This window comes from Pseudarthrobacter sp. BRE9, assembly GCF_031844305.1.
Lineage (GTDB): Bacteria > Actinomycetota > Actinomycetes > Actinomycetales > Micrococcaceae > Arthrobacter.
The window spans coordinates 1-113,318 of record NZ_JAUZUY010000006.1 but is presented as its reverse complement, the minus strand read 5'-3'; the positions used below and the strand labels follow the sequence as shown (position 1 = coordinate 113,318).

Here is a 113,318-nt window from a genome sequence, read left to right as displayed (position 1 = left end):
CCTACAGTGGTGGCGACCCATTCCAGCTTTGAAAGGCCACCCATGCGCAAAACCTTCGGCAGCGGATCCGTCTGGGAACAGACCCTCGGATATTCCCGTGCCGTCCAGGTGGACAACACCCTCTACATCTCTGCCACCGCGGCCAGCGGGGACGACGGAATCGTTGGGGACGACTTCTACACCCAGACCCAGTACATCCTGCAGAAACTCGGCAAGGTCCTGGCCGACGCCGGCTTCGCCTACGAGGACGTGGTGCAGTCCAAGCTGTACCTGACGGACATCAGCAAATGGGAAGAGGCCGGCCGGGCGCACGGCGAGGTGTTCGGGGAGATCCGCCCCACCCTCTCCCTGGTCCACGTGCTGCCGTTCCTGGACCCGAAGATGCTCGTCGAGATCGAACTGGTCGCGCAGAAAGCTGCTTAACGAGATCCACGCATCCTCCGCGTGCTCGCTCGTTCCTCCCCGCCGCCTCCCTTGCCTCGCAAGCTCGGCCAGGGCACCCTGGCGGCGTGGGCCCAGCTCAGACGCACGCTTCTGGATGCCTGGATCACGTATCTTGCTGCTGTGCTACCTACCGGGCCGGCAGGCCGTACCGGTGTTCCGGCCTGCCGGTGGTTCCGTAGCGGAGCTGGATGTCCACCGCGCCGTCGTCGGCCAGGGAGGACAGGTACCGCTGGGCGGTGGCACGGGAGACGCCCACGCGGGAGGCCACTTCCGCGGCGGAGTACTGCTCGCCGGGGACCAGGGATTCCAGCACCGCCGCTTCGGTCGCCGAGCGGGGTTTCGACGACGGCGTAACATCGCCGGGGATCAGCGCACGCTTCGCGCGTTCCACTGCGTCCTGGTCCAGTGCTCCCGGCTGGCCCAGGAGGCGCCGGTACCGGGCGTAGGACCGGAGCTGCTGGGACAGTGATTCGGCGGTGAAGGGTTTGAGCAGGTAGCCCAGGGCGCCGCGGCGGAACGCCACCCGGAGGGACGCGGCATCGGATGCGGCGCTGAGGATGATGCTGTCCACATCCAGTTGCTGCAGCAGATCCAGGCCGGAGGCGTCCGGCAGGTAGACATCCAGCAGCACCAGGTCCGGCCGCAGGCTGTGAATGGCCTGCAGCGCCAGGGACGCCGTACCAACGGGCGCCAGGGCCAGGAATCCGGCCACCGAGTCCACATAGGCTGCATGGAGCTTGGCCACATGGAAGTCGTCGTCCACGATCAGGACCCGAAAATCATCAGCCATTCTCATCCTTTCCGGCTGCCCCCTTGATGGTGGCGGCAGGGCTGCCCGCCGTCGTATGTGGAAGGGTGGCCATGAACACGGCCCCCGGTCCGCCCGTGGTCCCGCGCTCCAGCACTTTTACGTCGCCGCCGCGTCGCCGCGCCAGCTGGCGCGCCAGGGCCAGTCCGAACCCCTGCCCGCCGCCGGCACGTACCGGGCCGGAAGCGGTGGTGAAACCTTCGGCAAACACGCCCTCCGCGTCCGTGCCGTCTGCCAGCCCGTCACCGGAGTCCGCCACCACGATATGCAGCGTGCCGCCGTCGTCGCCTGGCTCATCAAGCACTTCAAGCTCAACCCAGCGGTCCGTCGATGAACCGGCCACGGCGGCGTTGACGGCGTTGTCGATCAGGTTGCCCAACACCGTGGTGACGTCCTGGGCCTCCGTGACCTGGCCCCTGACCAGGGTCTCCGGGCCGATGCGGAGCGCAACGCCGCGCTCGTCCGCCTCCACGCCCTTGGCGCCCACGAAGGCCTGCAGGTACGGGTCCTGCAACAGTTCGGCCTGGTCCACCGGGAACTTCAGCGGACCCGTGGCGGCCAGCCCGGCCAGGTAGTCGCGCGCCTCCTGGTGCTGGCCGATGCCCAGGAAGCCGGCCAGCGTGTGCAGCTGGTTGGCGAACTCGTGCCGCTGGGCCCGCAGCGCTGTGGACATGGTCCCCACGGCGTCCAGCTGGCGGGTCAGCTGCTGCAGCTCGGTGCGGTCCCGCAGCATGATGACCCAGCCCAGGTCCTCCCGCCGGTGCAGCGCCTTGCGCGCGTTGGCCACCAGGACGCGGCCGCCGGCCACGAGCTCCAGCGCATCCACCGGGGAAGCTGCAGTGCCGGGGACATCAGTACCGGTGCCCGGGCGGGTCAGCGCTTTCAGCTGCTCCGGAACCGGGGCATCCTCCCACCGCGTGCCGGACAGGTCGGGCAATTCCAGCAGGCGCTGCGCGGCGGCGTTGAAGACGCTTACCCGGCCGTCGGCATTCACGCCGATGACGCCGTCGTCCACGCCCTGCAGCACCGCCACCTGGTCGTGGACCAGGGTGCTGATCTCTTCCGGCTCCAGGCCAAGCGTGAGCCGCTGCAGGCGGCGGCGCAGCAGGAAGGATCCCAGGATCCCGGCCAGCAGAGCACCGGTGGCCGTCAACGCCACCGGTCCGATGTCGCGGGCCACGCTCTGGGCCACCGTCTCCATGGAGTAGCCCACGCTCACCTCGCCCACCACCGTGCCGGTACCGGGGGCGTAGACGGGAACTTTGGCGCCGGCGGAGGGACCCAGGGTCCCGGTGTTCCGGGTGGTGATTTCCTGGCCAGACAGTGCCTCGGACGGATCCGTGCTCACCTTTTCACCCAGCCGCTGCGGATCCGGGTGGGCCAGCCGGATCCCGGTTTCGTCGGTGATGACCACGAACAGTGCGCCGGTGCGGGTCCGCGCGGCCTCGGCCGCCGCCTGCAGCGGCCCGGCCAGGAGCTCCGCGGGCGGGGGAGTGCCGGGCTGTTCACTGATGGCCAGCACATTGGCCCTGACGTCCGGATCGGAGGCCACGGTCCGGGCCAGCGTCAGCGCGTGGTTTTCGGCCTCGCTGCCTACCCGGTCGTAGGTCAGCCACGCGTGCACGGCAGCACTGAGCAGCACCACCAGCAGCACCACCGCCAGCTGCAGCAGCAGCGTCTGGGTGGAAAACCGCAGCGGCGGCCGGGGCGCCGAACGCTGCATACATCCTCCTTGACGGTGTTGACGGGTTGACGGGTTGACGGTGTTGGCGGTGTTGGCGGTGTTGGCGGTTGGGTTTGGGCCTGCGGTTTCAGCGCATTTGCCCTGTGAGCACAATGAGCAAAATGCTCCCAATAAGCAGTATGCCAATCAATTGAGCCAAAGGCACTGCCGTGACGGGCGCCACCCTACAGTCTGTATCACGCATCACAACGCTGTGGTGCCGTTCACAAGAAGGAGCCGGCTGTGCTGGTAATACTTGGATTCGCCATGATCGCGGTATTCATGGTGCTGATCATGACGAAGAAGTTGACGCCAGTGCTGGCGTTGATCATTGTCCCTACTGTTTTTGGCCTTTTCGCCGGCGCCGGCCTTGGCATCGGCGACATGGTGATGGACTCCATGAAGTCCATGACCTCCACCGCGGCCCTGCTGATGTTCGCCATCATCTACTTCGGCCTGATGATCGACGTCGGGCTCTTTGACCCGCTGGTGAAGTTCATCCTCCGCAAGCTGGGCAACGACCCCGCCAAGGTTGTCCTGGGCACCGCCATCCTGGCGGCCGCCGTGTCGCTGGACGGCGACGGGTCCACCACGTTCATCCTCACCACCGCAGCCATGCTGCCGGTCTACCTGCGCCTCAAGATGAGCCCCGTGGTCCTCACCTGCGTGGCCGGCCTGGCCAACGGCACCATGAACATCCTGCCGTGGGGCGGCCCCACCGCCCGCGCCGCCACCGCCCTGAAGATCGACGTCAACGACGTCTTCGTCCCCATGATCCCGTCCCTGGTGGCCGGCCTGGTTGTCGTCTTCGCCTTCGCCTGGCTGCTGGGCCTGCAGGAGCGCAACCGCCTCCGTGCCACCGCCCCCGAAATCTGGGGCGTTCCGGACACTGCCGAACAGTTTGACGGAACGTCCGACGGCGGCACCTCCGCGGTTGCCTCCGGCACCGGCCGCGGACGCAAGGGTGGAAACCCCGCCCCGTCCGGCGCAGCCCCCGTGGGTGGATCCGTGGCTGTCCTGGAACGCACCGAAACCCTGGTGGACGAGCACGACTCCGCCATGGCCGACACCGCCCTCGATCCCAACCGCAGCACCCTGCGGCCCAAGCTGTTCTGGTTCAACCTGGCCCTGACCGTCGCCGTCATGGTGGTCCTCGTGGCCAACATTGTCCCGCTGCCGTTCGTGTTCATGGTGGGCGCCGCCATCGCCCTGCTGGTCAACTTCCCCAAGGTCAAGGACCAGGGCGCCCAGCTGATTGCACACGCACCGTCCATCGTTGCCGTGGTCAGCATGGTCATGGCCGCCGCCGTCCTCACCGGTGTCCTCAAGGGCACGGGCATGGTGGAAGCGATGTCCGCCTGGCTGGTCCAGATCATCCCGTCCTCCATGGGCCCGTTCATGGCCGTCATCACCGGCCTCCTGAGCATTCCCATGACGTTCTTCATGAGCAACGACGCGTTCTACTTCGGCGTCCTGCCGGTGCTGAGCGAGACCGCCGCCCACTACGGGGTCGGCGCTGCTGACATGGCCCGCGCCTCCATCACCGGCCAGCCGTTCCACCTGCAGAGCCCGCTGGTTCCGGCCATCCTGCTGCTGGTTTCGCTGGCCAAGGTGGACCTCGGTGACCACCACAAGAAGGTCCTGTGGCGCACCGCCGTCATCTCCCTGGTGATGCTCGGCGTCGGTGTACTGACTGGAGCCATTGGAATCGGCTAGTCTTTAGCTGCCCGCGCTCCTGTCCCCGTGACAGGACCGGGTATCGAAGGTGCCCGTCTGACGCCCGCTGGGGGCCGTCAGACGGGCATCTGCGTTTCCGCACTAGACTGGATCGGAAAACAATTCGAACTTTGCAGGGGAGATCCATGGCTGCGATCAACCGTGACGACGTCGCGCATCTCGCGCGGCTCGCTCACATCGAGATGAGTGCCGAAGAGCTGGACAGGATGGCCGGCGAGCTCGCCGTCATCGTCGATTCGGTCAAGTCCGTCAGCGAGGCCGCCGGGGATGACGTCCCGGCCACCTCCCACCCCATTCCGCTCACCAACGTCTTCCGCGAGGACGTTGTTGGGCACACCTTCACGGCCGAACAGGCACTGTCCGGCGCCCCGGATTCCGATGAGAACCGTTTCAAGGTCCCGGCCATCCTGGATGAGGCATAACCATGACTGAACACAACACCACCGGCACCAGCGCCGAGACCCTGATCCGCCTGTCCGCCGCGGAGCTGGCTGCGAAGCTCGCCGTCGGCGAGGTCACCGCCGTCGAAGTTACCCAGGCCTACCTGGACCGCATCGCCGCCGTCGACGGGAAGGTCAACGCCTTCCTCCACGTCAACGCCAAGGAAGCGCTCGCCGTCGCCGCGGAGGTTGACGCCATCCGTGCCGCCGGCGGTGCTGACGCCGAGGCCCTGCACGTCCTGGCCGGCGTCCCCATCGCCGTCAAGGACCTCATCGTCACCATCGGCCAGCCCACCACCGCAGGCTCGAAGATCCTCGAAGGCTGGCACAGCCCGTACGACGCCACCGTGGTGGAGCGCCTGCGCGCCGCGAAGATGCCCATCCTGGGCAAGACCAACCTGGACGAATTCGCCATGGGCTCCTCCACCGAGCACTCGGCCTACGGCCCCACCCGCAACCCGTGGGACCTGGACCGCATCCCGGGCGGCTCCGGCGGCGGCTCGGCCGCGGCCGTTGCCGCCTTCGAAGCACCCCTGGCCCTGGGTACGGACACCGGCGGCTCCATCCGCCAGCCCGGGGCCGTCACGGGAACCGTCGGCGTGAAGCCCACTTACGGCAGCGTCTCCCGCTACGGTGCCATCGCCATGGCCTCCTCGTTGGACCAGATCGGCCCGGTCACCCGCACAGTCCTGGACTCCGCCCTGCTGCACCAGGTCATCGGCGGCCACGATCCCCGTGACTCCACCTCGCTGCCGGACCCTCTCGCCGACCTCGTTGCCGCCGCCAAAACCGGCAACGTCGAGGGCCTGCGGATCGGCATCATCAAGGAACTGCACGGCGAGGGCTACCAGGCCGGCGTAGAAAACCGCTTCAATGACGCTCTGGAACTGCTCAAGGAAGCCGGCGCGGAGATCGTGGAGGTCTCCTGCCCCAACTTCCAGTACGCCCTGGGCGCCTACTACCTGATCATGCCGTCCGAGGCCTCCTCCAACCTGGCCAAGTTCGACGGCGTCCGGTACGGCCTGCGCGTCCTCCCCGAGGACGGGCCCATGACCATCGAACGCGTCATGGGTGCCACCCGCGCCGCCGGCTTCGGCGACGAAGTCAAGCGCCGCATCATCCTGGGCACCTACGCCCTCTCTGCCGGCTACTACGACGCCTACTACGGCTCCGCCCAGAAGGTGCGCACTCTGGTCCAGCGGGACTTCGACGCCGCCTTTACGGTTGCGGACGTCCTGATCTCGCCCACCGCCCCCACCACGGCTTTCCCGCTGGGCGAAAAACTCGACGATCCGCTGGCCATGTACCTGAACGACGTCGCCACCATCCCCGCCAACCTGGCAGGGGTTCCCGGCCTGTCACTCCCCGGCGGCCTGGCTGACGAGGACGGACTGCCGGTCGGCATCCAGCTGTTGGCCCCGGCCCGTGAGGACGCCCGCCTCTACCGGGTGGGTGCGGTCCTGGAATCGCTGCTCGAAGCCAAGTGGGGCGGCCCGTTGCTGGCCCAGGCTCCCGACCTCGCCGCAGCCGCTACCCTCGAAACCCAGGAGGCAAAATAATGAACACCGAGGCAATCCTGAGCTTCGACGAAGCCATGGAGAAGTACGACCCCGTCCTGGGCTTCGAGGTCCACGTGGAGCTCAACACCAAGACCAAGATGTTCTCCTCGGCCCCCAACGTTTTCGGTGACGAGCCCAACACCAACGTCAATGAGGTGGACCTGGGGATGCCCGGCGTCCTGCCCGTGGTCAACAAGACGGCGGTGGAGTCCTCCATCAAAATCGGCCTGGCGCTGAACTGCAAGATCGCCGAATCCTGCCGCTTCGCCCGGAAGAACTACTTCTACCCGGACACCCCCAAGAACTTCCAGACCTCCCAGTACGACGAGCCCATCGCCTACGACGGCTACCTGGACGTTGAACTCGAGGACGGCACTGTGTTCCGCGTGGAGATCGAGCGCGCACACATGGAGGAGGACGCCGGAAAGCTGACCCACATGGGCGGTGCCACCGGCCGGATCCACGGCGCCGACTTCTCCCTGGTGGATTACAACCGCGCCGGTGTCCCGCTGGTGGAGATTGTCACCAAGCCCATCGAGGGCGCCGGCTCCCGCGCGCCGGAACTGGCCAAGGCGTATGTGGCCGCCATCCGGGAGATCGTCAAGAACCTCGGTGTCTCCGATGCCCGCATGGAACGCGGCAACGTGCGGTGCGACGCCAACGTCTCGCTCCGCCCGCACGGGCGCGAACGGTTCGGCATCCGGTCCGAAACCAAGAACGTGAACTCGCTGCGCGCCGTCGAACACGCCGTCCGCTACGAGATCCAGCGCCATGCCGCCGTCCTGGACTCAGGCAACCCCGTGGTCCAGGAGACCCGCCACTGGCACGAAGACACCCGCACCACCACCTCGGGCCGGCCCAAGTCCGACGCGGACGACTACCGCTACTTCCCGGAACCGGACCTGGTCCCCGTGGTGGCCTCCCGCGAATGGGTGGAGGAACTGCGCGCCACGCTTCCCGAACCGCCGGCCGAGCGCCGTAAGCGCCTCAAGGCGGACTGGGGTTACTCTGACCTCGAATTCCGCGACGTGGTGAACGCCGGCGTCCTGGATGAGATCGAGGAAACCATCGCGGCCGGCGCCTCGGCGTCCGTGGCCCGCAAGTGGTGGATGGGTGAGATCGTGGGCCGCGCCAAGGCCGCCGACGTCGATCCCGGCCAGCTGGGGGTCCAGCCCGCCACCGTCGTGGAGCTCAGCCGCATGGTGGAGGCCGGCAAGATCAACAACAAAATGGCCACCCAGGTGCTGGACGGCGTGCTCGCCGGCGAAGGCACCCCGGAAGAGATCGTCGAAAAGCGCGGCCTCGCCGTGGTCTCCGACGACGGTCCCCTCCTGGAAGCCATTGATGCCGCACTTGCCGCCCAGCCCGACGTCGCGGACAAGATCCGGGGCGGGAAGGTCCAGGCCATCGGCGCGATCGTGGGCGGGGTCATGAAAGCCACCCGCGGCCAGGCCGACGCCGCCCGCGTCCGCGAGCTCATCCTCGAGAAGCTGGGCGTCACCCTCTAGCACCAGCTGTTCAGGGACCCAAGCCGGGCCGCAGATTCCGTCGCCATGAACCTTCGTGGCATCGGGCTGCGGCCCGGTCCGCATTCAACCGCTCGCGTTCGACTACGTGTTGAGTACTCAGGCGGCGGTGGCCGAAAGTACCCGTGGCTGCGCATTGGCGGTGGACTTACACTGGAGCCCACGGGGCGCTGCTGCCCCGGGGGAGCGCGGGAGGAACAAACCATGGTGGTCCGGGAACCAATGAGGATGCGCAAGGCCGCGCTGGCCGGGGCAGTGGCCCTCGCCTTGACGGGAACGGGAACTGCCCTGGCATGGTCCGCCACCGGCACGCCCACGCCGTCGCCTTCCCAGTCAGCGCCGGGCCAGGAGAAGGCGCCCGGCCAGGAGAAGGCGCCCGGCCAGCAGAAAAAACAGGACAAGAAGGCCCAGCGTCCGCAGCCCCTCCACGGCGAGGGCGTGGTCAAGAACCCCGACGGAACCTTCCAGACCAGGCTGGAACAGCGCGGGACCGTGGAATCGGTCAGCGATTCCGCCATCACCGTCAAGAGCGAGGACGGCTTCTCCCAGACCTACACGGTCAATGGCGATACCAAAATCACCAGGATTCCAGCCCCGGCCGCGGACGGTTCCGGGGCAAACGGTTCCGGGACAAACGGCTCGGGGACAAGCGGCTCAGGCGCAAATGGTCCAGATGCCCCGGGCGACGACGGCAAGCGGCTTAGGCCGACGGACGGAACCATCGCGGACATCGCCGTGGGAGACGCCGTCCGCATTTCCGGCATGAAGGACGGGGACAAGGCCACGGCCGGGCGGATTGTGAAGGGTGCCGGGGACGGGCCCGGCCTTGGGCTGGGGCACGGCTTGGGACGGGGCCACGGCCTTGGACACAAGATGGGCCAGGGTAACCACCAGGACGACGGTAACCGCCAGGACGACGGCAACCACCAGGACGACGACGGCGAATAGGGCGGCTCCCTCCGCCACTCCGGCGTTCCCAAACCCCGGCGCACCAGCCCCACTTAGCCCTGGCGCACGAGCCCGGCCATGATGTCCTCCAGTGCCTCGCAGACCATCACCACGGCCCGCCGCTTCAGGTTTTCCGGCCGGGCCAGCAGGTCGATCCTGCGGCGGGTGCTGATGCCCTCCAGCGGCCGCAGCACGATGTCCGGGTTCAGGACTGGTCCTGCGGTGTACCTGGGCAGCAGGCCCACCACCCCGCCGGCGGCCACGAGCGCCGCAACGGTAGAGTAGTCGTTGATGCGGTGGACGATGTTGGGCTCCCTGCTGGACACGGCGGCGATGGCGGCCAGGACGTCGGCCGGGGAGTAGCCGGGGTGGCTGGTCACCCAGGCCTCGGCACCGACGTCGTCCGCCGTGACCGTGTCCTTTTGCGCCAATGGGTGCCCGGCTGGCAGTGCCACGTCCAGGGGCTCGTGGGCCAGCGGGATGACGGCGACCCGTTCCGCGGGCCAGCGGGGGCTGTGGTCCATCCGGTGCGCCAGGACCAGGTCGTACCGGGCGGTGAGGGCAGGAAAGTCCTGCTGCGCCACGTCCTCATCAGACAGTTCGATCCGTGGGTGTTCCGGCCGGTCCAGCATCCGCGCCAGCGGCGCAAACAACGCTTGCCCCGCACTGTGGAAACCGCTGAGCGTTACCCTGCCCGCCGGCGAGTCGTGATATGTGCCCAGGGCTCCACGGGCGTCGGCCATGGCGCTGACGACGGCGGCGCCTGCGTCCGCGAGCACCTGGCCGGCTTCCGTGAGGACCAGGTTCCGGCCCTCCTTGCGCGTCAGCGGCACCTCCACTGTCCGCTGCAGGTGGGCCAGTTGCTGCGACACGGCCGATGGGGTGACCATGAGTGTGTCTGCTACGGCCTTTACGCTTCCCAGTGCTCCCAGCTCGCGCAGGATCTCCAGCTGATGTACTTCCACGATCCAAGTCTAATCATTAGCAATCGCTACATTGTCGATTGAGAAGATCCTTGTTGTGCTAAACCTTTCGCGGGGCTTCAATGAGGAGGACAAGACCTCCTCTCTGAATGCACAAGAAGTAAGGATGCCAATGAAGGCCCTCTACAAGGCCGGCCCGCAGGCCGGTTTCGAACTCGTCGACCGGCCCGAGCCCGAGGCCGGCCCGGCGGACGTGAAGATCCGGGTCATGACCACCGGCATCTGCGGGACGGACCTGCACATCCAGTCCTGGGATGCCTGGGCGCAGGGGATCATCGAAGCGCCCCTTATCGCCGGCCACGAGTTCTACGGCGAAGTGGTGGAGGTGGGGGAAGACGTCCGCGACGTCAAAGTGGGTGACCGGGTCTCCGGCGAAGGCCACGTGGTATGCGGCATTTGCCGGAACTGCCGGGCCGGCCGCCGCCAGATGTGCATCCACACTGTCAGCGTGGGAGTCCAGCGCGACGGCGCCTTCGCCGAGTACGTGGTCATCCCGGAAACCAACGTCTGGGTCCACCACGACCCCTCCGTCACCCCCGAACTTGGCGCCATCTTCGACCCCTTCGGCAACGCGGTCCACACCGCACTGAGCTTCCCGCTGGTGGGCGAAGACGTCCTCATCACCGGCGCAGGCCCCATCGGCCTGATGGCCATCGCCGTCGCCCGCCATGCCGGGGCCCGCAAAATCGCCATCACCGACATCTCCCGGCCCCGGCTGGACCTGGCCCGGCAGCTCGGGGCGGACCTCGCCATCGACGTCTCCACCACCCGGGTCCGCGACGCCCAGCGCGAGCTCGGCATGCGCGAAGGCTTCGACGTCGGAATGGAAATGTCCGGCCACCCCTCCGCCCTGCCTGAGATGATCGACAACATGAACCACGGCGGCCGGATCGCCATGCTGGGCCTGCCCAGCCAGGAGATCATCATCGACTGGGGCAAGGTGGTCACCCACATGCTTACCCTCAAGGGCATCTATGGCCGCGAGATGTACGAAACCTGGTACGCCATGAGTGCCATGCTCTCCTCCAACCCCGTGCTGCACGCCGGCATCTCCGCCGTGGTCACGGACACGCTTCCCGCCACGGACTGGGAGAAGGGCTTCGACATTGCCCGCAGCGGCGTTGGCGGCAAAGTTGTCCTCGACTGGACCCGACTGTAAGGAAACCCATGTACACCTCCCTCAAGGACCAGCTCCACGACGAGCTGGAAGAAATCCGCTCCGCCGGGCTCTACAAAACCGAACGCAGCATCAGCTCACCGCAGTCCAGCCACATCACCGCCGGCCGGGTTGGCGGCCCGGGCGCTGACGTCCTGAATTTCTGCGCCAACAACTACCTGGGCCTGGCTGACCACCCGGACATCATCCATGCCGCCAAGGCCGCCATGGATGAGCGCGGCTTCGGCATGGCCAGTGTCCGTTTCATCTGCGGGACCCAGGACCTGCACCTGGAACTCGAGGCCAGGGTTTCCACATTCCTCGGGACCGAGGACACCATCCTGTTCTCAAGCTGCTTCGATGCTAATGGCGGCGTGTTCGAATCCCTCTTCGGCCCCGAGGATGCGGTCATTTCCGACGCCCTGAACCACGCCTCCATCATCGACGGCATCCGCCTGTGCAAGGCCCGCCGCTACCGCTACGCCAACCAGGACATGGCCGAACTCGAGGCCCGGCTGCAGGAGGCGCAGGACGCCCGCCGGAAGATCATCGTCACGGATGGCGTGTTTTCGATGGACGGCTACCTGGCTCCGCTCGAGGCCATCTGCGACCTGGCCGAAAAATACGGCGCCCTGGTGATGGTGGACGATTCGCATGCTGTGGGCTTCATGGGCGCCACCGGCGCGGGCACCCCCGAACACGCCGGGGTGTCACATCGGGTGGATATCTACACCGGCACTTTCGGCAAGGCCCTGGGCGGAGCATCAGGCGGCTATGTGTCCGGCCGCCGGGAGATCGTTGCCATGCTGCGGCAGAAGGCGCGGCCCTACCTGTTCTCCAACTCCCTGGCCCCCGCCATTGTGGCCGCCACCCTCAAGGCGCTGGACCTGGTGGAAAATTCGGCCGACCTGCGCCGCAGGTTGTTCGAAAACGCCGAACTCTTCCGCCGCCGCATGACCGAGGAGGGCTTCGACCTGCTTCCCGGCGAACACGCCATCGTGCCGGTCATGTTTGGTGATGCCGTGATGGCCGCCAAGGTGGCCGACCACATGCTGCAGCACGGCGTCTTCGTCACCGCCTTCAGCTTCCCCGTGGTCCCGCGTGGTGCCGCGAGGATCCGGGTGCAGCTATCGGCTGCGCATTCAGCGGACGACGTCGAGGCATGTGTGGGTGCCTTCGTCGCCAGCCGTGCCGAGGCAGCGGCCTGACAGGCGTTCCAGGGGACGCGAACTCTGCGAGGATGGACGGATGGCAGCACATTACGATGTCCTGATCGTGGGAGGCGGCATTGCCGGCCTGTCCCTGGCCTCCGAGCTGGCCGGCCGCTGCAGCGTCGCGCTGGTGGAGGCGGAGCAGGAACTGGCGTACCACACGTCCTCCCGCTCCGCCCGCCAGCTGATCCCCAGCTACGGTCCTCCCGTGGTGCAGGAGCTCACCGTCCGGACCCTGGAACTGATTGCGGCCCGCGACGCGGAACTGCCGGAGCCGGTCCTCACACCGCGCAGCTTCATGCTGGTTGGCTCCGAGGCGGATGTGGCCGCGGAAGCCAGCGGGCACATGCAGGCCATCACCGTGGACCGGGCGCTCGAGCTGTGTCCGGCCCTGCTCCCGCGTACCTTCGCCGCCGCCGGGCTGGACACAGGATCCTTTGGCTGCAACGCGCCCCTGCTCCTGGCCGGGCACCGGCAGCGTGCTGAGGCTGCCGGGGCGGACATCATCACCGGGGCCCGCGTTCATTCGGCGCAACGGCTCGGTTCCGGATGGCAGGTAGGCGCCGGCGCCGAGGGGTTCGAAGCGGGGATCCTGGTCAACGCGGCCGGTGCCTGGGCGGACGAGCTCGCGGTGATCAGCGGCGTCGAGAAGCTGGGGCTGCAGCCGTACCGGCGCACCGCGGCGATCGCCGCCGTCGAACGCCCCCTGCCTCCCGCCACCCCCATGGTGGCGGCAGCGGACAATACGTTCTACTTCCGCCCTGACGGTGACGACGTACTGATTTCACCGTCCGAAACGGTGCCCAGCGGTCCCGAGGACGCGCAGCCGCGGCCCGGCGACGTGGAACGCCTGGTGGAGAAGCTGAACTCCATCACCAGCCTGGGGATCACGGGAATTCGCCGGGCCTGGACCGGCCTGCGCACCGAGGCGGCCGACGGGGTTCCGGTGGCTGGCTTCGATGCCGAAGCCCCCGGCTTCTACTGGCTCGCCGGGCAGGGCGGCTACGGTTTCCAGACCTCCGCTGCCATGGCTGAACTGGCAGCGGGCCAGATTCTTGGTGACCGGATTATGGCGGGCCAGGCAGCGTCCGGAGGCGCGGCCAGCGACGGTCCGGCATCCCGGACAGCGCAGGCCCTGGCTGCCACCCGCTGGTCCATTCGACGCTGAAGAATGGTCCCATGAGTACCCTGATCACCAACATTGCCGAGCTGATGACCCAGGACCTTGAACACCGGGTCCTGAAGGATGCGGCGGTAGTGGTCGAAGGGGAGAGGATTTCGTGGATCGGGGCTGCAGCGGATGCCCCGGCGGCGGACGACGCCATTGACGCCGGCGGGCGGGCCATGCTCCCGGGATGGGTGGATTCCCACAGCCACCTGCTGTTTGCCGGGGACCGCACCGCAGAATTTGAAGCCAGGATGGCGGGGGAGGCCTATGCCGCCGGCGGGATTGCCGTCACCATGAACGCCACGCGTGCCACGTCCGATTTCGACCTCACCCGCCTGGCCATGGGCCGGGTCGCCGAGGCAGTCTCGCAGGGAACCACCTACCTCGAAACGAAGACCGGCTACGGCCTGGACATCGGGAACGAGGCCCGGAGCGCGCGGATCGCCGCCACCCTAGCGGACCAGGTGACCTACCTGGGCGCCCATTTGGTTCCTGCCGGCCAAGACCCGGACGAGTACACCGACCTGGTCTGCGGGCCGATGCTTGACGCCGTCCGCCCGTACGTCCAGTGGGCTGACGTTTTCTGTGAGGAAGGTGCGTTCACGGCCGAACAGTCCCGCCGCGTGCTGACGGCCTGCCGCGACGCCGGCCTGGGCCTGCGCGTGCACGGCAACCAGCTGGGCGAGGGCCCTGGCGTGCAGCTTGCCGTGGAGCTGGGCGCCGCCAGCGTGGACCACGTCAACTACCTCGCGGGGCAGGACGTGAAGGTCCTCGCTGCTTCCTGGTCCGGGTGGGACCCCGCCACCGGGACGGGTGTACGGGGCACCGTGGCTACCTGCCTCCCGGCCTGCGACCTCTCCACCCGCCAGCCGCTGGCACCGGCCCGTGAGCTTCTCGACGCCGGTGTGCAAGTGGCGCTCGCTTCCAACTGCAATCCCGGTACGTCGTACACAAGTTCCATGGCATTCTGCGTCACCACCGCTGTCCTCCAGATGCACCTGAGCGTGCACGAGGCCGTCCGCGCCGCCACCTACGGCGGTGCCCTGGCGTTGCACAAGGAAAGCGGCCCCGATGCCGACGGGGAACGGGCCGTGGGGTCCATTGCCGTCGGGCACCGGGCGGACCTGCACCTGCTGAATGCCCCCTCCGCGACGCATCTCGCTTACCGTCCGGGCATGCCGTTGACATACGCTGTGTGGCGGGCCGGAGCCAGAGCACGGTAGGTCCACGGCGGAATTCTGATTTTTCCTGATTCTTTCTCTGCCCTTATAATCAGGAAACGTCATCGATAACGGTGGCTGATGTATGAAAGGCTCCGTTGCATGACGCGCACTGACCGGTTAACGGCGATCCTTGACCTGCTGGCCAGGACCGGCCAAGTGGAGGTCGACGAGATTGTCAGCACCCTCAATGTTTCCCCAGCCACCGCGCGACGCGACCTGGACAGCCTGGCCAAGCGACGACTGCTGACGCGCACCCGTGGGGGTGCTACCACCGGTGCCCTGGCCTACGATCTTCCCGGCCGCTACAACCGGGACGACCATGCCGAAGCCAAGGAACAGATCGCGCAGTGCGCCTCGGCGTTGATTCGGCCCGGGGCAGTGATTGGCCTGTGCGGGGGTACCACCAGCACCGCGCTCGCGCAGATCCTCGCGACCCGCGAAGACCTCAACGCCCCCTCCAACCAGCCCACCCTCACGGTGGTCACCAATGCAATCAACATCGCCGGCCAGCTGGCGGTGCGGCCCAACATCAAGGTGATGGTGACCGGCGGCATCCTCAACCCGCGGTCCTACGAACTGGTAGGGCCCTATACGGACATCATCATGCAGAAGGTGGTGCTGGACATTGCGTTCATCGGCGTCAACGGCATTGACCCCGAAGTCGGGCCCACCAACACGGGGGAGGGGGAGGCATCTGTGAACGCCCTGCTCGCCAGCAGGGCCCGGGTGTCCTATGTCCTGGCCGATTCCTCCAAGGTGGGCGTGCGGGCCTTCGCCACCATGGACGGCTACAACTTCACCCGGCTGATTACCGATGCCGGCATCTCGCCCCGCGACAAGGCTGCCTTTGAGGCCAACGGCACGGAAGTGATTGTGGCGCCCGCCTGATTTCCGGGGAGTCCAGTCGTTCGGCAGTTCCATCAGCCCGGATCCAGAAACTGAGGGCAAGATGGGAACATGCTGGTTCCCTCCCGCCGTCGACTGCGGCTCGAAGTCTGGATCGTCCTGGGCCTGTCCCTGGGCCAGTCGGCTGTCTACTCCGTGGTGCAACTGCTGGACAAGATGACCCGCGCCCCGCTGGCCGAGGGCACGTCCACCCTCAACCGCTCACAGAGCACCCGCGAATACTTCGACCTCACCTATCAGCTGCTGGACATTATCTTTGCCCTGGTGCCGGTGCTGCTGGTTCTGTACTTCCTGACGGACCAACGCTTCCTGACGGACCAGCGCCAGGCAGGACCGGGTGACGCCGGCAACTCCCGCTCTGCATTCCAGAAACTCGGATTCAATTTCGCCCGGCCCGGCAAGGACCTGCTGCAGGGCATCGGACTGGCTGCGCTGATCGGCATACCCTCGCTGGGGCTTTATGCGGCCGGCCGGGCCCTCGGAATCACCACCGCCATTATCCCCAGTGCCCTGGATGCTTATTGGTGGACCGTGCCTGTCCTCATCCTGTCCGCCATCCGGCACGCCGTGCTTGAGGAAGTCATTGTGGTGGGCTATCTCCTGGACCGCTTTGGCAAGTTCGGCTGGAGCACGCCGCTGGCCATTGCGGCGAGCTCTGTGCTGCGCGGCAGCTACCACCTGTACCAGGGCTTCGGTCCCTTCATTGGCAATGCGGTGATGGGCGTGGTGTTCGCCTGGCTGTACACCCGAACCCGCCGGGTCATGCCACTGGTCATCGCCCACGCCCTGCTGGACATCGTGGCCTTCGTCGGATTCAGCCTGTTCGGCAAAGCCGTGGGGCTGGGCTAGGGCCGGTCCGGGACATCAGCCGGGGGTGGGAATCGGCTGGCTTCGAAGCGACCTGTTCACGCTGATTGCCTGTTGACCATCAGATCGCTTTCATGGATCGTGTGCACCATGAGGCTGGGGTCGCGGTTGACACTATGGTCGCTGCTGGCGGCTACGGTGCTGGCCGGACTTCTGGTTCTTGGGCGGTTATGGAGCGTCCATCAGCAAACATCGGACTGGGCTCTCTGGCCCAGGGAAATTCCTTCACGAGTGCAGTTCGCCGGCCGTGACTATGACTGTGGTCCGACTCCAGCGATTGCGCACCGCGATTTGAGCGGAATGAGCCAACAAGGCACGACAGCGGGTGGAGCCGCGATCCTTGCAGAACCTCCTTCGGGTGAAGCCAGGGCGTTCATCGTCGTGCTAACAGCCGAAGGAGCGTTTGGTTGCGGCCTGCTGGGCGGCCCTTGATTTTCCAGTGACCCCTTCCTAGGCCAGGGGCCGTCGCCTGACCGAGCCATCCCGCACTAAGGCCTGAGCCAGCGTCGGATTGATGCTGTCACATCAGCGACAGCAGCAACTGCCAGTCCGCCTGCGGGTCAGGCGGCAACACAAAGGGCATCGCGTAAAAGTCGTCCCATAGGGCATCGGTAGCACAAAGATCATCCGTCTCCAGCAGGTTCTCGCCGTCAGGTTCCTCATGTTCAGGTGCCTCCAGCAGCCACATTGGCGCCTCAGCAAGTAGCGGTTGGCAGGGTAAATCCTCCGCTGGTCCTGCGACATTCCGCCCTCCGGCATGCCCTGAGACTGCGGCAACCGATGGCGCTGTGACATTTGGTGCGGCAGTCGCCTCCGGTGCAACGGTGGATAGATTCGACGGCAAAATGCCCGGGGGCCAGTGGGTTGGTTCGGGGTCGTGATGTTCTGGTTTGTAGTGGCGGCCGGTCGGGGAAGTCCAGCCGGGCGGTCCGTTTTCCGTTGCCTTATCGGGTATCCATGGCCTGGCGTGTTTGAGCCGGTGGTGTTTGGGGCAGAGTTGTCCGAGGTTGCCGGCGCCTGTGGTGCCGCCGTGGTCCCAGGCGGTGAGGTGGTCGGTTTCGTTGTCGGAGGTGTGGTTGTTGCAGCCGGGGAAGGTGCATTTTCCGTCCCGCATCCGGATCCATTGCTTGATGGTCTCGGGGAGCCGGTAGCGTTTGCGGCCAATCTCCAACGGGGCGCCGTCGCGGGGGTCGACCAGGACCCGGTAGAACGACTCCGCCCCGTCCGCGACGAGTTTGCGGGCCATCGACGCCGGGATCGGGCCGTGACCGTCCAGTTCTGCGGGTTCGTCCGTGATGCCGAGGAGGGAGAAGACCGGGACCATGACCAGCACGTCGGCACGCGGGGTGGGGACTCGTCCAATATCACTATTGCTCCACGCAGCGCTCCCGGTACCGGAAACGCTGCCTGCACCCGTTCCCGCAGCATCACCAGTCGTCCCGGCCGCCCCACCCGCAGCGGCCTCACGCGCAGACGTTCCGGTTCCGAGGAGGAGTGATGCTGCGATGTCGGGGCGGAGTTGGGTGAGGGTGCGGGGCTCATCGGGGCCTTGGAGGCCGCGGGCGGTGGCGGTGGTGCGGTTCCAGATGGCGCAGGCGGTGTCGCCGGGGAGGTGGAGGGAGATCCAGGCCATGCCGTCGCGGTCCGGGGTGTATTCCATCCGCCGGTCCACGACGCCTTTGGCGTGGCGCTTTCCCAGTGTTTCGGGGTGGTGGCGTTCCCGCCAGCCGCGGACCTTGGTGCGGAACCGGGAGGGAACGAGTTCACCGGGGGCGGCGCCGCGGGCCGGGTTGGGGGCATCCGGGTCGAAAAAGTGGGCTACTAACGCGGCGGCACCGTCCGGGGTGAGGCCTTCGGTTTCGTCGGCAACAATCCGGGCGTGCTGCCAGGACAGGTCCCCGGCGGCCAAAGCCTCCAGGACCTGCGGCAGGGCGCACACCCGCCGGGACTGCTCCACGAACGACCCGGCAGCAGCTGAGCTGATGGTCAGGACCCCGGCGATTTCCTCCACCACTGACAGCTCCGCGAACGTCCCCTCGTGTACGGGCGCGTCCGGAGCAAGCAGTGCCTGCTGGAACCCGACGCACTCGGCAGCGTCCTGGGCTTCCACGGCCGCCAGCTGTGCCCTCAAACGGGACGAGACTTCCAGCCGGGTCAACCGGAGTTCATACCGCCGCTGCAACACATCCACATCAGCCCCAACACCAACGCCGGCAGCCATGAAAGTATCCTCAGCAGCAAGCGAATCGAGGGCGGCAACGGAGGCATGAACCCCCTCCAAAGCCACACCAACACCGCTGCTGATTCCCATGGAAACATCATCCAACGAGGCACTGACAATCAAAGTTTTGCAGAACCCCGGCCGCGGAAGGAGTCAGTTAAAAGAATTCGGCCGCCATCAGGTGGTGACGCCGTTGTCACCACCTGATGGCGGCCGAAGCAGGTCCGGGCACCGGCCCGGCGAACCCAACTCCCGGACGTGCCGGGAAAAGGGGAGGAGCGTCAGATGGTGACGGCTCCGTTGGCGGTTTCGAACGTGACCGACAGGATGCCCGGTGTTCCGTGCGGGGCGACCCATTCAACCGCAACGTCCTCAAGCGGCTTCTCCACCGGCTCACCCAGCCACTCGGTCACGCGCGAGGCGGAGCCGGCGATGGTCAGGCAGCTCATCTTAAGGTTGCTGGGGTAGGCGTTGGACGGGTGCAGCGACGGGTCACCTTCCCATTTGAGCATGTACGGAACCTGGGGATCGGCGATAAGGCCAAGGATGCCAATTTGCTTCCAGACCAGTTCCCGGCCGTCCGGGAACTTGCGGTTGCCGTTCACGGCAGCGCGGCCAAGGCGTGCCTCGAAGGGGGCGAGGTCGTCCACTTCGACGCACCAGCCCATCCAACCCCCACCGGCTGCGGAACGGGCACGCACGGCCTGTCCGAACGGTGCCTTGTCCGATGCCGGGTGGTCCAGGACCTCCACGACTTCCAAGTACTTGTGCCCGGCGAGCGGGATGATCATATTCCGGGTTCCGAACCGGGGGTGGACCCCGCCCTTCACTGCCTCAACGCCGAGGGCAGATGAAATACGTTCGGTAGTGGCCGCGAGGCCATCAGTTTCACAGGCGTAAGAGACGTGATCCATGCGCATGGCAACATCTTGGCACTTTGTGATCCGGCTCTCAGCTAAGGGTACCCTTACTGGAAACCTGGCCCGTAAAAAGGGCTGGAAACGCACGCAATGGGGACGGCAGCGGCGGCCCCGGATGAGCGTCGGGCGGCCACCCGTGGCACCCCGAAGGCGCTGGAAGACCTTGTTCGTCACAATGCTGTCCGAGGTGAGCACCGGTTCCTAGACTGGGCGCAGGTCATGAGCGCCAGCGTCAAGCCCCGGCTCGCTGGCCGGCAACCCTCCATCCGCGGTGGGGTGCCCCGGGTGAGGACCTGGCTGTCCGGCAAGAGCCGGAAAGCAAGCGCGGCCCGTACTGCTCCACGCATGCCGGGCCCATGTCAAAGGAGATTTGGATGTCCAACGGATGGTCCTTCGAAACCCGCCAGATCCATGCAGGCCAGGAAGTGGACAGTGCCACAGGAGCCCGTGCACTGCCGATTTACCAGACCACGTCCTTCGTGTTCCCCAGCGCCGAAAGCGCAGCCAACCGTTTTGCCCTGGCCGAACTTGCGCCGATCTACACCAGGATCGGCAACCCGACCCAGGACGCGGTCGAACAGCGGATCGCCAGCCTTGAGGGAGGCCTGGCCGCACTGTTGCTGAGCTCCGGGCAGGCCGCCGAGACCTTCGCGGTCCTGAACATTGCGGAGGCCGGGGACCACATTGTGGCCAGCCCCAGCCTTTACGGCGGAACCTACAACCTCTTCGCGCACACACTGAAGAAGTTCGGCATATCGGTCACCTTCGTGGACGATCCCGACAACCTGGACCAGTGGCGCAACGCCGTCCAGCCGAACACCAAGCTCTTCTTCGGTGAAGTGGTGTCCAATCCCCGCCAGGACGTCCTGGATATTGAGGGGATCTCCGAGGTGGCCCACCGGGCAGGCGTGCCACTGATCGTGGACAACACCCTGTCCACTCCCTACCTGATCCGCCCGTTGGAGTGGGGCGCTGACATTGTGATCCACTCGGCCACCAAATACCTGGGCGGCCACGGTGCGGCCATCGCCGGCGTCATCGTGGACTCCGGCAAATTCGACTTCGGTAAAGACCCGGAAAAGTTCCCCGGCTTCAACACCCCGGACCCCACGTACAACGGCCTGGTCTATGCCCGCGACCTTGGTGCCGATGGTGCGCTGGGCGCCAACCTCTCCTACATCCTCAAAGCCCGCGTCCAGCTGCTGCGCGACCTCGGCTCAGCCGTGTCCCCCTTCAACGCGTTCTTGATCTCCCAGGGACTGGAAACGCTGAGCCTGCGCGTGGAACGCCATGTCGCCAACGCCACGGAAGTGGCTCGCTGGCTGGAAGGAAGGGACGACGTCGAATCCGTCGCCTACGCGGGGCTGCCGTCCAGCCCCTGGTACGAACGTGGCCGCAAGTACGGGCCCAAGGGGACAGGCGCCGTCGTGGCTTTCACCCTGGCCGGCGGAGCCGAGGCGGGCAAGCGCTTCGTCGACGCCCTGGAACTGCACTCCCACGTGGCCAACATCGGCGACGTCCGCTCCCTGGTCATCCACCCGGCGTCGACCACCCACAGCCAGCTCTCACCCGAGCAGCAAGCGGTGGCAGGGGTAAATCCGGGACTGGTCCGGCTGTCCGTGGGCCTGGAGCACATCGATGACATCCTGGCCGACCTGGAAGCCGGTTTCCGCGCAGCCAAGGGCGCTGAAGCCTGAGGTTATAGCCGGGGTGCAGCGGGTGCCGCCGGCAGGCCGGGGAAGTCACAACCAGTCACACTCTTGGCCTGGAGCGGGGGGTGTTTCGTACACTCGAACCAGGTCATGAGTGCCAGTGACAGCCCCGGCTTGCTGGCCGGCAACCCTCCATCCGCGGTGGGGTGCCCCGGGTGAGGACCTGGCCTGCCGGTCAAATGACGGCGGGCAAGCGCGTAGAAGAGGTCTTGCCATGACGGTTACCGTCGCCCGAACCACCATCCCCGAACACGGAATCGTCCGCTACGCCTCCATCGGGGGACTGGAACTCGAAGGCGGCGGCTACCTGCCGGACGTCACCCTGGCCTACGAAACCTGGGGAACGCTCAACGCGGACGCCAGCAACGCCATCCTGATCGAGCACGCCCTCACCGGCAGCACCCACGTGACCCGGGGCGACACCGACGAAGAAGGCTGGTGGGAGCAGCTTGCCGGTCCCGGCGCTCCCGTGGACACGGACAAATTCTTCGTGGTGTCCATCAACATCGTGGGCGGCTGCTACGGATCCACGGGGCCGTCGTCGCCCGCCCCGGACGGAGCCCCCTGGGGTTCCCGCTTCCCCCTGGTCACCCTGCGGGACAGCACGGTGGCGGAGGCCCGGCTGGCCGACCAGTTGGGCATCGGCAGCTGGTTCGCGGTCCTCGGCGGATCCATGGGCGGCGCCCGCGCCCTGGAATGGGCCGTGACCTACCCGGAGAGGGTGCAGCGCTGCGCCGTCATCGCCGTGGGGGCCGCGAGCACGGCAGAACAGATCGCGTTTGCGCAGGCCCAGACCCTGGCTATCCGGCAGGACCCGAACTTCAACGGCGGCGACTACTACGGCGGCCCCTGCCCCGAAGACGGGCTGGCACTTGCCCGGCGCATCGCCCACATCACCTACCGGTCCGCCGCGGAACTGGAAGGACGCTTCGGCAGGTCACCGCAGGCGCCCGAGTCACCCCTGAAAGGTGAGGTCCTGGCCGCCCGCGGCCGCTACCAGGTGGAAAGCTACCTGGACCACCAGGGCAACAAGCTGGTGAAGCGCTTCGACGCCAACAGCTACATCGCCCTGACCGAGGCGCTGATGAGCCACGACATCTGCCGGGGCCGTGGGGGCCTGGCCGAGACGCTGGCCACGTCCACGGCCCGCTTCCTCGTGGCCGCCGTCGACTCCGACCGGCTCTACTTTCCGGCACAATCCCATGAGCTGGCCCAGGCCCTCCCCGGGGACGTCGATGTCCACGTCATCCAAGCGCCGATCGGGCACGACGGGTTCCTGACCGAGATCGGTCAGCTGGGCAGCCAGCTGCGGGGCAGCTTCCTGGCCTAGGACACCCCATGTGCATTCCTGCAGATGCGTTCTGCACTATTCGGCGTTGAGGTTGCACCGCAGGCAGTACATACTCAATCGAATCCGGCGTTCGTGGTGTGCATCACACCCGGCCGCCATCGACTGGTACCCGTGGTGTCGACGACGACGCCGAAGGAGTTCACATGAGTACGGAACGCTCCGCCGCAAGGCGCGCAGAGGAAACCGACGTCAAGGCTTCAGGCCTTAAGAAGGTGGTTACGGCCTCGATGGCCGGAACGGTTGTCGAGTGGTATGAGTTCTTCCTCTACGCATCCGCCGCCACGCTGGTGTTCGGCAAGGCCTTCTTCCCTAACGCCGGCACCGAACTGGACGGCATCATCGCCGCTTTCCTCACCTACGCCGTCGGCTTCGTGGCCCGCCCCATTGGCGGAATCGTCTTTGGGCACTTCGGCGACAAGTTCGGCCGGAAGAAGCTGCTGCAGCTGAGCATCATCCTGGTGGGGGTCTCCACCTTCCTTATGGGCTGCCTGCCCACCTTCCAGCAGATCGGCTACTGGGCTCCCACGCTGCTGGTCGTGCTCCGGTTTGCCCAGGGCTTCGCGGTCGGCGGGGAGTGGGGCGGCGCCGTCCTCCTCGTCGCGGAGCATAGCCCGAACAAATCCCGCGGTTTCTGGGCCAGCTGGCCGCAGTCGGCGGTACCGCTGGGGAACCTGCTTGCCACGGCCGTGCTGTTCATCCTCTCCTCCACACTGACCCAGGACGCCTTCCTGGGGTGGGGCTGGCGCGTGGCGTTCTGGCTGTCCGCGGTGATCGTCCTGATCGGGTACTACATCCGGACCAAGGTCAATGACGCCCCCATCTTCCTGGAAGCCCGCAAGGAGGTTGAAGCCGGCCACAAGGGCTACGGTGTCGCTGAAGTATTCCGGCGGTACCCCCGCGGCGTCTTCACTGCCATGGGGCTGCGCTTCGCGGAAAACATCCTGTACTACCTGGTAGTCACGTTCTCCATTACCTACCTGAAGACCGTGGTCCAGGCCGATACCACCCGCATTCTGCTCCTGCTGCTCCTTGCCCACGCAGTGCACTTCGCCGTCGTGCCCATGGTCGGCAAGCTGTCGGACCGCTTTGGCCGCAAACCCGTATACATGGCCGGCGCCATCATGGGGGCCACCTGGGGCTTCTTCGCCTTCCCCATGATGGACACCAAGAACGATGCCGTCATCCTGGCCGCCATCATGATCGGCCTGGTGTTCCACGCCTTCATGTACGCCGGGCAGCCTGCCATCATGGCGGAAATGTTCCCCACCCGGATGCGCTATTCCGGCGTTTCCCTTGGCTACCAGGTGACCTCGATCGTGGCGGGTTCCCTGGCTCCGATCATCGCCGCCTCCCTGCTGGGTACCTACAAGTCCTCCGTCCCCGTGGCCATCTACCTGCTCATCGCCTGCGTTATTACCGCCGTCGCGGTCTTCTTCCTGAAGGAAACCCGGGGCATCTCGCTGCACGACGTGGACGCCGCCGACGCCCAGGGCACCGCCGACCTCCTCGCCGCCAACAAGAAGTAGCAGGTTCGTCGTGAAAGCCGCCGTCCTGTACTCCACCGTTCCGGCCGCCCCCACCACGGGGGCCGGCCCCGGGAAGCGGACCTACTCCGAGGCCGGCCCGCTGCTGGTGCAGGAACTGGAGCAGCCGGAGCCCCGCGCCGGTGAACTTGGCGTTGCCATCACCTACTCCAGCCTGTGCCATTCGGACCTCTCGGTAGTGGATGGCTCCCGCGTCCGGCCGCTTCCCATGGCCTTGGGCCACGAGGCAGTGGGACGTGTGGTGTCCGTAGGCGCCGGCGTGACCGGCGTGTCGGCGGGCGACCACGTGGTGCTGGTCTTCGTGCCCAGCTGTGGGAAGTGCCGGGCATGCCTGGCGGGCCGGCCTGCCCTCTGCCACCGCGCAGCAGAGGTCAATGGCAGCGGAGACCTGCTGCACGGACCGGCGCTGCTGCGGACGCCCGCAGGGGAGCGCATCAACCACCACCTGGGCGTCTCGGCCTTCGCCGATTACGCGGTGGTTGCGAGGGAATCAGTGGTGGTGATTGACGACGACGTCCCGGACACGGTTGCCGCGATGTTTGGTTGCGCCGTGCTCACCGGAATGGGCGCCGTCCTGAACACGGCCGGCGTCCGCCCCGGCCAGTCCGTGGCGGTTTTCGGCCTCGGCGCGGTGGGCCTGTCCGCCGTGATGGCAGCGCGCCTCGCCGGAGCCGCCAATGTCATTGCCATCGATCCAAACCAGGGCAAGCACCAGCTGGCCCGTGACGCCGGCGCCACCTCGGTGGGAACGCCGGAGGACGCAGGGCGGCTGATCGCCGAAGCGTCCGGTGACGGCGTGGACGTGGCCATTGAGGCGGTGGGCTCGGCCGGTGTCATTGCCTCCTGCCTGGAGCAGGTTACCCGGGGAGGCGCCGTGGTCTCGGTGGGCCTGCCCCATCCATCCGCCCAGTTGACGGTACCGGCCCTGCAGTTTGCCGGGGCGGGAAAACGGCTGCTGGGCTCCTACATGGGGGATGCCGTGCCCTCCCGCGACATTCCGGAATACCTCGGATTCTGGCGGGAGGGCAGGCTTCCGGTTGAGCTGCTGCACACGGACACGCGGCCCCTGAGTGAGATCAATGAGGGCCTGGATGCGCTGGCATCGGGGCAGGTGGTGAGGCGGCTCTTCCAGGCCTGAGGCCTAACCTGCCAGCAGTCCTGCACGCTCTTTCATCTCCTCTTTGAGCGCCGCAACCACCGCCTGCACCGGTGCCGAGCGCAGAGACTCCGGGCGGGCAACGGCCCAGATGGGAAGCTGCCGCTCGAAGTCGGCGGCCAGGACGGGAACGAAATTGTCGGACTCTGCCACCATGAAGTTGGGCAGCAGCCCAATTCCCGCGCCCCGCCGTACCGCCTCCACCTGGGCGAACACACTCGTGGCCTGGAAGCTTGTCCTGGGCACGGGAAGCTCGGACGACCAGCGCGGCCCCAGCTCCGCCACCTGCAGTGCGGACTCGACGTACGAGACGAACCCGTGCTGCCCCACGTCGTCGAGCGTTTCCGGCAGGCCATGCCCGGCGGCGTAGGCGGAGCTGGCGTAGAGGCGCAGGTAGTAGTTGCCCAGGAAGATGGTCTGCGCGGTGGTGACTTCTGCCCGGCCCACCACGATCTCCAGGTCCACCCCTGACCGGTTCTGGCTAACTTTCCGCGTGGCGCTGAGCATTTCGATATTCAGCTGCGGGTTCTGCTGCTGGAGCCGCACCAGCGACGGCGCCACGAACACGGCCCCCACGCCGTCTGTCGTGGCGACGCGGACCAAGCCGGCCAGGGCGCCCTGGTCCTGGCTGATCAGGCCGGACAGCGAGCCCAGCGTGGCCTCGATCGTCTCTGCCGCCTCCACCGCGGCGGCACCGAGCTGGGTCAACTCCCAGCCATGCGGGCTGCGTTCCAGCGTGCGTCCGCCCAGCTGCTTGTCCAGGGCGAGGATGCGGCGGGAAATGGTGGTGTGGGTTGTCCCCAGCGTTTCCGCCACCGCGTTGAAGCGGCCCAGGCGTGCAACCGTCAGCAGGATGAGCAGGTCGTCGGGGCTGGGCAACCGTCTGAGGTCCACGCCGGTCCTTCCATTGATGTGCAGCAATGCACATGGTCTCTGTGATTTTTCCCCTTGATTGCACTCTAACAGGGTGTGATCGTTGACACCGACATGCCGGCAGCAAGGCTGGAATGAAAGCAAAGGAGCTTACGAATGGCAGTTATCGGTTGGATCGGCCTGGGCAACATGGGCGGCCACATGTCCGTGAACCTGGTTAAGGCCGGGCACGATGTCCGCGGTTTCGACCTCAATCCCGCGGCCTTGGCGGCCGCCGAGGCGGGCGGCGTCAAGCGGACCGGCAGCATCGCCGAAGCGGTGGACGGTGCAGACGCCGTGTTCACCATGCTGCCGAAGGGCGAACACGCCCGCGCGGTCTATCTCGGTGAGGACGGCGTGCTGGCGCACGCAGACACCCGCACGTTGCTGGTTGACTCCTCCACCATCGACGTCGCCTCCGCACAGGAACTGCACGACGCCGCTGCTGCCGCCGGCTTCCGCTTCGTGGACGCCCCGGTGTCGGGCGGTATGAGCGGGGCCGAGGCAGGAACCCTGACATTCATGGTGGGCGGTAAGGAGGGCGCCGTGGCAGACGCCACAGGCTACATCGGCCCCATGGCCGCCAACATCATTCCCACCGGCGGTCCTACCACCGGGCAGGCCGCAAAGATCTGCAACAACCTGATGCTCTTCATCAACCTCGCCTCCACCGCCGAGGGCGCAGTGCTCGCCGACCGGCTGGGCCTGGACAAGCAGGTCTTCTGGAACATCGCATCGGTCTCCTCGGGCGACTCATGGGCGCTGCGGACCTGGTACCCGGTGCCCGGTGTGGTTCCCACCGCAGCCTCAAACAACGACTTCGCGCCCACCTTCACCACGGAGCTCGCGAACAAGGACATCGGGCTCGCCATCAGCGCGGCCGAGGACACCGGCACGCCGCTTGAGATCGGCAAACACGTCCAGCAGCTGTTCCAGCGCCTCATCGACGCCGGTGATGCCGGCAAGGACTGCTCCATGATCATCAAGCTCGTGGACGGCTCCCTCGAGCCCGCCAACCTGGCACCGTCAGCCAACCAGCCCGCCGGCAACCCCGCGCCGTCCGCCAACTAGCCCGCCGCAAGCAACGCAGGAAAAGAGAATCCCCTTGGAAACGATTCCGCACTACATCAACGGCACCCGCGTCAGCGACGCAGACCGGTTCGGCCCGGTGTTCAATCCGGCCACCGGCCAACAGGAGAAGCAGGTGGCCCTCGCCTCCGCTGCCCGCACGGAGGAAGCCATCGCGGCTGCCCGTTCCGCACTGCCGGCGTGGCGGGCCACCAGCCTGGCCAGGCGGACCAGCATCTTCTTCCGGGTCCGCGAAATCCTGACCCAGCGCAAGTCCGAGCTCGCCGCGATCCTCACCAGCGAGCACGGCAAGGTCCTTTCCGACGCAGAGGGCGAAATCGCCCGCGGCCTGGAGAACATCGATTTCGCCACCGGCCTGTCCCACATGCTCAAGGGCGAGCGGTCCGAGCAGGTCTCCACCGGCGTCGACGTGCACTCTGTCCGCCAGCCCGTGGGTGTCGTTGGCTGCATTACGCCGTTCAACTTCCCGGCCATGGTGCCCCTGTGGATGATCGGCAGTGCCCTGGCCTGCGGCAACACCGTGCTGCTGAAGCCCAGCGAGAAGGACCCCTCGGCCGCCGTCTTCATCGCCGAGGCCTTCGCCGAAGCGGGCCTGCCGCCCGGCGTACTGAACGTGGTCCAGGGGGATAAGGAAGCCGTCGACGTCCTGCTGGAGCACCCCGACGTCAAAGCAGTGAGTTTCGTCGGCTCCACGCCTATCGCCCAGTCGATCTACAAGCGGGCCGCAGAACACGGCAAGCGGGTGCAGGCCCTGGGCGGTGCAAAGAACCACATGGTAGTGCTTCCCGACGCCGACCTGGACATGGCTGCCGACGCGGCGGTTTCGGCCGCCTACGGTTCGGCGGGCGAACGCTGCATGGCCGTCAGCGTCCTGGTGGCCGTGGGCAACATCGCGGACGACCTGGTGCAGGCTATTTCCACCCGCATGGCAGGGCTGACGATCGGCCCGGGCACGGACCCCTCCTCCCAGATGGGTCCCCTGATCACCGCGGAGCACCGGGACCGTGTTGCCTCTTATGTTGCGGGAGCAGAGAACGAAGGCGCCACCCTGGTTGTGGACGGGCGCTCGCAGCAGTTCGATTCAGACGGGTTCTTCATCGGCGTCAGCCTGGTTGACCACGTCAAGCCGGGCATGAAAGTGTACGACGACGAAATCTTCGGCCCGGTCCTGTCCGTAGTCCGCGTCGACACCTATGCCGACGCCGTGAAGCTGGTCAATGACAACGAGTTCGGCAACGGCACGGCCATCTTCACCCGCGACGGCGGGGCGGCGCGGCAGTTCGAGTTCGACGCCGAGGCAGGCATGGTGGGCGTGAACGTGCCCATTCCGGTTCCGGTGGGCACCTTCTCGTTCGGCGGCTGGAAAAACTCGCTGTTCGGCGACACCCACATGTACGGGCCCGACAGCATCCGGTTCTACACGCGGGGCAAGGTGGTGACCACGCGCTGGCCGGATCCAGCCACCTCGGTGATTGACCTGGGCTTCCCGCAAGTGGATTAAGCACAAGTGGATTAAGCGCAGGCGGATTAAGCACGGGTGCATTAAGTGAGGCAGGTCGGGGACCGGTAACCGGTCCCCGACCTGCTTGTTCAAGACCTGCTTGTTCAAGACCTGCCTGTTCAATTGGCCGGCCCCGGCGGGTGGGCTAGCCGTTCATGATGTCGCTGCGCCGCTTCATGTACTCCTCCATGGACAGTTCGCCATTGGAGTACTGCTGGTCCAGCTCCGCAAGCTTGCGGGCACGGAATCCTTGCGGTGCTGACGGCGGCGGGGGAGTGGCGGGCCCGGAAGGCTGGCCCGGACCTTGCTGGAGCGGCTGCTGCTGGAACGGCTGTTGCTGGAACGGCGGTTCCTGCGGGGCACCGTAGCGGGGGTCCGGCATGGGCGGCTGCCCGTACTGGTAGGGCAGCGGCTGGGGATCGCCCATAGGCTGCGGCCTCTGGACGCTGCCAAAGCCACCGGAGAAGTAGTCCTGCTGGGTGTAGCCGTCGCGGGGCTGGTTGCTCTGCGGCCCGGCCGATCCCGGGTATTGGCCTGATCCCGGGTACTGGCCGGGGTACCCGCCGTGTCCGGACTGCCCCGGAAACTGTCCGGGGAACTGTTCAGGGAAGCGGCCGGGCAAGCCCTGGTCCCGGTCCCGCCGCGCCATGGAGCGCCGGTACATCCTCATGGCCATGGGGACGACGAAGGACAGGATGATGATCCAGAAAAACAAGCTGCTCACGGTGCTGCGCCTCTCGAGTGTTGTCCCTCCAGCGTAACCCCGGCTGGCCTTACCGGCGGCTGGGTTCCGACGTTCCCAACGGACCCTCTCCGGATCCCAGGGGAACGCCCGGGCCGAAGACGGGACCCGGCGTCGGCCGCTTCGCCGTGATGCCGTCGCCGGAGGACTGGTGGCGCAGCCGCCGCAGCACCCACGGCACAAAGTATTCGCGTGCCCACACGAAGTCCCCGCTCCTCGCCTCGCGCCAGGTCCGCGGCGGCAGCGGCTTGGGCTGCAGCGGTTCCAGGGAGTGCTCAACGTTGAGCGCGTCGAGCACCATGGCCGCGATGGTGTGGTGGCCCAGCGGGGAGAAGTGCAGCCGGTCCTGGTCCCACATCTGCGGATCGCTCAGTTGCCGCAGCGACCACATGTCCGCGATGACGGCGTCGTGCCGCGCCGCGACCGTCCGCAGGTTCTCGTTGTAGATGGCCACCTTGCTGCGGATCCTGCTGAGTACCGATGAACCCGTGTCCGGGCCATTGAACAGGACAACGGTGGCGCCGCCCATGGACAGGATCTGGACCACGGAATCAAGCTTCTCAGCCAGCGCGTCCGGGTCCCCGCCGGGGCGGATCAGGTCGTTGCCGCCGGCGGACAGCGTGACCAGGTCCGGCTTCAGCTCCAGGGCAGGGGCGAGCTGCTGGTCCACGATCTGCTGCAGCAGGCGGCCGCGGACGGCAAGGTTGGCGTAGGCGAAGTCAGGCTGGGTCCGGCCCAGCTCCTCGGCCACCCTGTCGGCCCAGCCGCGGTGGCCGCCGGGACTTGAGGGTTCGGGGTCGCCAATGCCCTCCGTGAAGGAATCGCCCATCGCCACGTAACGGGTCCACGGGTGGGATCCGGGGTGCGCGGTCGGGGCCTGGATGTCACTTGTGTCAGTCACGGTCCTATCCTGCCTTCCGCCTTCCTGCCTACGCGAACGTAGGTTGTTACCTGTGGGTAACTGATATGAATGGAAACCATGATTGACGCCGAAGTATTTCCTGCCCCCGTTGTCCTGTGGTCCCATCCTGAAGACCAGCGCACCGGCAAGCCGCTGCTGGTGCTCCTGCACGGCTACGGCGCCAATGAGCGGGATCTGCTCAGCCTGGCCGACCTGCTGCCAGGGGACTTCGCCGTAGCGTCCGTCCGGGCCCCGATCGCCATGGGCCCCGGCTTCACCTGGTTCCCGCTGACGGCCTCCATTGACTACTCGCTGGACCGGGTCAAGAAGGCCTCGGAGTACGTGCTGGACTGGATCGACACCATCCGCGTGGGGCACCCGTCGGTGACCCTGCTCGGTTTTTCCATGGGCATGGCCATGGCAACCACGCTCCTGCGGCAGCGGCCCACGGACTTCGCCGCCGTCGTCGGACTTTCCGGCTTCGTGGTGGACGCTGCCGGCGACCCTTCATTCAAGGACGACGAGCTGGACGGCACAGTGCCCCTGTTCTGGGGCCGCGACCAGCAGGATCCCGTGATCACCCAGGACAAAATCGAATACACCATGGGCTGGGTCCGCAAGCACGTCAAGCTCACCAAGGTGCTCTACACCGGCATGTGGCACGGCATCAACCAGCAGGAAATCGGGCACGTGGGGGAGTTCCTCACCCATGAGGTGCTGAACAAATAGGCGTACGACGGCGGCGCTGCGACATGGAGGTCAGCCCGCCTCCGGTGCGTGAAGGTCACCCCTCCGGCGCAACCACCTTCACCGTGTGGCCGTTGACCGTGACAGTGTCGCCGTTGTGCAGCTGGCGGCCGCGGCGGTCGTCGATTTCGCCGTTGACCTTCACCAGCCCGTTCTTGATGAGCTCCGCCGCCTCCACACCGTCCTCCACGAGGTTGGCGAGCTTCAGCAGCTGGCCCAGCCGGATCATGCTGTCGCGGATGGGGACGTCGTCAATGGGGTTGCTCATACAGCAATAATGCCTGAACTAAGGTGGATTCAATGACCTCCCCTCCCCGCCTGCCGGTGCTCGCAGGCCTGCCCCTGGCCGTGGGCTCCGGCCTCGCCATACCCGTCCAGGGCCGCATCAACGGAGCCCTGGGCGCCCGGCTCGGTGACGGCATCGCCGCCGCGGCCGTGAGCTTCAGCACAGGCTTGCTGGTCATGATCGTCATTTCGCTGGTTCTGCCGCGCGGCCGTGCGGGACTGGCTAGCATCATCCCGGCGGTGCGTAAACGCGCCTTTCCACGCATCTACGTGGTGGCCGGGGCCATCGGCGCACTGTTCGTCTTTGCGCAGTCGTTCACCGTGGGCATCCTGGGTGTGGCCCTTTTCACGGTGGCCACCGTTACCGGGCAGACCGTGAGTGGACTGCTGGTGGACCGCCTGGGAATCGGGCCGGCCGGGAAGAAATCCGTCACCGGCATCCGGATCATCGGCTGCGTCCTCACTATCGCCGCCGTGGCCTGGGCGGTGTCGCCCCGGTTCAGTGGCACGGGCGCTGGCGGAGCCGACGGCGGTCCTGCCTCACTGTTGCTTCCCATCCTGCTTCCCGTGGCGGCGGGCTTCCTCATGAGCTTCCAGCAGGCCATGAACGGTACAGCCACCGTCCATTACGGCACGCCGATCGCGGCCACGCTGGTCAACTTCGTGGCCGGCTGCGCCGTGCTCTGGGCCGCGTTGGCGGTGAAGTTGGCGGTGGCCGGCCCCGGAAACCCGCTGCCGTCCGAATGGTGGTACTACCTGGGTGGTCCCATGGGGTGTGTCTTTATCGGGCTCGGCGCCCTCCTGGTCCGCAGCCTGGGCGTGCTGGTCACCGGGCTGGGCATGATTGCCGGCCAGTTGCTCGGCTCGCTGGCCCTGGACCTTGCGCTGCCCACGCCGGGCACCGTTGTCGCTCCGGCCACCATCCTCGGGACCCTGCTGACCCTCGGCGCCATCATCCTGGCAACCCTGCCCTGGCCGCGGGGCGCGCTGCGGAGGCGGCGGCCGGTACGCTAGGACACGAGCTTTCCACGATCTTCTTCATTCGCCCCGGCGGGTGGCCCACTGTGCCTCCAGGCATACGGCGGCCGGGGCCCGACAAAACCGCGGACCGCACCCAGCGGCCCTGTAGAAATTGGAGTTACCCCCATGGCAGCAAAATCCGTCCTCGACCAGGTCATTTCCCTCTCCAAGCGGAGGGGCTTCGTGTTCCAGGCCGGTGAGATCTACGGAGGTTCGCGTTCTGCCTGGGACTACGGGCCCCTCGGCGCCGAACTGAAGGAAAACATCAAGCGCCAGTGGTGGCAGTCCATGGTCCGCGGCCGCGAGGACGTGGTGGGCTTGGACTCCTCGGTCATCCTGCCTCGCCAGGTCTGGGAAGCCTCCGGCCACGTGGAGGTCTTCTCCGACCCCCTGGTGGAGTGCCTCTCCTGCCACAAGCGTTACCGCGCGGACCACCTCGAGGAAGAGTACGAGGAAAAGAAGGGCCGTCCCGCCGAAAACGGCCTGAAGGACATCGCCTGCGCCAACTGCGGTACCCGTGGCCAGTGGACCGAGCCGCAGGAGTTCTCCGGCCTGCTTAAGACCTACCTGGGTCCGGTGGCCAATGAGGAAGGCCTGCACTACCTGCGCCCCGAAACCGCGCAGGGCATCTTCGTGAACTTCAACAACGTCCTCACCACCTCCCGCAAGAAGCCCCCGTTCGGCATCGGCCAGATCGGCAAGTCCTTCCGCAACGAGATCACGCCCGGAAACTTCATCTTCCGCACCCGTGAGTTCGAGCAGATGGAAATGGAGTTCTTCGTGGAGCCCGGCACCGACGAGGAATGGCACCAGTACTGGATGAAGGAGCGCATGGCCTGGTACACCGGCCTGGGCATCCGCGAGGAGAACCTGCGCTTCTTCGAACACCCCAAGGAGAAGCTCAGCCACTACTCCAAGGGCACCACTGACATCGAGTACCGCTTCGGCTTCCAGGGCTCGGAGTGGGGCGAGCTGGAAGGCATCGCCAACCGCACCGACTTCGACCTCTCCACCCACGCCAAGGCCTCCGGCACGGACCTGAGCTACTTCAACCAGGCCACCAACGAGCGCTACACCCCGTACGTGATCGAGCCCGCCGCTGGCCTGACCCGGTCCTTCATGGCGTTCCTGGTGGACGCCTACACCGAGGACGAGGCCCCTAACGCCAAGGGCGGCGTGGACGTCCGCACCGTGCTGAAGCTTGACCCGCGCCTGGCCCCGGTCAAGGCCGCCGTCCTGCCGCTGAGCCGCAACGAGGACCTGTCCCCGAAGGCGAAGGACCTCGGCGCGCAGCTGCGGAAGAACTGGAACATCGACTTTGACGACGCCGGCGCCATCGGCCGCCGCTACCGCCGCCAGGACGAGATCGGCACCCCGTTCTGCATCACCGTGGACTTCGACACCCTCGAGGACCAGGCCGTCACCATCCGCGAGCGGGACACCATGAGCCAGGAGCGGGTCTCCCTGGACAAGGTGGAGGGCTACCTGGCGGCTCGGCTGATCGGCGCCTGAGCATGGCCATCGAGTACCGAGAATGGCGGGACGGCGACGACCTGGCGCTCCTGGAAATCTGGGGCGACCCGGATACCGCCCAGGCCCGGCAGTTCCGCGGCGCCCTTGCCGTGTCCTCCAACGGGAGGGACGGGTCGCCATGGCGCCGCTGCATCGTGGCCGAGGACGTCGTTGACGGTGTGGGCATTCCGGTGGCTGCCGGCGTCGTTTATGAAGCCTCCCTGCACCCGGAACGCCTGTGGTGCTACGTCGAGGTGGCGCGCGACCACCGCCGTGCGGGCATCGGCGCGAGCCTGCTGGCCATGCTGCGGCGCGAAGCCGAACACGCGCCGTCGGGTGTCACCAGGCTGCGCGCCAAGGTGGAGCCCGGCACCGCCGGTGCCGCCTTCGCCGAAGCGTTCGGGCTGGCACCCATCCAGCGTTCCCGCCTCGTGGTGGTGGAGCCCGGCGCCCTGCGGCTTCCGGTGTTCCCGGCCAAGCACGACGGCGGCGCGGCCAGCGGTGAGAACGCCGGCTCGGACGTCGTGATGGACCTGGCTACCGGATCCGTGGAGCTGACCGACGTAGTGGGCCGGTACTACACGGCCATCCACGGCTGGGACTCTCCGGGCGTCCTGTCCGTGGGGCAGGTGCAGAAGCTGTTCCTGGACGAGCTCACCGGAGCCCACGGCGCAATCGTGCTGCGGGCCCAGCCTGAATCCGCGTTCGGGGCCGGCGTGGTGCCGAGCCGGAAGGGCAGGATTCGTGCCTTTGCCGTGAGCTACGCGGCCCCGGCCGACCCGGACGCTGCGCCGGGGACTGATACCGCCGGACCTGAAACGCCTACCGACGTGTTCGTGGGGCACGAGCCTTCGCTGGACGCTGAAGATGCCGCCGAGGCGGTCCGCGACATGCTTGCCCTGATCGCGTACCAGCACCCGGTGATGCTGGAACTGGACGATTCCATGACCGCCCTGCGTGCCGCCGTCGAGCCCCTCCTGGACAGTGGCAAGGCACGGTTGGCGGGCGCGGAAACACTGGTGGTCTCGGACTAGGCACCCCGGGCTGCGCAGCTACTTTTGGCGGGGAGCACGACGGCGGCCCGCGGCTGCGTCCGCCTCGTCCAGGAGCTGCCGCTCGGCGTCGGACGGGGCGCTGCCGCCCAGATGCGCCGGCATCCACCACGCGCCGGATCCGGGATCGAGGGGGAAGCCGGCGATGCAGCGGTCGATTCCGAACTGCAGGGTGCTGCGCAATATGTCGGTGGCCGCCTCCGCGTCACCGCCGGGCGGCAACATCGTCGGTTCGCCCACGTGGACCCGTACCGGGGCACGCCAGCTGCGGCGCAGGGAAAATCCGTGGCCGCGGGTCAGTACCCGGTGGGCGCCCCATACGGACACCGGAATGACCGGGACGCCTGCCTCCGCAGCCATGCGGACAGCTCCCGTGCGGCACTCGCGGACGGTGAAGCTGCGGCTGACCCCCGCCTCCGGGAACACGGCAAGGTACTCGCCACCGCGCAGCTTGGCCACGGCCGCGTCGTAGGCGTCGGACCGGCCTGTGTATCCCACCACCACGTGGCCGCTGGCGCTGATGGCAGGGCCGGCAAGCCAATGGTCTGCCGCTCCCTGGTGGACCAGGAACCGCAGCTGGGCACGCGTGTGCCGCCATAGGAGCAGCTCGAGCACGGCGAAATCCAGGTAGCCGAAGTGCGTGACGGCGAACACCGCACCTGTTCCGGGAACCACCTGCCGGGAGGGCCCGCTGAGCGGTCCCTTGTCGGGCAGGTGCTCCAGGCCCGTTGCCTGGATGTCCAGCCGCAGGGCCCAGCGCAGGAACTGCCCGGTCCGGACGATCAGTCGGTAGAACCGGTCATTGGACGGGGGACGCCAGGGCATGTCGAAGGGCCTGTTCCGAAACGGCCTAGAGCGTGACTTGGACGGATGAGTCGGGCAACAGCTGCGTGAAGGCGGGCGACGGCCGGACCGCGGCGCCCGTGCTCTCGGCAAAGGACTTGATGATGAACCCGGTGGCAAGGGTCTGCCATACCCGGATCTTGCGCAGCATGAAGTGCCCAACTCCCTTGAGTGCCACGTACTGCATGCTCGCCGCGCCGGCAGCAGCCCGGCGGGCGAAGGCCAGGGACTGTGATGGGCTGGTCATGTGGTCCGTGGTGCCGTGGATGATCAGGATTTTCTTTCCGGCGACGCTGGCGGCGGGCGTTTGCGGGCTCAGCCACGGGGCAAGTGCCACTACGGCCTCCACCTGCGGGTGGTCTGCTGCGCACACGGCAGTCAGGCCGCCCATGGAGTGGCCCAGCAGGAAGACCGGGATGCCGGGGTGGCGTTCCGCGATCTGCCGGAGCGCCCAGCGGGCGTCCTGCAGCGGGGACATTTCAGGGCCATTCCAGCCGCGGACGCTGTTGCGCAGGGACCAGACGGCCAGACCGTGTTTCCGGCCGGCGCGGTGCAGGTGCCTGGCGAAGGGGACCATCCTGGCCGGACTGAGGTGCCGGGCCTCCACCGGATCCCGGCTGTGGGCCTTTCCGCCGTGCAGGACCAGGACCACACCCTTGGTGTCACCGGCCGCTTCAAGGACGGTCAATACCGGCTGGTGGGCAGGTACCACCGGCACCTGGCCGGCCTGGACCCCGCCGCCGTCCCCAGTTCCCCGAACTTTGGACCCGTTGTCGCCAGCCCCTTGAACGCCTGCCTCCCGCGTATCACGGTTGTCCATGCCTGGTTCCTCCCCATCCGATGGTCCATTTATAAACCCTATGGCGGCCCACGTAGAGTTCAACCCATGAGGTTGTACTGCTGATGGGCGCCGGTCACTCCCACGCTTCCTTGGATCATTCGGAGCCGACGCCCCAGGCGATGGCTGCCCGCAGCAAGGCGAACCGCATCCTTGCCGCAGTGCTCATTCCGTTGGCGCTGCTGACCCTGGCCGGGATGGCCGCGCTGTGGCCGTCAGGCAGCAAGGAAGGGGTCTCGCTTGCCAACCCGTACTCCACCGCCCCCGGAGTCACATTCGATACGGGCACCATCCAGAACGTGGTGACTGAGGGCTGCACGCAGGGCCTGACCCAACAGGGCGCCAATCAGCAGGGCAGCAGCCAGCAAGGCACCAGCCAGCAGGGCTCCGCACAGCAGCCGCCGGGGCAGGGCTCGAACTGCACCTTCGCCTTCACCGAGCCGGACAAGGGCGGAAGCCCGGTGAAGGTGGTCATCAACCCGGATGTGGCCTCCTCCCACGGGGTCAAGCCCGGGGACCAGATCCGGTACCTGAATCTCTCCAACGTCCAGGGCGCCACCGGGTCCCAGGGGTCGCCGGCCTATATCTTCGTGGACTTCGTCCGGACGCTGCCGATTGTCCTGCTCGCCGTGCTCTACGCCGCGGTGGTCATCGCCGTCGCCAGGTGGCGCGGTCTGCGGGCCCTGATCGGGCTGGTGGGCGCCTACTTTGTGCTGGCCAACTTCCTGCTGCCGGGCCTGGTGGAGGGCAAACCGCCGCTGCTGCTGGCCCTGGTGGGTTCTACGGTGATCATGATCGGGGTGCTCTACTTCGCCCATGGATTTTCCGCGCGCACGTCCACCGCGCTCCTGGGCACCATCTTCGGCCTCGCCATCACCGCCCTGCTGGCAGCCTGGGCCACCGACGCCGCCAACCTCGCCGGGGTGGGCAGCCACGACGCCGCCACCCTGGTGAACACGTCGGCAAACATCTCCATCTCCGGGGTGATCCTCTGTGGGCTCATCATCTCCGGCCTGGGTGTCCTCAACGACGTCACCATCACACAGTCCTCCGCGGTGTGGGAACTCTACGAGCTGGCACCGGGCAGCAGCGCCCGGAAGTTGTTCACCTCGGCCATGCGGATCGGCCGCGACCACATCGCCTCCACCGTGTACACCATCGCTTTCGCCTACGCCGGCGCCGCCCTGCCCATCCTGATCATCGTTATGCTCTACGACCGGCCGCTGATGGATACCCTCACCAGCGCCGAACTCTCGGAGGAGGTCATCCGCACTTTGGTGGGTTCGATCGGGTTGGTCCTGGCCATCCCCGTCACCACCCTGATCGCCGTGCTCGTGGTCAAGGCAACCGGCATCAAGGCCGCGGGCGCCGGGCCAGCGGATGGTGGCGCGTCGCATATTGCGGCACGGGACGGAAAGAACGACGGCGGGCACGTCCATGCGGACGACGTCGCGGATACGGGGGCGCTCGCCGCAGCCGCGCTTGAGGAACGCAGCCGGCGCACCGCCGTCGAACCTGGGCGCGATCCCGCCACCCGGCGGGGCCGGCGGGCAGACCGCGGCTGATTCACCGGTACCGGCGGGAGCCCCCGCCACCCGTTCCGGTTTTCGATTTGCCCGGCTTTGCAACAATGGACAGGTGACTGTTGCAGCAACTCCACCCGCCCCCAAGCTGGAACTCCCGCCCCTGAAGCTGGGACCCATCACGGTTGACACGCCAGTGATCCTGGCGCCGATGGCCGGCATCACCAACTCCGCCTTCCGCAGGCTCTGCCGTGAGTACGGCGGCGGCATGTACGTGGCGGAGATGGTTACTTCCCGCGCGCTGGTGGAGCGGACACCCGAATCCCTCCGCATCATTTCGCATGACGACGACGAGAAGGTCCGCTCCGTCCAGCTGTACGGCGTGGACCCCGGCACCGTCGGCGCAGCCGTCCGGATGCTGGTGGAGGAGGACCGGGCCGATCACATCGACCTCAACTTCGGCTGCCCTGTTCCCAAGGTGACCCGGCGCGGCGGCGGGTCCGCCCTGCCGTGGAAGATCGACCTCTTCACCTCGATCGTGCAGACCGCCGTCCGGGAGGCCTCCAAAGGCAACATTCCGCTGACCATCAAGATGCGCAAGGGCATCGACGATGACCATCTGACGTACCTCGACGCAGGCCGCATCGCCCGCGATGCCGGTGTCGCCGCCGTCGCGCTCCATGGACGCACCGCCGCCCAGTTCTATTCCGGCAAGGCCGACTGGTCCGCGATCGCCCGGCTCCGTGAGGCGCTGCCTGACATCCCGGTGCTGGGCAACGGCGACATCTGGTCCGCCGAGGACGCCGTCCGGATGGTGCGCGAAACCGGCGTGGACGGCGTCGTGGTCGGCCGCGGCTGCCAGGGCCGGCCCTGGCTCTTCGGCGACCTGCAGGCCGCCTTCGAAGGCAGCGACATCCGCCACCGGCCCAACCTGCGGCAGGTGGCCGAGGGCGTCTACCGCCACGCCGAACTGATGGTGGAAACCTTCGGCGACGAAGGCAAGGCGCTCCGCGAGATCCGCAAGCACATCGCCTGGTACTTCAAGGGGTATGTGGTCGGCGGGGAACTTCGCACCCGGCTGGCGCTGGTCACAAGCCTGGAGGTGCTCCGGGACACGCTGGCCGAACTGGACCTGGATTCGCCATATCCCGGCGTCGACGCAGAGGGTCCGCGCGGCCGTGCAGGGTCCCCCAAGAGGCCGGCCCTGCCCAAGGACTGGCTGGACTCCCGGGCCCTGAACGATGACCAGTCCCGGGACATCGCGGCTGCCGAACTGGATGTCTCCGGTGGCTGAAACACCCACGGCCGGAACCCCGACCGCAGCCCTGGCGCTGCCCGGGTACGACACGCACGATTCCGCCCGCTGGGTGGAGGAGCCGCCCAAGAGCACCTACCGTTCGGACTTTGAGCGGGACCGGGCCCGGGTGCTGCACTCCTCGGCCCTGCGCCGGCTGGGCGCCAAAACCCAGGTGGTGGCACCGGACACCGACGACTTTGTCCGCACCCGCCTCACGCACAGCCTGGAAGTGGCGCAGGTGGGCCGCGAACTCGGCCGGGCCCTCGGCTGCGATCCCGACGTCGTGGACACGGCCTGCCTCAGCCACGACCTTGGCCACCCGCCCTTCGGCCACAACGGCGAATCGGCCCTGAACGAGGTGGCTCATGCCATCGGCGGTTTCGAAGGCAACGCCCAGACCCTCCGCCTGCTCACCCGGCTCGAACCCAAGGTGCTCACGGCTGACGGCCAGCCCGCCGGACTGAACCTGACCCGTGCCAGCCTGGACGCGGCGTCGAAATACCCCTGGTCCGCCCTGGAGGCGCCGGTGATCCATGGCCAGCGGACCAGCAAGTTCGGCGCCTACGAGGACGACCTGCCCATCTTCAACTGGATCCGCGAGGGCGCCCCCGAGCGCCGGACCTGCCTGGAAGCCCAGGTGATGGACCTGGCGGACGACATCTCCTACTCGGTGCACGATGTGGAGGATGCGATCGTTGCCGGCCACTTCCAGCTGCGCTGGATGGACAACCCGGACCACCGGGCCCGGGTGGTGGGCTACGCCAGGCAGTGGTACCTGCCGCACAACGATCCCGCCGCCATCGACGCCGCCCTGGCCCGGCTGGAGGCCACGGATGTGTGGGTGCGCGAGGCGGACGGCAGCCGCAAGTCCATGGCAGCCCTGAAGAACATGACCAGCCAGCTGATCGGCAGGTTCTGCCAGAGCGCCCTGGAAACCACCCGCGCCGTCTACGGGCCGGAAAACCTGACGCGGTACAACGCCGAGCTCATGGTTCCCGATGAGACCGTCATGGAAATCGCCGTGATGAAGGGCCTTGCCACCACCTTCGTGATGACCACCGAACACCGGCAGCCCATCTACGAGCGCCAGCGGGAGGTGCTCCACGCCCTGGTGACAGCCCTCAGCGCCACCGGGGACCGGCACCTGGAGCCGATGTTCGCCGCGGACTGGCGGGATGCACCCGACGACGGGGCGCGCCTTCGCGTGGTCATCGACCAGGTGGCGTCCCTCACCGACGGTTCCGCCCTGGCCATGTACGAGCGCCTGGTGGGGAGCCTGCCGTCGCTGTGGTGAGGGCTAGGATGGCTCTGTGCCTGGGCTGATCAAACGTGACGATATCGACGAAGTACGCCAGCGCACGGACATCAAGGAAGTGGTGGACGGCTACGTCACGCTCAAGGGTGCCGGCTTGGGAACCTTCAAGGGTCTGTGCCCCTTCCACGACGAGCGCTCGCCGTCCTTCACCGTCCGCCCCCAGGTAGGCCGCTACCACTGCTTCGGCTGCGGCGAGGACGGTGACGTCATCGCCTTCGTCCAGAAGCAGGACCACAGTTCCTTCCAGGAAGCCGTGGAGAAGCTCGCCGCCCGGATCGGCTACGAGCTCCGCTACGAGGACGGCGGCACCGGGCCCAACCGCGAGGAAGTGGGCCGCCGCCAGCGGCTCCTGGACGCGCACAAGATCGCCGACGAATTCTTCCGCGCCCAGCTCCTCACCCCGGGCGCCGCCGAGGCCAGGAACTTCCTGTTCGGCCGGGGCTTCGACAGGGCCGCGGCGGAACACTTCGGCTGCGGGTACGCCCCGCAGGGGTGGGACGCGCTCCTGAAGCACCTCCGGGGCCGCGGCTTCACCGACGCCGAGCTCAAGCTCACGGGGATGTTCAGCGAGGGCAACCGCGGCATTTACGACCGCTTCCGCGGCCGCCTCATCTGGCCCATCAAGGACATCGCCGGCGACACCATCGGCTTCGGCGCGCGCAAGCTCTACGAGGACGACCAGGGCCCTAAATACCTCAACACCCCGGAAACCACCCTCTACAAGAAGTCCCAGGTCCTGTACGGCATCGACCTCGCCAAGCGCAGCATCGCCAAGGACCGCCAGTTGGTGGTGGTGGAGGGCTACACCGACGTGATGGCCTGCCACCTTGCGGGAATTACGACGGCGGTGGCCACCTGCGGCACCGCGTTCGGCACCGAGCACATCAAGATAGCCCGCCGGTTGTTGTCCGACGACGGAACCGGGGGAGAAGTGGTGTTCACCTTCGACGGCGACGCCGCCGGCCAGAAAGCGGCCCTCCGGGCCTTCGAGGAGGACCAGCGGTTCACCGCCCAGACGTACGTGGCTGTGGAACCCACCGGGGCCGACCCGTGCGACCTCCGCCTCAGCCGGGGGGATGAAGCGGTGCACGCCCTGATCCAGACCCGGCGGCCGCTGTTCGAGTTTGCCATCCGCACCACCCTGAAGCAGTTCAACCTGGACACGGTGGAAGGCCGCGTCCAGGGCCTGAAGGCATCCGTGCCCGTGGTGGCGGCCATCCGCGACGCTTCCACCCGGACCGGCTACTGCCAGGCTCTGACGGGATGGCTGGGCATGCCGGACCCCAACGAGGTCCTGCGCATGGTCAATGCCGCGGTGAAGCGCGGCAGTGACCAGGGCGGGCCTGCCGCCTCAGGTCCCGGGGCTGCCTCCCGTTCCACCCAACCGGGCGGACCCGGGGTAGCTGCCGGGCCGTCGTCGGGCGCTGTGCCCTCCTACCACCGCCCCGACCCGCGCGACCCCGTGGCCTCCATGGAACGGCAGGCCCTGGAAGTGGCGCTGCAGCAGCCCGTCCTGCTGGCAGATGGGGTCTGGGACCGGTTCGCCGCCGCCAGGTTTGCCACCCCTGCCTTCCAGGCCGTCCACGACGCCATGCGTGCCACCGGCCCCGGACTTGTGGGCGATCCCGTTCGCTGGGTGGAGCACGTCATGCATGAGGTCCCGGAGCCGCTCCGGCCCCTGGTCTCGGAGCTCGCCGTCGTGCCGCTGCCGGCCCACACGGAGGAGGCGGTGCTGAAGTACTGCCGCGACATCCTGTCCAGGCTCTTCGAACTCCAGATCACCCGCGTCAAAGCGGACAAGATGGGCCAGCTGCAGCGCCTTGACGCCGCAGCGGACCCGGAAACCTACCAGCGGCTCAACCGCGAACTGATGATGCTGGAAATGGAACGCCGGGCACTGCGGGCGGACACGTAGGAGGGCCTTCTCCCCAGAGGCGTGGCGGAGGTCACCCCCCGCTCGATTTCGTTTCCGCCGCAGGTGTTTGCTAGGCTAGTACCCGCTTCATTCCTCCTTAGCTCAATTGGCAGAGCATTCGACTGTTAATCGAAGGGTTGCTGGTTCAAGTCCAGCAGGAGGAGCTTCCAATCCCCGTTCCGGCCTCCGGAACGGGGATTTTTGTCTCCCGGAAAGGCCGTCTGGGCCCGCAAAGGCGCCGATTTCCCTTGGGCCGGAATCCTTTGCTAATGTCATACCTGCTTCATTCCTCCTTAGCTCAATTGGCAGAGCATTCGACTGTTAATCGAAGGGTTGCTGGTTCAAGTCCAGCAGGAGGAGCGCAACGAAAAATCCCCGGTCCTCCATGTGGAGGACCGGGGATTTTTTCTGTCCGCGGGGCGCCGCTGGGGGAGGCCTGACGGGAAGCCCGGCTAGACGAAGTCCATTTCCACCTGCAGGAACCTTTCGGCCTCGGCGATGGCTGCCTGGAAGGCCTCCTTCTCGGTGGGCGACTTCCGGGGTTCGCGCGGGCTCCACTCGTGAGGCGCGGAGTGGATCCGGACAAATCCGGTGTCCGGCGGGGCGTAGAAAATCCCGAAGCGCTGCACGGGCCATTCGGGTGAGGTCTCCGGCGCCACCAGCAGGGCTGCGTTGAAGGCGGGATTGAACCATTGGGCGATGGGCCGGCGCCGGTCTTCGGTGAACAGTCCGGCCGCGTACAGCGCCGCCGACTGCTGTCCGGCCTGCGCACACAGCCTCTCCCACCACAGTGGCAGGATGCGGGCGTCGGACCGTTGCCATGTGGCCGGAAGTGGCGGATGGTTCTGCCAGCTGGACACGGGATTATTTTATCCCGCGTGGCCGCCGCAGCGCAGGGAAAGGCCGCCCTGGTACGGCAAATCAATCAGCGGCGGTTCCCTGGGCCGGGCTTCCTGGGTCCGGGCGTCCTGGGTCCGGGGTCCTTGGGCCCGCGGCTCCGGGGTCCGGGCTTCCCCGGGCCGGGATTCACCCGGTACAGGAGGGCGGCGCCTGCCAGCAGCCCCAGGACGATGCCCATGGCGGGATTGCCAAGGGCGCGGCCCGCAAAATAGCCGACGACGGCGCCAAGCGCCGCCCCAAGGAAGAGTCCCCTTCCGTTGCGGTGCGGTTTGCGGCTCATGGGTCGCCTTTCAGAGGGACTGAAGGAACTCAGTGGATTGACGGGACAGTGCGCGGCCGGACCACCAGCCACAGGGCGGCAATGGACAGCAGGATGCACGCGGCCTGCACCGCACCCATCGGCGCGGCGCTGGTAATGCCCACCCAGCCCACCACGGGGGAGATGAGCCCGGCCATGAGGAACGTGGCGGCACCCAGCAGCGATGCCGCAGTCCCGGCCTGGGCTGCATGGCCGGCCAGCGCCAGCACCTGCACGCAGGGGAACATAAAGCCCGTCCCCATGATGTAGAACCACAGCGGGACCATGACACCCCACAGCCCCAGGCCCGCGCGGTCGAACACCACGATCAGCAGGGCCATCAGGAACATCCAGGCGGTGGCGCCGGCCAGGATCCACTGCGGCGGGACGATCCTGATCAGCCGCGCACTGGTCTGCACACCTGCCACGATGCCCAGGGAGTTGATACCGAACAGCAGCCCGTACTGCTGGGCGGAAAAGCCAAAAACGTCCTGGAAAAGGAAGGGCGAGGCCGAGAGGTATGTGAAGAGGCCGCCGAAATTGAAGCCGGCCACCATCAGCAGCCCCACGAAGATCCGGTCGCTGAAAAGGGACTTGTAGCGTTGCCGGGCCGTCATGCCGCTCTGGCCCCGCTTCTCCGGCGGAAGGGTCTCGCGCACCAGGAGCAGCGCGGCCACGATCACCAACGTCCCATACGTGGCCAGGAACACGAAGATGCCCGGCCACGGCATCACCAGGAGCAGCTGCGAGCCGATGACGGGAGCCAGGATGGGTGCCAGCCCGTTGACCAGGGACATCCGGGAGAACATCCGCACCATGGCATAGCCGGAGAACAGGTCGCGCACCATGGCCATGGCCACCACGCCGCCGCCGGCCGCGCCCACTCCCATCAGGACACGGAAGACCCCCAGCGTGCTGATGTCCGTGGACAGGGCGGCGCCCAGCGAGGCGGCAATGTGCAGTGCCGTGGCCAGGATCAGGGGAGTACGGCGGCCGAACTTGTCACTGAAGGGACCCACCACCAGCTGCCCAAACGCAAAACCGACCGTGGTGCCGGCCAGGGTGAGCTGTACCTGCGCCTCGGTCACCCCCAGGCTTGCCTCCAGCGCAGGAAAGGCAGGCAGGTACAGGTCGATCGTGAACGGACCCAGGGCCGTGAGGGCGCCCAGGAGGAGGATGTACAGGAGCTTCCGGCGGCGGCTCAGCAGGTCGCCCGGATTGGGGGGAGTGGTCACGGAGAACAATCCTAGGCCCGGTCAGGACCGTTTTTGCAGCGTTGTAGGCCGCGTCGTCCGGCAAGCCCCCGAGTTCGCCCTGAACCTGAATGGTAGTTTTGGTGGCGTGGACTGTGCGGCTGCACATTTCCGCAGTAAACGGAAGCAGTACCGACCCATGAGACCAGTAAGGCGGAACCGATGAGCGGACGTCACAGCGGGCGTACCAGCCCGGGATTGCGTATCACTGCCCTGCCCGCAACGGCAAAACTCCTCTTCCGGTTGGCGCCCCGCCAGCTCAATGACGAGATCGCCTTCGCCAAGATCGAACTCAAGCGCAAGGGAATCCAGGTAGGGGTGGCTGCGGCCTTCTTCGCCGTGGCGCTCCTCTTCCTGGCGTTCCTGATGGTCGGCCTGATCGTCGCGGCCATCATGGGACTGGCCACCATCATGCCCGCCTGGTTGGCAGCCCTCCTGGTGTCCGCCGCTTTCCTGCTGATAGCCCTCATCGGCGGACTGGTCGGGCTCGCCCGGTTCAAGAAGGCCATGCCGCTGATGCCCGAGGAAACCATCCGCGGCATCAGGCACGACATCGGCGTTGCCCGCGAAGGGTCCGCCTTTAACCCCGCCGTCCTGGATCCGGAGAGCCCGGAGGCCAAGGCCGCGAAGGCCGCAAAGGCCGACGCTGCTGCGAAGGCCAAGGCCGGGAAGGCAGCAAAGGCGGCCGAGCACGACAAGGAATTCCCGCACGCATCCGAGCCCGAGCTGGTGCGCCGCCTGAGCCAGCGGCGCCACCACCTCACCGAGGTCCGCGACGAACTCGGCACGGAGCTGGACCTCAAGACCCAGGCCCGTTATGTGCTGGCCGCCGCCCGGGTCAAAGCCCGTGAGAGCCAGGTCCTGGCGCGGCGCGGTGTGGATGCGGCCGGGCAAAGGCTTGCTGCGTTGTCCGGATCCACAGACCTGTCCAACCGCTGGAAGCCGCTGGCGGCGTTCGTGGCGGCCGGAACCGTGCTGGTGGTCCTCCTCCGAAAGCTGCTCCGCTCCAACTAGGCCAGCTCCGGTCAACAAGGTTCCGATGAGCAACTCATAACCGAAAGACCGCGGCGCTGCGCGGCGCAGGAAGGAGAGGGGGACGGGTGAAGTTTATTGGTGCAGGTGCCCGCCCCGGCCGTCCCCAGGTGGACCACGACCTCGTATTCACCGTCCCCAACCTGCTCACCGTGGTGCGGTTCATGGGCGTTCCGCTCTTCATGTGGCTCGTCCTGGCCCAAAAGCAATATGGGGCCGGCGTGACGGTCCTGGCAATCATGGCCGGAACGGACTGGATCGACGGCTACATTGCCCGCCGGTTCGACCAGGCCTCGAAGCTCGGAAGGGTCCTTGACCCGATTGCCGACCGGCTGGCCCTGCTCGCTGTTGCCTTCACCCTGGTGATTGCCGGCGTCGTGCACTGGCTGTACCTGGCCGCGCTGGTGGTCCCCGACGCCGTCCTGCTGGTCCTCACGCTCTCCTTCTTCCATGGGCACCCGGACCTTCCGGTCAGCGTGGTGGGCAAGGTCCGGACCGGGCTGCTTCTCCTGGGCACGCCGCTGCTGGTCCTCTCCCGCCTGGACACGGGCTTCGCCGAGCAGCTCTTCGCCACTGCGTGGGTGGTGCTGGGCCTGGGCCTGATTGGCCATTGGGTGGCGGCCTACAACTACTTCTGGGCCATCCTGCGAAAGGGCAGGGAACTGAAACAGCACGACGGCGGGAACGGCTGATGGTCTGGTTTGCCGTCGGCCTGGCGGTACTGGGCGCCTTCTGCCTTGCCCTGGGCGCCCAGCGCCAGGGCAGCGCGGTCAAAGCCGATACCGGTGGCCTTGCCCTGAGTTCCAGCGGATTCCTGCGCCTCCTGCGCAGTCCCCGGTGGATGTTCGGGCTCCTGCTGCTGTGCACCGGAATGGCCATGAACGCGGTGGCCCTGGTCTCCGCGCCGCTCACTGTGGTCCAGCCCATCGGCGCCATCGCCCTGGTGATCACCACAGTGGTCAACGCCCGGGACCAGGACCTGACCATCAACCGTGCCACCACCGTGTCCATCGCCGCCTGCGTCACCGGCTCGGCGCTCTTTGTCCTGCTGGCGGTCAACGTCACCCAGGAGAGCCACCACGTCAGCCTGGCGGACGAGCTGACCATCGTCCTTCTGCTTGCTTTGGCGGTGGGCTTGTTCGGTACGCTGGCGGTGATGTTCCGGCACCGCATGAACGCGTTCGTCTACATCCTCGGCGCCGGCGTCCTGTTCGGCTTCGTTGCGGTCCTCACCAGGATTATCGGCAAGCACCTCCTGGACCCCAACGGGCTGTTCCTGCTGAACGTGCAGTGGTATTCGGTGGTGGCCATCATCGCTGCCGGCGGCCTGGGATCCTGGTTTGTCCAGAGCGCGTATTCCACCGGTCCGCCGGACCTGGTGATTGCCGGACTCACGGTCATCGACCCCATGGTGGGCATTGCCATCGGCATCATCATCCTGGGTGAACTGCGCCCTGACGTCCATGCTGTCATGGCGATTGCGATGGGAACGGCCGCCTGCCTTGCTATCGTTGGGGTTATCGCCCTTTCCCGGCACCACCCGGAGGTCACCAAGCGCAAGAAGGACGCGCGGAAGGCCGCCGGCAGGCCATCCCACTAGTCCATTCCCGCACAGATCCGCAATCCCACGAAGCCCGGCGCCCGGCGCCAGCGGCCAACCGTGCTGTCAGTTCCACGCTGTCCGCACCGTGACCATCAGGAGTACTCCCCATGACCACGCCAGCCGACCAGCGCCCCCTGACCATCCTGATCGCGGCGGACACCTATCCGCCGGACGTCAACGGCGCAGCCCAGTTCGGATACCGGCTGGCCAAGGGAATGACTGCCCGGGGACACAACGTTCACGTCCTGGCGTCCCGCGACAGCAAGGGAAAGAGCTTCACCGAGTTCCGCGACGAAGCAACCGTGCACCGGCTCCGCTCGCACAGGGCGTTCACCCACGAGACCTTCCGCCTTTGCTTCCCTTGGGAAATCAAGAAAGAAATCAGCCTCCTCTTCGACCGGGTGAAGCCCGACGTGGTGCATATCCAGAGCCACTACATGATCGGCGAGCACGTGCTCTATGAGGCCGTGAAGCGCGGCGTACGGATCGTGGCCACCAACCACTTCATGCCCGAAAACCTCAACCCCTTCCTGCCGTTCCCCCAGTGGTTCAAGGACATCATTGGCCGAATCTCATGGAAGGACATGGGCAAGGTGATGGGCCAGGCCGACGTGGTGACCACCCCCACGCCCCTTGCCGCCCGGGCCATGCATGAGCACGCCTTCCTGCGGAAGGTCCTCCCGCTGTCCAACGGCATCGACTCCGCAGCCTACGAACTCCAGCCCGGCGAGCAGATCGAGCCGCACGAGAATCCCACAGTGCTTTTTGCCGGCCGCCTGGCCGAGGAAAAGCATGTTGACGTACTCATCAAGGCCATCAGCAAGACGCCGCCGGAGCTGAACGTGCACCTGGAGATTGTGGGCGGCGGCGAAGTGCGTACCGCCCTCGAGGACCTGGTGCGGCGGCTTGGGATGGGAAGCCGGGTGAAGTTCCTGGGCCTTGCCAGCGACGAGGAACTGCGCAGGGCCTACATCCGGGCGGACCTGTTCTGCATGCCCGGAACGGCGGAACTGCAGTCGCTGGTGACGCTCGAAGCGATGTCCGCCTCCACCCCGGTGGTCCTGGCGGACGCCATGGCACTGCCGCACCTGGTGCGCGACGGCGAGAACGGCTACCTGTTCACTCCCAATGACAGTGACGACCTCGCTAAAAAGATCACGCAGGTCCTGGAACTGCCCAAGGAAGAACAGCGCGCCATGGGCCGGGCCAGCCGGCAGATGGTGGAGCCCCACAGCATCCAGGGGACGCTGCAGACCTTCGAGGACCTGTACCGCGGCGCCACCTACGAGGACAAAGTGGTCTGAACCCTTTCCGGGGTTTGCTAGAGTGTTTCTGCCCTGCCGGACCGTGGCGTTTGAGCACGTGTCCGCCGGGTTTGGGGCTATAGCTCAGCTGGTTAGAGCGCGGGACTCATAATCCTAAGGTCCTCGGTTCAAGTCCGAGTAGCCCTACCGCCAATCGACAACCGCGGCCGACGATCTTCGTTGGCCGCGGTTTTCTTGGTTAACCCCGCCTCCTGCGGTATGTTACTGACCAGTAACATACCGTGTTCCGCTCCGCGGCATGGTGAGCGCTGATCATCAAAGAAGGTACCCATGGCCACCACGGCAGCCGATCCCCACGAACTTCCGTACGCCGACGGCGACTTCTTCGCCTTCGAGCAGCTCCTCTCCGGGAAGGAACAGGACCGGCTGGCCGAGGTCCGCGACTTCCTGGCGCGCGAGGTCAAGCCCATCGCGGTGGACTGTTGGAACCGCGGCGAGTTTCCCGCGGACCTGGTGCCGAAGCTTGCCGGCCTGGACCTTGTCAGCCCGGTACGCCGGCAGGGTTACTCCAATCTCTTCGCGGGCATGCTGCACGCCGAGGTCACCCGTGCCGACGCCTCCATCGCCACCTTCCTCGGGGTTCACGACGGGCTGTTCACCGGTTCCGTCGAGTTGCTGGCGTCCCAGGAGCAGAAGGACGAGTGGCTTCCCGACATCTACGCCCTGAAGAAGATCGGCGCCTTCGGCCTGACCGAGCCCCTGGGCGGCAGCGACGTCGCCGGCGGAACGCGCACCACGGCGCGGAAAGACGGCGACAACTGGATCCTCAACGGGGCCAAGCGGTGGATCGGCAACGCCACCTTCTCGGACTGGGTGGTGGTGTATGCGCGGGACGTGGCGGACAACCAGGTCAAAGGCTTCATGGTGGACACCACGCTGGACGGGTTCAGTGCGGCAAAGATCGAGAACAAGATCTCGCTGCGCACCGTCCAGAACGCCGACATTGTCCTGGCGGACGTCGTGGTCCCGGAACACTTCAAGCTGGCGAACGCCAACAGCTTCCGCGACGTCAACAAAGTCCTGAAGGTCACCCGACTGTCCGTGGCCTGGCAGGCTGTTGGACTCCAGCTGGCCGCGTTCGACGTCGCCCGCCGCTACGCCGTGGAGCGCCATCAGTTCGGCCGCCCCCTGGCCTCCTTCCAGCTCATCCAGGACCAGCTGGTCCGGATCCTGGGCAACACCGTCAGCTCGATGGGGATGATGGTCCGGCTGTCCCAGCTGGAGGATGAGGGGGTGGCCAAGGACGAACAATCCGCACTGGCCAAGGCCTTCGCCACCTCGCGCATGCGGGACAGCGTGGCGCTGGGCCGCAACATCCTTGGCGGCAACGGGATCGTGACCGACTTCGAGATGGCCAAGATCTTCGCGGACGCCGAAGCCATCTACTCCTACGAGGGCACGGCCGAAATCAACACCCTGGTGACGGGCCGAGCCATCACGGGCATCTCGGCCATCGTCTAGCTGCCACCGGCGGCGCAGGTCACGGCAGCCCCGGCAGGTCACGGCCCGCGATGTCACGACGGCCCGCCATGCTGCCCCGGCCTGCCAGCCCCGGCGGGCTGACACTTTACGGCGGGCCGGGCAGCGGAAGCAGGATGGATGGGCGGAGGTCCAGGACGAACTGCAGCGGATTGACGTAAACCTCTCCGTCCCGGACTCCCCAGTGCAGGCACTGAGCCGCCGGGCAGTGTCCCGGCAGCACGGTCCCGATCACTTGGCCCGCAGCTACGGTTGCGCCCACCGCCAGCGTGCTTTCCACGGGTTCGAAACTGCTCCGCAGCCCGCCGCCATGGTCGATGGTGATGACGGGCCGGTCCACCACGACGCCCACGAAACTCACCGTTCCCGCTGCGGGCGAAACGACGGGGGCTCCCGCCGCGGCGAAACCCAGGTCAACGCCGCGGTGTCCGCTGAGCCAGGGCTTTGGCGGGGGATCGAAACCGCGCAGCACCGGCGGTCGTGGTGCCAGCGGCCACTGCCAGGAAGGCACGGCACCCGCTGCGGCAGACGTCGTCGTACGTTCGCTTTGGGGGACGGCCCACGGGTTGGGGGCAGACTGGCCGGACGTGGCTGCGCTGCCGTCAACCGGGCTGTATGCGGTTTGGTTGAACATGGCTGCGCTGTACGGGAGGGATGGGCCGGGGGAGGCCACGGACGCCGGCAGCAGGAGGAGCGCGGCCAGGAGCGCGGGCGGTTTCATGCGCCCAGTCTGCCCGGCACCTGACGGTACCGGCAGGGCCTGTTCCGCCTATGTGGACAACCATCCGGAAGGGTGCACCGGCAGCTACGCCGTGTCCGGCGGGCGGGGACGCCTGTAGTACACTTGATGGAGCAGTTTGCTGCGCCCTCAACGTTTCCCGTCCCAGTGGTTCACCCCCGCGGTACATGCCCCTGTCCGGATTGCGTCGGCACATCTCATTCAGGAGTGTGGGGGAGCGGCGGCTGACTACGCGCATCCAGCCCTCCGGCAGGCGACGCCCCGGCGTCGTCCATGGAGGATCGCACTTCCTGCGGTCAGGCCTTGGTCCTGATGGGAAGGGCGGTGGATGCCAGGAGCACGGCCCGTCCGGGCCACGCTGATCAACCGTCAACTATTGGCAGGGTAAGAAGCCTCCGGGTTTTCTCATGAATGACCTGCCGGAAAATAAGGAGCGCCGGAATGCCCGTCGTAACCATGCGCCAGCTGCTTGACAGCGGCGTCCACTTTGGACACCAGACCCGCCGTTGGAACCCGAAGATGAAGCGCTTCATCTTCACCGAGCGCAACGGCATCTACATCATCGACCTTCAGCAGTCGCTGTCCTACATCGACCGCGCCTACGAGTTCGTCAAGGCCACTGTCGCCCACGGCGGCACCGTGCTCTTCGTCGGCACCAAGAAGCAGGCCCAGGAAGCAATTGCCGAGCAGGCAACCCGCGTGGGCCAGCCCTACGTCAACCAGCGTTGGCTCGGCGGTATGCTGACCAACTTCCAGACGGTCGCCAAGCGCATCCAGCGCATGAAGGAACTCGAAGAGATCGACTTCGACGACGTCGCCGGCTCCGCATACACCAAGAAGGAGCTGCTGCTCCTCAAGCGCGAGCTCACCAAGCTGGAGTCCAACCTGGGCGGTATCCGCAACCTGACCAAGGCTCCGTCCCTGCTCTGGGTCGTGGACACCAAGAAGGAACACCTCGCCGTTGACGAGGCCAAGAAGCTGAACATCCCGGTTGTGGCCATCCTGGACACCAACTGCGATCCCGACGAAGTCGACTTCCCGATCCCGGGCAACGACGACGCCATCCGCTCCGTGAACCTCCTGACCCGCGTGGTCGCCGACGCCGTTGCCGAGGGCCTGATCGCCCGCAACAACCGCGGCACGGGCGCCACCGAAGCTCCGGAAGAGCCGCTGGCCGAGTGGGAGCGCGAGCTCCTCGAAGGCAGCAAGGCCGAAGAAGCTGCTGCAGCCCCCGCTGCTCCGGCTGAAGAAGCTGAAGCTCCGGCCGCCGCCGAGGCTCCCGCCGAAGACGCCAAGTAACACACTTTAATCCGGATTTTCCGCGCTGTTAGCAGCCGGAACTGCTGACAGGATGGCAGCCCACCTGCGTGGGCCGCCGTCCTGTCGGTCCGTACACCACCACACATTTTCTAGACAGAGGGGTTCACATGGCGAACTACACTGCCGCGGACATCAAGGCCCTGCGCGAGCGCACCGGCGCCGGCATGATGGACGTCAAGAAGGCTCTTGACGAAGCCAACGGTGACGCCGAGAAGGCCATCGAGATCATCCGCATCAAGGGCCTCAAGGGCGCTACCAAACGTGAAGGCCGCTCCACCGCTGAAGGCCTCGTGGCCGCCAAGGTCAGCAACGGCGTCGGCGTCATGATCGAGGTCAACTGCGAGACCGACTTCGTGGCCAAGGCTGACAAGTTCATCCAGCTGGCTGACAAGGTCCTGGCCGTTGCCGTCGAGTCCGGCGCAGCCGATCTCGAGACCCTGCTGGCCACCGAAGTTGACGGCAAGCCGCTGTCCGAGGTCGTCGTCGAAGAAGGCGCCGTCCTGGGCGAAAAGGTTGTTGTCCGCCGCATCTCCCGCGTTGAGGGTGCAACGGTTGACGCCTACCTGCACAAGACCTCCAAGGACCTCCCGGCCCAGGTTGGCGTGCTGTTCGCCGTCGACGGTGAAGGCGAAGCCGCCGCCACCGCCGCCCACGATGTTGCAGTCCACATCGCCGCCATGGCTCCGAACTACCTCACCCGTGAGGACGTTCCTGCCGAGCTCGTCGAGTCCGAGCGCCGCATCGCCGAAGAGACCGCCAAGGCCGAGGGCAAGCCTGAAGCCGCCCTCACCAAGATTGTGGAAGGCCGCGTGACGGGCTTCTACAAGGGCGAGGTCCTGGTTGACCAGGCATTCGCAAAGGACGCAAAGAAGTCCGTGGCGCAGGTCCTCGCAGAGGCCGGTGTCAAGGGAACCGCGTTCACGCGTTTCCGCGTCGGCTCCTAGTCGATTCTGCAAGGGGGTGGCCACTTCGGTGGCCGCCCCTTTTGCATGCGCACAGTACACATGGAGCGCGGCCGGTTCCGACCGACGGAGCCGGCAGGATACCCTTTTTTCAGAGTCACCAACGGGAAGGCATCATGGAAGCCGTCAACACTGTCATCCATTCCGAGAAGAGCAAGCGGCGGGTCCTCCTGAAGCTTTCGGGCGAGGTCTTCGGCGGCGGGAAACTGGGTGTCGACCCCGAGACCGTCCGCGACGTCGCCAAGCAGATCGCGGCGGCCGTCCCGCAGGTGGAAGTAGCCATCGTGGTGGGCGGCGGAAACTTCTTCCGCGGTGCCGAACTGTCCCAGAGCGGCATGGACCGTTCCCGTGCCGACTACATGGGCATGCTGGGAACGGTCATGAACTGCCTGGCGCTGCAGGATTTCCTGGAGCAGGCAGGCGTGGAAACCCGCGTCCAGAGCGCCATCACCATGGGCCAGGTGGCCGAGGCCTATATCCCGCGCCGCGCCATCCGCCACATGGAAAAGGGCCGCGTGGTCATTTTCGGCGCCGGCGCCGGCCTGCCCTACTTCTCCACCGACACCGTGGCAGCCCAGCGGGCCCTGGAAGTCCATGCCGACGTGGTCCTCATGGCCAAGAGCGGGGTGGACGCTGTCTACACGGCAGACCCCAAGAAGGACCCCACCGCAGAGCGCCTGGAAACCCTCAGCTACGACGATGCACTCCGCCGCGACATCCGCGTCATGGACCAGACTGCCATGACCATGTGCAAGGACAACAACCTTTCCATGGTGGTCTTCGGCATGGAGGGTGAAGGCAACGTCACCCGCGCCATCCTCGGCGAAAAGCTGGGCACGCTGGTCACTGCCTAGCTGCGGCTAGGATGATTTCAGGACAGTTCCGTTCCCGCCCTTCCGGGTGGGAACGGAAACGGCAACAAAGAACCACGTGAGTGCATGGAACCGGCGCCCCGGACTGCACCAGAACCGTCAGGAGAGACCGTGATCGAAGAAACCTTGCTCGAAGCCGAAGAAAAGATGGACAAGGCGGTTGAGGTAGCCAAGGAAGACTTCGCGTCCATCCGCACCGGCCGCGCCAATCCCGGCCTCTACAACAAGGTCCTGGTGGACTACTACGGCTCGCCCACTCCGCTGCAGCAGTTGGCCTCCTTTGCCATCCCGGACGCGCGGACCATCCTGATCACCCCGTTCGACAAGTCCGCCATGCGCGATATCGAACGTGCGCTGAGCGATTCCGAGGTTGGCGCCAACCCGTCCAACGACGGCAACGTCATCCGGATCACCATTCCGGAACTGACCAAGGAACGCCGCAAGGAATACGTCAAGATCGTCAAGACCAAGGGCGAAGACGCCAAGATCTCCATCCGCAACATCCGCCGCAAGGCCAAGGAAACCCTGGACCGCCTGGTCAAGGACGGCGAGGCCGGCGAAGACGAGGGCACCCGCGCCGAAAAGGAGCTGGACGGCCTCACCAAGGCCCACGTGGACGGCATCGACGAGCTGCTCAAGCGCAAGGAAGCAGAGCTGCTCGAAGTCTGATGGGCCAGGCAGATCAGGCCCCCGCACCCAGGGCGCGCACACGGGGGAAGCAGCCCAGGAGCAACCCGACGCCAAAGGCCGGGCGGAACCTGCCCGCCGCCGTCGTGGTGGGCCTGGCGATGCTGCTGGCCGTGCTGGGCGGGCTGCTGTTCATCCCGCTGGCGTTCGTGGCCATCGTCACGGCCTTCGCTGTTTTCGGCGTCTGGGAGATCTACCGGGCGTTGGAGCACAACGGAACCAGGATGCCTATTGTGCCGGTGATGACCGGCACGGTGGCCATGCCGTTCGCTGCCTACTTCGGCGGCATCGAGAGCCAGCTCTTTGCGCTGCTGCTCAGCGCCGTGGCGGTCCTGCTGTGGCGATCGATCGAAAGTGCCGCCGGATCGGCCAACAGTATCTTCGCCGGCGTCTTCACCTTGGGCTGGGTACCGTTCTTCATCAGCTTCGCTGCGCTGCCGCTGCACGCCGCCGGCACCACGCCGCTGGGGCTCTGGCCTGGCGGCGTGGCACCCCTCGGCGCATGGGAGATCGCCGTCATGCTGCTGCTCGTGGTCTCCAACGACACGTTCGGCTACCTGGTGGGCGCGTCCATCGGCAAGCACCCCATGGCGCCAAAGATCAGCCCCAAGAAATCCTGGGAGGGATTCGCGGGGTCCGCGGCCGGCGCCATACTCATCGGTGTCCTGGCGGCCCTCTTCGTGCTGGACAAGCCCTGGTGGGTAGGGGTGGTGCTGGCCGTGGGCACGGTGGCCGCAGCCACCGCCGGGGACCTCGGCGAATCCATGGTCAAGCGTGAACTGGGCGTCAAGGACATGAGCAGCATCCTGCCCGGACACGGGGGAGTGATGGACAGGCTGGACTCCATCGTCTTCGCCTCGCCGGTGGCCTTCATCCTGTACGGGCTTGTGGCCGGCGCATAACCATCAGGCCCGGCGCAACCGGGCATCCGAAACAAAAAGGGCCCGGGCGGCTGAACCAACGCCGGCATCCTAGACTGGTGCGGAAGCACTACGGCTGAAGAGCATTGAAGGAATCGAAGTGGCATTGGACATTCATCGGCAGATCCCTGCGTCCTTTGAGCGCGTGCAGCGCAATGAGTACGGGTACAACGCCAAGCAGGTGGACCAGTTCCTGCAGCGGGCGCGGGTCTCCCTGGAAACACCACAGACCGCCACCGAACCCGTCAACAGCGCCGATGTCAGGGCCGTGTCCTTCGATCCCGTCAAGGGCGGGTACTCCGCTGCCGTGGTGGACGCCGCACTGGACCGGCTCGAGGACGCCTTCGCCCGAAGGGAACGGGATGAACTGATCGCGGCCCAGGGCGAGGAAGCCTGGCTGCGCGAAATCGGGAACCTCTCCGGCATCCTCCGGGGCCGGCTGCACCGCCCCGACGGAGACCGCTTCCGCAGGCCCACCGGCAAGAAAGCCCGCAGCTACAACACGGACGACGTCGACCGGCTGTGCCACGAACTTGTTGCCTACCTCGAACAGGACAAGCCGTTGAGCGTGGACAGCGTGCGCCGCGCGGTCTTCCGCCCGGCGGTGGGCCGTGATGGCTACGAGGAATCCCAGGTGGACGCCTTCCTTGACCGCGTGGTCGAGTTGATGGCCGCCATCGACTGACCTGCCGCAGGGGCACCTATTCCCCGGCCGGAGGGGTAGGGGAGAGCGGCGTAAAGCGGCGCCACAAAGCCCGGTAGCGCCGGCCCCCGCGCACGACGGACACAGCGAGGAACCCGGCTCCGTACACGGCGCCCGTCATTGTGGCCCCTGCCGTACCGGCGCCTGCCAGTGTCATCAGCAGGCCCGCCAGGATGGCAATCAAGGCAGCGTTCGCCGTCGTCATGAAGATCATGCTGCTGCCGGCCACTTGGCTCAAGCTTCCCCTGCCGCCGAAGAAATAGTAGGTCTGCCTGGAACCGGCCTCATCGTCATGGTGCGCCGCCATCAGGTACGGCGCCACTCCGGGGTCAAGGTCCACATACGCGGCCCGCAGCCTGTTCATGGCGGTGACGTACATCAGGTCCTCGTAGGCCACGTTCATCACCCGGAGCTGGGTCAGGAGCCCGATCGCCGCGTCGATGAACAGGACAACCACGGCCAGCAGGACAAAGGCATCCGAAAACCCCGTCGCCTGGCCCACCAGCGCCACACTGACCAGGCTTGCCGACGTGAAGGTGAGGAACATGCTGATCCGGGTCAGCACCTCGCCTTGGGCCGTACTGCGTGATGCCAGCAGCCCCCAGTGTTCCGTGGCGAGCAGCTGGGCCCGCACGGAGGCCGGGACCGCACTTTGCTGGCTTGACGCACCGCCGTCCTCGATGGACATGGCGTCATTGTCCTCCCGATCCCCGTTCGGTTGCCAGCGGCCGCTCCGGGGTGTGGAGGCGGGTCATGATGCGCGGCATCGCCGCCGGTACCCGGTGGGCGGTGGCCCGGGACACGATGACCATGACGGCGAAGGCGGCAGGCACGCTCCACGCGGCAGGCTGTGCGAGCCACGCCGGTGTCTGGCCCACACCGGACAAGCCTGTACCGGACAGGGAGCCAACAATCATCGCCCCGCCGCACAACACCCCGCCGGTCAGCATGCCGGCGATGGCCCCGGCGTCCGTCAGGCCGCGCCACCAGATGCCAAGCAGCAGGACAGGGCACACCGTCGAGGCGGTGAAGGCGAACACCAGCCCCACGCTGCCGGCCAGTGCCAAGGATCCGGTCATGAAGGCAAAGCCAAGAGGGACGACGGCGGACACGACGGCGGCGAGGCGGAACCCGCGGACGCTGCCGCCCAGGACGTCCTGGCTGATGACGCCGGCCAGGGAGACCACGAGGCCCGACGTCGTGGACAGGAAGGCAGCGAAGGCGCCCGCCACCACCAGGGCGGAGAGCAGGTCGCCTGGCGTTCCTCCCACAAGTTCGCCCGGCAGGCGCAGGACCATGGCATCCGGCTGTCCCGAGCGGGCCAGGCCGGGCGCGTACATGCGGGCCACCAGGCCGTATGCAGTGGGGAAGAGGTAAAACACGGACAGCAGTCCCAGGACGATCAGCGTGGTGCGCCGGGCGGAGTGCCCGTCCGGATTGGTGTAAAAGCGCACCAGCACGTGCGGCAGGCCCAGGGTGCCGAACAGCAGCGCCACCAGCAGGGACACATTCTGGTACAGCCCGGCGGGCGCCAGATCGGTGGGGTTGACCGCCGGAAGGGACAGCGGTTCAGCAGCATGCCCGGCCAGCTCGAACATGATGAAGACGATGGGCACGGCCAGGGCCGTCAGCTTGAGCCAGTACTGGAACGCCTGCACAAAAGTAATGGACCGCATCCCGCCCGCTGCCACCGTCAGGCACACCACCACGACGACAGCGACGGACCCCACCCAGGACGGCAGGCCCGTGGCGATATGGATGGTCAGGGCGGCACCGTGGAGCTGCGGCACGATATACAGCCACCCCACCATGACCACCACCACGCTGGTGACCTTGCGGACGGTCCTGGAAGAGAGCCGGGACTCGGTAAAGTCCGGGATGGTGTAGGCGCCAGAACGGCGCAGCGGGGCGGCGACGAAGAGCAGCAGCATCAGGTAGCCGGCGGTGTATCCCACCGGGAACCAGAGCGCGTCAGTCCCGGACAGCAGGATGAGTCCGGCCACGCCCAGGAAGCTGGCGGCGGACAGGTACTCGCCGCCGATTGCAGACGCGTTCCACCAGGGCCGCACGGTGCGCGAGGCAACGTAGAAGTCTCCCGTGGTGCGGGAAATCCGCAGCCCGTAGAAACCGATAATGGCCGTGGCAATGGACACCACCGCCACCGCTGTTATGGCGACGCCGGCATTCATGGGCGCCTCACTGTTCGCCGGCCAGGTCCCGGTACCGGGCCTCATTGCGGGCGGCAGTCCTGATGTACAACCAGGCGCTCAGGCCGATCACGGGGTAGATCCCGGCGCCCAGCAGGAGCCAGCCGAAGGGAATACCGGCAATCCTGGTTTCGGCCAGGCCGGGCACCACCACCAGGATCATGGGGAATGCGGCGAGGATCAACAGGAAGCCGCCCGCCACCACCAGTGCCAGCCGCAGCTGGGACCTGATCAGGGAGCGGACGAACACCTGTCCAACCTCGGAATCCTGCGCGGCTTCACGCGACTCGACGGCCCGCCGGCCTCCCGGCGCCGTGGACCGGGGGGACGCGTGCGGGGCGGTGACCCGGACGCGGGTCATGCGTGCGGCCTGATCCTGGTGGCCTCCAGCTTCTCCCGCACGGTGGGCAGGTGCCGCCGGCTGATGGGAAGGCCGGCGCCGGCCACCGTGACGCGCGGACCGTCAGCGGCCAGCTTCATTGAGGACACATGCTTCAGTGCCACCAAGTAGGAGCGGTGGGTGCGGATGAAACCGGCGTCGGCCCATTGCTGTTCAAGGTCGGCCAGCGGCACCCGGATGAGGTAGCTGGCGTCGGCGGTGTGCAGCCGCGCGTAGTCCCCCTGCGCCTGGACGTAGGTAACGTCGTCGCGCCGGATCATCCTGGTGGTCCCGCCCTGGTCGACGGTGATCATCTCCGGTGCGGCTCCGCCGTCGCGCAGTTCACAGATCCGCCCCACCGAACGGGCCAGCCGCTCGGTGCGGACCGGCTTGAGGAGGTAGTCGACGGCGGCGAGTTCGAAGGCCGCGAGGGCGTAGTCCTCGTCGGCGGTGACAAAGACAACGGCCGGCGGGCTGCTGATCCTGGCGATGGCGCCGGCGATGTCCAGGCCGGACACGGCGGGCATGTGGATGTCCAGGAAGACGGCGTCGATGTTTCCGCCGGACAGGGCCGTAAGTGCTTCAGCGCCGGAGGTGGCCCGCAGCACCTTTCCGATGCGTTCGTCCCTGCCCAGCAGGAAGGCCAACTCCTCAACGGCGGGCAGCTCATCATCAACGACGAGGACGTTAATCATTCTCCTAGGGTACTTCCAGCTGCTGTGCCCGCCTCACGCATCGTGCCCGGGCTGGGACTTGGGTACCCGCATGGCGATCAGCGTTCCCTCACCCGGCGCGGTTTCCACCACCAGCCCATGGTCGTTGCCGTACACCTGCCGGAGGCGGGCATCCACGTTGCGAAGGCCCACGTGGTCCCCGTCGGCGTGGCCAGCGAGCACCGACCTAAGATGCTCCGGATCCATCCCAACGCCGTCGTCCTCGATGGTGACCTCAGCGAAAGCGCCGGCGTCCTCCGCGGTGATGGTGATGTGTCCGGGCCCCGCCTTGGCCTCCAGCCCGTGCCGGACGGCGTTCTCCACCAGCGGCTGGAGGCTGAGGAAGGGGATGACGGTGCTGAGAACTTCGGGTGCCACCCGCAGGCTGACCTGGACGCGCTCGCCGAACCGGGCCCGCTCCAGGAGCAGGTAGCGGTCAATGCAGCGGAGCTCCTCGGCAAGGGTGGTGAAGTCGCCGTGCCTTCGGAACGAGTAGCGGGTGAAATCGGCAAACTCCACCACCAGTTCCCTGGCCCGCTCCGGATCGGTGTTGATGAAGGAGGCGATGGCGTTGAGCGAGTTGTAGATGAAGTGCGGGCTGATCTGGGCCCGCAGCGCCCGGACTTCCGCTTCCATCAGCAGCGTCCGGGAGGCGTCCAGTTCCGCGAGTTCCACCTGGACTGCCACCCAGTCAGCCACTTCCCCCGTGGCCCTGACCAGGCCTGCCCCCGCCGAAGGGGCGAAAGCGGCCACCGTGCCCACCATGCGGGTGCCGGCCCGCACCGGGGCGATGACGCCGGCAAGGCGGCCACCGGTTCCGTCGGCGCCGGCGGACAGGACGGCGGTCCGGCCCGATGCAAGGACCCCGGCGGCGAGTTCCATCAGGCGCGGCCTGATGTCCTCGGCACCCCCGTCCCAGGCGAGCACCCCGGATGTGTCAGTAATCGCCAGGGCGTCGCAGGCCAGGAGGGAGCGCAGCTGTCGGCTGGCTTTCGCCGCACCGGCGGGGTTCAGGCCGCGGCGCAGGTGCTGCCCGGCCTGGGACGCCGCATGGAGGGTGTGATAAGTGGCACGTTCGGCGTCGGTGCCGAGGTCCCTGAAGGAGCGGAGCACCTTCAGGCCCACGCCGACGACGACGGCGATGGCCATGGCGATCACCGCAACAGCCGCAGCGGTGAGGAGGGGGGAGTCCGGCATGCTGCCCAGCGTAGCGGCGGGTGCCGTTTGCCGCAGCATCGCAACCGTTGAGCGACCGCAGGCGCCGAAGTTCTGGAAAGGACAGGCCAACGGACGGCAGAGTGATTGGTGTCACATCTGTGGTGTGCCTTATCAGGGCCTGCCGCCCGGTGTGTACCGGCAACTCAATGAGGAGGAATGATGGGTAACGATGCCCATACTCCGGACGCAGCGGCGTCCGTGGACTTCGAACAAGTCCAGTCGACCGGGCAGTTCCAGGAATTGCGCAAGCGTCACCGCAGCTTTGTCTTCCCCATGGCAGTGGCCTTCCTGCTGTGGTACTTCGCCTATGTCCTGCTCGCCGATTACGCGGTGGGATTCATGTCCACCAAGGTATGGGGCAACATCAACGTGGGCCTGATCCTGGGCCTGCTCCAGTTCATCTCGACCTTCGCCATCACCGGCTGGTACGTGCATTACTCCAACCGGAAGCTGGACCCCATCGCCTCGGAAATCAGGCACGGGATCGAGGGCCACGAATTCGACAAGGACGGAAACCGAGTGGGCGGAGCCAACCAATGATCGCAATCCCAGCCGCGGTGGACGTTGCCGCCCTCAAGGACACCACTCTTTTGAACATGGGCATCTTCGGCCTGTTCGTGGCCGTGACCATGGTGATCGTGTTCCGTGCCAGCCGCAACAACAAGACCGCCGCCGACTACTACGCTGCGGGACGCTCGTTCACGGGCTCGCAGAACGGCACCGCCATCGCCGGCGACTACCTGTCGGCAGCATCCTTCCTCGGAATCACCGGCGCCATCGCCATCAACGGCTATGACGGGTTCATGTACTCCATCGGCTTCCTGGTCGCCTGGCTGGTGGCGCTGCTGCTGGTGGCTGAACTGCTGCGCAACACCGGCAAGTTCACCATGGCGGACGTACTCTCCTTCCGGCTGAAGCAGCGTCCGGTGCGGATTGCGGCAGCCATCTCCACGCTCGCCGTCTGCTTCTTCTACCTGTTGGCCCAGATGGCCGGAGCGGGCAGCCTGATTTCGCTCCTGCTGGGCATCAGCGACTGGGGCGGCCAGGCGCTGGTGATCATCGTCGTCGGCGCCCTCATGATCATGTACGTCCTGATCGGCGGCATGAAGGGCACCACCTGGGTCCAGATCATCAAAGCCATGCTGCTGATCGCAGGCGCCGCCGTCATGACCGTGTGGGTCCTGGCCATCTACGGCTTCAACCTCTCCGCCCTGCTGGGCGGCGCCGTGGAGACCGCCAACAACCCGGCCGTCCTTAACCCGGGCCTGCAGTACGGCAAGACCGAAACCTCCAAGCTGGACTTCATGTCCCTGGGCCTTGCGCTGGTCCTGGGCACGGCAGCCCTGCCGCACGTGCTGATGCGCTTCTACACCGTGCCCACGGCCAAGGAAGCACGCAAGTCCGTGGTCTGGTCCATCTGGCTGATTGGCCTGTTCTACCTCTTCACCCTGGTGCTGGGCTACGGCGCTGCCGCCCTGGTGGGAGCGGACACCATCAAGTCCGCACCCGGCGGCGTCAATGCGGCGGCTCCGCTGCTGGCCTTCCACCTGGGTGGGCCGCTGCTGCTCGGCTTCATCTCGGCGGTGGCCTTCGCCACCATCCTGGCGGTTGTGGCAGGCCTGACCATCACCGCGGCGGCATCCTTCGCACATGACATTTACGCGAACGTCATCGCGAAGGGCAAGGCCGACGCCGACACTGAAGTCAAGGTGGCCCGCCGCACCGTAGTGGTCATCGGCATCCTCGCCATCCTGGGCGGCATCTTCGCCAACGGCCAGAACGTCGCCTTCCTGGTGGCGCTGGCCTTCGCGGTCGCCGCTTCAGCCAACCTGCCCACCATCATCTACTCGCTCTTCTGGCGGAAGTTCACCACCCAAGGCGCCGTGTGGAGCATGTACGGCGGGCTGGGCGCAGCGATCCTGCTCATCGTGTTCTCCCCGGTGGTTTCCGGGGCCAAGACCTCGATGATCCCGGGCGCCAACTTCGCCCTCTTCCCGCTGAGCAACCCGGGCATCGTGTCCATTCCGCTGGCCTTCTTCCTGGGCTGGCTGGGGACCACGTTGGACAAGAAGCGGGAGGATCCGGCCAAGCAGGCCGAAATGGAAGTCCGCTCGCTCACGGGCATCGGAGCCGAAAAGGCCGTGGACCACTAATAGGTGGACCACTAACGGATATGCCGGCCGCGCCGGTGTAAACGCCAAAGAGCCTCCAGCCACAGATTGCGGCTGGAGGCTCTTTGCGTTGCTGGGCCCTTCGGTTCCCGGGGGATGGGTTCAATGCTGGTGGTGGCCGCCCGGCACCATGTTGCCGTGGCTGCCGTGGCTGCCGTGCGGGACAGCGTACTGGCCGGCCGTCGAGGCGGCGAGGCCCGGCGTCGTTATTCCTGCCACCAGGACGGCGCCGGCGAAAGCTCCCAGCAGCAGCCGGCCCGGCCGCACTGCGGCGCCTGCCGGCGCCGCAGGACCCTGCTGCCGTTCACTGTGCTGCCAGTCACTTTGTTGCGGTTCACTGTGCTGCCGTGCGGCGGTCCGCTGGAGCCACCCCAACGACGCAATGATCATGAGCGTGAGCAGCAACGCCGAAAGCTGCGTCAGGCTGAGGCTGGAGGCCGCGGGGGCAGCGGGTGTGAGTGCTATCGCGGCCAGGTGGACGGCGGCGGCGACGGCCAGCACAGACATCATCCACGGGCCGCCCGCTGGCCGGTCCCTGGCCAGGAACACCACCGCGCCAGCCAGCAGCGCCACGCCCCAGACAGCGGCCACCACGCCGGTGACGAGCATCGCCGGTTCCGGGGCGCTGGCTGCTGCTGCAACGATACTGGCCGAGATGGCCAGGTTGACCGTTCCCGCCCCAAAGCCCGCGAAGCCGGTCAGCAGTCGAACGGCGGCGACCACCGGGGAGCCGGCGTTCCCCACAGAGACCTGGCGGGCACGCTGCCCTGTGCGGCCCTGCCCGGCGAAGTGCGCGGGGGCTGCCATATCAGGCCCGGGCAGCGGCAGGGGACTTGTCCAGGGACAGGCCCACGCCGAGGAGGAGTACTGCGCTGGCGAGGTGGAGGACGTTGTCGGCGCCGTTCAGGGCGATGATATTCAGCGGCGAGTTCAGCAGGAACAGTCCCACGATGCCCACCAGCAGGTAGACGGCGCCCACTGCGGCGTTCACCGTGCGGGCGCTGTCCGTCCCGCGAAGTCCGGCAAAGAGCAGCGCGGCGCCGATGGCCAGGTGGATGACGTTGTGCAGCGGGTTGACTTCGAAAATGATGAGGTTCGCGCCCTCGGTGGCGACGAAACCGACGCCGGATGTGACGGCGAAGCCCAGGAGGCCCACCAAGAGGTAGACGGCGCCGAAAACGGTGGCGACGAGGCGGTTGGGTGAGTTACGCATGACGTATTCCTTCCGAGAGGGCGGGCAGGAGTTCCCGCCGGACCAACGGGCCCCTGGGCGGGACCCTCGGAAGCGATTCGGATCATTGCCGCGGACGGATGGGTAAAGAAATCAGTACCCTTTCCACATCCCGGGCGTCAGCGGCCCATCATGGGGGCGTGCTCTGTGCCGCCCGCCCAGCTAAGCCGCCGGCCGCAGCTTGATGTTGGTCATGAGCAGCCGGTCCGTGCCTTCGAAGCGGTATGCGAGGTCCACCTTCTTGCCGGTGCAGCTGATCTGGCCCACCACCTCGGCCGACTTCGCCCCGTTCTCGGTGGCCACCTTGAGGTCGTTGTACGCGGGCTGGCAGGAGCTGTCCATCTCCAGGCTCTTCACCCCGGAGATGAAGGCCTCCTTGGAGAGCTGCTTCTGCAGGGCCGGGTCAAGGTATTCGTCGTAGGCGCGGGACGTGTCGCCGGCGATGACTTTCTTCGTGAAGTCGTCCGCGAGGCCCCTGGCCTGGTTGGTGGCGCTGCCCACCACGTTGACCAGGATGACGACGCCGAGGATGACCAGGAGCAGCACCCCACCGATGCTGCCAAGGATGATCCACAGCTTCCGCCGGCGCCGTTGCCGGGGCGGTTCCCCCGGCAGCCCGAACGGGGCGGGCTGTTCCGGCAGCGGCGGCAACTGCCGTGGTGTGTAGTCCGTCCGGCCCTGCTGGTACGGATCCTGGGGACTGCTCACAAGGGGAGCCTTTCGTCGAGCTGGCGCCGGGGCGCGGGGAACTGTGCCGGGCCTTCCCGGCCCGGCACATGACTGCAACCAGCCTATAGCCCCGCCCGCCGCCGTCGTATGTGAAGCGCGCCGCGTGGAAGGCCGGCCGGTGGTGTTATCCGCCCTCTGAATCCCGGTCCAGCAGGGGCTGCACCCGGAAGGGGATCAGTTCCCCCATCGCCAGGGCGGTATCAGCCCGTTCCACGCCGTCGCAGGCAAGGATTTTGCCGTTGATCCGGAACAGGTCCTCGGCATCCCTGGCCACCACGCGCAGCAGCAGGTCCGCTGATCCTGTCAGTCCGTAACCCTCCAGGACCTCGGGGATGGCGGCGATTTCCTCCGCCAGCTGCCCGAGCTTCTGCTGCTGCACGTGGACGGAGATGAAGGCCATGAGCGGATACCCCAGGGCCACCGGATTGATGCGCCGTTCAAAGGACAGGAAGACGTGCTTCTTTTCCAGCTGCGCCATCCGCGCCTGGACGGTGTTGCGGGACAGGCCGAGTTTTTGCGCGAGCGCCACAACGGTCCGGCGCGGATCCTGCGCGAGGGCCGACAACAGGCGGGTGTCAGTGCCATCCAAAGCTCGCATAATGCGCAACGCTAGCACGGTCCCCGGGCGCCAGATAGGGCACTTTGCTCAAGATGTTCCGCAGTGGTTGTACCCGGTGGGCATTGTGAGTAGGGTCACAGTATCTGGGGCAATGACGCCCGGAAGGCCGGTGGCGGCAGGGCCAAAAGTCCGAAAACCACGGGTCAACGACGTACGAAGGTTGCGGCAATCGTGTCTACAGACGAAACGGGCCCTGGCGGCGCAAAAACCCCCGAAAGCGCAGGAACCCCTGGCGGAACCGGACAGCGACTCCTCCAGCTGATCACCCCTTCAGGTGAGCGCATCAGCCACCCGGAGTTCGACTTCTGGGTCAGGGACATCACCGACGACCAGTTGTGCTCCCTCTTCGAGGACATGACCGTCATCCGCCGGATCGACGTGGAGGCCACCGCCCTGCAGCGGCAGGGTGAACTGGCCCTGTGGCCCCCGCTGCTCGGGCAGGAGGCAGCCCAGATCGGGTCCGGAAGGGCGCTGAGGGCGGACGACTTTGTCTTCTCCAGCTACCGCGAGAACGGCGTGGCATACTGCCGCGGTGTCGACCTGACGGACCTCCTCCGGGTGTGGCGCGGGAACGCCTCGGGCGGCTGGGACCCGTACAGCATCAACATGGCAACGCCGCAGATCATCATCGGCGCCCAGACCCTGCACGCCACCGGCTACGCCATGGGGATACAGAACGACGGCGCCGACGCCGTGGCCGTTGCCTACTTCGGCGACGGAGCCACCAGTGAGGGCGACGTCAACGAGGCCATGGTGTTCGCGGCCAGCTTCCAGGCCCCGGTGGTGTTCTTCTGCACGAACAACCACTGGGCCATCTCCGAGCCCGTGCGCCTGCAGTCCCACATCCAGCTCGCGGACCGGGCCGCCGGTTTCGGCATTCCCAGCCTGCGCGTGGACGGCAATGACGTCCTGGCGGTCATGGCTGCCACCCGGCTGGCATTGGACCGGGCCCGCCGCGGCGGCGGCCCCACCTTCATCGAGGCCGTCAGTTACCGCATGGGCCCGCACACCACCGCCGACGATCCCACCCGCTACCGGGACGCCAACGAACTGGAGGACTGGGCCGCAAAAGATCCCATCTCCCGGCTGGCCAGCCTCCTGGAGCGGAAGGGGGTCCTGACCGCGGGGCTGCAACAGCAGGTCAACGACAAAGCCGACGCCGTCGCATCGGAGATGCGCCGCGGATGCACCACCATGCCGGACCCGCAGCCCATGGACGTCTTCAAGCACGTCTACAGCACGCCCAATTCCTGGCTGGAACGCCAGCAGGACCATTACGCCCGTTACCTGGCGTCCTTCGGCGATCCCGATGGAGCCGTGTCCAAGGAAGGTGCACGCTGATGACCCAGTTGACCTTTGCCCGTGCCATCAATGCCGGGCTGCGCAAGTCGCTGGAAAACGACTCCAAGGTGGTCCTCCTCGGCGAAGACATCGGTGCCCTGGGCGGCGTGTTCCGGGTGACGGACGGTCTTCAGAAAGACTTCGGCAAACACCGGGTGGTGGACACCCCGCTGGCGGAGTCCGCCATCGTTGGCACGGCCGTGGGCCTGGCTTACCGGGGCTACCGGCCCGTGGTGGAGATCCAGTTCGACGGCTTCATCTACCCGGCGTTCGACCAAATCGTCAGCCAGGTGGCAAAACTCCACTACCGCACCCGCGGAACGGTCAAAATGCCCATCACCATCAGGGTTCCGTTCGGCGGCGGCATCGGTTCACCGGAACACCACTCCGAATCCCCGGAAGCCTACTTCACCCACACCTCAGGGCTGCGGGTGGTGACCGTGGCCAACCCGCAGGACGCCTTCACCGTGATCCAGCAGGCTATCGCCTCCGACGATCCGGTGCTGTATTTCGAGCCCAAGCGCCGCTATCACGACAAAGGTGAAGTGGACGAGTCCGTGGACCTGCATACCGCCCTGCCCATGGACAAGGCCCGGGTCCTGACCGACGGCAGCGACGTTACCCTGGTGGCCTACGGCCCGCTGGTCAAGACGGCCCTGGACGCCGCCTCCGCCGCAGCGGACGAGGGCATCTCCATCGAGGTCATCGACCTGCGCTCGCTGGCCCCCGTGGATTACGAGCCGGTGGTGGCCTCTGTGCGGAAGACCGGGCGCCTCGTGGTGACGCACGAGGCCGCGCAATCCGGCGGGCTGGGGGCGGAAGTGGCGGCCAGCATCACGGAGCGGTGCTTCTACCATCTCGAGGCGGCTCCGGTGAGGGTGACAGGGTTCGACATCCCCTACCCGTACTCCAAGCTGGAAATGCACCACCTGCCGGGCCTGGACCGCATCCTGGACGGCGTGGACCGTGCCCTGGGCCGGCCCAATTCCCTGAGCGGCCTGGAAGGATGAGCGCCACCATGATCAAGGAATTCCGGCTCCCGGACCTGGGCGAGGGGCTCACAGAGTCTGAGATCCTCAGCTGGAAAGTGGACGTTGGCGACACCGTCCGCTTGAACCAGGTCATCGCCGAAGTCGAGACCGCCAAGGCTGTGGTGGAGCTCCCGTCACCGTTCGCCGGCGTCATCAAGGAACTCCACGAACAGCCCGGTTCCGTCGTGGAGGTGGGCAAACCGATCGTCTCCTTCGAGGTAGCAGACGACGCCGGCTCTCCACCGTCCCAGGCATCCGGCGCCTCTTCCCCGGGGACGGGAGAGGCGGCCCTGGAATCACTGAACCCAAGGCAGACGCCGAAACGGGAACCCAACCTGGTGGGGTACGGCGCCGTCGTCGAAGCTTCCGGCCGCCCAATGCGGCGGCAGCGCAATTTCGCCCCGGGGGAACCTGCCCGGGCCCGGCCGGCAATGGTTGAGCGGGCCGAAGCCGAACCTGTCGAAACCAGGCTTGTCGAAATCAGTTCTGTCGAAACCAAGCCTGCCGACGGGCAGCCTGCCGAGCGCCCCCGCTCAACGCCTCCTGTCCGGAAACTGGCCAAAGACCTGGGAGTGGACCTCGCACAGGTACACGGCACAGGTCCCGGCGGGCTGATCACGCGGGAAGACGTCCAGGACTTTGCCGGGCACCAGGAAGAACCCGCCACGGGAACTGCCGGTCCAGTGCCCGTATCCGGTGGAACCCGGACGGGGGAGCGGGAAACGCGGACTCCGATCAAGGGCGTGCGCAAACACACTGCGGCCGCGATGGTCCAGAGCGCCTTCACCGCGCCGCATGCCACCGAATTCCTCACCGTGGATGTCACGCCCAGCCTTGAGCTGCTGGCGAAACTCAAGAACAGCAGGGATTTCGCCTCAACCAGGCTCACCCCCTTGACGCTCGCTGCCAAGGCCGTCCTTGTGGCCCTGCGGCGGAACCCGGCGCTGAACTCGCGCTGGGACGAGGACAACCAGGAGATTGTCACCTACAACTATGTGAACCTGGGCATTGCCGCGGCCACGCCCCGCGGACTTATGGTCCCCAATATCAAGGACGCCGACGCCATGGCGCTCCCGCAGCTTGCCCAGGCGCTGACGGCGCTCGCAGAAACAGCCAGGGCTGGCAAGACCACGCCGGCAGACCTTTCCGGCGGCACCATTTCGATCACCAACATCGGGGTCTTTGGCATCGACGCGGGTACGCCCATCCTGAACCCGGGGGAGGCGGCGATCCTTGGCCTGGGCGCGGTCCGGACCATGCCGTGGGAGTACAGGGGCGAGGTGGCGCTGCGCCAGGTGCTCACGCTCAGCCTGTCCTTTGACCATCGACTGGTGGACGGCGAGCAGGGGTCCCGGTTCCTGGCCGACGTGGGAGCCATCCTGGCCGAGCCCGGAATGGTCCTCACGATGGTCTAGCCGGCAGCCGGCTTCAGCGCTGGGTGGCGGGTGTGCTGTCCACCATCAGGGCCGCAAGTGCCATCCGTTCGAGCAGGGGGCGGGCGACTCCGGCCGCCAGCCTCCTGCCATGGCTCCGGACCGAGTGCGGCGTGGAATTGATCAGTCCGAACGTGGCATGGGCGCGCATCCGCAGCTCAGCGGCGTCGATTTCCGGGTGGACCTTGGCCAGGATGTCCACCCACACTTCCACGTAGCTGCGCTGCAGGGTACGCACCGCGGACTGGTCCTGCTCCGACAAATTGCTGAAGTCACGGTCCTGCACCCGGATCACGTCCGGCTTGCCAAGCGCGAAATCCACCTGGAACTCCACCAGCCGGCGCAGGGCAGCCAGCGGATCGGGCGTACTGTCCGCCACATGGCGCCCGCCGTCCAGCAGTTCCTGGCTCACCGTGACCAGGAGATCGGCCAGGACGGCCTGTTTGCCGGAAAAGTGGCGGTAGACCGCGGGCCCGCTGACGCCTGCCGCCGCGCCAAGGTCCTCCAGGGAAACGCGGTTGAAGCCGTTCAGCGCGAACAGCGAAGCTGCTGCGGACAGCAAAGCCTGCCGCCGGTTCTCCTTGGCCCTGCCGCGCTGGGTTGTTGGAACGGCTTGGGTTGTCGGAACGGCTTGGGTGGCAGGTACCGGCTGCACTGTATTGCTGGACACTTTTCCTCCTAGGCACCGACGCAGATTCTAGCAAGGCGGCAGTGTGTTGGACATCACAGTTAATCGAGACTAACCTGAATTTCAGTTATCAGTCACTAACCGAGTTGGCGGGACGCCGGCCCGGCCAACACAAGGACGGATCGTCGATGGAGACTCTTGCCACCCGGCTTGACCCGGCAAGCGAGTCCTTCCGTGCCAACCGGGAAGCGCAGTTGGCGCTCGCCGGGGAACTGCGGAAGAGGCTGGCGGACGCAGCGCTGGGCGGACCGCAGAAATCGCGGGACCGGCACGTGGCGCGGGGCAAACTGCTGCCGCGGGACCGGATCGGCCAGTTGCTCGATGAGGGCAGCCCGTTCCTTGAGATCGCGCCGCTGGCAGCTAACGGGATGTACGGCGACGAGGCTCCCGGGGCCGGGGTCATTGCCGGCATCGGCCTGGTGCACGGCCGGCAGGTCCTGGTCATCTCCAATGACGCCACCGTCAAGGGCGGCACGTACTACCCCATGACCGTGAAGAAGCACCTCCGTGCCCAGGAGATCGCCCTGGAGAACGGGCTGCCCTGCATCTACCTGGTGGATTCAGGTGGGGCCTTCCTGCCCAAGCAGGACGAAGTCTTCCCGGACCGGGACCACTTTGGCCGGATCTTCTACAACCAGGCGCGGCTTTCCGCCGCCAAGGTCCCGCAGATCGCTGCCGTCATGGGGTCCTGCACGGCCGGCGGCGCCTATGTGCCCGCGATGAGCGATGAAACGGTCATCGTCCGGAACCAGGGCACCATCTTCCTGGGCGGGCCGCCGCTGGTGAAGGCCGCAATCGGGGAAATCGTCACCGCCGAGGAACTGGGCGGTGGCGAGGTGCACTCCCGGATCTCGGGCGTGACGGACCACCTGGCCGAAAACGACGAGCACGCTCTCCAAATCGTCAGGGACATCGTCTCCACCCTGCCGCCTCCCGCCGAGCCCGCCTGGCAGGTGGAAGCCGCCGTCGACCCTGCCGTGGATCCGGACGGACTCTATGGTGCCGTGCCCACGGACGTCAACGCCCCCTACGACGTCCATGAGGTGATTGCCCGCCTGGTGGACGGGAGCAGGTTCCATGAGTTCAAAAAGGACTACGGCACCACCCTCGTCACTGGATTCGCCCGGATCCATGGGCACCCGGTGGGGATCGTCGCGAACAACGGCGTGCTGTTCAGCGAGTCGTCGCTCAAGGGTGCGCACTTCATCGAGCTGTGCGACCAGCGGGGAATTCCCCTGGTGTTCCTGCAGAACATCTCCGGCTTCATGGTGGGCAGGGATGCCGAGCAGGGCGGCATCGCCAAGAACGGCGCCAAGATGGTGACGGCAGTAGCCACGGCGCGGGTGCCCAAGCTGACCGTGGTGATCGGCGGCTCCTTCGGGGCGGGTAACTACTCCATGTGCGGCCGCGCCTACTCGCCGAGGTTCCTTTGGATGTGGCCCGCCGCCCGGATCTCGGTGATGGGCGGCAACCAGGCCGCCAGCGTGCTCGCCACGGTTAAGCGGGACCAGTATGAAGCGGCGGGTGAGGACTGGCCGGCAGATGACGAGGAAGCGTTCAAGGCGCCCATCCGGCAGCAGTACGAGGACCAGGGCAGCCCCTACTACTCCACCGCACGGCTGTGGGACGACGCCGTCATCGATCCCGCCGATACCCGTACCGTCCTGGGCCTGGCCCTCGACGTCGTCTCCCGCACACCCCTGCCGGAGACCTCCTTCGGCCTCTTCCGGATGTGAGCCAGCAATGACCATGCAAACCAACGCCACGACCAGCACGGCTGTCACCACCGCAGCGGATGGCAAGCCCCTCTTCAGCACCGTGCTGGTGGCCAACCGCGGCGAAATCGCCTGCCGCGTCATCCGCACGCTGCGGCACCTGGGGATCCGTTCGGTCGCCGTTTACAGCGATGCCGACGCCGGCGCCCGGCACGTGCGCGAAGCTGACGCTGCCGTCCGGATCGGCCCCGCCGTGGCCACCGAAAGCTACCTGAACGTGGACGCCATCCTGGAAGCCTGCCGGCAGTCGGGGGCCGAGGCTGTCCACCCCGGTTACGGTTTCCTGAGCGAGAACGTGGACTTCGCCAGGGCGCTGGAGAAAGCCGGCATCACGTTCATCGGCCCCGGCGTCGAGGCGCTGAACGTCATGGGCGACAAGATCCGCGCCAAGAACCACGTGGCGGGGTACGGCGTGCCCGTCGTCCCGGGCATCGCCAAGCCCGGCATGACGGACGGTGAACTGCTGGAGGCCGCTGCCGCCGTCGGCTACCCGCTCCTGATCAAGCCGTCCGCGGGCGGCGGCGGCAAGGGGATGCACGCCGTCGAAAAACCGGCGGACCTCCCCGCCGCCCTGGCCACGGCGCGGCGCGTGGCCGCCGCTGCGTTCGGCGACGACACCCTGTTCCTGGAGCGCCTGGTGACCACTCCGCGGCACATCGAGGTGCAGGTGCTGGCGGACGGCCACGGCAACGTCATCCACCTCGGCGAGCGTGAATGCTCCCTGCAGCGCCGGCACCAGAAAGTCATCGAGGAAGCCCCGTCACCCCTGCTGGAAGGCCTTCCGGACGGACCGGAAGTGCGCGCCCGGATCGGCGAGGCGGCCTGCAACGCGGCCCGCAGCGTGAACTACGTGGGCGCGGGAACCGTCGAGTTCCTGGTCTCTGATGACGCACCGGAGGAGTTCTTCTTCATGGAGATGAACACCAGGCTGCAGGTGGAACATCCCGTCACCGAAATGGTCACGGGCATCGACCTGGTGGAATGGCAGGTGCGGATCGCCGCGGGTGCGGAGCTGACCGTCCGGCAGGCCGATATGGAGCTGTCCGGCCACGCCGTGGAGGCCCGGGTCTACGCCGAGGTGCCCGAGAAGAACTTCCTCCCGTCCACCGGGACCGTGCTGATGCTGGATGAGCTGCCTGCCGGCACCGAGGGCCGGGTCCGGGTGGACTCGTCCCTGGTGGAAGGGCTGGAGTTGTCGGCACACTACGACCCCATGGTTTCCAAGGTGATCGCCTGGGCCGGGGACCGCGCCGAAGCCCTGGCCGCCCTGGGCGGTGCGCTGTCCGGCTACACGGCACTGGGCATCGAGACCAACGTCGAGTACCTTCGGCTCCTGGTCAACGACCCCGACGTCCAGGCAGGGCATTTGGACACCGGGCTGATCGAACGGAAGCTGCCCGGACTGGCTTTCCGGCGCATCGATCATCCCGAACTGGTGGCCGCCGCGCTGTACGCCCTGTCCCTCGAGGCGCAGAACAACCCCGCCCCCGTGAACGGGCCGTGGCAGGGCAGGAACGGCTGGCGCCTTGGAGCGCCGGCGCCGCGCCGCGTCAGCCTGGGAACGCCCGACGGCGGCGTGGTGACCGTGCAGGTCAGCGGCAGTATGGCATCCGGTCCGGTAGCCGTAACGGTCGACGGTGGACCGCGGAGGGCGGCGTCTTTAAAGCTTTCGGAAGGCGGCGGCGCCGTCCTTACTCTGGATGGTGCAATGTGGGAGTACAAGCTTGCCGCGACAGCTGGACAGCCCGAGCAGGTCTACCTCGGCAATGACGGCTGGTCCTGCCGGCTCGATGTCCTGACCCGTGAGGCGCGGCTGGAACGCGTGCTGGCAGCCATCCAGCGACAGGAAGGGGTGGCCGACCCGGAGGTGCGCTCGCCGATGCCCGGAACCGTCGTGGCCGTCCCGGTCGCTGACGGCGACGCGGTCCGGGCCGGGGACGTCCTGGTGTCGGTGGAGGCCATGAAGATGGAGCACCACCTGGTGGCCCCGCTGGCAGGGACGGTCCACCTGACGGCCCGTACCGGCGACCTGGTGAAGGCCGACCAGGTGCTGGCCACCATCCATCCCGCTGCCGCCGGAACCACAGACAGTTCAGAGACAGCAACAGCAACAGACACCACTGCACACCAAGGCGAAGGAGCCTGAAAATGTCCGGTTTTGAACTCAGCGAGGAATACCAGGACCTCAGCGACACCGTCCGTGATTTCGCGGACAACGTGGTGGCCCCGGTATCGGCCAAGCACGATGAGGAGCACAGCTTCCCGTACGAAGTGGTGAAGCAGATGGCGGAGATGGGCCTGTTCGGGCTGCCGTTCCCGGAGGAATACGGCGGCATGGGCGGGGACTACTTCGCCCTGGCACTGGCCCTCGAGCAGCTGGGCCGGGTGGACCAGTCCGTCGCCATTACCCTGGAGGCCGGTGTCTCCCTGGGCGCCATGCCCGTCTACCGCTTCGGCACGGATGCCCAGAAAGAGGAATGGCTGCCCATGCTGGCGTCGGGACAGGCGCTCGCGGGGTTTGGACTCACGGAGCCCGAGGCGGGATCGGACGCGGGCGGCACCAAGACCCACGCCCGGCGGGAGGGCGGCGAGTGGGTGATCAACGGCAACAAGGAATTCATCACCAACTCGGGCACGGACATTACCCGGCTGGTCACCGTCACCGCGGTCACCGGGCAGCAGGAGCGCGCGGACGGCAGCGTCAAAAAGGACATTTCCACCATCCTGGTGCCCACGGACACCCCCGGCTTCAAGGCCGAGAAGCCGTACAACAAGGTGGGCTGGAACGCTTCCGACACCCACCCGCTCACCCTGAAGGACGTCCGCGTCCCGGAAGCGAACCTGCTCGGTGCCGAAGGCCGCGGCTACGCCAATTTCCTGTCCATCCTGGACGAGGGCCGCATCGCCATCGCTGCGCTGGCCACCGGCGCCGCCCAGGGCTGTGTGGATCTCTCGGTCAAGTACGCCAGGGAGCGCAGGGCATTCGGCCAGGAAATCGGCAAGTACCAGGCCATTTCCTTCAAGATCGCCCGCATGGAAGCACGGGCCCACACCGCCCGCCTGGCGTACTACGACGCGGCCTTCCGGATGCTTGCCGGCAAACCGTTCAAGACGCAGGCGGCCATCGCTAAGATGGTCGCAGGCGAGGCGGCCATGGACAATGCGCGGGATGCCACCCAGGTATTCGGCGGCTATGGCTTCATCAACGAGTTCACCGTGGCACGCCACTACCGCGACTCCAAGATCCTTGAAGTGGGGGAGGGCACCACGGAGGTCCAGCTGATGCTGATCGCCCGCGAACTGGGTCTTTAGAAACTGGGACTGTAGCCGGCCTGAGAGGATCACTGATGATTGACAAGGTTGTTGCCAGCGCTGACGAAGCGGTTGCGGATATCCCGGACGGCGCCTCGCTGGCGGTGGGCGGATTCGGCCTCTGTGGAATACCCGTTGCCCTCATCGATGCCCTGCACCGGGCCGGCACCTCCGGGCTGGAGACCGTCAGCAACAACTGCGGCGTGGACGACTGGGGGCTGGGCATCCTGCTGCGGGACGGACGCATCCGCCGCACCATCAGCTCCTACGTGGGAGAAAACAAGGAATTCGCCCGCCAGTACCTGGCCGGCGAGCTCGAAGTGGTGCTCACGCCGCAGGGCACGCTGGCCGAAAAGCTGCGGGCCGGCGGCGCGGGCATTCCGGCGTTCTACACGAAGGCGGGGGTAGGCACGCAGGTGTCAGACGGCGGCCTGCCGCAAAAGTACGACGCCAACGGTGGCATTGCGGTTGCCTCCGCGCCGAAGGAAGTGCGCTCTTTCGGCGATGTGGACTACGTCCTGGAAGAATCCCTCACACCCGACTTCGGGCTGGTCCACGCCTGGAAAGGCGACCGGCACGGCAACCTGGTCTTCCACGCCACCGCCATGAACTTCAACCCCCTGTGCGCCATGGCAGGGCGGATCACCATCGCCGAGGTGGAGGAACTCGTTGAGCCGGGCGAGCTGGACCCCGAACACATCCACACCCCCGGCATCTTCGTCCAACGGGTGGTCCTGGCCCCCAATGGGGAGAAACGGATCGAAAAGCGCACGGTCGCCCTGACGGCACCTTCCCCCGCATCACCAGGCACCGGCAGAAAAGCACCGGGCACCACCCAGCAGGCAGGAGCTTAGCCATGGACCCGAACAGCCCCTTCGCACCGCGGCCCGAAGGCGTCCGCCCTGAATACCGCCGGGCGGCAGGACAGCAGCATGAGACACCGCCGGACGGGACCGGCGCCAAGGGCTGGACGCGCAACGAACTGGCCGCACGGGTGGCCAGGGAGCTCCGCAACGGCCAGTACGTGAACCTGGGCATCGGGATGCCCACCCTGATCCCCAACTACATCCCCGCCGGGGTGGAGGTGGTGCTGCACTCCGAGAACGGCATCCTCGGCGTCGGCCCGTACCCCGCTGAAGACGCGGTGGACCCGGACCTGATCAACGCCGGCAAGGAAACCGTGACGGTCAACCGGGGAGCCGCGTTCTTCGATTCGGCAACATCCTTCGGCATGATCCGGGGCGGCCACGTGGACCTCGCCGTCCTGGGCGCCATGGAGGTGGCCGCCAACGGGGACCTGGCCAACTGGATGATCCCGGGCAAGATGGTCAAGGGCATGGGCGGGGCCATGGACCTGGTGTTCGGCGCCAAGCGGGTCATCGTGATGATGGAGCACGTCGACCGCAACGGCAACCCGAAGATCGTCCAGGAATGCTCCCTCCCGCTGACCGGCAAGGGCTGCGTGGACCGGATCATCACGGACCTCGCCGTCATCGACATCGTGAAGGACAACGGCGCCCCACGCCTGGTGCTGCGCGAACTGGCCCCCAATGTCTCCGCCGAGGACGTGGTGGCGGCCACCGGCGCAGACCTGTTCGAGGAAGACCGGGAACTCACCGTATGACGGATGGAAACGGTCCGGCTACCCTGCAGAAGGACGACGGCGGCAGACGGGTGATCGAGCAGCGTGGCCTGTACTTCGACGAGCTGGAGGAAGGTGTACTTTACGCCCACCGTCCCGGACGCACCGTGACTGAAACCGACAACGTCCTGTTCACCACGCTCACCATGAACACCCAGGCGCTGCACCTGGACGCCGCCTGGAGCGCCGGGCAGCCTTTTGGCCAGCGGCTGATGAACTCCATGTTCACCCTTGCCACCATGGTGGGCCAGTCCGTCACCCAGCTCACCCAGGGAACCATCATCGCCCAGCTGGGCCTTACGGACGTTTCCTTCCCGCATCCGCTCTACCACGGCGACACCCTGTACACGGAGACGGCCATCACCGGCAAGCGGCTTTCGTCCTCACGTCCCGGCCAGGGCATCGTTACGATGGAGCACACCGGGCGCAACCAGGACGGAACCGTGGTGGCCCGCGCCACCCGCAGCTGCCTGATGTGGACGCGCGACGCCCACGGCAAGGCCCAGGGCGCCGGACAGGAGACAATGCCGGTATGACTTTCGTAATGGGCCCCGCGCTGCTCTTCTGCCCCGCCGACCGGCCGGAGCGCTACCAGAAAGCCGCCGCCCGGGCGGACGCCGTGATCCTTGACCTGGAAGACGCCGTGGCGCCGGCGGACAAACAGCGCGCCCGGGGGGCCATCCTGGCGCAGTTGGGGACCACCGGCGTGGAACCGGAGCTCGAACCAAGCTGCACCATTGTCCGGGTGAACCCCGTAGGTACCGAGGACTTCGAAAAGGACCTGCACTGCCTGGCCCATACGCCCTACCGCACCGTGATGCTGGCCAAGGCCGAATCGGCCGAACAGCTCAAGGCGCTGGAGGGCTACCAGGTGATTGCGCTGTGTGAAACGGCGCTGGGCGTCCTCAATGCACCGGCCATCGCCGCCGCCCCCAACGTGGTGGGCCTGATGTGGGGCGCCGAAGACCTGCTGGCTACCCTCGGTGGGACGTCCAGCCGGAAGGACGACGGCGGCTACCGGGCTGTGGCCCTGCACGCCCGCTCCGCTGTCCTGCTGGCGGCCCGCGCCTATGGCAAGGAGGCAGTGGACGCGGTTTACACCAACATCCCCGACCTCGACGGACTGGCGGCCGAGGCCGCCGACGCAGTGGCCTCGGGCTTCAGCTCAAAAGCCTGCATCCACCCCACCCAGGCGGCCGTGGTCCGCAAAGCCTTCGCACCCTCTGAAGACGAGGTGGCCGCGGCTGGTGCCCTCCTGGATGCCGCGGCGTCAGCCGGATCGGGAGTGTTCCAGTACCAGGGAAAAATGATCGACGGGCCCATCCTCAAGCACGCCCAGGAGATCGTCCGCCGCGCCGCTGGGAAAGCCTAGCGGCTCCGGACGCACAGCCGCTCCGGACGAGCAGCCGCTCCGGACGAACAGCCGCTCCGGACGAACAGCCGCTCCGGACGAACAGCCGGAGTCAAGCTACCGTTGCCGTCCCTGCGAACGGTGCAGGGACGTGGGCGGGATGGGCTCGTACAGCAGCGTCCGCACCCAGCGGTTCCCTGTCTCCCGGAACTCCTTCCGGGTGGCGAAGCGGTAATGGAAGGTGCGCACGCGCACCCAGCGCGGCGCGGCGCCGTCGAACGGGTCCTGCCTGAGCAGCCGCAGCATCTGCCGGTCCGCCGCCAGCAGCTTGGCGAGGAACGCGTGAAACCATTCCTCGTGCACCGTCCGCAGCGGCAGGAACCACATCAGCCAGTCCAGCCGTAAATGGTACGGGGCCCACTGCCGTGGAATCCGGCGGACATCACCTGGCTTGCCCTTGAAACCGTACTCCCGCCAGTCCGAACTGTCATCGGGATCGTCATCCAGGGTGCCTTCCACCACCACCTCAATGCGCTGCTTGGTCACCGTGCCGAACGCACCGTAGGCGTTGACCAGCTGCCACCGGTTGAAGCTCGCATTCATCAGCTGCCGGCGCGAGAAGAGGTTGCGCAGCGGCCAGTAGCTCAGCACCAGCAACAGGACGGACGCCGCCAGCGTGATGGCCAACCACCACAGCGGGGTCTCCCGCCGGCCTCCCACGGCAGCGTCCCAGTCCGCCGGGAGGGCCGGTATCACCGCATGCGCCACGGGATCGCTGACAGCCGCGAACGCCAGCACGATCGCCATCCAGTTCAGCCAGGCGAAGTTGCCGCTGGCCACCAGCCACAACTGGGTGACGATGACGACCCCCGCCGCCACGCCGGCCACTGGCTGCGGGGCGAACAGCAGGAACGGCACCACCAGCTGGGCAATGTGATTGCCCACCACTTCGATGCGGTGCAGCGGCTTGGGCAGGAGATGCGCCTGCCGGCTGAGGGGCCCGGGCATGGGCTGGGTCTCGTGGTGGTAGTACAGCGCCGTCAAATCGCGCCATTCCCGGCCTCCGCGGATCTTGATCATGCCGGCCCCGAATTCCAGCCGGAACACCAGCCACACGACCAGGATCAGGATGGTCCGCGGCGGCTCGGTCTGGTTGGAGCCCAGGAACGCCACGGTGAAGCCCGCCTCCAGGAGCAGCATTTCCCAGCCGAACCCGTAGAACGTCTGGCCAACGTTAACGATCGACATATACAGCAGCCACAGGACCAGGAACGCGATCAATGGAACCCACGGCGGGCCCGTTTGCGGTATCCCGGCAACGAGCAGCGCCGACACCACCAGGCCGACGGCACAGACGCCGCGAAGCAGCCCGTCAGAGTACCGCCAGCGGAACAGCGTGGGCCGGCGCAGGCGGGTGAATGCGCCCAGGAACTCAGGCACCGGGAGGAGGCCGCGCTCGCCGAGCAGGGCCGGAAACTGGTTCAGCGTTGACAGGAAAGCAACGAAATACAGTGCAGCGACGCCCCGCTGCAGCACCTGCCGGGCGAATTCGTACTCCGGCGCATCAAACCAGGTGAGCCAGTCCACGCAGTCCACGTTACGCCCGGCCGCCTCCCGGTCAAGGCCCGCCAAGGCACCGCAGCAGGTCAGGGGCGCAGGCAGGCAGGGAAGGGTGCGGGATACTTAAACAATGCAGCCACGCAGAATCGTCCTCCTCGGATCCACCGGTTCCATCGGCACCCAGGCGATTGACGTCGTCGACGGCGCCCCGCACCTTTTCGAGGTGGTGGCACTCAGTGCAGGGGGCGGCAACCTGGAGCTCCTGGCGAAGCAGGCTGTCCATACCGGCGCGGCGGCCGTGGGAATCGCAGGTGGAGACCCCGGCAGGCTGGAAGGCCTGATCCGCGAGGCTGCGGCAGTTGCAGGCCGCCCAGGGTACCGGCCGGAGATCGTGGCCGGACCGGATGCCTCTGCCCGGATAGCGGCCGTGGACGCGGACGTCGTGCTCAACGGCATCACCGGTTCCATCGGACTGGCACCCACACTGGCGGCCCTCAGGTCCGGAGCCACCCTGGCCCTCGCCAACAAGGAGTCGCTGATCGTGGGCGGCAGCCTGGTCAAGGCCGCGGCCACGGAAGGCCAGATCGTGCCGGTGGACTCCGAACACTCCGCGATTGCCCAATGCCTGCGCTCCGGTACCGCCGGCGAGGTGGACAAGCTCATCCTCACCGCCTCCGGCGGCCCCTTCCGGGGCAGGAGCCGGGAGGAACTGCACGGCGTCACCCCGCAGCAGGCCCTGGCCCACCCCACCTGGGACATGGGTGTGATGGTCACCACCAACTCCGCCACCCTGGTGAACAAGGGCCTTGAGGTCATCGAGGCCCACCTGTTGTTCGACATCCCACTGGACCGGATCGACGTCGTGGTGCACCCCCAGTCCATCGTCCACTCGATGGTCCAGTTCGTGGACGGGTCCACCATCGCACAGGCCTCCCCGCCCGACATGCGGCTGCCCATCGCCCTGGGGCTTGGCTGGCCGGCCCGCGTGCCAAAAGCCGCCAGTCCCTGCGACTGGACGCAGGCCGCCACCTGGACCTTCGAACCGCTGGACGCGGAAGCCTTCCCCGCCGTCGGCCTGGCCAAGGAAGCCGCACGGCAGGGGAGCACCTTCCCTGCCGTATTCAATGCCGCCAATGAAGAGGCAGTCGGCGCATTCCATGCCGGCCGCATCCGGTTCACCGACATCGTCGATACCGTCGACAGCGTGCTCAGCGAACACCCAGGTTCCTCCGGGCTGACGGTGGAATCGGTGCTGGATGCTGAAAGATGGGCACGCGCCCGCGCCCACGAACGTTTAGCAGTCAGCAGCCTCTAGGAAGCAGCAGCACCTCCATGACCCCTGTCCTACTTTTCATCCTCGGCGTCGTCTTTGTCGCCCTGGGCATCGCCGTGTCCATCGCGCTCCACGAGGTGGGGCACCTGGTTCCGGCCAAGCTCTTCAAAGTCCGCGTCACCAAGTACATGATCGGCTTCGGGCCCACGCTGTGGTCACGCCGGAAAGGTGAAACCGAATACGGAGTGAAGGCCGTGCCGCTCGGCGGCTACGTCTCCATGATCGGTATGTACCCGCCCAACACGGCGGACGGGTCGGTCCGGCCCTCCAGCACCGGCATGTTCCAGACGCTTGCCACCGAGGCCCGTTCCATGGCCCATGAGGAAGTGGGGCCGGGGGACGAAAACCGGGTCTTCTACCGCCTGCCGGTCTGGAAGAAGGTGGTTGTCATGCTGGGCGGCCCGGCCATGAACATGATCCTTGGCGTGCTGCTCACCGCCGTGCTCCTGATGGGTTTCGGTATTGCCGCAGCCACCACCACCATTTCGGACGTCTCCAAATGCCAGGTCGCCGCAGGACAAACTGTCGATCCCGACTCCGCGGACTGCCGGCTGACGCCCGCCGCCGCAGCCGGGTTGAAGCCGAACGACACCATCACCTCCTTCGACGGCAAACCCGTCACCAGCTGGGAGCAGCTGACGGAGTGGATCCGAGCCTCGGCCGGCAAGGAAGTGGCCATCACAGTGCAGCGGGACGGTCATCCCGTGTCCACCACCGTGACCCCCGTCCTGTCCGCCCGGCCCGTGATGGGAACCGACGGACGGCAGGCCACCGACGCCGCCGGCAACCTCCAGTACCAGGACGTCGGTTTCCTGGGCATCGGCGCGCAAACAGCGTTGGTGCCGCAGCCGGCGTCGTCCGTCCTGCCCATGGCGGGGGAGAACATCCGCCAGGTGGCGGGCGTTGTCTTCAACCTGCCCGCCCGTGTGGTGGGAGTGGCGAAGGCTGCCTTCAGCGAAGAGCCGCGCGACCCCAACGGCCCGATCAGCGTGGTGGGCGTGGGCAGGGTTGCGGGCGAGGTGGCGGCCATGGAGGCCGTACCGCTTCAATCCCGGGTGGCCACCCTCATTGGCCTGCTGGCCGGGCTGAATTTTGCGCTGGCGGTATTCAACCTGATCCCGCTCCTGCCTCTTGACGGCGGCCATGTTGCCGGGGCCCTGTACGAGGGCATCCGGCGCCGGGTGGCAAAACTGCGCGGACTCCCGGACCCGGGCGCGTTCGACATCGCCAAGCTCCTTCCCGTCACCTACGTGGTTGCAGCGCTGCTGATGGGCATGAGCGTGTTGCTGATCTACGCGGACATCGTCAAACCGGTCAATCTCTTCGGATAGTCACTCGGAATTGGCTGACGCGCAAAAATCAGCCGAATGTGATTGATCATCCAGTCTCAACCGTCTATGGTTGATAAATGTTCGTCATGACCATCGATCAGCGCGGAAGCACCGGGGATCGGGACCGGGTTCCGGCCCTGCTCGCGCAGGTGTCGCGCCTTGAGCTCCCGGGAACCGGACATCCGCTGTTCGACCGTTCCGTCGGAGACGAAGTGCAGGGGGTGGTGCGGGACCCGTCCACTGTGGTGGAGATTGCACTGCACGTGCTCCGCGAGGGGCGCTGGTACGTGGGGGTCGGCGTCGGAAGCGTCTTTCTGCCCCCGGATGCCAGTCCCCGCGAGGGGACCGGAACTGCTTTTGTTGCCGCCCGCAAGGCCGTGGAGCTCGCCAAAGGCGCCGGTTCCCAAGTGCCGCTGTCGGTGGTGCCCGGCATCATGGCAAGGGAAACCGGCGGGGGCGTCCCTGCGGAGGAGGGGGTGCAGGCATGCGCCAATGCGGAGGCGGTGCTCCGGCTGCTTGGCCGGCTTGTCCAGGACCGCACGGAAGCCCAGTGGCGGGTGGTGGATGCCCTGCGCCGCCTGGGTGCAGGCGGCCAGGGTCCGGGCCGGCATGGAAACCAGAAGCAGGTGGCCCTTGAGTTGGGAATCTCGGAGCAGTCGGTGAGCCGAACCGTGCTCCGCGCCGGTTGGCAGGAAGAATGGGCAGCCAGGCCGGCTGCTTCCATGCTTCTTGGTTTTGCCGACTCGCAGATTGCCCAGGCACTCAAGGACGCCGCGGCACTCAAGGACGCCGCGGCTCTCAAGGATGCCCAGGATCTCAAGGATGGACGGGCATAGGAATGTGCAACCGCGGGAAGCCGGACGGCCGGATTGAAGACGACGCGAATAAAGGAGACAGGTGACCGCACTGTGGGTGACAGTGGCGCTGGCAGTAGCCGGCTTCGCGGGCTGGCCGGTGACCGCGCTGGTGTTCAAGCTTGCCCGGACGATTGATGACAGAGCAGACGCTGCCAGGGCCGCGGAGGAAGCCCCTACGCCGGAACAGGACCCCTCTGCTGACGTCACCGTGGACGATCCTTCCCCCATCGCCGGCGGCACAGCCGGCCAGGCAGTGGATGGTGAGCTGACCGCAGCTCCTGCCGGACCGGCGTCGGACGGGCCGGCCGCCGGACCAGCGCTGCCCAGCCAGCGCATCCTGCGCGGTGGAGCCATCATCGGAGTACTGGAGCGGCTGGGGGTGTGCCTCGCCATCCTTGCGGGCCAGCCAGTGGCCATCGCCTACATCGTCGCCATCAAGGGCCTGGGCAGGTTCGCCGAACTGAAGGAGACGCCGGTAGCCGCCGAGCGATTCATCATAGGGACCCTCACCTCCATGCTTTGGGCGGCCGGAACCGCTGCCGCGGTGAAAGTCCTCTTCCTGCAGTAACCACTTTTCCTGCCTGCGGCCCTCCTGCATTGGAGGATGGGTACGGTACCAAGCCAGCCATGGCGATAGGGTAGCGGTATGACTGTTTTTGCCGTTGAGTACGTTTATGCCGCCAACTCCACCGAAACCCGCAATGAGGTCCGGCCCGCCCACCGGGAATGGACGGGCGGCCTGGCACAGGACGGCGTCATCGTGGCCAGCGGACCCTACGGCGACGGCGCAGGTGCCCTGCTGATCTTCAAGGCGCCAGATGAAGCCGCCCTCAACTCGATCCTCAAGCAGGACCCGTTCGCCGCAGCCGGCGTCATCGCCGGAACCCGCATCACGGAATGGTCCCCGGTAACCGGCATGCTGGCCGGGATCGCCGCGTAGCCGCCTCTTTACCCCTTTCAACTCAAGGAGTCCACGTGACCTCGGTCAGCCTGGGAATGCCGTCAGCACCACCGCCCGTCCTTGCCCCCCGCCGCAAGACGCGCCAGATCAAAGTCGGCTCGGTAGGCGTGGGATCTGACTTTCCCATCAGTGTGCAGTCCATGACCACCACGCCCACTACGGACATCAACGCCACGCTGCAGCAAATCGCTGAACTGACGGCGTCCGGCTGCGACATCGTCCGCGTCGCCTGCCCCTCCGCCGATGATGCCGAGGCGCTGCCCATCATCGCCCGGAAGTCCCAGATCCCGGTCATCGCGGACATCCACTTCCAGCCCAAGTACGTCTTCGCAGCCATCGAAGCCGGCTGCGCCGCCGTGCGCGTGAACCCTGGAAACATCCGCAAGTTCGATGACCAGGTCAAGGAGATCGCGGCCGCCGCCAAGGACCACGGCACTTCCATCCGCATCGGCGTCAATGCCGGCTCCCTTGAACCGGGAATCCTCAAGAAGTACGGCAAGGCCACCCCCGAAGCGCTGGTTGAATCAGCTGTCTGGGAAGCTTCCCTTTTCGAGGAGCACGGCTTCCACGACTTCAAGATTTCAGTGAAGCACAATGACCCCGTCATCATGGTGGCGGCCTACGAAATGCTTGCGGAGAAGGGGGACTGGCCCCTGCACCTCGGCGTCACCGAGGCCGGGCCTGCCTTCCAGGGCACCATCAAGTCCGCAACCGCCTTCGGCGCGCTCCTGTCCCGTGGGATCGGCGACACCATCCGGGTGTCCCTCTCCGCACCCCCGGTGGAGGAGATCAAGGTGGGCAACCAGATCCTCCAGTCGCTGAACCTGCGGCCCCGGAAGCTGGAAATCGTGTCCTGCCCCTCCTGCGGCCGTGCCCAGGTGGACGTGTACACCCTGGCCGAACAGGTTACTGCCGGGCTCGAAGGGATGGAGATTCCCCTCCGCGTGGCGGTCATGGGCTGCGTCGTGAACGGCCCCGGCGAGGCGCGCGAAGCGGATCTTGGCGTCGCTTCGGGCAACGGCAAGGGCCAGATCTTCGTTAAGGGCGAGGTCATCAAGACTGTTCCCGAGAGCGCAATTGTTGAGACACTGATCGAAGAGGCTATGCGTATCGCGGAAGAGATGGGGGAGGCCGATGGCGAAGATGCTGTCAAGGGTAGCCCCGTGGTTAGCGTCTCGTAGGGACGGTGCAGACCCGGCGGGGCTTTCTGTCCGCACGCTCGACGGCCAGGATACCCCTGCGCTGACACTGCTGGCCCAGCAGGACCCGGTGGCCAATGTATTCATCCTGGCCCACCTGCGCGCCACGGGGACGGCGGCGCCCACCAGCGGCGGTGCCGGCGTCATCGGGGTTTTCGACGACGGCATCCTGACAGGTGCGTGCTGGGCCGGAGCCAACCTGGTTCCGGTCCAGCTCGATCCCGCCCTGGCCCCGGTGGTAGCGGAGGCCGCGAACAGTTCCGGCCGCCGGTATGCGTCTGCCTTTGGTCCGGCCGCGGCCGTGCTGGCGCTGAATGCCGAGCTCGCGGTGCTGGGGCACCGAGCACACGAGGTCCGGGCTGACCAGCCGCTGATGATCATCGACGGGCCGCCCCTGGTCCAGCCCAACCGGGGCCTGGAGCAAGGGAACCTCGCCGACTTCGACCGCATTCTTCCCGCCTGCGCCGCCATGTTCGAAGAAGAAGTGGGGTATTCGCCGTACCTGGGCGGCAGGGAGTTCTACAGCCGCCGGGTGGAGGGCCTCATCAGGCAGGGACATTCCCTGGTCCACCTCAACAACGCCCGCGAGGTGGTGTTCAAGGCCGAGCTCGGGGCGGTCACCGACGATGTCACCCAGGTCCAGGGTGTCTGGATGAACCCGATCTTCCGCGGCCAGGGGCTGAGCGCGGGCTACATGTCGGCAGTGGTGGAAAAGGCCCGGCGGATCGCCCCCGTGACCAGCCTCTACGTGAACGGCTTCAACACCCGCGCCAGGTCCACCTATGAACGGGTTGGCTTCCGCCAGGTGGGGACGTTCGCTACAGTTCTTTTCTAGCTAGGCAGTCGTCCGCGGCCAGCTGGAACATTGGGGGAAAAAATTGAAGACGTCTGTGCTGGGTACTTTCGGGTCAGCCGCCCTGCTGGCATTAACACTTTCCGGATGTGGCGGTTCGGCCGCGCCACAGGCTGTTGACTCTTCGCCTGCCCCGTCTGTCCCATCCCGGACTTCTGCGGCAGCACCCACTCCAACAGCAACGCCCACGCCCAGCCCCGCATCGACGGCCAAGGTGTACACCAGCGACGAGCTCGCTGCCATCGTGGGACAGGTGCGGGACGCTGCGGACCGCAGGCTTTCCGTCCTGCCGAACGGTGACATCGCCGCGGCGCTGGAGCAGACCAAGGCCATGATCTCCTCCATCGATGTCGAACCCGCGGAGTGCAAGGAACTCGCTGCCGCAAGTACGGTGCCCTCGGTGGAGGACTCAACCATGGCGATAGGAATGAGCACTGACTCCGCCACCGGTGCGGTGACTGCCCTGTCGCTGGTGGGGGGCCTGGACCACAGCGTCCTGGCCCAGGTTTCGGACCCGTCCGGGCAGTTGGCGAAGTGCTCCTCCATGACCATGACGGCGTCGGGCATCAACGTCGCAGTGACCATTACGCCGGTGGAGGGGGCGACCGGGCTGCCGGGCGCCGTTGCCTACCGCACAGACACCGCGTTGCCGGATGGCAGCTCCCAGTCCGTGGTCAGGGCGCAGGTGGTCCACCATGGCATCCTGATCGCCTCGGTGGCTACCGGCGGCGGCAGCGGGGCCGACGCCGTCCGGCGGGCCGGTGCGCTCCTTGATGCTGCTGCCGCGCTGGTTCACTAAGCGCCCTGCCGAACACAGTCCAGTTCATAAACTAAAAACACTTGTCAAACGTGTGCGCGATCACATAGGTTCGATCCAGCTGCGCTGGAAGTGGGGTGGGCGGTCTCACCAGTCCTCACCAGTACTTAGGCGATAACGGCGTTGGGCCACGCCCGGATGCGATGACCAGCCTCATTGGGGGGCCAGGGGCTTTGTACTGCCGGGCGTGGCCCTACTGTGTCCGGCCCCCGGGATGGTCCGCGGTGGCGGCCCGTGCCCGCCAGTCCATGCCGCAGGTGGTGTGCCGGTAGATTAGTACCCAGACGAATTGTCCGGCCCTGCTGACCCAGCACCTCCCCAGAACGGATACCACCCGTGGTCCTACGACTGTCCCAGCTTTTCCTGCGCACGCTGCGCGAAGACCCCGTCGATGCCGAGGTCGCCAGCCACAAACTGCTGGTCCGTGCCGGCTACATCCGCCGCGCGGCCCCTGGCATCTACACGTGGCTTCCGCTGGGGCTGAGTGTGCTGCGCAAGGTCGAGGAAATCATCCGCCAGGAAATGGCTGCCATCGGCGCCCAGGAAGTCCACTTCCCGGCCCTGCTGCCCCGCGAGCCGTACGAGGCCACCAACCGGTGGACCGAATACGGTGAAGGCCTGTTCCGGCTCCAGGACCGCAAGGGTGCCGACTACCTGCTGGCCCCCACCCATGAGGAGATGTTCACGCTCCTGGTCAAGGACCTGTACTCGTCGTACAAGGACCTCCCGCTGAGCCTGTACCAGATCCAGAACAAGTACCGCGACGAGGCACGCCCGCGGGCAGGGCTCCTCCGCGGCCGCGAATTCATCATGAAGGACTCCTACTCCTTCGACGTTGACGACGCCGGCCTGGACGCCAGCTACGCGGCCCACCGCGGCGCCTACCTGAAGATTTTTGAACGGCTGGGACTTGAGGTTGTTCCGGTGGCAGCCACCGCGGGTGCCATGGGCGGGTCCAAGAGCGAGGAATTCCTGTTCCCAACCGAGATCGGCGAGGACACCTTTGTCCGCTCTGCCGGCGGTTATGCAGCCAACGTCGAGGCCGTCACCACCGTAGTCCCCGACGCGATCGACTTCAGCAACGCCCCGGCCGCAGAGGTCCTGGACACCCCGGATACTCCCACCATCGAGACGCTGGTTGCCGCCGCGAACCAGATTGCCCCGCGGGCAGAGGCCGACGGCGGTGCCTGGACTGCGGCGGACACGCTCAAGAACGTGGTCCTCGCCGTCACACTGCCCACCGGTGAGCGGCAACTGGTGGTCATCGGAGTTCCCGGGGACCGCGCAGTCGACCTCAAGCGCGTGGAGGCGAACATTGGCGCCTTCCTGCCGCTAGCAGGCGAGATCGGACTCGAGCAGGCCGGCGAGGAGGATCTGAAGAAGCAGCCGCTGATCGTCAAGGGCTACCTGGGCCCCGGGCTTTCCCTGGACCAGCCGCTCCTGGGCTCCGACAGCGCAACCGAGCTGCTGTACCTGGTGGATCCGCGCGTGGTCAGCGGAACGGCGTGGATCACCGGCGCCAACGAAGCCGGCAAGCACGTCTTCGGCCTCGTGGCGGGACGCGACTTCGGCTGGGACGGCGTCATCGAGTGCACTGAAGTGCGTGCCGGCGACCCCTCACCGGACGGCTCAGGCCCCTTGGAAACCGCCCGCGGCATCGAGATGGGCCACATCTTCCAGCTCGGCCGCAAGTACGCCGAAGCCCTGGACCTCAAGGTGCTGGACCAGAACGGCAAACAGGTGGTGGTCACCATGGGCTCCTACGGCGTCGGTGTGACCCGCGCCGTGGCCGCGCTGGCAGAGGCCAACCACGATGACCGCGGTCTCGTCTGGCCCCGCACCGTGGCCCCGGCCGATGTGCACGTGGTGGCAGTGGGCCGTGGCGAGGAGATCTTCCAGGCCGCGGAAAAGCTGTCGGCAGAGCTCGAGGACGCCGGCCTGTCCGTCATCTACGACGACCGCCCCAAGGTTTCGCCGGGCGTGAAGTTCGGTGACGCGGAGCTGGTTGGTGTGCCCACCATCCTGGCCGTGGGCCGCGGCCTGGTGGACGGCGTGGTGGAAATCAAGGACCGCCGCAGCGGAGAAGCCGAGAACGTCGAGGTCGATAAGGCCGTGGACTACGTGGTCAACGCCGTCCGAAACCAGTGATCTCCGGCTTCGAATCGATCCAGCCCACCACCATCATCCTGATCGTGGTGGCGGGATTCGCAGCCGGCTGGGTTGACGCGGTGGTCGGCGGCGGGGGACTGATCCAGCTTCCGGCGCTGCTCCTGGTTCCGGGCATCGCGCCCGTCCAGGCGCTGGCCACAAACAAGATGGGTTCCATCTTCGGAACCGCCACCAGCGCGGCCACCTACTACCGGCGGGTGGGGCCCGACCTCCGGACTGCCGTCCCCATGGCGGTGATAGCCCTGGCGGGCAGTTTCGGCGGGGCCAGTCTGGCGGCCACCCTGCCGGCCGGGGTTTTCAAGCCCATCATCGTGGTGGCGCTGGTCGCCGTCGCGCTGTTCACGGCACTGAAACCCAGTATCGGCGAGCTGACGGCGCTCCGCCACGAAGGCCACAAGCACTACGTGGTGGCCTGCCTCATCGGCGCGGTGATCGGCTTTTACGACGGCCTCATCGGCCCGGGGACGGGTTCCTTCCTGGTCATCGCCCTGGTGTCCGCCATGGGTTACGCGTTCCTGGAGGCCAGCGCCAAGGCCAAGATCGTGAACATGGCCACCAACGCCGGCGCCCTGCTGTTCTTCCTGCCGCACGGGTCCATCCTGTGGGGCATCGGCGTGCTGCTCGGGGCAGCCAACATGGCGGGCGGCTACCTGGGCGCCCGCACAGCCGTGCAACAGGGGAGCAAATTCGTCCGGATTGTCTTCCTGGTGGTTGTTGCGGCCCTGATCGTCAAGCTCGGCTACGACGTGTGGCAGGAAAACTTCGCCTGATCGGGACGGAAACTGCTCCTCGTGGCGGGGACCGGCCCGGCGTACCATGCACGTATGGCACACGGCGAAGACGGGTATGCCGGGGCCCTGGCGGCCGCAGCAGGGCATGCTCAGGCCTGGCTGCAGAGCCTTCCGCACCGCCCGGTGGGACCCAGCCTGCACGCCACCGAACTTGCCCCGGTGTTTGGCGGACCGCTGCCGGCAGAGGGCATGCCTGCCGATGAAGTGATCGACTTCCTGGCCGCCGCAGCCGAACCCGGGCTCATGGCCATGCCGTCGGGCCGGTTCTTCGGCTGGGTCATCGGCGGCACCCTGCCCGCCGCCCTGGCATCGGACTGGCTGGTCAGCGCCTGGGACCAGAACGCCGGTCTCCGCTATGCAACCCCGGCCACCGCGGCCATCGAGGAAGCCGCCGGGCAATGGGTGCTGCAGCTGCTGGGCCTCCCGTCGACTGCCGATGTTGGATTCGTTACGGGCGCGACCATGGCAAATTTCACCGGGATGGCGGCGGCACGCTGGCGGCTGCTCGGCGACGCCGGCTGGGACCTTGACCGGGACGGACTCTTCGGCGCCCCCCGGATCCGCTGCTTCGTGGGACGGGAACGGCACGACACCGTGGACCTTGGCCTGCGCTACCTGGGCCTGGGACAGCCGACGCAGGTCGACGCCGACGGGCAGGGCCGCCTGCTGCCCGCCGCGCTGGACGCTGCCATCGCCGCCGGCACCGGCCCCGCCCTGGTGTGCCTCCAGGCAGGGAACCTGCACTCCGGCGCCTTCGACCCCTTTACCGAGGCCATCGCCGTCGCACACAAACATGGTGCCTGGGTGCACGTTGACGGTGCCTTCGGGCTGTGGGCCGCCGCTGCGCCGGAACTGCAGCACCTCATGCGCGGCTGCGGGGAAGCGGACTCATGGGGCACGGATGCCCACAAGACCCTGAATGTGCCCTACGACTGCGGCATTGCCATCGTCAGGGATCCGTCCGCCCTGCGGGCCGCAATGGGCCTGCACACCAGCTACCTCGTCCAGGATGCGGAAGGCCCCGGCGACCCCTTCGAGAAGGTCCCGGAATTGTCCCGGCGGGCGCGGGGAGTGCCGGTATGGGCGGCCCTGAAAAGCCTGGGCCGTGACGGTGTGGCAGCACAGGTCGGGGGACTGGCGGCCGCCGCCACCGCAATTGCCCAGGGCATGGCGGGCCTGGACGGCGTCGAGGTGCTCAACGAGGTTGGCTACACCCAGGTGTGCCTGGCTTTTCACGACGACGACACCACCCGCGCGGTCACTGCCCGCGTCATTGAGGAGGGAAAAGTGTGGATGTCCGGCTCACGGTGGCGGGACCGCGATATCCTCCGGGTTTCGGTGAGCAACTGGCACACATCCGGCGAGGAGGTGGCCACGGCCGTGGAGGCTGTCCGGTCAGCCCTGGCTGCCGTGCGGGGCGCCTAGTTGGCCTTCGCGCCCTGGACAGCCGTTGCCTGGACTACCGCTGTGGCTTATCCGCCCTGCCCCGGTTGCGGCAGGAAATGGGGATGCGGCAGGCCTTCCAACGTGTGGCCGGCCAGGGTGCTGGCAACCCAAAGGGACCTGGCCAGGTCACCAGGGTGGCCATGTGCGGCGTACCACAGCGCGTTGTCCACCTCCCGGGCGATGGCCCACTGCCGGGCAACGTCAGGGTCAAGCCCGGCGGCAGTGCTGAAGTCAGTGCAGCGCCGGTGCAGGGCCGGTCCGGCCTGGACCGCCGGCAAGTCCCCAAGGCGGTTCCACAGCAGCGGCGCAACCGCGAACTCCGGCTCGCCGATCAGCGGCTGCGGGTCGATCGCTGCGTAACCCGCCACTGCGGGGGCGCCGGCCCTGCCCTCCCTGCCCTCTGTGCCCGGTCGCGCCAGGATGTTCAGGAAATGCAGGTCCGCGTGGACCAGCACATCCCGTGCGGACCGGCGTCCCACCGCGCCGCGCGTCTGGCACACCTCCAGCGCTGCCTCCAGGAGCCACCTGGGAAACGGCCGGCCCAGGTGCTCCCAGTCCGCCGGGAAGTCGTCACTCCACTGTTCGGCCCGGGCCGCGATGTGGCCGAATTCCCGCCACTCGGGGCGGTGGTCAGGGGCAAGCCCAAGTTGCCGCACCAAACCGCCCCACACCTGCGCCGCATCGTCCATCCCCAGGTCCGCCAGGGTCCGGCCGGCGTCGAGGCGTTCCAGGAGCATGGCACACGATCCGGCCTCGGCGGCCAGCAGCGCAACAGCGCCACGGCCACCCCACAGTGCAAGGGCATGCCGCTCCACCTTGGCCTCGTCGTGGGGAAAAGCGATTTTGAGGGCTGCAGGCGAGCCGTCCAGTTGCCGAACGGGCACCACCAGGCCGCCGTGGCCGCTCCACGGCGTGGTCCCGGGTGCCAGGTCAACCTCGAGTTGCCACTGCTCCAGGCGGTCCTGCAGCAGGCCCGGCAGGCTACCGAGCCACGCCCTGCCTTCGCTGCTGCGGGAGTAGCGGCTCGAGAGGCCGGGCGGGATGGGGACTGCCGCAGCGGTGCCGTTCATCGTGGTTCTGTTAATCGCGGTGCCATTTATGACGGGGTCGGGCACCAACGGGTCAGGAACCACCGGGTCGGGGACCATCGGATCAGACAACACCGGAGGCCCCGAGCAGGTTGCCGAGCAGGAACGTGGCAGCGAGCGCCAGGGCGCCGCCCACCACCACACGGACAGCCGCCCGCGTTTTGGAGCCGCCGCCAATCCAGGCACCGAGGGCACCCGTCAGGGCCAGGGCCACCAGGACTGAAACGAAGGTCAGCGGGACGCGGATCTCCGGCGGCGGAAGCAGGATGGCCAGCATGGGCAGGATCGCTCCGACGGTGAAGGCGATGGCGGAGGCGAAAGCCGCGTGCCAGGGGCTGACGATGTCCGCCTCATCGATGTTGAGTTCGGCGGACAGGTGCGCGGCCAGGACATCGTGGGCAGTCAGCTCCCGGGCAACTTTGGCGGCTGTTTCCGGGCTGAGGCCCTTGGTTTGGTAAATTGCCGTCAGCTCGGCCAGTTCCGCTTCCGGTTCTTCCTCGAGTTCGCGGCGTTCCTTCTCAATCAGGGCCCGCTGGCTGTCGCTTTGGCTGCTGACCGACACATATTCGCCCAACGCCATGGACACCGCGCCGCCCACCAGCCCGGCTGCACCCGCCGCCAGGATCGGCCCGGTCTCGGCGGTGGCCCCGGCCACCCCCACCACAATCGCAGCCACGGAGACGATGCCGTCGTTGGCACCCAAAACCCCGGCACGGAGCCAGTTCAGCCGGTGCGCGATGTCGTTGCCGTGTGGTTCAGTCTCGAGGTGGCTGTTGAGCCCGGGGCCTGCTGCCATGCCTCCCGGGCCAGGGGCCGGGACATCGGCCGGTTCGTCCGCGTTCATCCAATCAGCAAACCATCCCTTCCTGCCCGTGTGCCAGCCCCGTGCCCGCCCAATGCCGGCCAGTGCCCGCCCACGTGTTGCTCTCGCAGCAGGCGCTGGGTGCCCAGGAACTGCTTCAGGGAAACGGCAGGCCTGCCGACGTTCGGATCAGGATGCGGCGGGGGAGGGCGCGGCGCCGATGCCGGTAGGACGGGCAGCGCCGGCAGGAAGGGGCGGCAGCTGGTCAACGTCGAGGCTGAGCCCCGGGACAGGTCCGGTGTCTGCGCCCCACCGCAGGGCCCGGGCAGCCGCAGACTGCAGGGCTGACAACGCCCACGTCCGGTCCGGACCCTGGGATACCGCCACGATGTCCCCGTAGGCAGCCAGTGTGGCCACCTCGAGCCTGCCCAAACCCGCGGCCGGTGCAGCCAGGAACCCCGGATCAAGGACATACCCGGGCTCTTGCGGCACGGACGCGCCGCAGGCGGACCGGAGACGCTTTTCCGCGGCTGCGGCCTGTTCCTTGTGCCGGACAAGGAATTCCGACGCCGGGCCCGCCTCCGCAGGCGCAAGGCGGGGGAGTGCCGCCTGGTAGCCGTAGGTGGCCTGTTGCTCGGCGGTGACGGCACCGGCCAGTGCCTGGCGCGTTCCTGCGGCAGCGCCCGGCCCGCTGGTCTCCCGGGCGTCAGCCGAAGCCGAGAGGGAGGGGCATGGAGACGTTATTGCTGCCCCGGAAGCTCGTTCGTCCGTTCCTGCCAACCCCTGCGGTGCGGGCACGCCGGCTGCTCCGGCAAGCCGGGCGGCCGCGAGGAGCTGAGCGGTGCCGGTGCCCGCGAGAAGCCGTGCCATGCCGCCGTCGGCCGTTTCCGCGTCCTTGACGCGGGCGGTGCCGCTGGCGGCCAGGGCCTGGACAAGGTCGGCGGCAGTTTGAAGGCCGGCAGTTTGATGACCGGCACTTGGAGGACCGGCACTGGAGGGACCTGTGGTGGGAGATGGTGACGGCGACGCCGGCACGGACTTTGGAACAGGGCCGGCGAGTGCCCGCGCCTGGATGGTCAGCAAGGTCACAACCGGTTCCACTATGGTGGAATCCGTCGAACCGGAGGAGGCGAGTTCCAACGCGGCGGTGCGCAGGTCCATTGCCCCGCTGAGCGCGGCCGACCGGGCCCGCTCCGAGAACGAAGGCTCTGCAGGTGCAGGCTTTTCCGCGGGATTCAGGGCGAAACCAAGGCTCAGGACAACCAGCGCGGCAAGGGTGAGGGCAGCAAAACGGAACGGGCGCATGCGAAGGTTGGTGTCCTGGCGGCGGTCTTTCACAACAGACCATGGTGTCACGCTGAGGGGGCACCCGGGTGCACCAATGGGCCGGTAAAATAGCTACGCTAGTAAACACCACATCATCTATAGGGAGGCGGCCGGCATCGTGAGCAATGCAGAAGCCACGGCTTCACCAGACCACACCGGTACGGGAAGCGGAACCGCGCCGGCCCACAACCCCGAAGCTGCCCGGCTCCGGGCCCTCCTGGAACCCGCCGTCCAGGCCAACCGCCTGTACCTGGAGGACGTGGCCATCATTCCGGGCTCGCACCGCGTGGTCCACGTTGTGGTGGACCTGCCGCAGGAGGAAAGCGGCGGGGTCAGCCTGGACGTCATTGCGGACATCTCCAAGGTGCTCTCGGATGTGCTGGACAACGACCCCAACGACGACGGCCGTCCCTACGACCTCGAAGTGTCCTCGCCCGGCGTCGGCCGTCCCCTGACGGAACCCCGGCACTGGTACCGCGCCCGGGGCCGGATGGTCAAGGTGAACGTGATCCAGGGCGACACCATCACCGGACGCATCCAGGCCGTAGACGATGGCGGAGTGACCCTGGTCCCTGAAGTCGCCGTCAAAAAGGGCATGAAGCCCCGGCAGGGCGAACCCGTAAAGCTTCCTTTCGACAGGATCCGCAACGGAAAAGTCGAGATCGAATTCAGCCACCTCCCCGAGGACGGTCTGGAACCTGAACACAATGGACCTTCTGAGGAGGCCTGATGGATATTGACATGAGCGCACTGAGACTTTTGGAGCGTGAGCGTGAAATCCCGCTGGACCTCCTGATCCCCACCATCGAGCAGGCGCTCCTGGTGGCCTACCACAAGTCACCCGGTGCCTTCGAGAAAGCACGCGCCGAGCTGGACCGCAAGAGCGGCCATGTCACCATTTGGGCTGTGGAGATTGACGACGACGGCGCCCCCATCGGTGAATTCGAGGACACCCCCGAAGGGTTTGGCCGGATCGCCGCCAGCACCGCGCGCCAAATCATCCTCCAGCGCCTCCGCGATGTTGAGGACGACAACGTCCTGGGCGAATTCAAGGGCCGCGAAGGCGAGTTGGTGTCCGGCACCATCCAGCAGGGCAACAACCCGCACATGATTCAGGTCAACCTCGGCTCGCTCGAGGCACTCCTGCCGCCGCCCGAGCAGGTTCCCGGTGAAAAGTACATCCACGGCAACCGGCTGCGCGCCCTGGTCATTGACGTGCACCGCGGCACCAAGGGTCCGTCCGTCACGCTCTCCCGGTCCCACCCCGGCCTGGTCCGTAAGCTCTTCGAACTCGAAGTGCCCGAGATCGCCGACCACTCCGTGGAAATCGTTGCCCTGGCCCGCGAAGCCGGCCACCGTACCAAGATCGCCGTGAAGGCGAACACCCCGGGGATCAACGCCAAGGGTGCCTGCATCGGGGAGATGGGCTCACGCGTCCGCGCGGTCATGACCGAGTTGAACGATGAAAAGATCGACATCGTCGACTTCAGCGAGAACCCGGCCACCTTCATCGCCAGCGCACTCTCGCCGTCGCGCGTGAATTCGGTCACCATCACGGACGAAGCCACGCGTTCCGCCCGGGTGGTGGTTCCCGACTACCAGCTGTCACTGGCCATCGGCAAGGAGGGCCAAAACGCCCGGCTGGCGGCGAAGCTGACCGGCTGGCGGATCGACATCGTCTCCGACGCCGCGGTTGCCCGCGACAAGTAGCATCCCGGCCAGGGTGGCTGGCGCGACGCGGCAGCCACCCGGTTTCGGGCAGAACGGCCCGAAGGGGCTAGAATAGACAGGACCGCGCCTAACGGCCGGTAGCCGTGTGCCTTGGGCGTGCTCGTTTCCGCGACTGCGGAGGCGGCAAACCCGCGGCCAGCAGAATGAACGTCAGGACGATGACCGTGGCAGAAGTGCTTTCCACCGGAAGTCAGCCTGAACGTACCTGCATCGGATGCCGGAAGAAAGGCCCGCGGTCGCAGTTGCTCCGGCTCGTCGCCGAAGGCAGCGGGTCAGCCGCTGTCCTGGTGGATGAACGACGCCGGATGTCTGGCCGGGGTGCATGGCTGCACCCCAGCGAATCGTGCCTGGCCCTGGCGAGCAAGCGGCGAGCTTTCGGACGTGCCCTTCCGGGCGCAACCGGGACAGCCGCCGTCGAACACTGGATCATGCGAGGCCCGAACGTTGACGCCGCCCCGGTGGCTGCAACACCAACCGTCCAACCTGAAAGCGGGTCAGAAATCTGATGGAAACCCGATGAGTTCCCAGCGATGAGTGCGTAACGATGACAACTTTGTTGCGCTCTGCAATGGGCCCCTTCGCATCAACAGCGGCTGGGGTCCGCAGTAAGAAGTAGACGGTTCGTGCCTGGCTCGGTGCGGACCGAGACAGGAGAAATGTGGCCAAGGTCCGCGTACATGAGCTCGCCAAAGAGCTCGGTATAACTTCCAAAGATGCAGTGACAAAACTGCAGGAACTGGGCGAATTCGTTCGCTCCGCCTCGTCAACCATTGAGGCCCCCGTTGTGCGGAAACTGCGCAACGCCTTCCCCGACGCCGCTGCCAAGTCAGCGGCACCGGCCGCAGCGCCCGCCGCTGCGCCCAAGGCACCTGCTCCCGCAGCAGGATCACGTCCTTCAGCACCGGCTCCCGGCCCGGCTGCGCCCAAGGCTCCGGCCCCCAAGGCACAGGCACCGGCTCCCGCTGCCCCCGCGGCACCCGCACAGGCAGAAGCACCGGCCGCGCCGGCCGCCACGCCTGCCGCCCCCGCGGCTCAGTCCTCGGCTGCCCCGTCTTCGGGTGCGCCGTCCACCGGCGCCAAGCCCGGTGCACGCCCGGCGCCCAAGGCCGATACCCCGGCTCCCTCCACCCGTCCGGGTGGATCCACGCCGGGTGCGTCCGGTCCCCGTCCCGGCGGTCCCCGCCCGGGCAACAACCCCTTCGCCACCTCGCAGGGCATGCCCCGCGGCCGCGGCGGAGACGGCGAACGTGCCCCCCGTCCGGGCAACAACCCCTTCGCCACCTCGCAGGGCATGCCCCGTCACGGCGGCAGCCGTAACGACGGCGACCGCCCCGGTGGTCCCCGTCCCGCAGCCGGTGCAGGCGGACCGCGTCCGGGTGGGCCGCGTCCCGCAGCCGGTGCCGGCGGCCCCCGCCCCGCAGCAGGCGCAGGCGGACCCCGTCCGGGTGCTCCGCGTCCCGGCGGTCCCCGTCCTACTCCCGGCATGATGCCCAACCGTACTGAACGCCCGGCTCCGGCCGGTGCAGGACGTCCCGGTGCCGGCGGCCGTGGTCCCGGACGCCCGGGCGGCGCTCCCGGCACCGGCGGTCCCGGTGGCGGCGGCGGCGCTCCCGCCGGTGGCGGCTTTGGGAAGGGCGGCCGCGGACGCGGCGGCACTCAGGGTGCCTTCGGCAAGGGCGGCGCAGGACGTGGCAAGCAGCGCAAGTCGAAGCGCGCAAAGCGCCAGGAACTTGAGCAGATGAGCGCACCGTCGCTGGGTGGCGTGAGCGTACCCCGCGGCGACGGCAACACTGTCATCCGCCTGCGCCGCGGCTCGTCCATCACGGACTTCGCCGACAAGATCGAGGCAAACCCCGCCGCACTGGTGACCGTGCTGTTCCACCTTGGTGAAATGGCCACGGCAACCCAGTCACTGGATGAGGAGACCTTCGCCCTGCTCGGCGAGGAGCTTGGCTACAAGCTCCAGGTAGTGTCGCCGGAGGACGAGGAGCGCGAGCTGCTCTCCGGGTTCGACATCGACTTTGACGCCGAACTCGAAGCCGAAGGCGACGAGCAACTCGAGGCACGTCCTCCGGTTGTCACCGTCATGGGCCACGTCGACCACGGTAAGACCCGCCTGCTTGATGCCATCCGCAAGTCCGACGTCATGGCCGGCGAGCACGGCGGCATCACGCAGCACATCGGTGCCTACCAGGTCACGCACAACCACGAAGGCGACGACCGTAAGATCACCTTCATCGATACCCCGGGCCACGAGGCGTTCACCGCCATGCGTGCCCGTGGTGCGAAGGTCACCGACATCGCCATCCTGGTGGTCGCAGCGGACGACGGCGTGATGCCGCAGACCGTTGAAGCGCTCAACCACGCCCAGGCGGCCAATGTGCCGATCGTCGTGGCAGTGAACAAGATCGACAAGGAAGGCGCCAACCCGGAGAAGGTCCGCGGCCAGCTGACCGAGTACGGCCTGGTTCCCGAGGAATACGGTGGCGACACCATGTTCGTGGAGGTCTCTGCCCGCCAGAACCTCAATATCGACGAGCTGCTCGAGGCCGTCCTGCTCACCGCGGACGCCGCCCTGGACATGCGCGCCAACCCGAACAAGGACGCCCGCGGTATCGCGATCGAAGCCAACCTGGACAAGGGTCGCGGTGCTGTTGCCACCGTCCTCGTGCAGTCCGGCACCCTGCGCGTCGGCGACACCATCGTGGCAGGCACGGCCCACGGCCGCGTCCGTGCGATGTTCGACGACGACGGCAGCGCCCTGACCGAGGCCGGCCCGTCCCGCCCCGTCCAGGTGCTGGGTCTGTCCAACGTGCCGCGCGCCGGTGACACCTTCTTCGTGACCGCTGACGAGCGCACCGCCCGCCAGATCGCCGAGAAGCGCGAGGCCGCCGACCGCAACGCCGCCCTGGCCAAGCGCCGCAAGCGCATCAGCCTGGAAGACTTCGACCAGGCGGTCGCCGAAGGCAAGATCGACACCCTCAACCTCATCCTCAAGGGTGACGTGTCCGGTGCCGTGGAAGCCCTCGAAGACGCGCTGCTCAAGATCGACGTCGGCGAAGGCGTGCAGCTGCGCGTCATCCACCGCGGTGTGGGTGCCATCACCCAGAACGACGTCAACCTGGCAACGGTCGACTCCGCCGTCATCATCGGCTTCAACGTCAAGCCCGCCGAACGGGTTGCCGAACTGGCAGACCGCGAAGGCGTGGACATGCGCTTCTACTCCGTCATCTACGCAGCAATTGATGACATCGAGGCAGCACTCAAGGGCATGCTCAAGCCGGAGTACGAAGAAGTCCAGCTCGGCACCGCCGAGGTCCGCGAAGTCTTCCGCTCCTCCAAGTTCGGAAACATCGCCGGCTCGATCGTCCGCTCGGGCATCATCCGACGCAACGCCAAGGCACGCGTCAGCCGCGACGGCAAGATCATCGGTGACAACCTCACCGTTGAGTCGCTCAAGCGCTTCAAGGACGACGCCACCGAGGTCCGCACGGACTTCGAATGTGGTATCGGTCTTGGGTCGTACAACGACGTCATCGAAGGTGACATCATCGAGACCTTCGAGATGCGCGAAAAGCCGCGCGTCTAGGCTGGTTCGACCGGTAGCGGGGAGCCTCCGAGTTTTGGGGGCGCCCCGCCCCTACGCTGGGCGGCAAAGGATCTTGCGATCCTTTGCCGCCCAGCTCCGGTAGGCCCGATGCCACTCCCGGGCGCCCCCAAAACTCTCCGGCATCGTCCTTGGCCCGTCTTTTAGTGCGTGGCACAAACTGAAACGCGCGACGCAGGCCCACCGCCGTCGTCGTGCGTCCCAAACTTTTTCTTCTTATAGGAGTTGTTCATGGCTGATCCGGCACGTGCTGCCAAGTTGGCGCAGCGGATTAAGGTTGTTGTTGCTGAGGCTCTGGGCCGGAAGGTCAAGGATCCTCGGCTGGAGGGCATTACGGTTACTGATGCCCGCGTGACCAATGATCTGCAGCATGCCACTGTTTATTACACCGTCTTTGGCGACCAGGCCGTCCAGGCTGATGCTGCCAAGGGGCTTGAGAAGGCCAAGGGGGTGCTCCGGCAGGAAGTTGGCCGGAACATCACCGTCCGGCTCACCCCCACCCTTGAGTTCGTGGCCGACCAGATTCCGGTCAACGCCTCCAACCTGGAGGAACTGCTGCGGGAAGCCAAGAAGCGGGACGCCGAGGTTGCTGCGCTTGCCGCCAACGCCCGGCACGCCGGCGACGCGGACCCGTACAAGTCCGACGCGGTGGCGGACGTGGACATCGACGAGGACGACTTCGACGAAGAGGACCTGGACCTAAGCGACGACGAGGACCTCGACGAGGACGGCAACAAGTAAGCCGCCCGCAAACGCAACAGGACCCGGAGGCATCTCCGGGTCCTGTTGCGTATGTGGCTGCCGCCTATCGGAGATCGACTTCGATAACCCTGCCAGAGGGCGCGGGTGCAGGGGCACCAGGTCCGGCAGGCGGTCCAGGCAGCGCGTCCACGGTGGCAAAGACATCGCCATCTTTGAACTCCACGTCCGCCGGGGTGCTTACGGCCAGGAATCGCGAGCGGTCGGCATCGGAGTCGAACTTCAGGATTTCGCCGCCGAACAGCGAGGCTACGTAGACGTCCCCGTTGTCCGCCACAGCCAGCCCGGTGGGACTCAGGATATGGTCGGCCCAAACAGTCGTGTCACCGTTCCACGGATTCACCTTGAAGATGGCGCCGCGGGTACCAAGCGACGGGTCTTCCGGTCCGCCCGGGAGGGAGGACACGTACAGCCACCCGTCGGGACCAATTTCAACATCGGTAGGAACGGGCTCGAAGGCGTAGGAGAAGCCGGCACAGCTGGGAGCACCAAGGGTCTCCACAACTTCTTTTGTCAGGGTCACGGGCCGGGGCGGGAGGACTACCAGCGTCGAAATCTTCCCGGACTCCAAATTGACCTTCAGGATCGCGTTCATGCCTGCGTCAGCAACGTAGGCAGTATCTTTCCGGATGGCCAAGGCATATGGGTGCGAATCCACGGTGCCCGTGTACATCGCAGGCGGCGCGTCTTTCAGTGCTCCCACCTCGCTAAGGCACGCATCGCTGACATCGGATTCGAAGCCGTAGTGCTGGTCCCCATCGGGGTTGTGCTTCCGTTCGTAATCGGCGAAGTTGGCAATGGTGTCCACGTCCCCCTTGGAATCAATGGACTTGAGGTAGCCATGGAGGGCGGCGGGGTCACCCAGTCCGGCTCCGATACTTTCCAGGAAATACGTCATGTCGTCGCGGATTTCCACCCCGGCGACCTCCCAGCCCTTCTTCGCGGTATAGACGTCCTCAGTGTCTCCGTCGTGCTCCACCCGGGAGAGGATGCCGGCGAAGTCCTGGCTCACGCGCACGGATTCGCCGTGGCCAACGGCCAAGTGAAGTGGGGAGACCAGGTCTTTGGCCAGAACTTCGTAATCAGGGTCGTGGCTGGAAGCAAACGCCGGGCCCGTCTGGACCACCATGGCCGCGGCCACGCAGCCGATAAAAGCAATTTTTCGTTTCATTGGATTCTCCGGGGTGCGAGAGGCCCTTGCGGGCTGGATATGAAGCCTCCGAAGAGGCGGAATGTATCCCCCGGGCGCAAGCGTAGGCTCCTACCAGCGGGTAGTCGTTGGGGGCATCCCCCCTTTCTGGCCCCCTTTCCATCCCCCATCAGGGCACCGGTGGCTAGGATCGTGCTATGACCACCGCAGACCACGGCAACGGCCCCGCCCAGCATCCCGGGCAGGCCCAGTACCTTGAACAGGCCGTGGATTTGGCCACGCGCAACGTCGGTGAGGGCGGGGGGCCCTTTGGTGCGGTGGTGGTTACGCCGGACGGAAAGGTACACGAGGGCGTCAACAGGGTAACCAGGGACAACGACCCCACCGCCCACGCGGAAGTGGTGGCCATACGGGCAGCGGCCGCGGCTACAGCCGATTTCGACCTCACCGGATCGGTCCTCTACGCAAGCTGCGAGCCGTGCCCCATGTGCCTGGCGTCTGCCCTGTGGGCCAGGATCGGCCACGTCTACTTCGCCGCGGACCGTCATGGGGCCGCTGCCGCAGGCTTTGATGACGCCCTCTTCTACGACTACTTCAGCGGCGCGGCGCCCGAGCTGATGCCGGTCACGCGGGGTGACATCCCGACGTCGGACGTTCCCTTCCAAGCGTGGCGCGCCTTTGACAGCAGGAAGGAATACTAGGCATGGAACCCACGCTTCTCAGCTGCCCCGCCTGCGGCAAAACCAACCGGGTGCCTGCCGGGGCGTCGGGCCACCCACGCTGCGGAAACTGCCAGGCTGACCTGCCCTGGATCGTATCCGCAGGTGACGGCGACTTCGCTGCCGTGGCGGAGCAATCGCCGGTTCCGGTGCTGGTGGATTTCTGGGCCGCCTGGTGCGGTCCCTGCCGAATGGTCAGCCCCGTCCTGGACAAGCTGGCACGGGAACGGCCCGGGAGAATAAAGCTGGTGAAGGTGGATGTGGACACGTCGCCGGGCTTGTCGCGGCGGTTCGACGTCCAAGCCATCCCAACCCTGATGGTGCTCGTTGATGGAAGGGTCGCAGCCCGACAGGCCGGCGCCGCACCGGCAGATGTCCTCCGGTCCTGGCTGGACAGGGCCCTCGCCGGCGCCCGCAGCTAATCCAGCGGGCCCCTGGACCCGGGGTCGACCCTGGGTCTACAGCCGGCCGTCCGGAAGCCGGGACAGCCCATCCAGCAGATCCTGCTTCCGACCACACAGCGCGATGCGGACCCACCCCTCGCCGATGGAGCCGAAGGCAGTCCCCGGCGCCAGCGCCACACCGGAATCCGCGAGGAAACGGCGCACCCATGCCCGGACATCTCCACCGGTCACATGGGACATATCAGCCCACAGGTAGAACGCGCCCTGGGCGGGAAGATAGCGGATCCCCTTCGCTGCCAGGACAGCCGAAGCGGCGTCCCGGTTCTCCCGGTAGTGCTGGTGGGTGTGCCGGACGTAGTCCTGCGGCCCGGTGAGGGCTGCCAGCGCCGCATACTGCGGCGCAGACGCCACGCACGAGACGATGGATTCCATGACGTTGTCCATCTTCTGCTTGAGGCCCGGAGGGCAGATAAGCGCACCGATGCGCAGGCCGGTCAGGCCGTAGGTCTTGGACAGTGTCAGCGAAGTGAACACGCGTGCATCCGCCGCTGTGCCGCCGTCGAACCTTGCCGGACTGACGTGGGGCACATCGTACGTGAACGCCTCGTAGCACTCGTCGGAGACCACCCAGATGTCGTGCCGGCGGGCCAGGTCCATCAGTTCCCGGACCACTTCCTCATCGAGCACGGCGCCGAGCGGGTTGGACGGAGAGTTGAGCACCAACACCCGGGTGCGGCCGGTGATCAGGGCCTCCACATCGGCCACCCGTGGCTGGAAGCTGTGTTCGGGGTGCAGCGGATAACCTACGGGGACGGCATTCAGCAGCCGGCTGGTCATGGCAAAGGTGGGGTAGCCCGGGTTGGGGATCAGGATTTCGTCGCCGGGGGAGAGCAGCAGGCTCATGGCGAAGTGCAGGCCCTGCTGCGCGCCGGACACCACATAGACGCGGTCAGCGCCGACGTCGACTCCCTGTTCTTGCCGGAACCTGGCAGCGAAGGCTTCACGTAGGGCGGGAATCCCCGCGTTGGGCGTGTAGTTGGTTTCGTCGCGGTCCAGGCACGCAATTCCTGCGTCCAGCACGTGGCGGGGGAGCGGGAAGCCCGGCTCGCCGATGCTCAGCACAATGGCGCCCGGAGTACGCCACGCCGCCTCGGTGATCTCGCGGATCTGGTTGACGGGCACGTCGCGGACATGGGCGGCAAGCTCAGGCATGGCAGCCATCCTAGCTGTTGCGTGCGTGGCTGCCGCTGTCCCTGCCGGGCTCGCGGACGTGCGGGACCAGGCGCGGAGGGTGCGCAGGCGGGCCAACCAGCGCCGATATACTGGGAGGCGTGCTTTCTGGACTGGTGATAGTGGACAAGCCGCAGGGATGGACCAGCCATGATGTGGTTGGCCGGATGCGGCGCCTCGCAGGCACCCGGAAAGTAGGGCACGCCGGAACCCTGGACCCCATGGCCACCGGCGTCCTGGTGGTCGGCATCAACAAGGCCACGCGGCTGCTGACCTACATCGTGGGCACCTCCAAGACCTACACCGCCACCATCCGGCTGGGCCAGTCCACCGTCACCGATGACGCGGAAGGGGAGGTCACTGCCACGGCCGGCACTTCCGGTATCAGCGAGCAGGCAATTTACGACGGCGTCGCGGCACTCACGGGCGACATCCAGCAGGTGCCCAGCAGCGTCAGCGCCATCAAAGTGAACGGCGAACGCGCCTATGCCCGTGTACGGTCGGGCGAGGACGTGAAGCTGGCCGCACGCCCCGTCACCATCCACCGGTTCGAGGTGCACGCCATCCGCCGGGATCCGGAGGCGGATGTGGTTGACCTCGACGTCACGGTGGAATGTTCCTCGGGTACGTACATCCGTGCCCTGGCCCGTGACCTTGGCAATGCCCTCGGCGTCGGCGGTCATCTCACCGCCCTCCGCAGGACCCATGTAGGCCCCTATTCCCTGGACCAGGCGCGCACCCTCGAACAGCTCGCCGAAGAGCTCAACGTCCTGGAAATGTCGCAGGCTGCCCGGGCACTGATGCCCAACCGTGAACTCAGTGCCGAGGAAACCACGGAGATTTCCTTCGGGCGCCGCATCGCTGCCGGGGCCGCCGCCGGAAGCCCGGCCGCTGCCACCGCAGAGCATCCGGCCGCAGCCTTCGCCCCCGACGGCAGCCTGGTGGCCCTTCTCGCCGACGCCGGCAGTTACGCCAAACCGGTGCTTGTCTTCGCCCCCGGCACCGGAGCGGCCGCAACCGCCGCCGCGGAGGCCTGAAGCGTGGACGCTTATTTTTGGATCATCCTCGTCGTCGGCCTGGTGTCCACGCTGGCATGCCTGGGTGCGGGAATCCTGAAGAAGGCGCCCAACGATGTCACCATCCTCTCCGTCGTTGCCGTGGAAGCCGGCCTGGTGGTGTACCTGGTGGGTTCGATCGTCCGGGTCATCGCCGGCGAACCGATTGCCGGCGAGGCCTGGGAGTTCTGGGGCTACATGGCCACCGCCATGCTCCTGCCGCCGGCGGCAATCTACTGGTCCATCCTGGAGCGGACGCGGTGGAGCAATTTTGTCCTGGCCGCAGTCGGCGTCACGGCACTCGTCATGGCTGCCCGAATGAACCAGATCTGGTACTGAAGTGGAAGAAGCAGCAGGAATGAAACACAAGCAGGCCTCGACGGCCACCGGCAAGGCACCGATCCGGAATACCCGCAACACCGGACCAGGCCGCCTGCTGATTGCCGTGTATGGGGTCTTCGCCATCTCGGCCACTGCCCGTGCCGGCTACCAGATCCTCACCAAGTTCTCCGAGGCTCCGCTGGCCTATCTGCTGTCCGCCTTCGCCGCATTGGTCTACGTGGTGGCCACGGTGTCGCTGGCCAAGGCCGGCACCACCTGGTTCAAGGTCTCCGTAGCCGCGGTCCTGGTAGAACTCGTGGGCGTCCTGGTGGTGGGGACCCTGAGCATCCTGGACTCCGTGCAGTTCCCGCACGAGACGGTGTGGTCCCTGTTTGGCCGAGGCTACGGCTTCATCCCGCTGCTGTTGCCGATCCTTGGGCTGGTATGGCTCTACCGGCGGCGGCCCTCGGCGGCGGCAGCACAGGCCAGGGCTGCGGATTGACGGCAAAAACAGCCGCGTGAATCCGGGTAATCTTGAAGAGTTCCGCAGCCGGCATGGTTGCGGAACGTCGATGCAGGCAGCTTAAGGCGAGGGTGATGGTTTACATCTGGAACGATCCGTCCGATGTCCCGGCGGATTTCGGCCCATCGGTTGTCACTTTCGGCAACTTTGACGGCGTCCACCGAGGCCACCAGCAGGTGCTGTCCCAGCTGATCCGTTCGGCCCGCCTCTCCCAGGCCAAGGCTGTGGCCGTGACCTTCGACCCCCACCCGGCACTGATCCACCGGCCCGAGGCCGCGCCGGAGCTCATCATGGGCTTGGACGACAAACTGGAGGCGCTGGGCGAACTCGGCCTGGACGCCATCCTGGTGGTCAAGTACTCGCTGGACCTCGCCAGCCTCACGGCGGAGGAATTCGTGGAGCAGTACCTGGTGGACTGCCTGCACGCCAGCCACGTGGTGATCGGCCACGACGCACGTTTCGGACGGGGCAACTCCGGCGACCTGGACACCATGAAGGCGCTGGGCGGTAAGTTCGGCTTCGACGTCCAGGTCATCAGCGAGTTCGGCGCCGAGGGCTACCCCCTGCATGACGACGACGGCACAGACCGCCGTTGCTCCTCCACCTGGGTGCGCGAAGCCTTGCAGCAGGGCGACGTGGCCACCGCCGCCTCGGTCCTGGGCCGTCCGCACCGGATGCGTGGCGAGGTAGTCCACGGCGCCGCCCGCGGCCGGGCCCTCGGCTTCCCCACGGCAAACCTCTCATCAGACGCCACAGGGCTGATCCCCGCGGACGGCATCTACGCCGGCTGGCTGGTGGACCAGGCCGGCAAGCGGTGGCCGGCAGCAATCTCGGTAGGGTCCAATCCCACCTTCGACGGCGTGAGCCGGCAAGTGGAAGCGCACGTCATTGACAGGCCCAGGGAGGCCGTGGAGGACTTCGATCTGTACGGCCAGACAGTGATCGTTGAATTCGTGGCGCGGCTTCGCGGCATGGTGGCCTACCGTGGCCCTGAAGCCCTGGTGGATCAAATGCGGCTGGATGTGGCCCAGGCCCACCAGCTTCTCAGCAGCCGCTGACTGCGGCATCCTCCCGGGGGTGCAGCAACAGGGTGACAACAACGAAAGGCAGCACGTGTCCGTCGAAAAGAACACCCGCAGGCTGGATAAGGGGATTGTCCGCGACTTCACTTCACGGATGAGCTACGCCTCCTACCTGCAGCTTCCCACCCTGCTCAGCGCCCAGCAGCCGGTCAGCCAGCCCGAGCACCACGACGAACTGCTGTTCATCATCCAGCACCAGACCACGGAGCTGTGGCTGAAGCTGGTCCTCCATGAACTGCGCAGCGCGGCCGCCTGGCTTCGGGGGGACGACCTCGGCTCCGCGCTCAAGGGCATCGCCCGGGTCAAGCACATCCAGAAGACCCTCACCGAGCAGTGGTCCGTGCTGGCTACCCTGACCCCCACCGAGTATTCGCAGTTCCGCGGTTTCCTGGGCAACTCGTCAGGGTTCCAGTCCGCCCAGTACCGGGCCGTCGAATTCGTCCTGGGCAACAAGAACCGCAAAATGCTGCCGGTCTTCGAATCCGATCCCGAAGCTCACGCCATGCTGGAGGAACTGCTTGCCGCACCCAGCATCTACGACGAGTTCCTGGCCTACCTCGCCCGGCAGGGTTTCGATGTCCCGCGTTCGGTCCTGGACCGGGACGTGACGCGGGCGCACGAGTTCACGCCGGAACTGGTCCCGCTCTTCAAGCACATCTATGAAAACGCGGCGGACAACTGGGCGGCCTACGAGGCGTGCGAGGAACTGGTGGACCTGGAGGACAACTTCCAGCTCTGGCGCTTCCGGCACCTGCGCACCGTCCAGCGGACCATCGGCATGAAGACCGGCACCGGCGGATCCAGCGGAGTGACCTTCCTCCAGAAGGCCCTGGAACTGACATTCTTCCCGGAACTATTCGCTGTCAGGACGGAGATCGGACAATGAGCATCCACCAGGAAAACCACATCGACGTGGCAGCCGAAGCGCTCCGCGGGCGGGCCGGGGAGCTGGACCGCCGGGACGCCCTGGCACACTACCGGGGCCACTTCATTGGCACGGAGACACCCCTGTCCTACCTGGACGGCAACTCCCTGGGCAGGCCCCTGAAGCGCACCGCCGACGATGTCGCCGCCTTCATCCGCGACGAGTGGGGCGGCCGGCTCATCCGCGGGTGGGACGAAAAGTGGCTCACCATGCCGCAGGCCATCGGGGACCAGCTGGGCCGCGCCGTCCTTGGAGCGGCGCCCGGCCAGACCATCATTGCCGATTCCACCACTGTGGTCCTCTACAAGCTGATCCGCGCAGCCCTTGCCGCGGTGCAGGACCCGGACCGCAACGAGCTGGTGCTGGACACGGAGAACTTTCCCACTGACCGCTACCTGGTGGAGGGCATCGCCCTTGAGGAAGGCCTGACCCTCCGCTGGATCGAGCCTGATCCGGCGGCCGGGGTGACCCTTGAGCAGGTGCGCCGGGCCACCGGGCCGCGGACCGCCGTCGTCCTCCTCAGCCAGATCGCCTACCGCTCCGGCCACCTGGCCGACCTGCCGGCCATCACCGCGGCAGTGCACGACGCCGGCGCCCTGGTGGTGTGGGATCTTTGCCATTCGGCGGGGTCGGTGGAGATCGACCTGGACGGCGCGGAGGTGGACTTCGCAGGGGGCTGCACCTACAAGTACCTGAACGGCGGTCCCGGCTCGCCCGCCTTCGCCTACGTCAATGCCCGGCACCTGACCTCGTTGAACCAGCCCATCTGGGGCTGGATGGGGCGCAAGGACGCCTTCGAGATGGCTGCCGGTTATGAACCGGCCGCAGGCATCCGCGGCTTCCTCAGCGGCACCCCCGCCATTTTCGGCATGATCGCCATGCAGGGGACGCTGGACCTCATCGAGGAAGCGACTATGGCTGCCATCCGGGAGAAGTCCCTGGCGCTGACCGCCTTCGCGGTGGAGGTCTTCGATGCCTGGCTGGCCCCGCTGGGTGCGGAACTGGCTTCGCCGCGGAACCCCGGGGAGCGGGGCGGCCACATCACGGTGGACCATCCCAACTTCACCAAGACCACCGTTGAGGCACTCTGGGACGGGGACGTGATCCCGGACTTCCGTTCTCCGCACGGCATCCGGGTGGGATTGTCGCCCTTGAGCACCAGTTTTGCGGAGGTCCTCCAGGGCATGGCGGCTATCCGGGACCGGCTGCAGGGCTGACCGGCGCCCTGTTTCGACCGCACTGTTTCGACAAGGTTAGGCCGGGGCCGGTAAACTGGACGATGGATCCGGCTGCAGTCCGTGGCGGCTGGTTCCTGTTGTAGTCGGCCTTCTCCGGTTCACCGGATCGGGACGGACACGGCAGACCCGGCAGTGAGTTACTGACCTGGGCCCTCACGGCACATTTCCAAGGAGTTATTGTGGCACTTGACGCCGCTGTAAAGCAGTCCATCATCAAGGAATACGCAACCGCCGAAGGCGACACCGGTTCACCGGAGGTCCAGGTTGCCGTCCTGACCCAGCGGATCAAGGATCTGACTGAGCACATGAAGGAGCACAAGCACGATTACCACACCCAGCGCGGTCTGCTGGCCATGGTTGGTCGTCGCAAGCGTATGCTGAGCTACCTCAAGAAGACCGACATCGCCCGCTACCGTTCGCTCATCGAGCGCCTCGGCCTGCGCCGCTAGTCTGGCTTCGGGCGGCCCTTTCCCTCCGGAACGGGCCGCCTTCTTCACCTAAAACTAAACAGGAGGATCAACCGCATCACGCATTCGCGGTCCTCGGTAGTGATCCCCGGGAACGGCTTCGTTGACTGAAGCCGGCGGCCCGTGGGTCTCGATCGATGACCGGGTGCAGGGCCAGTAGACAGATGCTGGCTGGGTTGATGCGGCTGGACTTCCGTAAAAAAGAAACGGAGGTGACTCTCTTGGAGGGTCCCGAAATCCAGTTCTCGGAAGCAGTCATTGACAATGGCCGTTTCGGCAAGCGCGTAATCCGCTTCGAAACCGGCCGCCTTGCCAAGCAGGCAGCCGGCGCAGCCATGGTGTACATCGACGATGACACCGCGCTGCTGTCCGCCACCACTGCCGGCAAGCACCCGCGTGAAGGCTTTGACTTCTTCCCGCTGACGGTTGACGTCGAAGAGCGCATGTACGCCGCCGGCCGCATCCCGGGCTCGTTCTTCCGCCGTGAAGGCCGCCCGTCCACCGAAGCCATCCTGGCCTGCCGCCTGATGGACCGCCCGCTGCGCCCCGCCTTCATCAAGGGCCTGCGCAACGAGGTCCAGATCGTCGTGACCGTCCTGGCGATCAACCCGGACGAGCTCTACGACGTGGTGGCCATCAACGCTTCCTCCATGTCCACCCAGCTGTCCGGCCTGCCGTTCTCCGGCCCCATCGGCGGCGTCCGCGTTGCCCTGGTCGCCGACGAAAACGGATCACAGTGGGTTGCTTTCCCCAAGCACTCCCAGCTGGAAAACTCCGTCTTCAACATGGTGGTGGCCGGCCGCGTTGCCGGTGACGACGTCGCCATCATGATGGTTGAAGCCGAAGCAACCGACAACTCCTGGAACCTCATCAAGGAACAGGGCGCCACCGCCCCCACCGAAGAGGTTGTTTCCGAGGGCCTCGAGGCTGCCAAGCCGTTCATCAAGGCACTCTGCGACGCCCAGGCGGACCTGGCTGCCCGTGCTGCCAAGCCCACCGTCGAGTTCCCGGTCTTCCTTGACTACGAGGATGACGTTTACGCCGCCGTTGAAGCCGCTGCCGCCGAGAAGCTGGCTGCCGTCTTCCAGATCGCCGACAAGCAGGAGCGCGACAACGCCTCGGACGCCCTGAAGGACGAAGTCCTGGGCAACCTTGCCGGCCAGTTCGAAGGCCGCGAGAAGGAGCTGTCCGCAGCATTCCGCTCGGTCACCAAGCACGTGGTGCGCCAGCGCATCCTCAAGGACCAGATCCGCATCGACGGCCGTGGCCTGACGGACATCCGCCAGCTCACCGCCGAGGTTGAGGTTCTGCCCCGCGTTCACGGTTCGGCCATCTTCGAGCGCGGCGAGACCCAGATCATGGGTGTCACCACGCTGAACATGCTCAAGATGGAACAGCAGATCGACTCGCTGTCTCCCGTCACCCGCAAGCGCTACATGCACAACTACAACTTCCCGCCGTACTCCACCGGTGAGACCGGCCGCGTGGGCTCGCCCAAGCGCCGCGAAATCGGCCACGGTGCCCTGGCAGAGCGCGCCCTGGTGCCCGTGCTGCCGTCCCGCGAGGAATTCCCGTACGCCATCCGCCAGGTGTCCGAGGCCCTCGGCTCCAACGGCTCGACGTCGATGGGTTCTGTCTGCGCCTCCACCCTGTCCATGCTGAACGCCGGTGTGCCCCTGAAGGCCGCCGTCGCCGGCATCGCCATGGGCCTGGTCTCCGACCAGGTGGACGGCCAGACGCGGTACGCGGCACTGACCGACATCCTTGGCGCCGAAGATGCCTTCGGTGACATGGACTTCAAGGTTGCCGGTACTTCCGAGTTCGTTACGGCCATCCAGCTGGACACCAAGCTCGACGGTATCCCCGCCTCGGTGCTGGCAGCAGCCCTGAAGCAGGCCCGCGAAGCACGCCTGCACATCCTCGAGGTCATCAACTCGGCCATTGACACCCCGGACGAGCTCTCCGAGTTCGCACCGCGCGTCATCGCCGTGAAGATCCCCGTGGACAAGATCGGCGAGGTCATTGGCCCCAAGGGCAAGATGATCAACCAGATCCAGGAAGACACCGGCGCCGACATCTCCATCGAGGACGACGGCACGGTCTACATTGGCGCCACCAACGGCCCGTCTGCAGAAGCAGCACGGTCCGCCATCAACGCCATCGCCAACCCGCAGGTCCCGGAAATCGGCGAGCGTTACCTGGGTACGGTCGTCAAGACCACCACCTTCGGTGCTTTCGTGTCGCTGACCCCGGGCAAGGACGGCCTCCTGCACATCTCCGAACTGCGCAAGCTGGCTAACGGCAAGCGCGTGGACAACGTCGATGACGTTGTGTCGGTGGGCCAAAAGGTCCAGGTTGAAATCACCAAGATTGACGACCGCGGAAAGCTCTCCCTCGCCCCCGTAGTTGCCGAGGAAGAAGGCGCCGAGGTTGAGACCCAGCGTGCCCACACCACGGAACCTGCTGAAGGCGCTGACGTCTAACAGCCCGGGCTTCCCGGCATAAGCATGAAGCGGCGGGGCCCGGGGGTTTTGCCCCCCGCCCCC

106 protein-coding genes, 3 tRNA genes and 2 riboswitches are annotated in these 113,318 nt (G+C 66.8%); of the genes, 78 read left to right on the top strand and 31 right to left on the bottom strand.

Annotated features, from left to right (window positions below):
• Positions 1–42 precede the first annotated feature (42 nt).
• Positions 43–423: a RidA family protein gene (locus tag Q9R31_RS12900; protein WP_307091141.1), complete on the top strand. Its 381-nt coding sequence runs from the start codon at positions 43–45 to the stop codon at positions 421–423.
• A 148-nt stretch (positions 424–571) separates the two neighbouring features.
• Here the strand turns inward: Q9R31_RS12900 and Q9R31_RS12895 are convergent, their stop codons facing one another.
• Positions 572–1,234, bottom strand: coding sequence for a response regulator (locus Q9R31_RS12895; protein ID WP_311263121.1), 663 nt, complete (start codon positions 1,232–1,234; stop codon positions 572–574).
• Positions 1,227–2,975, bottom strand: coding sequence for a sensor histidine kinase (locus tag Q9R31_RS12890; RefSeq protein ID WP_311263120.1), 1,749 nt, complete (start codon positions 2,973–2,975; stop codon positions 1,227–1,229). Before Q9R31_RS12890 ends, Q9R31_RS12895 begins: the two co-directional genes overlap by 8 nt.
• A gap of 243 nt (positions 2,976–3,218) precedes the next feature.
• Between Q9R31_RS12890 and Q9R31_RS12885 the strand changes: the two genes are divergently transcribed.
• From Q9R31_RS12885 to Q9R31_RS12865, 5 genes are all read left to right on the top strand, one after another.
• Complete coding sequence (locus tag Q9R31_RS12885) at positions 3,219–4,691, top strand: CitMHS family transporter (RefSeq protein ID WP_311263119.1); 1,473 nt, start codon at positions 3,219–3,221, stop codon at positions 4,689–4,691.
• Between the two features lie 146 nt (positions 4,692–4,837).
• Positions 4,838–5,134, top strand: a complete 297-nt coding sequence (gene gatC, locus Q9R31_RS12880) for an Asp-tRNA(Asn)/Glu-tRNA(Gln) amidotransferase subunit GatC (protein WP_141940678.1) — start codon at positions 4,838–4,840, stop codon at positions 5,132–5,134.
• A 2-nt stretch (positions 5,135–5,136) separates the two neighbouring features.
• On the top strand, positions 5,137–6,711 hold the full coding sequence (gatA, locus tag Q9R31_RS12875) for an Asp-tRNA(Asn)/Glu-tRNA(Gln) amidotransferase subunit GatA (RefSeq protein ID WP_311263118.1): 1,575 nt from the start codon (positions 5,137–5,139) through the stop codon (positions 6,709–6,711).
• Positions 6,711–8,219: an Asp-tRNA(Asn)/Glu-tRNA(Gln) amidotransferase subunit GatB gene (gene gatB, locus Q9R31_RS12870; protein WP_311263117.1), complete on the top strand. Its 1,509-nt coding sequence runs from the start codon at positions 6,711–6,713 to the stop codon at positions 8,217–8,219. The genes gatA and gatB overlap by 1 nt, the downstream gene beginning before the upstream one ends.
• A gap of 240 nt (positions 8,220–8,459) precedes the next feature.
• On the top strand, positions 8,460–9,185 hold the full coding sequence (locus Q9R31_RS12865; protein ID WP_311263116.1) for a DUF5666 domain-containing protein: 726 nt from the start codon (positions 8,460–8,462) through the stop codon (positions 9,183–9,185).
• Between the two features lie 53 nt (positions 9,186–9,238).
• Here Q9R31_RS12865 and Q9R31_RS12860 read toward each other — a convergent pair whose 3' ends face one another.
• Complete coding sequence (locus Q9R31_RS12860) at positions 9,239–10,150, bottom strand: LysR family transcriptional regulator (protein WP_311263114.1); 912 nt, start codon at positions 10,148–10,150, stop codon at positions 9,239–9,241.
• 130 nt (positions 10,151–10,280) lie between these two features.
• Here Q9R31_RS12860 and tdh point away from each other — a divergent pair, with 130 nt between their 5' ends.
• The 6 genes from tdh (at position 10,281) to Q9R31_RS12830 (ending at position 16,681) form a co-directional block, all read left to right on the top strand.
• Positions 10,281–11,327, top strand: coding sequence for an L-threonine 3-dehydrogenase (gene tdh, locus Q9R31_RS12855; RefSeq protein WP_311263113.1), 1,047 nt, complete (start codon positions 10,281–10,283; stop codon positions 11,325–11,327).
• 8 nt (positions 11,328–11,335) lie between these two features.
• Positions 11,336–12,532, top strand: a complete 1,197-nt coding sequence (locus Q9R31_RS12850) for a glycine C-acetyltransferase (RefSeq protein ID WP_311263112.1) — start codon at positions 11,336–11,338, stop codon at positions 12,530–12,532.
• 40 nt (positions 12,533–12,572) lie between these two features.
• On the top strand, positions 12,573–13,703 hold the full coding sequence (locus tag Q9R31_RS12845) for an FAD-dependent oxidoreductase (protein WP_311263111.1): 1,131 nt from the start codon (positions 12,573–12,575) through the stop codon (positions 13,701–13,703).
• Positions 13,704–13,714: 11 nt separating this feature from the next.
• A complete protein-coding gene (hutI, locus tag Q9R31_RS12840) occupies positions 13,715–14,926 on the top strand; it encodes an imidazolonepropionase (RefSeq protein WP_311263110.1) in 1,212 nt (403 codons plus the stop codon).
• A gap of 99 nt (positions 14,927–15,025) precedes the next feature.
• Positions 15,026–15,814 carry a DeoR/GlpR family DNA-binding transcription regulator gene (locus tag Q9R31_RS12835; protein WP_018771901.1) on the top strand — a complete coding sequence of 263 codons (789 nt, stop codon included), beginning with the start codon at positions 15,026–15,028 and terminating at the stop codon, positions 15,812–15,814.
• 69 nt (positions 15,815–15,883) lie between these two features.
• Positions 15,884–16,681 carry a CPBP family intramembrane glutamic endopeptidase gene (locus Q9R31_RS12830; RefSeq protein WP_311263109.1) on the top strand — a complete coding sequence of 266 codons (798 nt, stop codon included), beginning with the start codon at positions 15,884–15,886 and terminating at the stop codon, positions 16,679–16,681.
• A 538-nt stretch (positions 16,682–17,219) separates the two neighbouring features.
• Here Q9R31_RS12830 and Q9R31_RS12825 read toward each other — a convergent pair.
• Complete coding sequence (locus tag Q9R31_RS12825) at positions 17,220–19,010, bottom strand: DUF222 domain-containing protein (RefSeq protein ID WP_311263108.1); 1,791 nt, start codon at positions 19,008–19,010, stop codon at positions 17,220–17,222.
• A gap of 191 nt (positions 19,011–19,201) precedes the next feature.
• Positions 19,202–19,840, bottom strand: coding sequence for a VOC family protein (locus Q9R31_RS12820; protein WP_311263107.1), 639 nt, complete (start codon positions 19,838–19,840; stop codon positions 19,202–19,204).
• A 215-nt stretch (positions 19,841–20,055) separates the two neighbouring features.
• A riboswitch (SAM riboswitch) is annotated at positions 20,056–20,171 on the top strand.
• A 43-nt stretch (positions 20,172–20,214) separates the two neighbouring features.
• Here Q9R31_RS12820 and Q9R31_RS12815 point away from each other — a divergent pair.
• From Q9R31_RS12815 to Q9R31_RS12800, 4 genes are all read left to right on the top strand, one after another.
• The gene (locus Q9R31_RS12815; protein ID WP_311263106.1) at positions 20,215–21,537 is read left to right on the top strand and encodes a bifunctional o-acetylhomoserine/o-acetylserine sulfhydrylase; all 1,323 of its coding nucleotides are present in this window, start codon (positions 20,215–20,217) and stop codon (positions 21,535–21,537) included.
• Positions 21,538–21,638: 101 nt separating this feature from the next.
• Positions 21,639–21,754: riboswitch (SAM riboswitch) on the top strand.
• Between the two features lie 12 nt (positions 21,755–21,766).
• Positions 21,767–22,882 (top strand): homoserine O-acetyltransferase, encoded by a 1,116-nt coding sequence (locus Q9R31_RS12810; protein WP_311263105.1) that lies wholly within the window; start codon positions 21,767–21,769, stop codon positions 22,880–22,882.
• A gap of 164 nt (positions 22,883–23,046) precedes the next feature.
• On the top strand, positions 23,047–24,429 hold the full coding sequence (locus Q9R31_RS12805) for an MFS transporter (protein WP_311263104.1): 1,383 nt from the start codon (positions 23,047–23,049) through the stop codon (positions 24,427–24,429).
• A 10-nt stretch (positions 24,430–24,439) separates the two neighbouring features.
• Positions 24,440–25,585: a zinc-binding dehydrogenase gene (locus tag Q9R31_RS12800; protein ID WP_311263103.1), complete on the top strand. Its 1,146-nt coding sequence runs from the start codon at positions 24,440–24,442 to the stop codon at positions 25,583–25,585.
• A 3-nt stretch (positions 25,586–25,588) separates the two neighbouring features.
• Here Q9R31_RS12800 and Q9R31_RS12795 read toward each other — a convergent pair whose 3' ends face one another.
• The gene (locus Q9R31_RS12795) at positions 25,589–26,497 is read right to left on the bottom strand and encodes a LysR family transcriptional regulator (protein ID WP_311263102.1); all 909 of its coding nucleotides are present in this window, start codon (positions 26,495–26,497) and stop codon (positions 25,589–25,591) included.
• Between the two features lie 135 nt (positions 26,498–26,632).
• Here Q9R31_RS12795 and mmsB point away from each other — a divergent pair, with 135 nt between their 5' ends.
• Entirely contained in the window at positions 26,633–27,586 is a 954-nt protein-coding gene (gene mmsB, locus Q9R31_RS12790; RefSeq protein WP_311263101.1) for a 3-hydroxyisobutyrate dehydrogenase, read from the top strand.
• Between the two features lie 34 nt (positions 27,587–27,620).
• Entirely contained in the window at positions 27,621–29,105 is a 1,485-nt protein-coding gene (locus tag Q9R31_RS12785) for a CoA-acylating methylmalonate-semialdehyde dehydrogenase (protein ID WP_311263100.1), read from the top strand.
• A 145-nt stretch (positions 29,106–29,250) separates the two neighbouring features.
• Here the strand turns inward: Q9R31_RS12785 and Q9R31_RS12780 are convergent, their stop codons facing one another.
• Positions 29,251–29,829, bottom strand: a complete 579-nt coding sequence (locus tag Q9R31_RS12780) for a hypothetical protein (protein WP_311263099.1) — start codon at positions 29,827–29,829, stop codon at positions 29,251–29,253.
• A gap of 49 nt (positions 29,830–29,878) precedes the next feature.
• On the bottom strand, positions 29,879–30,748 hold the full coding sequence (locus tag Q9R31_RS12775) for an SGNH/GDSL hydrolase family protein (RefSeq protein WP_311263098.1): 870 nt from the start codon (positions 30,746–30,748) through the stop codon (positions 29,879–29,881).
• A gap of 78 nt (positions 30,749–30,826) precedes the next feature.
• Here Q9R31_RS12775 and Q9R31_RS12770 point away from each other — a divergent pair, with 78 nt between their 5' ends.
• The gene (locus tag Q9R31_RS12770; protein ID WP_311263231.1) at positions 30,827–31,477 is read left to right on the top strand and encodes an alpha/beta fold hydrolase; all 651 of its coding nucleotides are present in this window, start codon (positions 30,827–30,829) and stop codon (positions 31,475–31,477) included.
• A 55-nt stretch (positions 31,478–31,532) separates the two neighbouring features.
• Here the strand turns inward: Q9R31_RS12770 and Q9R31_RS12765 are convergent, their stop codons facing one another.
• Positions 31,533–31,763, bottom strand: coding sequence for an RNA-binding S4 domain-containing protein (locus Q9R31_RS12765; protein WP_311263097.1), 231 nt, complete (start codon positions 31,761–31,763; stop codon positions 31,533–31,535).
• A 32-nt stretch (positions 31,764–31,795) separates the two neighbouring features.
• On the opposite strand from Q9R31_RS12765, the gene Q9R31_RS12760 reads away from it, so the two are divergent.
• From Q9R31_RS12760 to Q9R31_RS12750, 3 genes are all read left to right on the top strand, one after another.
• Positions 31,796–32,794, top strand: a complete 999-nt coding sequence (locus Q9R31_RS12760) for a DMT family transporter (protein WP_311263096.1) — start codon at positions 31,796–31,798, stop codon at positions 32,792–32,794.
• 132 nt (positions 32,795–32,926) lie between these two features.
• Positions 32,927–34,312 (top strand): glycine--tRNA ligase, encoded by a 1,386-nt coding sequence (locus Q9R31_RS12755; protein ID WP_056338595.1) that lies wholly within the window; start codon positions 32,927–32,929, stop codon positions 34,310–34,312.
• Positions 34,313–34,314: 2 nt separating this feature from the next.
• Complete coding sequence (locus tag Q9R31_RS12750; RefSeq protein ID WP_311263095.1) at positions 34,315–35,346, top strand: GNAT family N-acetyltransferase; 1,032 nt, start codon at positions 34,315–34,317, stop codon at positions 35,344–35,346.
• 18 nt (positions 35,347–35,364) lie between these two features.
• Here Q9R31_RS12750 and Q9R31_RS12745 read toward each other — a convergent pair whose 3' ends face one another.
• Positions 35,365–36,189, bottom strand: coding sequence for a lysophospholipid acyltransferase family protein (locus Q9R31_RS12745; RefSeq protein WP_311263094.1), 825 nt, complete (start codon positions 36,187–36,189; stop codon positions 35,365–35,367).
• A gap of 25 nt (positions 36,190–36,214) precedes the next feature.
• On the bottom strand, positions 36,215–37,027 hold the full coding sequence (locus Q9R31_RS12740) for a serine aminopeptidase domain-containing protein (protein ID WP_311263093.1): 813 nt from the start codon (positions 37,025–37,027) through the stop codon (positions 36,215–36,217).
• A gap of 140 nt (positions 37,028–37,167) precedes the next feature.
• Between Q9R31_RS12740 and Q9R31_RS12735 the strand changes: the two genes are divergently transcribed.
• The 6 genes from Q9R31_RS12735 (at position 37,168) to Q9R31_RS12710 (ending at position 43,455) form a co-directional block, all read left to right on the top strand.
• Positions 37,168–38,610: a YibE/F family protein gene (locus Q9R31_RS12735; RefSeq protein WP_311263092.1), complete on the top strand. Its 1,443-nt coding sequence runs from the start codon at positions 37,168–37,170 to the stop codon at positions 38,608–38,610.
• 73 nt (positions 38,611–38,683) lie between these two features.
• Positions 38,684–39,862: a tRNA dihydrouridine synthase DusB gene (gene dusB / locus Q9R31_RS12730; protein WP_311263091.1), complete on the top strand. Its 1,179-nt coding sequence runs from the start codon at positions 38,684–38,686 to the stop codon at positions 39,860–39,862.
• The gene (locus Q9R31_RS12725) at positions 39,846–41,159 is read left to right on the top strand and encodes a deoxyguanosinetriphosphate triphosphohydrolase (RefSeq protein WP_311263090.1); all 1,314 of its coding nucleotides are present in this window, start codon (positions 39,846–39,848) and stop codon (positions 41,157–41,159) included. Before dusB ends, Q9R31_RS12725 begins: the two co-directional genes overlap by 17 nt.
• A 16-nt stretch (positions 41,160–41,175) precedes the next feature.
• On the top strand, positions 41,176–43,095 hold the full coding sequence (gene dnaG, locus Q9R31_RS12720; RefSeq protein ID WP_311263089.1) for a DNA primase: 1,920 nt from the start codon (positions 41,176–41,178) through the stop codon (positions 43,093–43,095).
• A gap of 91 nt (positions 43,096–43,186) precedes the next feature.
• A tRNA-Asn gene (locus tag Q9R31_RS12715) sits at positions 43,187–43,259 on the top strand.
• Between the two features lie 123 nt (positions 43,260–43,382).
• Positions 43,383–43,455: transfer RNA gene (locus Q9R31_RS12710), tRNA-Asn, on the top strand.
• 92 nt (positions 43,456–43,547) lie between these two features.
• On the opposite strand, the gene Q9R31_RS12705 is transcribed toward Q9R31_RS12710, so the two are convergent.
• From Q9R31_RS12705 to Q9R31_RS12695, 3 genes are all read right to left on the bottom strand, one after another.
• The gene (locus Q9R31_RS12705; protein ID WP_311263088.1) at positions 43,548–43,955 is read right to left on the bottom strand and encodes a hypothetical protein; all 408 of its coding nucleotides are present in this window, start codon (positions 43,953–43,955) and stop codon (positions 43,548–43,550) included.
• 65 nt (positions 43,956–44,020) lie between these two features.
• Positions 44,021–44,275 carry a hypothetical protein gene (locus Q9R31_RS12700; protein ID WP_311263238.1) on the bottom strand — a complete coding sequence of 85 codons (255 nt, stop codon included), beginning with the start codon at positions 44,273–44,275 and terminating at the stop codon, positions 44,021–44,023.
• Between the two features lie 29 nt (positions 44,276–44,304).
• The gene (locus Q9R31_RS12695) at positions 44,305–45,528 is read right to left on the bottom strand and encodes a multidrug effflux MFS transporter (protein WP_311263087.1); all 1,224 of its coding nucleotides are present in this window, start codon (positions 45,526–45,528) and stop codon (positions 44,305–44,307) included.
• A 180-nt stretch (positions 45,529–45,708) separates the two neighbouring features.
• Between Q9R31_RS12695 and Q9R31_RS12690 the strand changes: the two genes are divergently transcribed.
• The 6 genes from Q9R31_RS12690 (at position 45,709) to Q9R31_RS12665 (ending at position 50,967) form a co-directional block, all read left to right on the top strand.
• Positions 45,709–46,560 (top strand): phage holin family protein, encoded by an 852-nt coding sequence (locus Q9R31_RS12690; RefSeq protein WP_311263086.1) that lies wholly within the window; start codon positions 45,709–45,711, stop codon positions 46,558–46,560.
• 86 nt (positions 46,561–46,646) lie between these two features.
• Entirely contained in the window at positions 46,647–47,270 is a 624-nt protein-coding gene (locus tag Q9R31_RS12685; RefSeq protein WP_311263085.1) for a CDP-alcohol phosphatidyltransferase family protein, read from the top strand.
• Positions 47,270–48,178, top strand: a complete 909-nt coding sequence (locus Q9R31_RS12680) for a DMT family transporter (protein WP_311263084.1) — start codon at positions 47,270–47,272, stop codon at positions 48,176–48,178. Before Q9R31_RS12685 ends, Q9R31_RS12680 begins: the two co-directional genes overlap by 1 nt.
• Positions 48,179–48,288: 110 nt before the next feature.
• Positions 48,289–49,485 (top strand): glycosyltransferase, encoded by a 1,197-nt coding sequence (locus tag Q9R31_RS12675; protein ID WP_311263083.1) that lies wholly within the window; start codon positions 48,289–48,291, stop codon positions 49,483–49,485.
• A 73-nt stretch (positions 49,486–49,558) separates the two neighbouring features.
• A tRNA-Ile gene (locus Q9R31_RS12670) sits at positions 49,559–49,632 on the top strand.
• A gap of 144 nt (positions 49,633–49,776) precedes the next feature.
• Positions 49,777–50,967, top strand: coding sequence for an acyl-CoA dehydrogenase family protein (locus tag Q9R31_RS12665; RefSeq protein WP_311263082.1), 1,191 nt, complete (start codon positions 49,777–49,779; stop codon positions 50,965–50,967).
• A gap of 106 nt (positions 50,968–51,073) precedes the next feature.
• Here Q9R31_RS12665 and Q9R31_RS12660 read toward each other — a convergent pair whose 3' ends face one another.
• Positions 51,074–51,706 (bottom strand): M23 family metallopeptidase, encoded by a 633-nt coding sequence (locus tag Q9R31_RS12660; RefSeq protein ID WP_311263081.1) that lies wholly within the window; start codon positions 51,704–51,706, stop codon positions 51,074–51,076.
• A gap of 459 nt (positions 51,707–52,165) precedes the next feature.
• On the opposite strand from Q9R31_RS12660, the gene rpsB reads away from it, so the two are divergent.
• From rpsB to Q9R31_RS12630, 6 genes are all read left to right on the top strand, one after another.
• Positions 52,166–53,023, top strand: a complete 858-nt coding sequence (gene rpsB, locus Q9R31_RS12655; RefSeq protein WP_018771651.1) for a 30S ribosomal protein S2 — start codon at positions 52,166–52,168, stop codon at positions 53,021–53,023.
• 128 nt (positions 53,024–53,151) lie between these two features.
• Positions 53,152–53,988 carry a translation elongation factor Ts gene (tsf, locus tag Q9R31_RS12650; protein ID WP_311263080.1) on the top strand — a complete coding sequence of 279 codons (837 nt, stop codon included), beginning with the start codon at positions 53,152–53,154 and terminating at the stop codon, positions 53,986–53,988.
• 134 nt (positions 53,989–54,122) lie between these two features.
• Positions 54,123–54,860, top strand: a complete 738-nt coding sequence (pyrH, locus tag Q9R31_RS12645; RefSeq protein ID WP_311263079.1) for a UMP kinase — start codon at positions 54,123–54,125, stop codon at positions 54,858–54,860.
• 129 nt (positions 54,861–54,989) lie between these two features.
• Positions 54,990–55,547, top strand: a complete 558-nt coding sequence (frr, locus tag Q9R31_RS12640; protein WP_311263078.1) for a ribosome recycling factor — start codon at positions 54,990–54,992, stop codon at positions 55,545–55,547.
• Positions 55,547–56,467: a phosphatidate cytidylyltransferase gene (locus Q9R31_RS12635; RefSeq protein ID WP_311263077.1), complete on the top strand. Its 921-nt coding sequence runs from the start codon at positions 55,547–55,549 to the stop codon at positions 56,465–56,467. The genes frr and Q9R31_RS12635 overlap by 1 nt, the downstream gene beginning before the upstream one ends.
• Before the next feature lie 118 nt (positions 56,468–56,585).
• Positions 56,586–57,170 carry a DivIVA domain-containing protein gene (locus Q9R31_RS12630; protein ID WP_311263076.1) on the top strand — a complete coding sequence of 195 codons (585 nt, stop codon included), beginning with the start codon at positions 56,586–56,588 and terminating at the stop codon, positions 57,168–57,170.
• A gap of 16 nt (positions 57,171–57,186) precedes the next feature.
• Here Q9R31_RS12630 and Q9R31_RS12625 read toward each other — a convergent pair whose 3' ends face one another.
• The 5 genes from Q9R31_RS12625 to Q9R31_RS12605 are packed head-to-tail and all read right to left on the bottom strand — an operon-like array spanning position 57,187 to position 61,684.
• Positions 57,187–57,876, bottom strand: a complete 690-nt coding sequence (locus Q9R31_RS12625) for a hypothetical protein (RefSeq protein ID WP_311263075.1) — start codon at positions 57,874–57,876, stop codon at positions 57,187–57,189.
• 4 nt (positions 57,877–57,880) lie between these two features.
• Positions 57,881–59,377, bottom strand: coding sequence for a cation acetate symporter (locus Q9R31_RS12620; RefSeq protein ID WP_311263074.1), 1,497 nt, complete (start codon positions 59,375–59,377; stop codon positions 57,881–57,883).
• Positions 59,378–59,384: 7 nt separating this feature from the next.
• The gene (locus tag Q9R31_RS12615; RefSeq protein ID WP_311263073.1) at positions 59,385–59,756 is read right to left on the bottom strand and encodes a hypothetical protein; all 372 of its coding nucleotides are present in this window, start codon (positions 59,754–59,756) and stop codon (positions 59,385–59,387) included.
• The gene (locus tag Q9R31_RS12610) at positions 59,753–60,469 is read right to left on the bottom strand and encodes a LytTR family DNA-binding domain-containing protein (protein ID WP_311263072.1); all 717 of its coding nucleotides are present in this window, start codon (positions 60,467–60,469) and stop codon (positions 59,753–59,755) included. The genes Q9R31_RS12615 and Q9R31_RS12610 overlap by 4 nt, the downstream gene beginning before the upstream one ends.
• 33 nt (positions 60,470–60,502) lie before the next feature.
• Positions 60,503–61,684: a histidine kinase gene (locus Q9R31_RS12605; protein ID WP_311263071.1), complete on the bottom strand. Its 1,182-nt coding sequence runs from the start codon at positions 61,682–61,684 to the stop codon at positions 60,503–60,505.
• A gap of 180 nt (positions 61,685–61,864) precedes the next feature.
• Between Q9R31_RS12605 and Q9R31_RS12600 the strand changes: the two genes are divergently transcribed.
• Together Q9R31_RS12600 and Q9R31_RS12595 are read left to right on the top strand one after the other, a co-directional pair.
• Positions 61,865–62,245, top strand: coding sequence for a DUF485 domain-containing protein (locus tag Q9R31_RS12600; RefSeq protein WP_311263070.1), 381 nt, complete (start codon positions 61,865–61,867; stop codon positions 62,243–62,245).
• Positions 62,242–63,858 (top strand): sodium:solute symporter family transporter, encoded by a 1,617-nt coding sequence (locus Q9R31_RS12595; protein ID WP_311263069.1) that lies wholly within the window; start codon positions 62,242–62,244, stop codon positions 63,856–63,858. Before Q9R31_RS12600 ends, Q9R31_RS12595 begins: the two co-directional genes overlap by 4 nt.
• A gap of 120 nt (positions 63,859–63,978) precedes the next feature.
• Here Q9R31_RS12595 and Q9R31_RS12590 read toward each other — a convergent pair whose 3' ends face one another.
• The 4 genes from Q9R31_RS12590 to Q9R31_RS12575 all read right to left on the bottom strand — a co-directional run bounded on the left by Q9R31_RS12590 (position 63,979) and on the right by Q9R31_RS12575 (position 66,434).
• Positions 63,979–64,683, bottom strand: coding sequence for a hypothetical protein (locus tag Q9R31_RS12590; protein WP_311263068.1), 705 nt, complete (start codon positions 64,681–64,683; stop codon positions 63,979–63,981).
• Between the two features lies 1 nt (position 64,684).
• Positions 64,685–65,089: a DUF4383 domain-containing protein gene (locus Q9R31_RS12585; RefSeq protein ID WP_311263067.1), complete on the bottom strand. Its 405-nt coding sequence runs from the start codon at positions 65,087–65,089 to the stop codon at positions 64,685–64,687.
• Between the two features lie 180 nt (positions 65,090–65,269).
• Positions 65,270–65,815 carry a hypothetical protein gene (locus Q9R31_RS12580; RefSeq protein ID WP_311263066.1) on the bottom strand — a complete coding sequence of 182 codons (546 nt, stop codon included), beginning with the start codon at positions 65,813–65,815 and terminating at the stop codon, positions 65,270–65,272.
• A gap of 145 nt (positions 65,816–65,960) precedes the next feature.
• Positions 65,961–66,434 carry an Lrp/AsnC family transcriptional regulator gene (locus Q9R31_RS12575; RefSeq protein ID WP_311263065.1) on the bottom strand — a complete coding sequence of 158 codons (474 nt, stop codon included), beginning with the start codon at positions 66,432–66,434 and terminating at the stop codon, positions 65,961–65,963.
• Between the two features lie 192 nt (positions 66,435–66,626).
• On the opposite strand from Q9R31_RS12575, the gene pdhA reads away from it, so the two are divergent.
• The 3 genes from pdhA to Q9R31_RS12560 are packed head-to-tail and all read left to right on the top strand — an operon-like array spanning position 66,627 to position 70,242.
• Entirely contained in the window at positions 66,627–67,796 is a 1,170-nt protein-coding gene (gene pdhA / locus Q9R31_RS12570; RefSeq protein ID WP_311263064.1) for a pyruvate dehydrogenase (acetyl-transferring) E1 component subunit alpha, read from the top strand.
• A complete protein-coding gene (locus Q9R31_RS12565; RefSeq protein WP_311263063.1) occupies positions 67,796–68,806 on the top strand; it encodes an alpha-ketoacid dehydrogenase subunit beta in 1,011 nt (336 codons plus the stop codon). The genes pdhA and Q9R31_RS12565 overlap by 1 nt, the downstream gene beginning before the upstream one ends.
• Positions 68,807–68,814: 8 nt before the next feature.
• Positions 68,815–70,242: a dihydrolipoamide acetyltransferase family protein gene (locus tag Q9R31_RS12560; RefSeq protein WP_311263062.1), complete on the top strand. Its 1,428-nt coding sequence runs from the start codon at positions 68,815–68,817 to the stop codon at positions 70,240–70,242.
• A 13-nt stretch (positions 70,243–70,255) separates the two neighbouring features.
• Here Q9R31_RS12560 and Q9R31_RS12555 read toward each other — a convergent pair whose 3' ends face one another.
• Positions 70,256–70,915, bottom strand: coding sequence for a TetR/AcrR family transcriptional regulator (locus Q9R31_RS12555; protein WP_311263230.1), 660 nt, complete (start codon positions 70,913–70,915; stop codon positions 70,256–70,258).
• Between the two features lie 161 nt (positions 70,916–71,076).
• Here Q9R31_RS12555 and Q9R31_RS12550 point away from each other — a divergent pair, with 161 nt between their 5' ends.
• From Q9R31_RS12550 to Q9R31_RS12520, 7 genes are read left to right on the top strand one after another with little or no spacing between them, the layout of a single operon-like run.
• A complete protein-coding gene (locus Q9R31_RS12550) occupies positions 71,077–72,684 on the top strand; it encodes a carboxyl transferase domain-containing protein (protein WP_311263061.1) in 1,608 nt (535 codons plus the stop codon).
• 13 nt (positions 72,685–72,697) lie between these two features.
• The gene (locus Q9R31_RS12545; protein ID WP_311263229.1) at positions 72,698–74,869 is read left to right on the top strand and encodes a biotin carboxylase N-terminal domain-containing protein; all 2,172 of its coding nucleotides are present in this window, start codon (positions 72,698–72,700) and stop codon (positions 74,867–74,869) included.
• Between the two features lie 2 nt (positions 74,870–74,871).
• Entirely contained in the window at positions 74,872–76,035 is a 1,164-nt protein-coding gene (locus Q9R31_RS12540) for an acyl-CoA dehydrogenase family protein (RefSeq protein ID WP_311263060.1), read from the top strand.
• Between the two features lie 35 nt (positions 76,036–76,070).
• Entirely contained in the window at positions 76,071–76,889 is an 819-nt protein-coding gene (locus tag Q9R31_RS12535; RefSeq protein WP_311263059.1) for a CoA transferase subunit A, read from the top strand.
• 2 nt (positions 76,890–76,891) lie between these two features.
• A complete protein-coding gene (locus Q9R31_RS12530; protein WP_311263058.1) occupies positions 76,892–77,659 on the top strand; it encodes a CoA transferase subunit B in 768 nt (255 codons plus the stop codon).
• Positions 77,656–78,213 (top strand): MaoC family dehydratase, encoded by a 558-nt coding sequence (locus Q9R31_RS12525; protein ID WP_311263057.1) that lies wholly within the window; start codon positions 77,656–77,658, stop codon positions 78,211–78,213. The genes Q9R31_RS12530 and Q9R31_RS12525 overlap by 4 nt, the downstream gene beginning before the upstream one ends.
• Positions 78,210–79,049, top strand: coding sequence for a CoA ester lyase (locus tag Q9R31_RS12520; protein ID WP_311263056.1), 840 nt, complete (start codon positions 78,210–78,212; stop codon positions 79,047–79,049). Before Q9R31_RS12525 ends, Q9R31_RS12520 begins: the two co-directional genes overlap by 4 nt.
• Before the next feature lie 96 nt (positions 79,050–79,145).
• On the opposite strand, the gene Q9R31_RS12515 is transcribed toward Q9R31_RS12520, so the two are convergent.
• Positions 79,146–80,615 (bottom strand): lipase maturation factor family protein, encoded by a 1,470-nt coding sequence (locus Q9R31_RS12515; protein ID WP_311263055.1) that lies wholly within the window; start codon positions 80,613–80,615, stop codon positions 79,146–79,148.
• A gap of 103 nt (positions 80,616–80,718) precedes the next feature.
• Here Q9R31_RS12515 and dxr point away from each other — a divergent pair, with 103 nt between their 5' ends.
• The 11 genes from dxr (at position 80,719) to Q9R31_RS12460 (ending at position 92,324) form a co-directional block, all read left to right on the top strand.
• Positions 80,719–81,903 (top strand): 1-deoxy-D-xylulose-5-phosphate reductoisomerase, encoded by a 1,185-nt coding sequence (gene dxr / locus Q9R31_RS12510; RefSeq protein ID WP_311263054.1) that lies wholly within the window; start codon positions 80,719–80,721, stop codon positions 81,901–81,903.
• 17 nt (positions 81,904–81,920) lie between these two features.
• Positions 81,921–83,252 carry a site-2 protease family protein gene (locus tag Q9R31_RS12505; protein ID WP_311263053.1) on the top strand — a complete coding sequence of 444 codons (1,332 nt, stop codon included), beginning with the start codon at positions 81,921–81,923 and terminating at the stop codon, positions 83,250–83,252.
• Positions 83,253–83,329: 77 nt separating this feature from the next.
• A complete protein-coding gene (locus Q9R31_RS12500; RefSeq protein WP_311263052.1) occupies positions 83,330–84,088 on the top strand; it encodes a MarR family transcriptional regulator in 759 nt (252 codons plus the stop codon).
• A gap of 61 nt (positions 84,089–84,149) precedes the next feature.
• Positions 84,150–84,677 carry a hypothetical protein gene (locus tag Q9R31_RS12495; protein ID WP_311263051.1) on the top strand — a complete coding sequence of 176 codons (528 nt, stop codon included), beginning with the start codon at positions 84,150–84,152 and terminating at the stop codon, positions 84,675–84,677.
• Positions 84,678–84,755: 78 nt separating this feature from the next.
• Positions 84,756–85,049, top strand: a complete 294-nt coding sequence (locus Q9R31_RS12490) for a YciI family protein (protein WP_311263050.1) — start codon at positions 84,756–84,758, stop codon at positions 85,047–85,049.
• Positions 85,050–85,084: 35 nt separating this feature from the next.
• Positions 85,085–86,251, top strand: coding sequence for a flavodoxin-dependent (E)-4-hydroxy-3-methylbut-2-enyl-diphosphate synthase (gene ispG, locus Q9R31_RS12485; protein ID WP_018771945.1), 1,167 nt, complete (start codon positions 85,085–85,087; stop codon positions 86,249–86,251).
• Positions 86,214–87,104, top strand: coding sequence for a GNAT family N-acetyltransferase (locus Q9R31_RS12480; protein WP_311263228.1), 891 nt, complete (start codon positions 86,214–86,216; stop codon positions 87,102–87,104). The genes ispG and Q9R31_RS12480 overlap by 38 nt, the downstream gene beginning before the upstream one ends.
• Before the next feature lie 232 nt (positions 87,105–87,336).
• The gene (locus Q9R31_RS12475; protein ID WP_311263049.1) at positions 87,337–87,921 is read left to right on the top strand and encodes a hypothetical protein; all 585 of its coding nucleotides are present in this window, start codon (positions 87,337–87,339) and stop codon (positions 87,919–87,921) included.
• Between the two features lie 354 nt (positions 87,922–88,275).
• Positions 88,276–90,087, top strand: a complete 1,812-nt coding sequence (locus tag Q9R31_RS12470) for a proline--tRNA ligase (protein WP_311263048.1) — start codon at positions 88,276–88,278, stop codon at positions 90,085–90,087.
• A complete protein-coding gene (locus Q9R31_RS12465; protein ID WP_311263047.1) occupies positions 90,084–90,878 on the top strand; it encodes a TSUP family transporter in 795 nt (264 codons plus the stop codon). The genes Q9R31_RS12470 and Q9R31_RS12465 overlap by 4 nt, the downstream gene beginning before the upstream one ends.
• A gap of 54 nt (positions 90,879–90,932) precedes the next feature.
• The gene (locus tag Q9R31_RS12460) at positions 90,933–92,324 is read left to right on the top strand and encodes a pyridoxal-dependent decarboxylase (protein ID WP_311263046.1); all 1,392 of its coding nucleotides are present in this window, start codon (positions 90,933–90,935) and stop codon (positions 92,322–92,324) included.
• A gap of 47 nt (positions 92,325–92,371) precedes the next feature.
• On the opposite strand, the gene Q9R31_RS12455 is transcribed toward Q9R31_RS12460, so the two are convergent.
• The 3 genes from Q9R31_RS12455 to Q9R31_RS12445 all read right to left on the bottom strand — a co-directional run bounded on the left by Q9R31_RS12455 (position 92,372) and on the right by Q9R31_RS12445 (position 95,573).
• Complete coding sequence (locus tag Q9R31_RS12455) at positions 92,372–93,415, bottom strand: aminoglycoside phosphotransferase family protein (protein ID WP_311263045.1); 1,044 nt, start codon at positions 93,413–93,415, stop codon at positions 92,372–92,374.
• A gap of 82 nt (positions 93,416–93,497) precedes the next feature.
• Positions 93,498–94,229, bottom strand: a complete 732-nt coding sequence (locus Q9R31_RS12450) for a VIT1/CCC1 transporter family protein (protein ID WP_311263227.1) — start codon at positions 94,227–94,229, stop codon at positions 93,498–93,500.
• Between the two features lie 195 nt (positions 94,230–94,424).
• A complete protein-coding gene (locus Q9R31_RS12445) occupies positions 94,425–95,573 on the bottom strand; it encodes a DUF4439 domain-containing protein (protein ID WP_311263044.1) in 1,149 nt (382 codons plus the stop codon).
• Between the two features lie 106 nt (positions 95,574–95,679).
• Here Q9R31_RS12445 and rimP point away from each other — a divergent pair, with 106 nt between their 5' ends.
• The 5 genes from rimP (at position 95,680) to rbfA (ending at position 101,640) form a co-directional block, all read left to right on the top strand.
• On the top strand, positions 95,680–96,291 hold the full coding sequence (rimP, locus tag Q9R31_RS12440) for a ribosome maturation factor RimP (RefSeq protein ID WP_311263043.1): 612 nt from the start codon (positions 95,680–95,682) through the stop codon (positions 96,289–96,291).
• Positions 96,291–97,271 (top strand): transcription termination factor NusA, encoded by a 981-nt coding sequence (gene nusA / locus Q9R31_RS12435; protein WP_142030812.1) that lies wholly within the window; start codon positions 96,291–96,293, stop codon positions 97,269–97,271. Before rimP ends, nusA begins: the two co-directional genes overlap by 1 nt.
• A gap of 164 nt (positions 97,272–97,435) precedes the next feature.
• The gene (locus Q9R31_RS12430) at positions 97,436–97,798 is read left to right on the top strand and encodes a YlxR family protein (protein ID WP_311263042.1); all 363 of its coding nucleotides are present in this window, start codon (positions 97,436–97,438) and stop codon (positions 97,796–97,798) included.
• A gap of 152 nt (positions 97,799–97,950) precedes the next feature.
• Positions 97,951–100,881, top strand: a complete 2,931-nt coding sequence (gene infB / locus Q9R31_RS12425; protein ID WP_311263041.1) for a translation initiation factor IF-2 — start codon at positions 97,951–97,953, stop codon at positions 100,879–100,881.
• A 249-nt stretch (positions 100,882–101,130) separates the two neighbouring features.
• Positions 101,131–101,640, top strand: a complete 510-nt coding sequence (gene rbfA / locus Q9R31_RS12420; RefSeq protein ID WP_056338417.1) for a 30S ribosome-binding factor RbfA — start codon at positions 101,131–101,133, stop codon at positions 101,638–101,640.
• Positions 101,641–101,704: 64 nt separating this feature from the next.
• On the opposite strand, the gene Q9R31_RS12415 is transcribed toward rbfA, so the two are convergent.
• Positions 101,705–102,829 carry a ScyD/ScyE family protein gene (locus Q9R31_RS12415; protein ID WP_311263040.1) on the bottom strand — a complete coding sequence of 375 codons (1,125 nt, stop codon included), beginning with the start codon at positions 102,827–102,829 and terminating at the stop codon, positions 101,705–101,707.
• A gap of 176 nt (positions 102,830–103,005) precedes the next feature.
• Between Q9R31_RS12415 and Q9R31_RS12410 the strand changes: the two genes are divergently transcribed.
• Both Q9R31_RS12410 and trxA read left to right on the top strand, forming a co-directional pair.
• On the top strand, positions 103,006–103,509 hold the full coding sequence (locus tag Q9R31_RS12410) for a nucleoside deaminase (protein ID WP_311263039.1): 504 nt from the start codon (positions 103,006–103,008) through the stop codon (positions 103,507–103,509).
• 2 nt (positions 103,510–103,511) lie between these two features.
• On the top strand, positions 103,512–103,949 hold the full coding sequence (gene trxA, locus Q9R31_RS12405; protein WP_311263038.1) for a thioredoxin: 438 nt from the start codon (positions 103,512–103,514) through the stop codon (positions 103,947–103,949).
• 36 nt (positions 103,950–103,985) lie between these two features.
• On the opposite strand, the gene Q9R31_RS12400 is transcribed toward trxA, so the two are convergent.
• Positions 103,986–105,143 (bottom strand): aminotransferase class I/II-fold pyridoxal phosphate-dependent enzyme, encoded by a 1,158-nt coding sequence (locus Q9R31_RS12400; RefSeq protein WP_311263037.1) that lies wholly within the window; start codon positions 105,141–105,143, stop codon positions 103,986–103,988.
• A 119-nt stretch (positions 105,144–105,262) separates the two neighbouring features.
• Between Q9R31_RS12400 and truB the strand changes: the two genes are divergently transcribed.
• The 8 genes from truB to Q9R31_RS12360 all read left to right on the top strand — a co-directional run bounded on the left by truB (position 105,263) and on the right by Q9R31_RS12360 (position 113,255).
• The gene (truB, locus tag Q9R31_RS12395; protein ID WP_311263036.1) at positions 105,263–106,198 is read left to right on the top strand and encodes a tRNA pseudouridine(55) synthase TruB; all 936 of its coding nucleotides are present in this window, start codon (positions 105,263–105,265) and stop codon (positions 106,196–106,198) included.
• A gap of 3 nt (positions 106,199–106,201) precedes the next feature.
• Entirely contained in the window at positions 106,202–106,555 is a 354-nt protein-coding gene (locus Q9R31_RS12390) for a hypothetical protein (protein WP_311263035.1), read from the top strand.
• A 19-nt stretch (positions 106,556–106,574) separates the two neighbouring features.
• The gene (locus Q9R31_RS12385) at positions 106,575–107,039 is read left to right on the top strand and encodes a hypothetical protein (RefSeq protein ID WP_311263034.1); all 465 of its coding nucleotides are present in this window, start codon (positions 106,575–106,577) and stop codon (positions 107,037–107,039) included.
• 95 nt (positions 107,040–107,134) lie between these two features.
• Positions 107,135–108,118, top strand: a complete 984-nt coding sequence (locus tag Q9R31_RS12380) for a bifunctional riboflavin kinase/FAD synthetase (protein WP_311263033.1) — start codon at positions 107,135–107,137, stop codon at positions 108,116–108,118.
• 55 nt (positions 108,119–108,173) lie between these two features.
• A complete protein-coding gene (gene kynA / locus Q9R31_RS12375) occupies positions 108,174–109,028 on the top strand; it encodes a tryptophan 2,3-dioxygenase (protein WP_311263226.1) in 855 nt (284 codons plus the stop codon).
• Positions 109,025–110,284, top strand: a complete 1,260-nt coding sequence (locus Q9R31_RS12370) for an aminotransferase class V-fold PLP-dependent enzyme (protein ID WP_311263032.1) — start codon at positions 109,025–109,027, stop codon at positions 110,282–110,284. Before kynA ends, Q9R31_RS12370 begins: the two co-directional genes overlap by 4 nt.
• Positions 110,285–110,484: 200 nt before the next feature.
• Positions 110,485–110,754 carry a 30S ribosomal protein S15 gene (gene rpsO / locus Q9R31_RS12365; protein WP_043452786.1) on the top strand — a complete coding sequence of 90 codons (270 nt, stop codon included), beginning with the start codon at positions 110,485–110,487 and terminating at the stop codon, positions 110,752–110,754.
• A gap of 239 nt (positions 110,755–110,993) precedes the next feature.
• Positions 110,994–113,255: a polyribonucleotide nucleotidyltransferase gene (locus tag Q9R31_RS12360; protein WP_311263225.1), complete on the top strand. Its 2,262-nt coding sequence runs from the start codon at positions 110,994–110,996 to the stop codon at positions 113,253–113,255.
• The last annotated feature ends 63 nt before the right edge of the window (positions 113,256–113,318 follow it).

Excerpts from the sequence above, each read along its gene's own strand:
- Q9R31_RS12900 (WP_307091141.1), top strand. The coding sequence starts at position 43 with ATGCGCAAAACCTTCGGCAGCGGATCCGTCTGGGAACAGACCCTCGGA.
- Q9R31_RS12895 (WP_311263121.1), bottom strand. The coding sequence starts at position 1,234 with ATGGCTGATGATTTTCGGGTCCTGATCGTGGACGACGACTTCCATGTG.
- Q9R31_RS12890 (WP_311263120.1), bottom strand. The coding sequence starts at position 2,975 with ATGCAGCGTTCGGCGCCCCGGCCGCCGCTGCGGTTTTCCACCCAGACG.
- gatC (WP_141940678.1), top strand. The coding sequence starts at position 4,838 with ATGGCTGCGATCAACCGTGACGACGTCGCGCATCTCGCGCGGCTCGCT.
- gatA (WP_311263118.1), top strand. The coding sequence starts at position 5,137 with ATGACTGAACACAACACCACCGGCACCAGCGCCGAGACCCTGATCCGC.
- gatB (WP_311263117.1), top strand. The coding sequence starts at position 6,711 with ATGAACACCGAGGCAATCCTGAGCTTCGACGAAGCCATGGAGAAGTAC.
- Q9R31_RS12865 (WP_311263116.1), top strand. The coding sequence starts at position 8,460 with ATGAGGATGCGCAAGGCCGCGCTGGCCGGGGCAGTGGCCCTCGCCTTG.
- tdh (WP_311263113.1), top strand. The coding sequence starts at position 10,281 with ATGAAGGCCCTCTACAAGGCCGGCCCGCAGGCCGGTTTCGAACTCGTC.
- Q9R31_RS12850 (WP_311263112.1), top strand. The coding sequence starts at position 11,336 with ATGTACACCTCCCTCAAGGACCAGCTCCACGACGAGCTGGAAGAAATC.
- Q9R31_RS12845 (WP_311263111.1), top strand. The coding sequence starts at position 12,573 with ATGGCAGCACATTACGATGTCCTGATCGTGGGAGGCGGCATTGCCGGC.
- hutI (WP_311263110.1), top strand. The coding sequence starts at position 13,715 with ATGAGTACCCTGATCACCAACATTGCCGAGCTGATGACCCAGGACCTT.
- Q9R31_RS12835 (WP_018771901.1), top strand. The coding sequence starts at position 15,026 with ATGACGCGCACTGACCGGTTAACGGCGATCCTTGACCTGCTGGCCAGG.
- Q9R31_RS12830 (WP_311263109.1), top strand. The coding sequence starts at position 15,884 with ATGCTGGTTCCCTCCCGCCGTCGACTGCGGCTCGAAGTCTGGATCGTC.
- Q9R31_RS12825 (WP_311263108.1), bottom strand. The coding sequence starts at position 19,010 with ATGGGAATCAGCAGCGGTGTTGGTGTGGCTTTGGAGGGGGTTCATGCC.
- Q9R31_RS12820 (WP_311263107.1), bottom strand. The coding sequence starts at position 19,840 with ATGCGCATGGATCACGTCTCTTACGCCTGTGAAACTGATGGCCTCGCG.
- Q9R31_RS12815 (WP_311263106.1), top strand. The coding sequence starts at position 20,215 with ATGTCCAACGGATGGTCCTTCGAAACCCGCCAGATCCATGCAGGCCAG.
- Q9R31_RS12810 (WP_311263105.1), top strand. The coding sequence starts at position 21,767 with ATGACGGTTACCGTCGCCCGAACCACCATCCCCGAACACGGAATCGTC.
- Q9R31_RS12805 (WP_311263104.1), top strand. The coding sequence starts at position 23,047 with ATGAGTACGGAACGCTCCGCCGCAAGGCGCGCAGAGGAAACCGACGTC.
- mmsB (WP_311263101.1), top strand. The coding sequence starts at position 26,633 with ATGGCAGTTATCGGTTGGATCGGCCTGGGCAACATGGGCGGCCACATG.
- Q9R31_RS12770 (WP_311263231.1), top strand. The coding sequence starts at position 30,827 with ATGATTGACGCCGAAGTATTTCCTGCCCCCGTTGTCCTGTGGTCCCAT.
- Q9R31_RS12765 (WP_311263097.1), bottom strand. The coding sequence starts at position 31,763 with ATGAGCAACCCCATTGACGACGTCCCCATCCGCGACAGCATGATCCGG.
- Q9R31_RS12760 (WP_311263096.1), top strand. The coding sequence starts at position 31,796 with ATGACCTCCCCTCCCCGCCTGCCGGTGCTCGCAGGCCTGCCCCTGGCC.
- Q9R31_RS12755 (WP_056338595.1), top strand. The coding sequence starts at position 32,927 with ATGGCAGCAAAATCCGTCCTCGACCAGGTCATTTCCCTCTCCAAGCGG.
- Q9R31_RS12750 (WP_311263095.1), top strand. The coding sequence starts at position 34,315 with ATGGCCATCGAGTACCGAGAATGGCGGGACGGCGACGACCTGGCGCTC.
- Q9R31_RS12745 (WP_311263094.1), bottom strand. The coding sequence starts at position 36,189 with ATGCCCTGGCGTCCCCCGTCCAATGACCGGTTCTACCGACTGATCGTC.
- Q9R31_RS12740 (WP_311263093.1), bottom strand. The coding sequence starts at position 37,027 with ATGGACAACCGTGATACGCGGGAGGCAGGCGTTCAAGGGGCTGGCGAC.
- Q9R31_RS12735 (WP_311263092.1), top strand. The coding sequence starts at position 37,168 with ATGGCTGCCCGCAGCAAGGCGAACCGCATCCTTGCCGCAGTGCTCATT.
- Q9R31_RS12725 (WP_311263090.1), top strand. The coding sequence starts at position 39,846 with ATGTCTCCGGTGGCTGAAACACCCACGGCCGGAACCCCGACCGCAGCC.
- Q9R31_RS12700 (WP_311263238.1), bottom strand. The coding sequence starts at position 44,275 with ATGAGCCGCAAACCGCACCGCAACGGAAGGGGACTCTTCCTTGGGGCG.
- Q9R31_RS12690 (WP_311263086.1), top strand. The coding sequence starts at position 45,709 with ATGAGCGGACGTCACAGCGGGCGTACCAGCCCGGGATTGCGTATCACT.
- Q9R31_RS12680 (WP_311263084.1), top strand. The coding sequence starts at position 47,270 with ATGGTCTGGTTTGCCGTCGGCCTGGCGGTACTGGGCGCCTTCTGCCTT.
- Q9R31_RS12675 (WP_311263083.1), top strand. The coding sequence starts at position 48,289 with ATGACCACGCCAGCCGACCAGCGCCCCCTGACCATCCTGATCGCGGCG.
- Q9R31_RS12665 (WP_311263082.1), top strand. The coding sequence starts at position 49,777 with ATGGCCACCACGGCAGCCGATCCCCACGAACTTCCGTACGCCGACGGC.
- Q9R31_RS12660 (WP_311263081.1), bottom strand. The coding sequence starts at position 51,706 with ATGAAACCGCCCGCGCTCCTGGCCGCGCTCCTCCTGCTGCCGGCGTCC.
- rpsB (WP_018771651.1), top strand. The coding sequence starts at position 52,166 with ATGCCCGTCGTAACCATGCGCCAGCTGCTTGACAGCGGCGTCCACTTT.
- tsf (WP_311263080.1), top strand. The coding sequence starts at position 53,152 with ATGGCGAACTACACTGCCGCGGACATCAAGGCCCTGCGCGAGCGCACC.
- pyrH (WP_311263079.1), top strand. The coding sequence starts at position 54,123 with ATGGAAGCCGTCAACACTGTCATCCATTCCGAGAAGAGCAAGCGGCGG.
- Q9R31_RS12635 (WP_311263077.1), top strand. The coding sequence starts at position 55,547 with ATGGGCCAGGCAGATCAGGCCCCCGCACCCAGGGCGCGCACACGGGGG.
- Q9R31_RS12625 (WP_311263075.1), bottom strand. The coding sequence starts at position 57,876 with ATGTCCATCGAGGACGGCGGTGCGTCAAGCCAGCAAAGTGCGGTCCCG.
- Q9R31_RS12620 (WP_311263074.1), bottom strand. The coding sequence starts at position 59,377 with ATGAATGCCGGCGTCGCCATAACAGCGGTGGCGGTGGTGTCCATTGCC.
- Q9R31_RS12615 (WP_311263073.1), bottom strand. The coding sequence starts at position 59,756 with ATGACCCGCGTCCGGGTCACCGCCCCGCACGCGTCCCCCCGGTCCACG.
- Q9R31_RS12610 (WP_311263072.1), bottom strand. The coding sequence starts at position 60,469 with ATGATTAACGTCCTCGTCGTTGATGATGAGCTGCCCGCCGTTGAGGAG.
- Q9R31_RS12605 (WP_311263071.1), bottom strand. The coding sequence starts at position 61,684 with ATGCCGGACTCCCCCCTCCTCACCGCTGCGGCTGTTGCGGTGATCGCC.
- Q9R31_RS12600 (WP_311263070.1), top strand. The coding sequence starts at position 61,865 with ATGGGTAACGATGCCCATACTCCGGACGCAGCGGCGTCCGTGGACTTC.
- Q9R31_RS12595 (WP_311263069.1), top strand. The coding sequence starts at position 62,242 with ATGATCGCAATCCCAGCCGCGGTGGACGTTGCCGCCCTCAAGGACACC.
- Q9R31_RS12590 (WP_311263068.1), bottom strand. The coding sequence starts at position 64,683 with ATGGCAGCCCCCGCGCACTTCGCCGGGCAGGGCCGCACAGGGCAGCGT.
- Q9R31_RS12585 (WP_311263067.1), bottom strand. The coding sequence starts at position 65,089 with ATGCGTAACTCACCCAACCGCCTCGTCGCCACCGTTTTCGGCGCCGTC.
- Q9R31_RS12575 (WP_311263065.1), bottom strand. The coding sequence starts at position 66,434 with ATGCGAGCTTTGGATGGCACTGACACCCGCCTGTTGTCGGCCCTCGCG.
- Q9R31_RS12565 (WP_311263063.1), top strand. The coding sequence starts at position 67,796 with ATGACCCAGTTGACCTTTGCCCGTGCCATCAATGCCGGGCTGCGCAAG.
- Q9R31_RS12560 (WP_311263062.1), top strand. The coding sequence starts at position 68,815 with ATGATCAAGGAATTCCGGCTCCCGGACCTGGGCGAGGGGCTCACAGAG.
- Q9R31_RS12550 (WP_311263061.1), top strand. The coding sequence starts at position 71,077 with ATGGAGACTCTTGCCACCCGGCTTGACCCGGCAAGCGAGTCCTTCCGT.
- Q9R31_RS12545 (WP_311263229.1), top strand. The coding sequence starts at position 72,698 with ATGCAAACCAACGCCACGACCAGCACGGCTGTCACCACCGCAGCGGAT.
- Q9R31_RS12540 (WP_311263060.1), top strand. The coding sequence starts at position 74,872 with ATGTCCGGTTTTGAACTCAGCGAGGAATACCAGGACCTCAGCGACACC.
- Q9R31_RS12535 (WP_311263059.1), top strand. The coding sequence starts at position 76,071 with ATGATTGACAAGGTTGTTGCCAGCGCTGACGAAGCGGTTGCGGATATC.
- Q9R31_RS12530 (WP_311263058.1), top strand. The coding sequence starts at position 76,892 with ATGGACCCGAACAGCCCCTTCGCACCGCGGCCCGAAGGCGTCCGCCCT.
- Q9R31_RS12525 (WP_311263057.1), top strand. The coding sequence starts at position 77,656 with ATGACGGATGGAAACGGTCCGGCTACCCTGCAGAAGGACGACGGCGGC.
- Q9R31_RS12520 (WP_311263056.1), top strand. The coding sequence starts at position 78,210 with ATGACTTTCGTAATGGGCCCCGCGCTGCTCTTCTGCCCCGCCGACCGG.
- dxr (WP_311263054.1), top strand. The coding sequence starts at position 80,719 with ATGCAGCCACGCAGAATCGTCCTCCTCGGATCCACCGGTTCCATCGGC.
- Q9R31_RS12505 (WP_311263053.1), top strand. The coding sequence starts at position 81,921 with ATGACCCCTGTCCTACTTTTCATCCTCGGCGTCGTCTTTGTCGCCCTG.
- Q9R31_RS12500 (WP_311263052.1), top strand. The coding sequence starts at position 83,330 with ATGTTCGTCATGACCATCGATCAGCGCGGAAGCACCGGGGATCGGGAC.
- Q9R31_RS12490 (WP_311263050.1), top strand. The coding sequence starts at position 84,756 with ATGACTGTTTTTGCCGTTGAGTACGTTTATGCCGCCAACTCCACCGAA.
- Q9R31_RS12480 (WP_311263228.1), top strand. The coding sequence starts at position 86,214 with ATGCTGTCAAGGGTAGCCCCGTGGTTAGCGTCTCGTAGGGACGGTGCA.
- Q9R31_RS12460 (WP_311263046.1), top strand. The coding sequence starts at position 90,933 with ATGGCACACGGCGAAGACGGGTATGCCGGGGCCCTGGCGGCCGCAGCA.
- Q9R31_RS12455 (WP_311263045.1), bottom strand. The coding sequence starts at position 93,415 with ATGAACGGCACCGCTGCGGCAGTCCCCATCCCGCCCGGCCTCTCGAGC.
- Q9R31_RS12450 (WP_311263227.1), bottom strand. The coding sequence starts at position 94,229 with ATGGCAGCAGGCCCCGGGCTCAACAGCCACCTCGAGACTGAACCACAC.
- nusA (WP_142030812.1), top strand. The coding sequence starts at position 96,291 with ATGGATATTGACATGAGCGCACTGAGACTTTTGGAGCGTGAGCGTGAA.
- Q9R31_RS12430 (WP_311263042.1), top strand. The coding sequence starts at position 97,436 with ATGAACGTCAGGACGATGACCGTGGCAGAAGTGCTTTCCACCGGAAGT.
- rbfA (WP_056338417.1), top strand. The coding sequence starts at position 101,131 with ATGGCTGATCCGGCACGTGCTGCCAAGTTGGCGCAGCGGATTAAGGTT.
- Q9R31_RS12415 (WP_311263040.1), bottom strand. The coding sequence starts at position 102,829 with ATGAAACGAAAAATTGCTTTTATCGGCTGCGTGGCCGCGGCCATGGTG.
- Q9R31_RS12410 (WP_311263039.1), top strand. The coding sequence starts at position 103,006 with ATGACCACCGCAGACCACGGCAACGGCCCCGCCCAGCATCCCGGGCAG.
- trxA (WP_311263038.1), top strand. The coding sequence starts at position 103,512 with ATGGAACCCACGCTTCTCAGCTGCCCCGCCTGCGGCAAAACCAACCGG.
- Q9R31_RS12400 (WP_311263037.1), bottom strand. The coding sequence starts at position 105,143 with ATGCCTGAGCTTGCCGCCCATGTCCGCGACGTGCCCGTCAACCAGATC.
- Q9R31_RS12385 (WP_311263034.1), top strand. The coding sequence starts at position 106,575 with ATGAAACACAAGCAGGCCTCGACGGCCACCGGCAAGGCACCGATCCGG.
- Q9R31_RS12380 (WP_311263033.1), top strand. The coding sequence starts at position 107,135 with ATGGTTTACATCTGGAACGATCCGTCCGATGTCCCGGCGGATTTCGGC.
- Q9R31_RS12370 (WP_311263032.1), top strand. The coding sequence starts at position 109,025 with ATGAGCATCCACCAGGAAAACCACATCGACGTGGCAGCCGAAGCGCTC.